The organism is Acinetobacter sp. 70_2 (assembly GCF_056736115.1).
This window is the reverse complement of the sequence record NZ_JBWZIP010000015.1, coordinates 1,497,798-1,613,140: the sequence shown is the minus strand read 5'-3', so window position 1 is coordinate 1,613,140 and position 115,343 is coordinate 1,497,798. Positions and strand designations below refer to the sequence as shown.

100 protein-coding genes (1 of these 100 only partly in view) are annotated in these 115,343 nt (G+C 39.2%); 54 read left to right on the top strand and 46 right to left on the bottom strand.

The genetic code is table 11. From position 1 onward, the window contains the following. The first annotated feature begins 86 nt into the window (after positions 1-86). A complete protein-coding gene (gene pobA, locus AC1PJ9_RS16660) occupies positions 87-1,301 on the top strand; it encodes a 4-hydroxybenzoate 3-monooxygenase (RefSeq protein ID WP_311087857.1) in 1,215 nt (404 codons plus the stop codon). 149 nt (positions 1,302-1,450) lie between these two features. Here the strand turns inward: pobA and alr are convergent, their stop codons facing one another. After that, entirely contained in the window at positions 1,451-2,743 is a 1,293-nt protein-coding gene (gene alr, locus AC1PJ9_RS16655) for an alanine racemase (protein WP_311087856.1), read from the bottom strand. 1,248 nt (positions 2,744-3,991) lie between these two features. Between alr and AC1PJ9_RS16650 the strand changes: the two genes are divergently transcribed. The 7 genes from AC1PJ9_RS16650 (at position 3,992) to phnX (ending at position 12,093) form a co-directional block, all read left to right on the top strand. Then, on the top strand, positions 3,992-4,714 hold the full coding sequence (locus AC1PJ9_RS16650; RefSeq protein WP_000434318.1) for a UTRA domain-containing protein: 723 nt from the start codon (positions 3,992-3,994) through the stop codon (positions 4,712-4,714). A 91-nt stretch (positions 4,715-4,805) separates the two neighbouring features. Then, positions 4,806-5,843 (top strand): putative 2-aminoethylphosphonate ABC transporter substrate-binding protein, encoded by a 1,038-nt coding sequence (locus AC1PJ9_RS16645; RefSeq protein ID WP_004709446.1) that lies wholly within the window; start codon positions 4,806-4,808, stop codon positions 5,841-5,843. A 22-nt stretch (positions 5,844-5,865) separates the two neighbouring features. Continuing rightward, the gene (locus AC1PJ9_RS16640) at positions 5,866-7,068 is read left to right on the top strand and encodes an ABC transporter ATP-binding protein (RefSeq protein WP_311087855.1); all 1,203 of its coding nucleotides are present in this window, start codon (positions 5,866-5,868) and stop codon (positions 7,066-7,068) included. After that, entirely contained in the window at positions 7,062-8,771 is a 1,710-nt protein-coding gene (locus tag AC1PJ9_RS16635) for a putative 2-aminoethylphosphonate ABC transporter permease subunit (RefSeq protein ID WP_311087854.1), read from the top strand. Before AC1PJ9_RS16640 ends, AC1PJ9_RS16635 begins: the two co-directional genes overlap by 7 nt. Positions 8,772-8,872: 101 nt before the next feature. Then, entirely contained in the window at positions 8,873-10,027 is a 1,155-nt protein-coding gene (locus AC1PJ9_RS16630) for a TIGR03364 family FAD-dependent oxidoreductase (RefSeq protein WP_263613448.1), read from the top strand. Between the two features lie 26 nt (positions 10,028-10,053). Continuing rightward, on the top strand, positions 10,054-11,241 hold the full coding sequence (gene phnW, locus AC1PJ9_RS16625; protein ID WP_263614960.1) for a 2-aminoethylphosphonate--pyruvate transaminase: 1,188 nt from the start codon (positions 10,054-10,056) through the stop codon (positions 11,239-11,241). A 36-nt stretch (positions 11,242-11,277) separates the two neighbouring features. Beyond that, a complete protein-coding gene (phnX, locus tag AC1PJ9_RS16620; protein ID WP_311087853.1) occupies positions 11,278-12,093 on the top strand; it encodes a phosphonoacetaldehyde hydrolase in 816 nt (271 codons plus the stop codon). Between the two features lie 214 nt (positions 12,094-12,307). On the opposite strand, the gene AC1PJ9_RS16615 is transcribed toward phnX, so the two are convergent. Both AC1PJ9_RS16615 and AC1PJ9_RS16610 read right to left on the bottom strand, forming a co-directional pair. Continuing rightward, entirely contained in the window at positions 12,308-13,558 is a 1,251-nt protein-coding gene (locus tag AC1PJ9_RS16615) for an MFS transporter (RefSeq protein ID WP_057077459.1), read from the bottom strand. A gap of 61 nt (positions 13,559-13,619) precedes the next feature. Beyond that, positions 13,620-14,771, bottom strand: a complete 1,152-nt coding sequence (locus AC1PJ9_RS16610; protein WP_311087852.1) for an acyl-CoA dehydrogenase family protein — start codon at positions 14,769-14,771, stop codon at positions 13,620-13,622. 331 nt (positions 14,772-15,102) lie between these two features. On the opposite strand from AC1PJ9_RS16610, the gene AC1PJ9_RS16605 reads away from it, so the two are divergent. Further along, on the top strand, positions 15,103-16,320 hold the full coding sequence (locus AC1PJ9_RS16605; RefSeq protein ID WP_311087851.1) for a CaiB/BaiF CoA transferase family protein: 1,218 nt from the start codon (positions 15,103-15,105) through the stop codon (positions 16,318-16,320). A 186-nt stretch (positions 16,321-16,506) separates the two neighbouring features. Further along, on the top strand, positions 16,507-17,352 hold the full coding sequence (locus AC1PJ9_RS16600; RefSeq protein ID WP_000996082.1) for an IclR family transcriptional regulator: 846 nt from the start codon (positions 16,507-16,509) through the stop codon (positions 17,350-17,352). 65 nt (positions 17,353-17,417) lie between these two features. Here the strand turns inward: AC1PJ9_RS16600 and AC1PJ9_RS16595 are convergent, their stop codons facing one another. Beyond that, positions 17,418-18,227 carry an enoyl-CoA hydratase gene (locus AC1PJ9_RS16595; protein WP_311087850.1) on the bottom strand — a complete coding sequence of 270 codons (810 nt, stop codon included), beginning with the start codon at positions 18,225-18,227 and terminating at the stop codon, positions 17,418-17,420. A gap of 227 nt (positions 18,228-18,454) precedes the next feature. On the opposite strand from AC1PJ9_RS16595, the gene AC1PJ9_RS16590 reads away from it, so the two are divergent. Then, positions 18,455-19,426: an NAD(P)H-dependent flavin oxidoreductase gene (locus AC1PJ9_RS16590; RefSeq protein ID WP_014206433.1), complete on the top strand. Its 972-nt coding sequence runs from the start codon at positions 18,455-18,457 to the stop codon at positions 19,424-19,426. A gap of 207 nt (positions 19,427-19,633) precedes the next feature. Here AC1PJ9_RS16590 and AC1PJ9_RS16585 read toward each other — a convergent pair whose 3' ends face one another. The 9 genes from AC1PJ9_RS16585 to AC1PJ9_RS16545 all read right to left on the bottom strand — a co-directional run bounded on the left by AC1PJ9_RS16585 (position 19,634) and on the right by AC1PJ9_RS16545 (position 31,393). Further along, on the bottom strand, positions 19,634-20,719 hold the full coding sequence (locus tag AC1PJ9_RS16585; RefSeq protein WP_001241325.1) for an SGNH/GDSL hydrolase family protein: 1,086 nt from the start codon (positions 20,717-20,719) through the stop codon (positions 19,634-19,636). Then, positions 20,706-22,538 carry a carbamoyltransferase family protein gene (locus AC1PJ9_RS16580; protein ID WP_000120407.1) on the bottom strand — a complete coding sequence of 611 codons (1,833 nt, stop codon included), beginning with the start codon at positions 22,536-22,538 and terminating at the stop codon, positions 20,706-20,708. Before AC1PJ9_RS16580 ends, AC1PJ9_RS16585 begins: the two co-directional genes overlap by 14 nt. Continuing rightward, positions 22,535-23,155 (bottom strand): LysE family translocator, encoded by a 621-nt coding sequence (locus AC1PJ9_RS16575; RefSeq protein ID WP_001108708.1) that lies wholly within the window; start codon positions 23,153-23,155, stop codon positions 22,535-22,537. Before AC1PJ9_RS16575 ends, AC1PJ9_RS16580 begins: the two co-directional genes overlap by 4 nt. Further along, positions 23,155-25,368, bottom strand: a complete 2,214-nt coding sequence (locus AC1PJ9_RS16570; protein WP_311087849.1) for an iron-containing redox enzyme family protein — start codon at positions 25,366-25,368, stop codon at positions 23,155-23,157. Before AC1PJ9_RS16570 ends, AC1PJ9_RS16575 begins: the two co-directional genes overlap by 1 nt. 688 nt (positions 25,369-26,056) lie before the next feature. Continuing rightward, on the bottom strand, positions 26,057-26,899 hold the full coding sequence (locus AC1PJ9_RS16565; protein WP_057074762.1) for an IclR family transcriptional regulator: 843 nt from the start codon (positions 26,897-26,899) through the stop codon (positions 26,057-26,059). Between the two features lie 109 nt (positions 26,900-27,008). Then, positions 27,009-28,214, bottom strand: coding sequence for a 3-oxoadipyl-CoA thiolase (locus AC1PJ9_RS16560; protein WP_311087848.1), 1,206 nt, complete (start codon positions 28,212-28,214; stop codon positions 27,009-27,011). 14 nt (positions 28,215-28,228) lie between these two features. Beyond that, positions 28,229-29,752 (bottom strand): 3-hydroxyacyl-CoA dehydrogenase, encoded by a 1,524-nt coding sequence (locus AC1PJ9_RS16555; protein ID WP_311087847.1) that lies wholly within the window; start codon positions 29,750-29,752, stop codon positions 28,229-28,231. Positions 29,753-29,813: 61 nt separating this feature from the next. Beyond that, positions 29,814-30,575 carry an SDR family oxidoreductase gene (locus AC1PJ9_RS16550; RefSeq protein WP_311087846.1) on the bottom strand — a complete coding sequence of 254 codons (762 nt, stop codon included), beginning with the start codon at positions 30,573-30,575 and terminating at the stop codon, positions 29,814-29,816. Between the two features lie 29 nt (positions 30,576-30,604). After that, positions 30,605-31,393, bottom strand: a complete 789-nt coding sequence (locus AC1PJ9_RS16545; protein ID WP_311087845.1) for an enoyl-CoA hydratase — start codon at positions 31,391-31,393, stop codon at positions 30,605-30,607. Between the two features lie 311 nt (positions 31,394-31,704). On the opposite strand from AC1PJ9_RS16545, the gene AC1PJ9_RS16540 reads away from it, so the two are divergent. The 6 genes from AC1PJ9_RS16540 to AC1PJ9_RS16515 are packed head-to-tail and all read left to right on the top strand — an operon-like array spanning position 31,705 to position 38,160. Then, on the top strand, positions 31,705-32,859 hold the full coding sequence (locus AC1PJ9_RS16540; protein ID WP_005304187.1) for an acyl-CoA dehydrogenase family protein: 1,155 nt from the start codon (positions 31,705-31,707) through the stop codon (positions 32,857-32,859). Positions 32,860-32,916: 57 nt separating this feature from the next. Continuing rightward, positions 32,917-34,200 carry an MFS transporter gene (locus AC1PJ9_RS16535; protein WP_238515792.1) on the top strand — a complete coding sequence of 428 codons (1,284 nt, stop codon included), beginning with the start codon at positions 32,917-32,919 and terminating at the stop codon, positions 34,198-34,200. Between the two features lie 47 nt (positions 34,201-34,247). Beyond that, the gene (locus AC1PJ9_RS16530; protein ID WP_000608703.1) at positions 34,248-34,916 is read left to right on the top strand and encodes a 3-oxoacid CoA-transferase subunit A; all 669 of its coding nucleotides are present in this window, start codon (positions 34,248-34,250) and stop codon (positions 34,914-34,916) included. Continuing rightward, the gene (locus AC1PJ9_RS16525) at positions 34,916-35,569 is read left to right on the top strand and encodes a 3-oxoacid CoA-transferase subunit B (RefSeq protein ID WP_311087844.1); all 654 of its coding nucleotides are present in this window, start codon (positions 34,916-34,918) and stop codon (positions 35,567-35,569) included. The genes AC1PJ9_RS16530 and AC1PJ9_RS16525 overlap by 1 nt, the downstream gene beginning before the upstream one ends. Positions 35,570-35,607: 38 nt before the next feature. Then, positions 35,608-36,924, top strand: a complete 1,317-nt coding sequence (dcaP, locus tag AC1PJ9_RS16520) for an outer membrane trimeric porin-like protein DcaP (RefSeq protein ID WP_311087843.1) — start codon at positions 35,608-35,610, stop codon at positions 36,922-36,924. Between the two features lie 18 nt (positions 36,925-36,942). After that, positions 36,943-38,160, top strand: coding sequence for an MFS transporter (locus AC1PJ9_RS16515; RefSeq protein WP_311087842.1), 1,218 nt, complete (start codon positions 36,943-36,945; stop codon positions 38,158-38,160). A 20-nt stretch (positions 38,161-38,180) separates the two neighbouring features. On the opposite strand, the gene AC1PJ9_RS16510 is transcribed toward AC1PJ9_RS16515, so the two are convergent. Further along, positions 38,181-38,630 carry a PaaI family thioesterase gene (locus AC1PJ9_RS16510; protein WP_311088072.1) on the bottom strand — a complete coding sequence of 150 codons (450 nt, stop codon included), beginning with the start codon at positions 38,628-38,630 and terminating at the stop codon, positions 38,181-38,183. Between the two features lie 305 nt (positions 38,631-38,935). Between AC1PJ9_RS16510 and AC1PJ9_RS16505 the strand changes: the two genes are divergently transcribed. Continuing rightward, positions 38,936-40,738 (top strand): acyl-CoA dehydrogenase C-terminal domain-containing protein, encoded by a 1,803-nt coding sequence (locus AC1PJ9_RS16505; RefSeq protein ID WP_311087841.1) that lies wholly within the window; start codon positions 38,936-38,938, stop codon positions 40,736-40,738. Between the two features lie 196 nt (positions 40,739-40,934). Continuing rightward, entirely contained in the window at positions 40,935-41,738 is an 804-nt protein-coding gene (locus tag AC1PJ9_RS16500; protein WP_311087840.1) for a thioesterase family protein, read from the top strand. 59 nt (positions 41,739-41,797) lie between these two features. Here AC1PJ9_RS16500 and AC1PJ9_RS16495 read toward each other — a convergent pair whose 3' ends face one another. Then, positions 41,798-45,280 (bottom strand): indolepyruvate ferredoxin oxidoreductase family protein, encoded by a 3,483-nt coding sequence (locus tag AC1PJ9_RS16495; protein ID WP_311087839.1) that lies wholly within the window; start codon positions 45,278-45,280, stop codon positions 41,798-41,800. Between the two features lie 204 nt (positions 45,281-45,484). Between AC1PJ9_RS16495 and AC1PJ9_RS16490 the strand changes: the two genes are divergently transcribed. After that, the gene (locus AC1PJ9_RS16490; protein ID WP_004793070.1) at positions 45,485-46,426 is read left to right on the top strand and encodes a LysR family transcriptional regulator; all 942 of its coding nucleotides are present in this window, start codon (positions 45,485-45,487) and stop codon (positions 46,424-46,426) included. Positions 46,427-46,678: 252 nt separating this feature from the next. Here AC1PJ9_RS16490 and AC1PJ9_RS16485 read toward each other — a convergent pair whose 3' ends face one another. From AC1PJ9_RS16485 to AC1PJ9_RS16465, 5 genes are read right to left on the bottom strand one after another with little or no spacing between them, the layout of a single operon-like run. After that, positions 46,679-47,581 (bottom strand): hydroxymethylglutaryl-CoA lyase, encoded by a 903-nt coding sequence (locus tag AC1PJ9_RS16485; protein WP_311087838.1) that lies wholly within the window; start codon positions 47,579-47,581, stop codon positions 46,679-46,681. Beyond that, positions 47,578-49,569 (bottom strand): acetyl/propionyl/methylcrotonyl-CoA carboxylase subunit alpha, encoded by a 1,992-nt coding sequence (locus AC1PJ9_RS16480; protein ID WP_311087837.1) that lies wholly within the window; start codon positions 49,567-49,569, stop codon positions 47,578-47,580. Before AC1PJ9_RS16480 ends, AC1PJ9_RS16485 begins: the two co-directional genes overlap by 4 nt. A gap of 11 nt (positions 49,570-49,580) precedes the next feature. Continuing rightward, entirely contained in the window at positions 49,581-50,384 is an 804-nt protein-coding gene (locus AC1PJ9_RS16475) for an enoyl-CoA hydratase/isomerase family protein (RefSeq protein WP_263613464.1), read from the bottom strand. A 9-nt stretch (positions 50,385-50,393) separates the two neighbouring features. Continuing rightward, the gene (locus tag AC1PJ9_RS16470; RefSeq protein WP_311087836.1) at positions 50,394-51,995 is read right to left on the bottom strand and encodes a carboxyl transferase domain-containing protein; all 1,602 of its coding nucleotides are present in this window, start codon (positions 51,993-51,995) and stop codon (positions 50,394-50,396) included. A gap of 24 nt (positions 51,996-52,019) precedes the next feature. Next, positions 52,020-53,192 carry an isovaleryl-CoA dehydrogenase gene (locus tag AC1PJ9_RS16465; RefSeq protein ID WP_311087835.1) on the bottom strand — a complete coding sequence of 391 codons (1,173 nt, stop codon included), beginning with the start codon at positions 53,190-53,192 and terminating at the stop codon, positions 52,020-52,022. 144 nt (positions 53,193-53,336) lie between these two features. On the opposite strand from AC1PJ9_RS16465, the gene AC1PJ9_RS16460 reads away from it, so the two are divergent. The 4 genes from AC1PJ9_RS16460 (at position 53,337) to AC1PJ9_RS16445 (ending at position 58,062) form a co-directional block, all read left to right on the top strand. Then, on the top strand, positions 53,337-53,954 hold the full coding sequence (locus AC1PJ9_RS16460; RefSeq protein WP_000120687.1) for a TetR/AcrR family transcriptional regulator: 618 nt from the start codon (positions 53,337-53,339) through the stop codon (positions 53,952-53,954). A 110-nt stretch (positions 53,955-54,064) separates the two neighbouring features. Beyond that, a complete protein-coding gene (locus tag AC1PJ9_RS16455) occupies positions 54,065-55,759 on the top strand; it encodes an AMP-binding protein (RefSeq protein WP_311087834.1) in 1,695 nt (564 codons plus the stop codon). A 71-nt stretch (positions 55,760-55,830) separates the two neighbouring features. After that, entirely contained in the window at positions 55,831-56,502 is a 672-nt protein-coding gene (locus tag AC1PJ9_RS16450; RefSeq protein ID WP_311087833.1) for a class I SAM-dependent methyltransferase, read from the top strand. 276 nt (positions 56,503-56,778) lie between these two features. Continuing rightward, complete coding sequence (locus tag AC1PJ9_RS16445) at positions 56,779-58,062, top strand: DcaP family trimeric outer membrane transporter (RefSeq protein WP_311088071.1); 1,284 nt, start codon at positions 56,779-56,781, stop codon at positions 58,060-58,062. 46 nt (positions 58,063-58,108) lie between these two features. Here the strand turns inward: AC1PJ9_RS16445 and AC1PJ9_RS16440 are convergent, their stop codons facing one another. Continuing rightward, positions 58,109-59,347 carry an SGNH/GDSL hydrolase family protein gene (locus AC1PJ9_RS16440; RefSeq protein ID WP_311087832.1) on the bottom strand — a complete coding sequence of 413 codons (1,239 nt, stop codon included), beginning with the start codon at positions 59,345-59,347 and terminating at the stop codon, positions 58,109-58,111. Positions 59,348-59,458: 111 nt separating this feature from the next. On the opposite strand from AC1PJ9_RS16440, the gene AC1PJ9_RS16435 reads away from it, so the two are divergent. Beyond that, positions 59,459-60,364 carry a LysR family transcriptional regulator gene (locus tag AC1PJ9_RS16435; protein ID WP_311087831.1) on the top strand — a complete coding sequence of 302 codons (906 nt, stop codon included), beginning with the start codon at positions 59,459-59,461 and terminating at the stop codon, positions 60,362-60,364. A gap of 4 nt (positions 60,365-60,368) precedes the next feature. Here AC1PJ9_RS16435 and AC1PJ9_RS16430 read toward each other — a convergent pair whose 3' ends face one another. Then, positions 60,369-60,656: a hypothetical protein gene (locus AC1PJ9_RS16430; protein ID WP_263613470.1), complete on the bottom strand. Its 288-nt coding sequence runs from the start codon at positions 60,654-60,656 to the stop codon at positions 60,369-60,371. Positions 60,657-61,626: 970 nt separating this feature from the next. Between AC1PJ9_RS16430 and AC1PJ9_RS16425 the strand changes: the two genes are divergently transcribed. After that, on the top strand, positions 61,627-61,773 hold the full coding sequence (locus tag AC1PJ9_RS16425; RefSeq protein WP_263613471.1) for a hypothetical protein: 147 nt from the start codon (positions 61,627-61,629) through the stop codon (positions 61,771-61,773). A gap of 242 nt (positions 61,774-62,015) precedes the next feature. Continuing rightward, positions 62,016-62,465, top strand: coding sequence for a hypothetical protein (locus AC1PJ9_RS16420; protein ID WP_263613472.1), 450 nt, complete (start codon positions 62,016-62,018; stop codon positions 62,463-62,465). 234 nt (positions 62,466-62,699) lie between these two features. On the opposite strand, the gene surA1 is transcribed toward AC1PJ9_RS16420, so the two are convergent. The 3 genes from surA1 to AC1PJ9_RS16405 all read right to left on the bottom strand — a co-directional run bounded on the left by surA1 (position 62,700) and on the right by AC1PJ9_RS16405 (position 64,093). Continuing rightward, the gene (gene surA1 / locus AC1PJ9_RS16415; protein WP_000132044.1) at positions 62,700-63,017 is read right to left on the bottom strand and encodes a surface antigen protein 1; all 318 of its coding nucleotides are present in this window, start codon (positions 63,015-63,017) and stop codon (positions 62,700-62,702) included. A gap of 104 nt (positions 63,018-63,121) precedes the next feature. Further along, positions 63,122-63,328, bottom strand: a complete 207-nt coding sequence (locus AC1PJ9_RS16410) for a hypothetical protein (protein ID WP_263613473.1) — start codon at positions 63,326-63,328, stop codon at positions 63,122-63,124. 285 nt (positions 63,329-63,613) lie between these two features. Next, complete coding sequence (locus AC1PJ9_RS16405; protein ID WP_263613474.1) at positions 63,614-64,093, bottom strand: CinA family protein; 480 nt, start codon at positions 64,091-64,093, stop codon at positions 63,614-63,616. Positions 64,094-64,408: 315 nt separating this feature from the next. Between AC1PJ9_RS16405 and AC1PJ9_RS16400 the strand changes: the two genes are divergently transcribed. Then, complete coding sequence (locus AC1PJ9_RS16400; protein ID WP_263613475.1) at positions 64,409-65,818, top strand: iron-containing redox enzyme family protein; 1,410 nt, start codon at positions 64,409-64,411, stop codon at positions 65,816-65,818. Between the two features lie 53 nt (positions 65,819-65,871). After that, on the top strand, positions 65,872-68,016 hold the full coding sequence (gene katE / locus AC1PJ9_RS16395; RefSeq protein ID WP_263613476.1) for a catalase HPII: 2,145 nt from the start codon (positions 65,872-65,874) through the stop codon (positions 68,014-68,016). Positions 68,017-68,071: 55 nt separating this feature from the next. Here the strand turns inward: katE and AC1PJ9_RS16390 are convergent, their stop codons facing one another. After that, a complete protein-coding gene (locus tag AC1PJ9_RS16390) occupies positions 68,072-68,950 on the bottom strand; it encodes an SDR family oxidoreductase (RefSeq protein ID WP_151819196.1) in 879 nt (292 codons plus the stop codon). Between the two features lie 140 nt (positions 68,951-69,090). Beyond that, the gene (locus AC1PJ9_RS16385; protein WP_263613477.1) at positions 69,091-69,501 is read right to left on the bottom strand and encodes a DUF6367 family protein; all 411 of its coding nucleotides are present in this window, start codon (positions 69,499-69,501) and stop codon (positions 69,091-69,093) included. A 486-nt stretch (positions 69,502-69,987) separates the two neighbouring features. Here AC1PJ9_RS16385 and AC1PJ9_RS16380 point away from each other — a divergent pair, with 486 nt between their 5' ends. Further along, on the top strand, positions 69,988-71,211 hold the full coding sequence (locus tag AC1PJ9_RS16380) for a KGG domain-containing protein (RefSeq protein WP_263613478.1): 1,224 nt from the start codon (positions 69,988-69,990) through the stop codon (positions 71,209-71,211). 63 nt (positions 71,212-71,274) lie between these two features. Here AC1PJ9_RS16380 and AC1PJ9_RS16375 read toward each other — a convergent pair whose 3' ends face one another. Next, on the bottom strand, positions 71,275-71,511 hold the full coding sequence (locus AC1PJ9_RS16375) for a hypothetical protein (RefSeq protein WP_191014963.1): 237 nt from the start codon (positions 71,509-71,511) through the stop codon (positions 71,275-71,277). Positions 71,512-71,794: 283 nt separating this feature from the next. Here AC1PJ9_RS16375 and AC1PJ9_RS16370 point away from each other — a divergent pair, with 283 nt between their 5' ends. Next, a complete protein-coding gene (locus tag AC1PJ9_RS16370; protein WP_263613479.1) occupies positions 71,795-72,406 on the top strand; it encodes a LexA family protein in 612 nt (203 codons plus the stop codon). Between the two features lie 70 nt (positions 72,407-72,476). Here AC1PJ9_RS16370 and AC1PJ9_RS16365 read toward each other — a convergent pair whose 3' ends face one another. Beyond that, positions 72,477-73,088: a LysE family translocator gene (locus tag AC1PJ9_RS16365; RefSeq protein ID WP_199999692.1), complete on the bottom strand. Its 612-nt coding sequence runs from the start codon at positions 73,086-73,088 to the stop codon at positions 72,477-72,479. Between the two features lie 156 nt (positions 73,089-73,244). Between AC1PJ9_RS16365 and AC1PJ9_RS16360 the strand changes: the two genes are divergently transcribed. Further along, entirely contained in the window at positions 73,245-73,700 is a 456-nt protein-coding gene (locus tag AC1PJ9_RS16360; protein ID WP_000376211.1) for an Lrp/AsnC family transcriptional regulator, read from the top strand. Between the two features lie 57 nt (positions 73,701-73,757). On the opposite strand, the gene AC1PJ9_RS16355 is transcribed toward AC1PJ9_RS16360, so the two are convergent. Further along, positions 73,758-75,374, bottom strand: coding sequence for a purine-cytosine permease family protein (locus AC1PJ9_RS16355; RefSeq protein WP_002114289.1), 1,617 nt, complete (start codon positions 75,372-75,374; stop codon positions 73,758-73,760). A 195-nt stretch (positions 75,375-75,569) separates the two neighbouring features. Between AC1PJ9_RS16355 and AC1PJ9_RS16350 the strand changes: the two genes are divergently transcribed. The 3 genes from AC1PJ9_RS16350 to AC1PJ9_RS16340 all read left to right on the top strand — a co-directional run bounded on the left by AC1PJ9_RS16350 (position 75,570) and on the right by AC1PJ9_RS16340 (position 80,417). After that, positions 75,570-79,034 carry a hybrid sensor histidine kinase/response regulator gene (locus AC1PJ9_RS16350; RefSeq protein ID WP_311087830.1) on the top strand — a complete coding sequence of 1,155 codons (3,465 nt, stop codon included), beginning with the start codon at positions 75,570-75,572 and terminating at the stop codon, positions 79,032-79,034. After that, entirely contained in the window at positions 79,031-79,990 is a 960-nt protein-coding gene (locus tag AC1PJ9_RS16345; RefSeq protein WP_311087829.1) for a response regulator, read from the top strand. The genes AC1PJ9_RS16350 and AC1PJ9_RS16345 overlap by 4 nt, the downstream gene beginning before the upstream one ends. Positions 79,991-80,132: 142 nt before the next feature. Beyond that, on the top strand, positions 80,133-80,417 hold the full coding sequence (locus AC1PJ9_RS16340; RefSeq protein ID WP_032052218.1) for a GNAT family N-acetyltransferase: 285 nt from the start codon (positions 80,133-80,135) through the stop codon (positions 80,415-80,417). A gap of 95 nt (positions 80,418-80,512) precedes the next feature. Here AC1PJ9_RS16340 and AC1PJ9_RS16335 read toward each other — a convergent pair whose 3' ends face one another. Continuing rightward, positions 80,513-80,626 carry a hypothetical protein gene (locus tag AC1PJ9_RS16335; RefSeq protein ID WP_206232905.1) on the bottom strand — a complete coding sequence of 38 codons (114 nt, stop codon included), beginning with the start codon at positions 80,624-80,626 and terminating at the stop codon, positions 80,513-80,515. A 64-nt stretch (positions 80,627-80,690) separates the two neighbouring features. Between AC1PJ9_RS16335 and AC1PJ9_RS16330 the strand changes: the two genes are divergently transcribed. From AC1PJ9_RS16330 to AC1PJ9_RS16310, 5 genes are all read left to right on the top strand, one after another. Further along, positions 80,691-81,350, top strand: a complete 660-nt coding sequence (locus tag AC1PJ9_RS16330) for an amino acid ABC transporter permease (RefSeq protein WP_001104464.1) — start codon at positions 80,691-80,693, stop codon at positions 81,348-81,350. Then, on the top strand, positions 81,340-82,005 hold the full coding sequence (locus tag AC1PJ9_RS16325; RefSeq protein WP_000418069.1) for an amino acid ABC transporter permease: 666 nt from the start codon (positions 81,340-81,342) through the stop codon (positions 82,003-82,005). Before AC1PJ9_RS16330 ends, AC1PJ9_RS16325 begins: the two co-directional genes overlap by 11 nt. Before the next feature lie 2 nt (positions 82,006-82,007). After that, on the top strand, positions 82,008-82,739 hold the full coding sequence (locus AC1PJ9_RS16320; RefSeq protein WP_001130361.1) for an amino acid ABC transporter ATP-binding protein: 732 nt from the start codon (positions 82,008-82,010) through the stop codon (positions 82,737-82,739). Positions 82,740-82,769: 30 nt separating this feature from the next. Beyond that, on the top strand, positions 82,770-83,630 hold the full coding sequence (locus AC1PJ9_RS16315) for a transporter substrate-binding domain-containing protein (RefSeq protein WP_005304306.1): 861 nt from the start codon (positions 82,770-82,772) through the stop codon (positions 83,628-83,630). An 82-nt stretch (positions 83,631-83,712) separates the two neighbouring features. Further along, positions 83,713-84,579, top strand: coding sequence for a cysteine ABC transporter substrate-binding protein (locus tag AC1PJ9_RS16310; protein WP_000209985.1), 867 nt, complete (start codon positions 83,713-83,715; stop codon positions 84,577-84,579). Positions 84,580-84,627: 48 nt separating this feature from the next. On the opposite strand, the gene AC1PJ9_RS16305 is transcribed toward AC1PJ9_RS16310, so the two are convergent. Continuing rightward, complete coding sequence (locus AC1PJ9_RS16305; RefSeq protein ID WP_032018083.1) at positions 84,628-85,557, bottom strand: LysR family transcriptional regulator; 930 nt, start codon at positions 85,555-85,557, stop codon at positions 84,628-84,630. Between the two features lie 91 nt (positions 85,558-85,648). On the opposite strand from AC1PJ9_RS16305, the gene AC1PJ9_RS16300 reads away from it, so the two are divergent. After that, the gene (locus AC1PJ9_RS16300; RefSeq protein WP_311087828.1) at positions 85,649-86,287 is read left to right on the top strand and encodes a LysE family translocator; all 639 of its coding nucleotides are present in this window, start codon (positions 85,649-85,651) and stop codon (positions 86,285-86,287) included. Positions 86,288-86,892: 605 nt separating this feature from the next. Here the strand turns inward: AC1PJ9_RS16300 and AC1PJ9_RS16295 are convergent. The 5 genes from AC1PJ9_RS16295 to AC1PJ9_RS16275 all read right to left on the bottom strand — a co-directional run bounded on the left by AC1PJ9_RS16295 (position 86,893) and on the right by AC1PJ9_RS16275 (position 92,446). Continuing rightward, complete coding sequence (locus AC1PJ9_RS16295) at positions 86,893-88,854, bottom strand: family 2A encapsulin nanocompartment cargo protein cysteine desulfurase (protein ID WP_311087827.1); 1,962 nt, start codon at positions 88,852-88,854, stop codon at positions 86,893-86,895. Continuing rightward, positions 88,829-89,761 (bottom strand): family 2A encapsulin nanocompartment shell protein, encoded by a 933-nt coding sequence (locus tag AC1PJ9_RS16290; protein WP_001107594.1) that lies wholly within the window; start codon positions 89,759-89,761, stop codon positions 88,829-88,831. The genes AC1PJ9_RS16295 and AC1PJ9_RS16290 overlap by 26 nt, the downstream gene beginning before the upstream one ends. Positions 89,762-90,001: 240 nt before the next feature. Beyond that, positions 90,002-90,943, bottom strand: coding sequence for a serine O-acetyltransferase EpsC (epsC, locus tag AC1PJ9_RS16285; protein ID WP_311087826.1), 942 nt, complete (start codon positions 90,941-90,943; stop codon positions 90,002-90,004). A gap of 18 nt (positions 90,944-90,961) precedes the next feature. Further along, the gene (locus AC1PJ9_RS16280; protein WP_057068064.1) at positions 90,962-91,471 is read right to left on the bottom strand and encodes a rhodanese-like domain-containing protein; all 510 of its coding nucleotides are present in this window, start codon (positions 91,469-91,471) and stop codon (positions 90,962-90,964) included. Positions 91,472-91,708: 237 nt separating this feature from the next. Further along, positions 91,709-92,446 carry an SDR family oxidoreductase gene (locus AC1PJ9_RS16275; RefSeq protein ID WP_057068065.1) on the bottom strand — a complete coding sequence of 246 codons (738 nt, stop codon included), beginning with the start codon at positions 92,444-92,446 and terminating at the stop codon, positions 91,709-91,711. A 125-nt stretch (positions 92,447-92,571) separates the two neighbouring features. Here AC1PJ9_RS16275 and AC1PJ9_RS16270 point away from each other — a divergent pair, with 125 nt between their 5' ends. After that, positions 92,572-93,492, top strand: a complete 921-nt coding sequence (locus AC1PJ9_RS16270) for a LysR family transcriptional regulator (protein ID WP_311087825.1) — start codon at positions 92,572-92,574, stop codon at positions 93,490-93,492. Positions 93,493-93,530: 38 nt separating this feature from the next. Here AC1PJ9_RS16270 and yghU read toward each other — a convergent pair whose 3' ends face one another. The 3 genes from yghU to AC1PJ9_RS16255 form a co-directional block, all read right to left on the bottom strand. Then, on the bottom strand, positions 93,531-94,391 hold the full coding sequence (gene yghU, locus AC1PJ9_RS16265) for a glutathione-dependent disulfide-bond oxidoreductase (protein WP_311087824.1): 861 nt from the start codon (positions 94,389-94,391) through the stop codon (positions 93,531-93,533). Positions 94,392-94,424: 33 nt separating this feature from the next. Further along, entirely contained in the window at positions 94,425-95,051 is a 627-nt protein-coding gene (gene yfcF, locus AC1PJ9_RS16260; RefSeq protein ID WP_206217635.1) for a glutathione transferase, read from the bottom strand. Positions 95,052-95,171: 120 nt separating this feature from the next. Further along, complete coding sequence (locus AC1PJ9_RS16255) at positions 95,172-96,077, bottom strand: LysR family transcriptional regulator (protein ID WP_311087823.1); 906 nt, start codon at positions 96,075-96,077, stop codon at positions 95,172-95,174. Between the two features lie 110 nt (positions 96,078-96,187). Here AC1PJ9_RS16255 and AC1PJ9_RS16250 point away from each other — a divergent pair, with 110 nt between their 5' ends. Both AC1PJ9_RS16250 and AC1PJ9_RS16245 read left to right on the top strand, forming a co-directional pair. After that, entirely contained in the window at positions 96,188-96,619 is a 432-nt protein-coding gene (locus AC1PJ9_RS16250; protein ID WP_005069824.1) for a CidA/LrgA family protein, read from the top strand. Positions 96,620-96,631: 12 nt separating this feature from the next. Next, the gene (locus AC1PJ9_RS16245) at positions 96,632-97,321 is read left to right on the top strand and encodes an LrgB family protein (protein WP_002157453.1); all 690 of its coding nucleotides are present in this window, start codon (positions 96,632-96,634) and stop codon (positions 97,319-97,321) included. 7 nt (positions 97,322-97,328) lie between these two features. Here the strand turns inward: AC1PJ9_RS16245 and pdxR are convergent, their stop codons facing one another. Further along, complete coding sequence (pdxR, locus tag AC1PJ9_RS16240; RefSeq protein ID WP_311087822.1) at positions 97,329-98,819, bottom strand: MocR-like pyridoxine biosynthesis transcription factor PdxR; 1,491 nt, start codon at positions 98,817-98,819, stop codon at positions 97,329-97,331. 115 nt (positions 98,820-98,934) lie between these two features. Between pdxR and AC1PJ9_RS16235 the strand changes: the two genes are divergently transcribed. Together AC1PJ9_RS16235 and AC1PJ9_RS16230 are read left to right on the top strand one after the other, a co-directional pair. Next, entirely contained in the window at positions 98,935-99,570 is a 636-nt protein-coding gene (locus AC1PJ9_RS16235; protein WP_311087821.1) for an FMN-binding negative transcriptional regulator, read from the top strand. A 42-nt stretch (positions 99,571-99,612) separates the two neighbouring features. Continuing rightward, positions 99,613-100,206: a GNAT family N-acetyltransferase gene (locus tag AC1PJ9_RS16230; protein WP_311087820.1), complete on the top strand. Its 594-nt coding sequence runs from the start codon at positions 99,613-99,615 to the stop codon at positions 100,204-100,206. Positions 100,207-100,249: 43 nt separating this feature from the next. Here AC1PJ9_RS16230 and AC1PJ9_RS16225 read toward each other — a convergent pair whose 3' ends face one another. The 4 genes from AC1PJ9_RS16225 to AC1PJ9_RS16210 form a co-directional block, all read right to left on the bottom strand. Continuing rightward, positions 100,250-101,668 (bottom strand): aminotransferase-like domain-containing protein, encoded by a 1,419-nt coding sequence (locus tag AC1PJ9_RS16225; RefSeq protein WP_311087819.1) that lies wholly within the window; start codon positions 101,666-101,668, stop codon positions 100,250-100,252. A gap of 93 nt (positions 101,669-101,761) precedes the next feature. Continuing rightward, positions 101,762-101,896 carry a hypothetical protein gene (locus tag AC1PJ9_RS16220; RefSeq protein WP_000749813.1) on the bottom strand — a complete coding sequence of 45 codons (135 nt, stop codon included), beginning with the start codon at positions 101,894-101,896 and terminating at the stop codon, positions 101,762-101,764. A 14-nt stretch (positions 101,897-101,910) separates the two neighbouring features. Then, positions 101,911-102,918 carry a cytochrome d ubiquinol oxidase subunit II gene (gene cydB, locus AC1PJ9_RS16215; RefSeq protein WP_019458891.1) on the bottom strand — a complete coding sequence of 336 codons (1,008 nt, stop codon included), beginning with the start codon at positions 102,916-102,918 and terminating at the stop codon, positions 101,911-101,913. Continuing rightward, positions 102,911-104,356: a cytochrome ubiquinol oxidase subunit I gene (locus tag AC1PJ9_RS16210; RefSeq protein WP_019458892.1), complete on the bottom strand. Its 1,446-nt coding sequence runs from the start codon at positions 104,354-104,356 to the stop codon at positions 102,911-102,913. Before AC1PJ9_RS16210 ends, cydB begins: the two co-directional genes overlap by 8 nt. A 643-nt stretch (positions 104,357-104,999) precedes the next feature. On the opposite strand from AC1PJ9_RS16210, the gene AC1PJ9_RS16205 reads away from it, so the two are divergent. The 4 genes from AC1PJ9_RS16205 to AC1PJ9_RS16190 all read left to right on the top strand — a co-directional run bounded on the left by AC1PJ9_RS16205 (position 105,000) and on the right by AC1PJ9_RS16190 (position 110,477). Further along, entirely contained in the window at positions 105,000-105,818 is an 819-nt protein-coding gene (locus AC1PJ9_RS16205; protein WP_311087818.1) for a hypothetical protein, read from the top strand. A gap of 134 nt (positions 105,819-105,952) precedes the next feature. Further along, positions 105,953-107,248: an acyl-CoA dehydrogenase family protein gene (locus tag AC1PJ9_RS16200; RefSeq protein ID WP_311087817.1), complete on the top strand. Its 1,296-nt coding sequence runs from the start codon at positions 105,953-105,955 to the stop codon at positions 107,246-107,248. 176 nt (positions 107,249-107,424) lie between these two features. Then, complete coding sequence (locus tag AC1PJ9_RS16195) at positions 107,425-108,816, top strand: LLM class flavin-dependent oxidoreductase (protein ID WP_311087816.1); 1,392 nt, start codon at positions 107,425-107,427, stop codon at positions 108,814-108,816. A 194-nt stretch (positions 108,817-109,010) separates the two neighbouring features. Beyond that, positions 109,011-110,477 carry an MFS transporter gene (locus tag AC1PJ9_RS16190; RefSeq protein ID WP_013198172.1) on the top strand — a complete coding sequence of 489 codons (1,467 nt, stop codon included), beginning with the start codon at positions 109,011-109,013 and terminating at the stop codon, positions 110,475-110,477. Between the two features lie 62 nt (positions 110,478-110,539). On the opposite strand, the gene AC1PJ9_RS16185 is transcribed toward AC1PJ9_RS16190, so the two are convergent. Continuing rightward, the gene (locus tag AC1PJ9_RS16185; protein WP_311087815.1) at positions 110,540-111,724 is read right to left on the bottom strand and encodes a hypothetical protein; all 1,185 of its coding nucleotides are present in this window, start codon (positions 111,722-111,724) and stop codon (positions 110,540-110,542) included. Positions 111,725-112,165: 441 nt separating this feature from the next. On the opposite strand from AC1PJ9_RS16185, the gene tauA reads away from it, so the two are divergent. The 4 genes in view from tauA to tauD are tightly spaced (at most 9 nt apart) and all read left to right on the top strand, a layout consistent with a single transcriptional unit that may run on beyond the window. After that, positions 112,166-113,206, top strand: a complete 1,041-nt coding sequence (tauA, locus tag AC1PJ9_RS16180; RefSeq protein WP_151822015.1) for a taurine ABC transporter substrate-binding protein — start codon at positions 112,166-112,168, stop codon at positions 113,204-113,206. 9 nt (positions 113,207-113,215) lie between these two features. Further along, positions 113,216-114,010: a taurine ABC transporter ATP-binding protein gene (locus tag AC1PJ9_RS16175; RefSeq protein WP_174765888.1), complete on the top strand. Its 795-nt coding sequence runs from the start codon at positions 113,216-113,218 to the stop codon at positions 114,008-114,010. After that, the gene (gene tauC, locus AC1PJ9_RS16170) at positions 114,007-114,876 is read left to right on the top strand and encodes a taurine ABC transporter permease TauC (RefSeq protein WP_311087814.1); all 870 of its coding nucleotides are present in this window, start codon (positions 114,007-114,009) and stop codon (positions 114,874-114,876) included. The genes AC1PJ9_RS16175 and tauC overlap by 4 nt, the downstream gene beginning before the upstream one ends. 8 nt (positions 114,877-114,884) lie before the next feature. Beyond that, positions 114,885-115,343: the 5' portion of a taurine dioxygenase gene (gene tauD, locus AC1PJ9_RS16165; protein WP_311087813.1), read on the top strand. 423 nt of this gene lie beyond the right edge of the window; the window shows 459 of its 882 coding nt (coding positions 1-459); the start codon lies at positions 114,885-114,887; its stop codon lies off the right edge, out of view.

Genomic DNA, 115,343 nt, shown 5'->3' with positions numbered 1-115,343 from the left:
ATAAACGGTTATTTTCGTCTTGGATACATAGTGAACAAAACTTAAAGCCAGTAATTTAAAAGTCAGGATGAAACAAGGATGAAGTTATGGATATTTTAAAGACACAGGTTGCAATTATTGGTTCTGGACCAGCAGGATTATTGCTTGGGCAGCTTCTATATAAAGCTGGTATCGATCATATTATTGTTGAGCAACGTAGTGCTGAATATGTGGCTTCACGGATTCGTGCAGGAATTTTAGAGCAAGTTTCGGTCGACTTACTGAAACAAGCAGGTGTTGACCAAAACTTAAAAGAAAAAGGATTACCGCATTCGGGCATTGAAATCTTAACCAACGGTGAGTTACACCGAGTTGATCTGGCTGCACTCACAGGTGGTAAACAAGTGACCGTATATGGTCAGACCGAAGTCACCAAAGATTTAATGACTGCGCGTGAAGCAGAGCAGCTCACTTCATTTTATGAAGCTCAAAATGTACAAGTGAAAGATTTCTATACTGCACCAAAAGTTGAGTTTGAGTACCAAGGTAAAGCCTTTCAAATTCAGTGTGACTTTATAGCAGGGTGTGATGGCTACCACGGTGTCTGCCGTGCCAGCGTGCCCGAAGACAAAATTAAAACCTTTGAAAAAGTTTATCCGTTTGGCTGGTTAGGGGTGTTGGCCGATGTTCCACCTGTAGCCGATGAACTCATTTATGTACAGTCTGAACGTGGATTTGCTTTATGCAGTATGCGTTCAGAGACACGTAGCCGTTATTATTTACAAGTCCCTTTAACAGATCACGTCGAAGACTGGTCAGATGAAAAGTTCTGGGATGAGTTAAAAAACCGCCTAGACCCTGAAAGCCGTGAAAAGTTAGTGACGGGACCTTCTATTGAAAAAAGTATCGCGCCGTTACGTAGCTTTGTGACTGAACCAATGCGTTTCGGAAAACTATTTTTAGCAGGTGATGCTGCGCATATTGTTCCACCAACAGGAGCAAAAGGTCTCAATCTCGCTGCGTCTGATATTGCTTATTTATCAAGTGCACTTATTGAATATTATGCCGAAGGTTCTGAACAAGGTATAAATGAATACTCTGAAAAATGCCTACAACGCGTATGGAAAGCAGAGCGTTTTTCTTGGTGGATGACTCATTTATTACATCGCTTTGAAACTGAAAGTGAGTTTGATCATAAGATTAAACAAGCAGAGCTAAGTTATGTACTTGGCTCAATTGCAGGTAAAACCACATTAGCCGAAAACTATGTTGGTTTGCCTTATGAGATCAAGCAAATTGATAGTTTTAAGCAAGCAAGCTAAAGGCTAAATAAAAAGTAAAAAGGGCATGAAAATGCTCTTTTTTTTATATAAAAATTAGATGGGAACAAATAGTTTAAGAAATGTCGTCATACAAAAAGTAGCCCTGATATTTTTTGAAATATAGGGCTACTTATCAATTAACTTAACGTTTACTCAGCGGTTGCGGTAACTTTACTATTGCTTAACATTGCTTGTTGCTGAGATTGAATAGGTTTAATCACTTGTGGGTTAGAGTTACTCCACGGGATGTAGGCCTCTGTCAAAATATGGCCTGTAAGACTTGTTAAATCACTAGATTGAACCTCAGCATTGCCTTGACGACCATATAATACAACTTCATCACCCGCTTTGGCTTCTGGAATATCTGTTACATCAACCATAACAGTATTCATTGATACTCGACCAACCACTGGCGCTTTTTGTCCATTGACTAAGACAAAAGCTTTATTACTAAAACTACGACGGTAGCCATCCGAATAACCTACAGGCAAGTTTGCAAGTTTGGAGTCACGTGTCAACGTATAAGTTTGGTCATAACCTACAGTTGAACCTTTAAGGTAATTATTAACTGCAGCAATTTGTGTTTTAAATGCCATCATGCGTTTAAATTCAGGGTGATTAGGAAAATCTCCATAAATAATTGCGCCTGCACGGACCATATCTAAATGTGATTCAGGAACATTTACGGTAGCAAATGAATTTGCCGTGTGTAATGTTAATTCTTTACGATTCAGTTTGGCTTTTTTAATCAACCATGCTGTTTGTTCATTAAATTGCGCTAGACGCTCACGAACATATTTTTCATCTTCTACAGCATAATGGGTCATAATGCCGTCAATTCTAAGATTTGGAAGCTTAGTGATTGCAACAGCTTGTTCTTTACCTTGAGCTGTAGACATTTCAAGACCATTACGATCCATACCACCCGAATTTAAAGCCAAGCTATAATGAACAGTTGTATTGTTCGCTTCTGCCCATTTAGAGATACGGGCAGCCTGATCATAATTACCCAAAAGCTCTTCAATATTTAACGCATGTGCATTGATAATTTCACTATCTGTGGCTGTACGTAAACGTGTAATTTTGCCTTTATAGCCATGCTTACGCACCATCGCCGCTTCTGCATTACTGGTGATGCCAATACACGATACGTTTAACTTCATAACACTCGGCATAAGTAGGTCAATACTATGCCCATATGCATTTGCTTTCATGACTACACAAAGCTGTGTTTTGCCATTAAGTAATTGATTTGTCTTTTTAATATTATCTTCAAAAGCTTGAGTGTCAACTTCAATCCATGCATTTGCTGTAGGTGCAGGGCTGACTTCATTTGTGATATGAGACGTGAGTAAAGGTGCAGCATGGGCAAATTGTATGGAACCGAATAATACCAATGCACAGCTATAAGCGAGATGCGAAAAATTTGTTTTAAGTTTCATGAGTTTTTTAATCTTTCCTGGCTGAATATGATTTAACGCTGGGTGGATTTTTATGGTTAAGTACAGAGATATAATTAATCTAAAATGTCACACGATTTGGTCGTAATAATACTTTCTCCTTGAAATATTATAGTCAGTGTTAAGTAAAATTTAATTTTGCTTAAACTATATTCATAAAATACAAATGTGATTTTAAATAATCTTAATTAAATCTAAATATACATTTGTGAAAAAACAAGAAGAAAAATCATTATATTTTTTTAAATGTTATTTTTTTAATCTAATTATTGGTGATATTTTTAATAACAATTTTTAAAATATAACATTTGGTAAATAATTAACTTTATTATTAAAAGAGGTTTTTTATTTTTATTATTTATTAATTGTGATTTTTTTATCATTCGGTAAAATATAAAAAATATATGGAGGTAAACATCCGAAACTTTGTTTTATGGCATATGAAATATTAAAATTATTATACTTATCATATGTTTATATTTTTTTATTAAAATTATTTAGAAATTTTTGGTTATACCGTGACAAATTTTTATGCATCAAATGTCATATTTAATAGTTTTTAATTAATTAATTTAAATTTTATAAATGAAATATTAATTAGATTGAATAAATAGTTGAGTATTATTTAACCTTGGAGGTGTAGTTATGGTTTTGTGTAATAAATCGACGAATTGGCCTTATCTTGTTTTTTTTAATTAAATTTGTTGTTTGAAATTTTGATTAAATTAAAATTTTATGTTTATTTTTAAATTAGCAAATTTCATTAATATTTTAGTTTTTATTAAATGGGTGATTTTATATTGAGAGTTTTTAAATATAAGATGGTGGGTTTATTTTTTAAATTACTCAAGAAGTTTTGGGGTTTTATAGACCATACTATTCTAATTCTACAAGGCAGTAATATAGGAGAGTGGATATTGAGTGTTAGGGCAAATCCTCAATTCCTGTGTAAGAGTCAGTACAAAATATGAATTTTTATCTTAAATAAGTGTCTCAATAAATATGATGTAATGATTAAGCTATGCCGTTTTCCTTGATAAACAGATGAGCTAAGGAAAGTTTTCCGAAGCCAGAGTATGCGTGCACACACGATTTTTTATGGAAAAGTTGAATTGAAAAAAGCGGGGAATAGGACGCGTTTTGCTTAAAAGATCAGCATTAATAAAAGCTTTTGTCACATTTTTTCAGTATATTGCTATTAATTTCTTTATTTATAAATTCTAAGTTTGTATGGAACAGGACCAAGCTCGCATACCTAAATATATTCCTATTCGCGATGCGATTGCCCATGATATTGAATCGGGTGTATTAGAAGCCCACGCAAAACTCCCATCAGAAAGAGTGCTGTCTGAACAGTTCCAAACCACTCGTGTGGCTGCACGTGAAGCTTTACTGGCTTTGGAAACTGATGGCTTGATTTATCGCTTAGACCGCCGTGGTTGGTATGTTCGTTCTCCTCGCATTATTTATCACCCGCAATCGACAAAAAACTTTAACCAGTTTGTGATTGAACAAGGCTATGAACCTTCTACAGAAGTAATTTCGAGTGAACTTACGCAAGCTACTTCTTGGGATGCCAAGCATTTAAAAGTTGAAAAAGGGCATCCGATTTATTCAGTTTGGCGACGTCGTTGTATTAATGGACGACCTGTTTTGGTTGAGCATTTACGGGTTAATGCCGAACTTTTCCCTGAGTTTTTAACTCATGATCTCAAGCAATCCATTACTTTACTGATGGCAAATCAATATAACTGCCATATCACCAGAGCTGACATTAACCTGTATCCAACCGCTTTATCGGAACAACAGGCTAAAGCACTGCATGTGAATGTTGGCGCACTGGGTTTATATATTTGCCGTAGCAACAGAAATGAAGAAGGCGTAATTACAGATGTTGACCAAGAATATTGGCTACATGATGTTTTAGATTTGCACTTCGAAGCGCGAGCATAAAAATGCAATCTGGTTTAAACCAGATTAATTAAACTGTCATATAAAGCTGTTGAAATACGATCATCAAATAATTGCATTCGATGGTTTGCAGATGAAACAGTACGTTCAACAGACAATTAAACTCGGTACTGCATCAGTTTTAGGTGTAGTGGTCGCTATTCAAATGGGATGTTCATCAGCAACATCAAAACAATCAGAAGAAATTACAGTCTATACGGCAGTGGAAGCCGACCAGCTTAAGCAATACCAAGAGGAATTACATAAAGCCTATCCTGAACTCAAAGTAAAATGGGTACGTGATTCAACAGGTGTAATCACCGCTAAACTTTTGGCAGAGCAGAAAAACCCACAAGCGGATGTGGTTTTTGGTGTGGCTTTAACCAGTTTGCTGGTCATGGAAAAGAAAGACATGCTTGAGCCTTTTAAACCAGAAGGTATCCAAAATTTAAAACCAGAATTTGTAAGCCAAAAACCTGTACCGACTTGGACGGGTATGGATGCATGGGAATCTGCAATTTGTGTCAATAAAGTCGAATTAGAAAAACGTAAGTTACCTATTCCAAAAACTTGGAAAGATTTAACCAACCCGATTTATAAAAACCTGATTGTAATGCCAAACCCAGCCTCAAGTGGAACAGGCTATTTGGATGTCACAGCTTGGATGCAAATTTGGGGTGAAAAGCAGGCATGGGACTATATGCAGGCTTTGGATAAAAACATTTCACAATATCCTCATTCGGGTTCAAAACCTTGCAAGATGGCAGCACAAGGTGAAATCCCAATAGGAGTTTCTTTCGGTTATCCAGCATTTAAATTAAAAGCAGAGGGTGCACCTTTAGAAGTGGTTTATCCAACAGAAGGTTTAGGCTGGGAAATGGAAGCCTCAGCAATTGTGAAAGGAACCAAGAAATTAAGTAGCGCACAAAAATTTATAAATTGGTCGGTAAGCAAAGCGGCAAACGAAGCTTATGCACATAACTTTTCAATGGTGGCTTATAAAGGCATTGAAAATACCACCATGGACTTCCCGAAAAATCTTCCTCAAATGCTCGTAAAAAATGATTTTTATTGGGCGGCCGAGCAGCGTGAACGTATTTTGGCTGAATGGTCAAAGCGTTTTGAAAAGTGATCTTTTGGATAAGGGCCTCATTATGCAAATACCTTCGTTATTGCAGTCATCGCTGCTAGGTCAAAACCAAAAGGGTGAGTTAGCAGGGCATTTACTGTCGTCATTAACGACCTATAAATATCCTGAACACGGCCCATCGGTTTTAGAAGTGGTGGATATACAAAAAAAGTTCCAACATTTTCACGCTCTAACACATATTAATTTAGACCTGAAAGCTGGCGAGTTCGTGAGCTTTTTGGGACCTTCTGGATGCGGTAAAACCACTTTGCTACGCATAATTGCGGGTCTAGAAAAACCTGATTATGGAAAAGTTATAAAAAAGGGCGCAGACATTACGTTGCTCAGTGCTGAAAAGCGTCACTGTGGTATTGTGTTTCAGAACTATGCGTTATTTCCAAACTTAAACGTCGAAGAAAATATTGCTTTCGGCTTAGACAAAAAAAAGTGGGATAAAGCACAGCGTAGTCAACGGGTTCAGCAGTTATTGGAACTGATTGAATTACCTGATATTGCAAAAAAGTATCCCAACCAATTATCAGGCGGGCAGCAGCAACGTGTTGCGCTTGCTCGGGCAATTGCACCGAAGCCTGATATTTTACTGTTAGATGAACCATTGTCCGCACTTGATGCTCAGGTACGTCTAAACCTAAGACAAAAGATCCGCTCAATTCAATCACAGCTTAATTTACCAACCATTATGGTCACACACGACCAAGAAGAAGCTTTAAGCATTTCTGACCGTGTGGTAGTGATGAATCATGGCGTTATTGAACAAATTGATACGCCGCACAATATTTATTACAAGCCGCAAACCCAATTCGTTGCAAAGTTTATTGGCACCATGAACTTTTTGGCAGCCACTTGTTCAGTAGTCAATCAACTCGAGGTTTTAGGTTTTATTCCTTTAAATTTGGAGCAGCAAAAACTTAAAGCAGGGCAAAGCTACAACATTGGTTTTAGACCGGAAGCTGTCGAATTGGTTGATAATTTCGGCAGTGATAAAGAGTCGTTGTATTTGCCAGTTAAAGTATTAAGCACAGAATTTTTAGGTGCCAAACGTCGTTTGTTTTGCACTATTCATATCGATGGAATTGAGCAAGCAAAACATCTTTTGCAAATTGAAATTGAAAATACCAAGTTCAAATCTTTGCAAGAACTCATGTTTATAAAAGTGCCTAATCAGCTCATTCATGTCTTTGACGAACAAGGGTACGCACTATGTTAAATGAAACTGCTTCAGCGGTTTTAAAAACACAGCCGCGTCGAAAAACTGAATATTCATTAAGATCAAATATTGCTTTAGCAAGCGTTGCAATTGCTTTGACTTTAGTGATTATTGCTCCATTAATCATGCTGTTTGAAACTGCATTTTTTGATGAAAATCAAAATTTTGTTGGTCTTGAAAATTTTTATCATTATTTTGGCAGTCCAGCTTTACTCAGCTCTGTATTTAACTCAGTGTGGGTTGCTTGTACTGCTACTGTCATTACAGTATTGCTTGCCAGTATTTATGCTTTTGCACTCACCAATGTGAATATAAAAGGCAAAGGCTTCTTTAAAGTGGTCGCTTTTTTACCCATTTTAGCGCCGTCACTTTTACCGTCTTTAGCATTGGTTTATTTGTTTGGTAAGCAAGGTGTGTTTAAACCTTTACTGAGCGATATACAAATTTATGGCCCAATCGGTATTGTAATCAGTTATTGCTTTTGGCTATTTCCTGCAATTTTAATGTTGATGATGGTGTCTTTTCGCAGTGTCGATCAGCGTTTAATTGAGGCATCTTTGTCGCTGGGTAAAAATATCTGGAAGACCCATTACCATGTCACGCTACCTGCAATCCGTTATGGACTCATCAGCGCAAGTTTAGTGGCTTTTATTTATGTACTGACCGATTTTGGGATTCCAAAAGTCATTGGCGGTTCATTTAACATGATGGCGCTTGATGTCTATAAACAGATTATTGGGCAGCAAAACATGAGCATGGGTGCGGTAATTTCCATCTTACTATTGCTACCAGCACTTTTTGTGTTCATTTTTGATCGAATACAAAGTAAGCGTCATGCACGTTTTCAAGCCTTTCAGGCTAAACCTTATGTCTCTGCACCGAATAAAAAACTTGAAGTCGTTCTGAGCTTATTTTGTGGCTTAGTTTCGGGCTCGATTTTACTGATTATTTTTACGGCTGTGTTGGCTTCATTTATCCAGTCTTGGCCTTATGATTTGTCTTTGACCTTAGCACATTACAGTTTTGAATATGTCGATGGCGGTGGTTGGGCTGCGTATTTCAATTCGATTCGTATGGCCCTTTTTAGTACGGTTGTGGGCACGGCACTTATTTTTATGGTGGCACTGTTAACCGAACGTTTTAAAGCACATCCTCTCATTAAAAATTATGTGCAAGCTTTGGTTTTATTACCTCTTGCAGTGCCAGGGCTGGTCTTGGGTATTGCTTATATTTTGTTTTTTAACCATCAAAGTAATCCGTTAAATGTGCTGTATGGAACCATGACCATTTTGGTGATTTCAACCATTATGCATTATTACACTGTGCCACATCTTACTTTAACCAATGCCATTAAACAGATTCCGTTACAGCTCGATCAGGCAGCCCAAACTCTAGGCACATCGAAGTGGAAAACTTTTTGGAAAGTATATTTGCCCATGTGTTTTCCAGCGCTGTGCGATGTATCGGTCTATATTTTTGTGAATGCCATGACCACTGTGTCGGCTGCGATTTTCCTCTATTCACCAGACACCAGTTTAGCGGCGGTGGCAGTTTTAAATATGGATGATGCAGGAGACACGGTTGCTGCTGTTGCCATGAGTATTTTGATTTTGACCACTTCATGTGTTGTAAAACTCATTCATTGGTTATTTACCCGAAAAATTATGGCAAGAAGTCAGCAATGGCGTGAAAGTTCTCATTAAGTTTTAGCTAAACACAATTTTTATTTAACCGACTGAAACGAAATGCTTTGTTCAACAAGGCAAGGGTTTGTTCATCCTAAATTTCGCAAATTGGAAGTCTTATGAATAACACACAGTTTGATTTAATTGTTGTCGGTGCCGGTATTTTAGGTTTGTCTGCTGCCATACAGGCACAAGAGCAAGGCTTAAAAGTCTGTATCTTCGAGAAAAATTCTAAGCCAGTGGGGGCGACTCGCCGTAATTTTGGCATGGTCGGGACATCGACATTAACCCATCCAGAGCAACAGTGGCGAAAGTACGCTCTTGAAACGCGTTCTTTTTATCAACGCATTCAAGCTGAAACTGATATTTCCTTTGCTCAACGCCAAGGTGTCTATCTGGCAAATACGGCACTTGAATGGCAGGTTTTAAATGAGTTTGCCGAGCGTGCAAATAACTACCAAATTCCAGTTCATTTACGAAGTCATGATGAGCTGGTCACCCAATTTTCCTATTTAAATCCTTCGCAGCAGTTTCAAGGCGGCTTGGTTTTTGAAGAAGATTATTCGGTAGAACCGCATGTGGTTGGGCCGCGACTGTTGGCATATGCCGAAAGTAAAGGTGTAGAAATTTATACCAATGCTTGTGTTGTTCAAACTCAATATCAGCGTGAAAGTTGTCGGGTTAGTTTGGCAAATGGAGTGACTTATCGGGCAAATAAAGTTTTGATCTGTCACGGTGAGGTGATTGATGTTTTATATCCAGATCTTTTACAAAGTTTGAACCTGAAACGTTGTGGCCTACAAATGGCTCTGACTCATCGGTTCCATCAAAACTTAAATGCGTCTATGTATTCAGGTTTATCCATTTCACGGTATCCAGCTTTTGAAATTTGCCCGAGTCATGCTGAGCTGACTAAAGCATCGCAACAGGGATTTATTAAAGAGTTCGGCATTCATATTCTGATTAAACAAAACGAATTTGGTGAACTCATCGTCGGTGATAGCCACGAATATCATTCGATTAATGAAGCGCCTCAGTTCGAGCAGCGTGAAGACATTAATGAGTTTATTCAAACTTATTGCCATGAAAAATTGGGTATGACTTTACCTCCAATTCAAAAACGTTGGAATGGTTATTACCTGACCCATGAACATGAGTTGGCCTGTATCACTGAAGCTGAAAAAAATATCTTTTTGGTGAGTGCGATTGCTGGCAAAGGCATGACCACAGGGGCTGGATTTATGAAAGAAATATTAGAACAAAATATTTACTAGTTTGTCATCTGGTTTAAACCAGATTGATGTATATTGAAATTAACGCGAACAAGATGAGCAACATTATGAACATGCAACCACAACTCGATATGGACTTAGAGAATAAATATTTGCTTCTAACGCCAGGTCCGTTATCAACTTCTGCGACAGTCCGCCGCGCCATGCAAAAAGACTGGTGTACTTGGGACCAAGAATATAATTCGCTTGTACAAGATATTCGTAATCGATTGGTCAACTTGGCAACCAGCCAACCTGAAAAATATACGGCTGTGCTAATGCAAGGCAGTGGTAGTTTTGCTGTGGAGTCTGTGCTTGGTTCAGCTATTCCGCGTGATGGCAAAATCTTGATTATTAATAATGGCGCATACGGTGCACGTATGGTGCAAATGGCACGCTGCCTAAATATTGAAGTTGTAGAGCTGAATTATTTAGAAACCCAGACACCAGATTTACAAGAGATTGAGCGTGTTTTACAAGATAAAACCATTAGTCACGTTGCCTGTGTGCACTGCGAAACCACCACAGGAATTTTAAACCCGATTCAAGACATTGGCCGTTTGGTGAAAGCAGCAGGAAAAATCTGGATTGTGGATGCCATGAGTTCATTTGGTGGAGTGCCAATGGATATGGCTGAGCTTGAAATTGATTTTCTAATTTCAAGTGCGAATAAATGTATTCAAGGTGTTCCGGGCTTTGGTTTCATTTTGGCGAAACGGGATTGCCTAGAAGCGTGTAAAGGTTTGGCACGTTCGGTTAGCCTCGATTTATATGACCAGTGGAACACAATGGAGCAGCATAACGGTAAATGGCGTTTTACCTCGCCAACCCATGTGGTACGTGCATTTTATCAAGCATTGCTTGAGCTTGAGACAGAGGGCGGAGTAGCTGCACGTTTTCAACGTTATTTACAAAACCAGCAAATCTTATCGCAAGGTATGCAACAACTGGGCTTTGAATTGGTACTCGATGAAGAGTGCCCACAATCACCCTTCATTACCACTTTTCTTTACCCAACAGCCAAGTCATTTAGCTTCCAGTCATTTTATGAAACCCTGAAAAAATCAGGCTATGTGATCTATCCGGGCAAAGTCACCGATCTCAACTGCTTCCGTATTGGCAATATTGGCGAAGTTTATATTCAAGACATTGAAGGGCTTCTTGCTGCGATTGCCAGCTACTGCGAAAGCCATCTCAATCAAGCTGTAACAGCATAACTTTTATTAAAACATTTGAATTAAAGGGAATACACCATGACGACCAACAATACACAAATTCAGGCTGTGGTTTTTGACTGGGCTGGCACAACTGTAGATTTTGGTTCACGCGCACCGATTTTGGCTTTTATGGCTTTATTTAAAGACAATAAAATTGAAATTACGGTTGAAGAAGCTCGAGCGCCAATGGGTTTAGAAAAACGTGACCATATTGCAGCAGTTTTAAAAATGCCGCGTGTAGCGACTGCATGGCAGGAAGTATATGGTCAGGCGGCAACTGAAGCAGATATTGATCGTTTATATAAAGATTTTATTCCTTATCAATTAAAATCGATTCCAACATGTTCTGCTTTAATTCCGGGAGCATTAGAAACGTTTGAAAATATTAAAAAGCGTGGTGCAAAAATTGGCAGTAACACGGGTTATGCATCCATGATGATTGGTCGTTTGGTTAAAGATGCTGCCGATCAGGGCTACTGTCCAGACTGTATCGTCACTGCCAGTGATGTGAAATTTGGCCGGCCATATCCTGAAATGTTATGGAAGAACTTAATTCAACTCGATGTTTCTGATATCAAAACTGTTGTAAAAGTAGATGATACCGTGGTGGGGATTGACGAAGGTTTAAATGCAGGGTGCTGGACAGTAGGACTTGCGATTAGTGGTAATGAAGTCGGTTTAAGCTATGAAGAGTGGAGTGCATTATCGGCTGATGAACAGATTGTTCTAAAAGATAAGGCATACCAAAAAATGAATGCGTCGGGTGCTCACTATGTGATTGATAGTGTCGCTGACTTACCAAACGTACTAGATGATATTGAACGCCGTTTGGAGCAGGGTGAACGACCTTAAACAGAGTTTAGGTCTATATATTTTTAAGCTTAGCTCCCTTGGGAGCTAAGCTTACCTAAAAAATTAAAATGAAGAGTAATAAACTCTACATATATGAAAATAAGGATTAACTTTGAAACGTCAATTCCTTATTTTTGGCTAACGATTTAAAACACATGTTTCGATCGTTAGCACCATCAACCAGATAGGCATATGACCTATCTGATAGATCTTTTTATGACTTTTGAGGGTCATATAATTTTTCTTTAATGAATAGGGCCGGTATCACACCACAAATCAGATAAGCTGCACCCATGACGACAAAACCTAAACCAATTGAGCCGCCAGAGGCTAAGAAACCAATCGTTGCAGGGGCTAAAGCAGCACCTAAACGTCCGACATTATAAGCACCGCCAATGGCTGTACCGCGAATAGCAGTCGCAAAGCTTTCGGTCATGTAGGTTGCATTTACGCCATACGGGATGCCGTAGAGGAAACCAAAGGTCACCAGTAAATATAGAATGTTGCTTGGCGAGTTATAAAAAACGATGAGCGGTAGGAAAATAGCAGTGCCGATTGCACCAAAGGCATAGGTAAAACGACGTCCTAATTTATCGGCCATCATGCCCGCAAGAACTTTACCCAAAATCATCGCGGTATATGTACCTACCATATAAGCGGTCATTTCCTTAAATTTCATACCCAGTTCACTTTCAAGGTATGACGGCATCCAGTTATTTACACCATAGTAGCCAAACTGTAAAAAGCCTGCCGTTAACGCCCATAGGATAAACATATTACGGTTTCGTTTATCTTGGAAAATAAGCTTAAATGCCGAAGTTTTTTGAGCATTCTGAGTCACAACTGGTTGTTGTAGTCGAGACTTTTGCCATGCTTCAGGTTCTGGTACCAGAATATGCATGAGAACAGCAATAATGACAGGAATAATCGCAACATAAAACAACATGCGCCAGCCATGATCAGGAATAATCCAGCCTGCAAGTAAGGTCGCAACAATATAGCCAACCGTCCAGCCAGCTTGTAGGGTACCCAGTACTGTGGTGCGGTAACGGGTTGGGACATATTCGGCCATGAGGGTATTACAGGCGATATAAAGTGAACCTAAACCCAGTGATGCAAAAAATCTTAAAATACCAAACTGAAGAAAGCTTTGAGTAAAACCTAAGCCACAGGTGAGGAGCGAGAAAGTTAAAATAGAAATAACCACAATGCGCACACGACCAAATTTATCGCACGCCCATCCCCCAAAAATTCCACCAACAGCCATGCCTGCCAATGTAAAACTGCCAAGCATACCTGCTTGTACTGAACTTAATCCAAAATCTGCCTTAATACTATTTAAGCTATAAGACAGTAGCATCAAATCTGCACCATCTACCAACAGTGCTAGAAAAGCAAAAATAAAAGCTATTTTCCACGTATGAGGCTGTATACGAGAAAGACCTTCTTTGTAATTTGTAGCCATAATCCATTACCTACATTTGATAAAAAGCACTTCAAGTCGTTTTAAAGCGCTTAAAATTTGATTAAGACGCAGCGCGAATCATGTTTCGGGCAATAATCATTTGTTGAATTTGAGTCGTGCCTTCATAGAGGCGGAACAAACGAACATCTCGATAAAAACGTTCAATGGCATATTCACTGATATAACCCGCACCGCCGTGAATTTGTACGCAGCGATCAGCAACGTGGCCACACATTTCGGTTGCAAACATTTTTGCGCATGAGGCTTCAGTACTAACGTTTTGTCCTGCATCGCGTAGACGTGCAGCGTCTAAGACCATACATTTAGCTGCATAAATTTCAGCTTTTGAGTCAGCAAGCATGGCTTGAATGAGTTGGAATTCGGCAATCGGTTGTCCAAATTGCTTGCGTTCGATGGCGTAATTTAAAGAATCATCTAGCATTCGGGTTGCTGCTCCAACGCTTAAAGCCGCAATATGCAAACGGCCTTTATCCAGCACTTTCATCGCAGTTTTAAAACCAACACCTTCTACACCACCAATGAGTGCCGAAGCAGGAATACGACAATTTTCAAAAATCACATCACAGGTATGGGCACCTTTTTGTCCCATTTTTTTATCGCGTTTGCCAAGAAAAATGCCCGGAGTTTGGCTATCGATAATAAAAGCAGAAATGCCACCAGCGCCTTTAATATCAGGGTTTGTACGTGCCATGACTGTAAATACACCAGCGTGAGGAGCATTGGTAATAAAGCGTTTAGTACCATTTAAAATGTAAAAGTCACCGTCTTTTACAGCGCTGGTTTTTAAAGAGGCAGCATCAGAACCTGCATCCGGTTCGGTTAAGCAAAAAGAACTGATCACTTCACCACGTGCTAAACGTGGCAAGAAAAATGATTTTTGTACTTCGGTCCCATCAATAATCAGGCCACTTGAGCCAATGCCATTATTGGTTCCAATGAGAGAGCGAAAAGCAGGAGAGGTACGGCCTAATTCAAAAGCCACATAGACTTCTTCTTCCATCGTCAGGCCAAGACCTTCGTACTCTTCTGGAATGGTTAAACCAAATAAGCCCAGCGCTTTCATTTGCTCAACGATATCTTGAGGAATTTCATCCGTTTCAGCGACTTCATTCTCATGAGGAATTAATACACCTTCAACAAATTGTCGAATCATATCAACAAGTTGATTTAAGGTTTCCTGATCTCGAATCATAGTCTCGTCCTTTTACTACATGCAGAAAACATCAATGTGATGTTCGTAAAATCACCAATATTTGAAGCGATAGTAATCAAAGGATGAACGCAAAACAATATATTTTGAAAATTAATTTCGCAATGCGATACTTTGTTGTTGATTTATGTTTGGCTAATTTATTGATTTATTTAAGCTATATTTTCTTATAAAAAATCATTATTTTTAGTGGAAAATTAAAGTTTGATTTTTCAAAAGAGCTGTGTATATTAAAAATATATATCGCTATGCGAAATTTTAAATGGATAAGTTTTCCTATAGGAAATGAGTCACAAAATATAGTGGGATGAAGATGGGTGCTTTAAATGGAATTCGGGTACTTGACTTAAGTCGAGTATTGGCTGGACCTTGGTGTGGACAGATTCTTGCAGATTTAGGTGCAGAACTAATCAAGATTGAACGACCAAAAGTCGGTGACGATACCCGTTCTTGGGGGCCGCCTTGGATGAAAGATGACTTAGGCCAAGACACTCAAGAAGCTGCATATTATCAGTCTACCAACCGCAATAAACTATCTGTTGCTATCGACATTGCGAGTGCTGATGGCCAAGAATTGATTAAAGCCCTTATTCAAGACACCGATGTCGTGATCGAAAACTACAAAGCGGGTTCTTTGAAAAAGTACGGTTTGGACTATGAGTCTTTATCTGCCATTAACCCTAAACTGGTGTATTGCTCAATTACAGGTTTTGGTCAAAATGGTCCAAGAGCAGAAGAGCCGGGTTATGACTTTATTATTCAGGGCATGGGCGGGCTTATGTCAGTCACGGGTGAGCGTGATGATTTGCCGGGTGGTGGTCCACAAAAAGTAGGCGTCGCATTTTCTGATTTAGCTACGGGACTTTATTCTACGATTGCCATACAGGCTGCTTTACTCAACCGTCATGTGACGGGTTTAGGCCAATACATTGATATGGCTTTGCTTGATGTTCAAATTGCCACAATGGCAAATCAGGGAATGAACTATCTTTCATCGGGTAATATCCCTAAACGTTATGGCAATGCACACGCCAATATTGTGCCTTATCAAGTATTCAAAGCTTCTGACCGTGATTTCATTATTGCATGCGGAAATGACACTCAGTTTATTCAACTCTGTCGTAGTATTGGTTTACCCGATTTACCAAATGATCCGCGTTTTGCCCGAAATGCAGATCGAATCAAGCATCGTGATGAAATTATCGGGATTTTACAAACACACTTTTTAACAAAAACAGCAGATGAATGGGTAGATGCAATTTATGCCGCTAAAGTTCCTGTCGGTGTGATTAATAACTTGGAACAAGCTTTTCAAGAGCCGCAAGTCATTGCCCGAGAAATGTTAGTCGAGATGAATCATCCTCAGCGTGAGAAATTGAAAGTAATTGGCTCGCCAATCAAACTTTCTAGAACGCCTGTTGAATACAAAACAGCTCCTCCATTGTTGGGTGAACATACGCAGGCCGTTTTGGGGCGAATAGTTTCTCCTGAAAAACTAGCTGAGCTCAAAGAAAAGGGCGTAATTGGGTAGGTGGTTTAAAAGCGGAAGGTTAAAATTATATTTAAAATCAGAAAATAAAATATTTAATCTTTCGCTTTAATGAGTTAAATGAAGTTATCTTTTAGATGCAGACTCGGATGTTTGCTCTTTTGCTATTTATAGAAAAAATAGATTATAATTTTCGCAGTGCGAAACAAAATATGGATTGGTATGACAATGAACGATGCAGTTGATGCAGAACAGACGGAAAAATTATTAGCGCCTTTAAGGCATGAATTATTACATCCGATTGAAGATATGCAAGATGAAAATGATCGCCAATTTATTACTGCATTAGCACGTGGTTTAGAGCTATTACGTTGTTTTACACCGAAGCATCAGCATTTGGGTAACCAAGAGCTTGCTCAAATGACAGGTTTGCCAAAACCAACCATTACTCGCCTTACACATACCTTGTCGCGTTTGGGTTATATCAAACAAGTGCCTAACTCAAGCAAATTCCAGCTTTCAGTAGGGGTTCTTGCATTTGGTTATTCGATGCTGTCTAACGTATCGATTCGTTCTATTGCTCATCCATATATGAAAAATTTGGCAGACTATGCTGGCGCTGCTGTTGCCATGGCAACACGCGATCGATTGAACATGATTTACCTTGATGTGGTGCAAGGCAAAGGCAATATGACCATGCGCCGTCAAGTTGGAACCTATTTACCGATTCATTTAAGTTCTATGGGGCGTGCATGTTTAGCTGCAATGCCTGAAGACGAAAGAGAATTTTTACTTGATGCCATCCGTAGCAAACACAAAGAAGACTGGATCAAAATTAACCGTGATCTAGACAAAGCTTTTAAAGACTACCAAGATTTTGGATACTGTTTTTCAATCGGCGAATGGCATAAAGATGTAAATTCGGTTGCAGTCCCACTGATTCATGAACAACATGGTTTGCTGGTGTTCAATTGTGGTGGCCCAAGCTTCATTATGAACCGTGAAAAACTCGAAGAAGATATTGCACCGCGTCTTTTACACATGGTGAATAATATTCGTACCGAGATTAGCTAAACCTATTTGATTTATTTATAAAAGCCAGCTTTGATCTTCAATGCTGGCTTTTTAATGGGTGAGCTTTAGGATGTTTGGTTGTGAAAGTTCGGTTTTCTTTTTTCTTTGAAAGCACTTAATGCTTCTTTAAACTCGGAACCCTGTAAACAACGCGAGAAAATAGTCGACTCATGATCAATACGATTAAGTAGATCATCGATTGGCATATCTCTTAGTAACTTTTTACTCAGTTGTAAGGCTTGGCTTGGTTTGTGAGCAAGTTTAATAGCCACATCTTCAACCGCTTGATCCAGTTCAGTTGCCTCAAATATTTCATTTACCAGACCATAATTTTTTGCTTGGTCTGCCGAAAACTTTTCACCCAATAAAATAATTTCAGAAGCGCGAGCAAAGCCCAATAGTCTTGGCAGGATGTAACTTGAACCCGCTTCAGGTACAAGTCCCAAATTCACAAAGGGAAATTGGAAAATAGAGTTTTGGCTTGCATATACAAGGTCACAATGTAGAAGCATAGTACTGCCAATACCAATTGCCACACCATTTACTTTAGCGATAATCGGTTTTGGAAACGTTGCTAAGCTTTTTAAGAAAACAATCGAAGCGGGTGGTTCTGAACTTGATGCGTCGCGTTTTTCAAATGCATTGACATCATTACCACTCGTAAATGCGGAGTCTTCACCAGTCAGCACAACGACATGAATGTCTTGATTAGTTGCAGCCTCATCTAATGCCTGACTTAGGGCCGCATACATTTCGTAATTAATTGCATTCTTTTTAGTGGGATTACTCATGGTGAGCGTTAGTATATTTCTATCAAAAGATTCATGAATTGTGCCTGTTTTAAGCTCGCTTTGAGTTTTATTGTCCTGTTGCATTATTCATTCCTTTAATAACTTTCTGTCTAAAAATTAAACTCATTAAATAATGCTATCGAAAAATAATTCCGTTATCAATTATTTTGTTTTATATTGTGGTATAAAATTTTGTATTGTGAAATTTTAACTTAATTTGCTTTAAATGTAGACAGGATTTATGAGTAAATAAGCATCTAGCTCTGCTATGGAAATGAGAAGCTAGTTATAGAACAGTGAGTGGAAATAATATGAAGACCAAAATTACAGAACTATTTGAAATCGAGCATCCAATTATTCAAGGTGGTATGCATTATGTTGGTTTTGCAGAGCTGGCTGCTGCGGTTTCTAACGCGGGTGGGTTAGGCATTATTACTGGCTTAACTCAGCGTACACCTGAAAATCTGGCAAAAGAAATTGCACGTTGCCGAGAAATGACCGATAAGCCTTTTGGGGTAAATTTAACCTTTTTGCCTACGGTGAATACTCCTGATTATCCGGGTTTCGTAGAGGCAATCATTAAAGGTGGCGTAAAGGTTGTAGAAACAGCGGGGCGTAATCCTGAACAAGTCATGCCGTATTTAAAGGCTGCTGGTATTAAAGTAATTCACAAATGTACTTCGGTTCGACATAGCTTAAAAGCTCAGCAAATTGGGTGCGATGCGGTTTCTGTAGATGGTTTCGAGTGCGGTGGGCATCCTGGTGAGGATGACGTGCCCAATATGATTTTATTGCCTTTAGCTGCTGATGCATTAGAAATTCCGTTTGTTGCCTCAGGTGGAATGGCAGATGGACGCTCACTCGCTGCTGCTTTAGCGATGGGAGCAGATGGAATTAATATGGGAACCCGTTTTATTGCGACTCAGGAAGCACCCGTACATGCAAATGTGAAACAGGCGATTTTGAATGCAACCGAAAGAGATACGCGTTTAATTATGCGTGCTTTGCGTAATACAGAACGTGTCATGAATAATGCGGCCGTAGAAAAAATCGTGGCAAAAGAAAAAGCACTCGGCGATAACATTAAATTTGAAGATATTATTGAAGAAGTTGCTGGGGTTTATCCAAAAGTCATGATTGATGGTGATGTCAATGCAGGTGCATGGTCATGTGGTTTAGTCGCAAGTTTGATTCATGATATTCCGACATGCGATGAACTGGTTAACAGAATTGTCAAAGAAGCAGAAGATATTATTCGTGGACGCTTATTAGGGCTTTTATAGGATTTTTATTTATTTTACATATGATTGTTAAAATGCCCATCTTATAAATTAAATGGGCATTATTTTACGAATTCTATTAAAGAATTTTTTCATTTTATAGAATTTATTTTAACGTAATGGATAGATAGAACCTCCTTTTTTCTTTTTCTTGCGTTTAAATAGACTCAAAATATTTTTGATGATTCTCATCTTTAACTCCTTTGTAAGTCATTTATATATTTTTGTTGAAATAATTTGTGCTAATTGGTCATTACCGAGGTCATTAAAATGTACTCGGTCAACAAAAATTGTGTCTTTAAATGCTGGAGAATCTTTTAAAAGTTCATTCATGTCAAAACAAGGGATGCCATTAGCTCTATTTTGGATATGATTAAAGAATGGGATATGAACTTCTTTCCCTAATACTCCACTGAATAATCGATAGAAATTATTTGGACAACTTTCTATAGCATGGAATACAGCATCTTCTTCTTGGGTAAGAAACTCTCTACACCAATGTGATAAGGGCTGGAGAATAAATGTTAGAGATGCTCCATGAGCAGCTAATAATAGTTTCCATTGTTGTAGGGCAACTGTTATTGCATCTGCCGCGCGGATTAATCTTTCATCTAATGAAATGCCTGCGTCTGTGATAATCTCATCCGCTGGATTATTTCTTGAAAATACTTTTTTGAAACGTTGAAAAAATGAATCTCTATTTGCTGTATCAAAAGAATCTTTTTTACGTTTCATATCCTCATTAAATTTGTTCATATAATGTTGGAATTCAAAAGAATAATAATAACGTCCGTATTCACTTGCAAATTCATCTGGGATACCTTCTAGAGCTAGTGTATTCATACCACTGAAGACTACGACATGACCAATCTCTCCAACTCGCTCTTGATTCATTAAGTATAAGAGTAGTTCTTGGGTTGCATTGTAGCCGCGTCCTGCAAAAGTTAACCATCGTTCGCCAGTAATTTCACTTAAACGTGAGGCAACGGTATTTTCATCACAAGTAGCGCCAACTCCTAAAGCGGTAGACCCACCGACTAATAAATTTACTCGGCCATTTGAGGGACGCTCACCAACAGAAAAACGCTTTCCATTTAGAAGGCTATAGCGAAATCCTAATGAATCAGTATTAACTGTCTCAGAACGAAAATTTTTTTCATGGAAATACATTGTATAAGGTACCCATCTGGCTCCTACGTGCATAAAATTATCATAATCACGAATTTGTGGAGTCCAACGATAGACTTCTTGAATGGCTTGCTTGTGGTCAAGTATAGGTTTATTAGTCAAGCGCATATTCTTTTCTCCAATCGGTTTTTTCTTGCCATTCAGGTTGTTCAGATTTTATTAAAAGAAAGTCGCCAATAACCAAGCCATCCATTTCTGTTCTCATAAAGCAACGATATGCATCCGTTGGGCTTTCGACAATAGGCTCCCCGCGGACATTAAAAGAAGTATTGATTAATATTGGGCAACCTGTAATCGTAGAAAACTTACTTATCAATTTTTTAAAGCGCATATTATGTTTTCCATCTACTGTTTGAATTCTTGCTGAAAAATCAACATGAGTTACAGCAGGGATCTCAGAACGGGTGAGTTTTAATTTTTCTATACCTGAGTAATTATGTTCATTGTTAACTGTCTTACGCCTATTAGCATGTATTGGAGCAACTATTAACATATAAGGTGAAGAACTATTGAGATCAAACCATTGGGCTGCATCCTCTGCTAGTACAGCAGGAGCAAATGGACGGAATGATTCACGATTCTTAATTTTTAAGTTCATAACACTTTGCATTGTTTCAGATTGAGGATTTCCTAATATTGAACGTCCTCCTAATGCACGAGGACCAAACTCCATTCTCCCTTGAAACCAACCAATTACTTTATTATTTGCCAATAGTTCTGCCGTTTTTTGTAGTAATGTATTCTCTTCAAAATATTGATAGTTGGCGCCCCATTGATTTAGGGCTTCTTGAATCTCAGAATTTTTATATGCATTACCAAGATAGGCGCCCTGCATTTGGTCACTGAACTCATCAACTTTCCTAGTTCCTTGCATTTGCTTGTAGTAGCATAGATATGCTGCTCCAAGTGATCCACCCGAGTCTCCAGATGCAGGTTGAACAAAAATATTCTTAAATAAACCAGAACGTAGCAACTTGCCATTCGCTACACAGTTAAGCGCAACACCGCCAGCCAGACAAAGATTTTCAGCTTGAGTAAGAGACTTAATTTTCTTTGCCAGCATCAACATAATTTCTTCAGTAACAACTTGTATTGACGCAGCGAGATCCATCTCCTTATTTGTAATAATACTTTCAGGCTCTCGGGCAGCTCCTCCAAACAATACTTCGAATTTATCGGTGATCATCCGATTCCCGACTTCATAGTCAAAATACTCACGATTTAGGTAAAAACTGCCATCCTGATTGATTGTTATTAGATTTTTTAAAATAATATCGACATAGCGTGGGGTGCCATAAGGGGCGAGTCCCATCAATTTATATTCACCTGAATCTACTTTGAAACCGCAGTAATAGGTAAACGCAGAATATAGTAGTCCTAAAGAATGTGGGAAACGAATATCAAATAAAGAGCGTAACTCTGTACCACAACCATGCCAAGCTGTAGTTGTTGACCATTCTCCAACCCCATCGACACACAGCACAGCAGCATTAGTATAAGGGGAGGGATAAAATGCCGATGCAGCATGACTCTGATGGTGTTGACATATATAGAACGGAGGTAAAACTTGTTCTTGAAAAATGTCTGTAAGTTCTTTTTTTATAAGAGAAATAATATTTTTTCTAGCAACAAAACGCTTATATTGTTTTGCAAAATTTAATGCACCTTTTGGAAAGTTCTTTTTATAAGTCGTGTATATACGTTCAAATTTAATTTCTGGATCTTCATAATAGGCAATATAAGAAATATCTTTAAGAGTAATTCCAGCTTGCTTAAAACAAGCAAGTAATGCTTGACGGGGAAAGCGATTGTCTTGCTTAATGCGAGAAAAACGTTCTTCTTGTAATGCACATATAATCTCGCCATTTTTAAGTAAGGTAATAGCGCTATCATGATAAAAAGCGGAAATGCCTAGAATGTAACTCATAATCCTTCCCGTGTGATAGTTAAAATGCCAATAGATAAGAATAGAAGGGGCGGAATATAATCAAACCAAGATGCTCTTTGTATAATCGATTTTAATTTGCGAGCCATCACACCAACGGTCATATTTACACAGATACCTCCGAAGTTGAAAATTAGTCCATATAAGAGAAAATATAGCCAAGCAGGTTGAGAACTTGCAGGTATAAATTGTGGTAATAAGCTCACAAAGAATAGACCAATCTTAGGATTAGATAGATTAATCAACATTCCTTTGCTAAATGAATAACGGTCTGCTTCCGTAGAGTTCTGTGAAAGAACATTGGAGCTTTCTACTGATTTACGTTTGGGCCAAGATATATAAGCTAAGTACAGTAGATATAAAGCGCCAATGAATTGAATAATTTTGTATAGCAACGGAATTTGTTGAAAGATAAACATTAATCCAAATGCTGATAACAAAACATAGAAGAATACGCCAAATTCAACTCCTGCCGCTGCTTTTAACCCAGCTTTTACTCCATATTTTAATGATTGATTCATTACATAAAACATAGCAGGGCCGGGCGCTAAATTAATTACTAATGCTGTGAGAACAAAAGATAAAAAATTATAATTCATTACTTAACCTTTTCATTAAGTGCTTTTCCATTAAATGCTTTTTTGAAAGTACGATGTAGAAGATGGTTCATACCGCTTCGGAACCAATTTTCTTTCGGTGGATGATTAAGCGAACGATAACCTGTCCATATACGTTCCCAGTGTTGTTCTCTCGCTTGTTCACCACCTTGTTGAAAAATATTGTCGAGGTGATGCTTAATAGCATCTATAGCCCAAGCTGAATGTCCTGTGGCTACATTATCGATAGTATTGTGAAGACTGGTGAAAAGTGAGCTAAAACCGTAATAACTTAAAATGTCTCCAGATCGACGATATTCTCCACCTACACCAGAAAGCTCCATTGCCAGATTCAATCCAAGAGTCTCAGGTAAAAAGGAATGTGGAAATAAAGATATGGCTAGCCAGAAAGTTGGAACTTTGAAATCGTCTTCATCAAATAAGATAGAAGTGGCAAATTTTTTATCAGTAAATTTCCCAATATCTATTCCCATACTTTCTAATAGTTGTTTATAGATATTTCCATGGTGGAGATTTATATCTCCACCTCCGAGTTCATCAAGAAGTGTCCGATATTGTAATCCTCCAATATATGTACTGACCCTTGCAGGAGTTGAGGCATTACGCAGCCATGCCCCATCAATTAGGGTTAATGGTGCTAAGGCTATAGCATCATTAATAATATCCTCTCGGCTTTCTTTTGGTATTCCTTCTAAGGGAATATAACTATTCACTTGATGTAGATGTTGAACATCTAGCCATTTATCTAGTCGTTCATGACTATATGGATAAAATGGTAGTCCTTCTTGTTTTAAAGCTTGTTTATGTGCTGCAAGCCAATTTTGAGCAAAATTTTTTGCTGTAGGTAATATATCGGGATAACATCCAGCATGTAAAAATAGTGGATACAATTCTTGGAGAGTAAAATTACTGTATTTATCTAAAGCTTTAAGATTAGCTTGAGCTATTATTTTTTCATCCAAATCTTTAATAGGTACTGAATTAATCTTTTTATTACTATTACTAACAAGAAAATTAGTTTGTGTAATATCTTGACTAGCTAAATCTTTAATCCATGTTTCTACTATCTCAATATCTTGTTCTGAAAATACACCAAACATTGCACCTTTAGGATTTTTGATAAGTTTTATAAAAGTACTTTTATCAGGTTGTCCAGGTGATATATATCTGGAAGAAGCTAAAGCATTAAGAAGATGGTTTGGAGAAAAATTATCTGAAATAAGCCAATCGTCAATTGGTTTATCAGATATCTTGCCACGCTTATGGTATCCATGACCATATTTTCCTAGCTTCTGTATTAAAGATAACATAGCTGTATTATTGCTAAATTTTTTAGAATCTACTAAATCTGAAAATAGAGAATCTTCAAATTTTCTAATAATATTAATGGTTGTATTGTATCCATTATTAATCTTATCTAATGTGTTATTATATTTAATATATTGATTAATTGCTAAAATGGAAATTTTAGTAAAATTTCTATGTTTTAAATTGCTAAAAATACTTTTTTCATATTGGTTAATTAAGCTTAATTTATCTAAATATTGGGCCATTGCTAAATTAACGCCTAAAGACTCTGGATATAATTTTTCAGGAAATTGAGCAATACTGAGTAGGAATACTGGTAGATTAAATGCATACTCCTGAATGTTAAGATTTTGTGTAAAAGTATTATTAAATACATCAGGGAAAATTAAGTCTACCGTACTGGCATCTAACTCAAATTGATGAGACAAACTATGAGAAATATTTCCACTCCCAACCATATCTGCATGAATTTTAAGCAATACACCACCTTCTTCTTTCCATGCATAATTGATGGAGGAGATACCTGTAAGCCAACTACCAATTGTCTTAAATAAAGGGCTAAATTGAGTATAAAAAAATTGATAATAAGCTTTATTTTTTAATAAATTTATATATTCACTTGGTTTTCTTAGTAAATCTTTATTATTAGTAAACTGATTTTCAGAAATAGCACATAATAGATTGTTATGCGTAGTTCTAATCTCTTTTGAAAATAAAAAATCTAGATTTTTCCAAATAATTTCTAGATATGGATAAACTTCCTCAAGATGAACTAACTTAGTGAACCATTGACGATCCTTAAGATGTATATCTTTTAATATAGTATTCGGAATAGGAAGAAATGTAGGTTCTGTATTATTAATTTTTTCCTGATAAAGTTTAACCATTATAGATACTCAATGTAGTAGCTTTATTTGTTAAGAATCCCCATGTTTTAAACCAATACATGAAGAAATGATTATTAAAAGTTTCGCTTTGTAATGTAAAAGGATTTATTCTGCCTCCTTAGGGAATGAATTTTTTAGTAATGATATAGGTTAATTTTTGATTACTGAAAATACTGTGTTTTTTTTAATTTTTCAAGTTTTTTATATAAAATATTTATATTTTATATAAAATTAAAATATTGAAATTAATTTTTAATTTATATTAAATATTAAGTTGAATTTAAATATATTTTTCATTGTGTGATTTTTTTAAATTTTATTAATTATACCTTGTGGGTAGATTGTTTTTAATAATAAAAGCTCTAATATATTAATTTTCTTTATAGGGGTTATTAATAAAATTAAACAATTAAGTAGTATTTTGTGCTGTTGTATTTTTGAAAAAACTTAAAAAATTTTTCTATAGGGGGTAAATTGTTTAAATAAGATTTTATTAATTCTTATAATTACTCAATCTGCTTTACTTTTGGAAAGAGCGTAGTTTTATTTGGTTTTATAAAAAACCCAACTAAAATTAATAAATTGAGTTGGGTTATGCTTCATCATATAACTATAACTTTAGATAGCTAATAGAAAGTAAACTATAGAAGTTTATACAATAAAGACGATAAAATAAATTTATACATCATTAATGTGTTTCATTCAAAGCATCTTGAATATTGTGCACCATGTGGATTAAACGTGGTCCAATTTCACTTTCAAGTTTTTCCGGATTTAAATGAAAACTTGGCGCACCACAGTTAAAAACATAAAGACCGTGTTTAGAACTAACCAAAGGTACAGCCACCGAGTTCACTTCTTTATGCCACTCACCTAACGACAAACAATATCCATAATCTTGATAATCACGGAAAGCTCGTTCTAAAGAGCGTTTTATGGCTGGCCAGTTTTCGGGGTTCTTTTGTTTTAGTGCATCAAGTAGAAAGTTGCGTTCACGTTCAGGGGTCGCAGCTAAGCATGCTCGGCCCATTGAACTGCTATGCAGTGGTAAAGTTGAACCAATTGGACGGCGCATGTTTAATGCAGTTTCAATTTGCACAACATCGATATACACCATATTTAAGCGATCACGCGTTGCCATCGCTACAGGCGCTTGAACATACTGGCTCATCTCTTCCATATATTGATGAGCAATATTACGAATCGAGATGTTAGATAATGCTGCATATCCTAAAGATAAAACGCCAATATCTAATGTATATTTGGTCGAGTTAGGTAATTGTTTTAAATAACCTAATGACACAAGGGTATTGGTAATACGTGCAATGGTCGGTTTAGGTAAACCTGTCATTTTTGCTAATTCTTGGTTACCAAGTACCTGATTATTTGCAGAAAAGCATCTTAAAAGTTCTAAACCGCGTGCTAAAGAAGCAATAAATTGCGGGTTGTTTTCCCGATGTATATGCGAAATAGGATCTAAACGTATCTCATCAAAATTTATTGGTTTTTCAGTTTCCGTGTTTTGAGACATTCGATCCTCAAATATAATTAAAGCAATAGTTTTGCCATTATATTTCGCTCTGCAAAATAAATCCATTCATCACTGCGCTGTTGTGATGAATGGATATCTGGTTCAATGCTTATGAAACGTTTTCAATCACCATTGCAAGACCTTGACCTACACCAATACATAGGCTCACCACGGCATATTTCTTCTTACGGCGAATTAACTCGCGCGCTACTGTTAACGCAAGACGGGCGCCAGAGGCACCAAGTGGATGACCAACTGCAATTGCGCCACCGTTCGGGTTCACACGTGGATCATTAAAATCAACATTTAAGCCTTTTAAACAAGATAAAACCTGTGAAGCAAAGGCTTCATTAATTTCAATAATATCCATATCATCTAAAGTAAGGCCAGCACGTGCAACCGCTTTTTTAATGGCTTCGATCGGACCTGCACCCATAATGCGTGGCTCGATACCAGCTGCTGCAGCGGATAAGATTTTTGCCATTGGTTTTAAGCCATATTTTTGACCTGCTGCTTCTGAACCAATCAAAAGTGCTGCTGCACCATCATTAATACCTGAGGCATTACCAGCTGTAACCACGCCGCCTTCAAATAGAGGTTTTAACTTTGTGAGTGCTTCAACAGTTGAGCTTGGGCGAGGGTGTTCATCTTCTGAAACGAGTTTAGGCGGTAATTTTTTGCCTTGGAAAACCTCAATTGGTGTAATTTCATCGGCAAAGAAACCTTCTTCTTTAGCTTTTTGATATTTGGCTTGTGATTGGGCTGCAAATAAGTCTGCTTGTTCACGGCTAATCCCAAACTCGACTGCAACGTTATCGCCTGTTTCAGGCATTGAATGTCCGCCGTACTGAGCAATAATTTTTTTATTTGGAAAACGAGAGCCAATTGTGGTGTCATAAATTTTTGCATCACGGCTATAAGCACTTTCTGCTTTACCCATCACAAAGGGTGCGCGTGACATACTTTCTACACCTCCTGCAATATACAGTTCGCCTTCACCACAAGTAATAGCACGTGCTGAGTCAATGACAGCACCTAGACCACTAGCACATAGGCGGTTTACTGTTTGGCCCGGTACAGTGACTGGTAAACCCGCAAGTAATAGTGCATTACGTGCCACATTACGGCTATCTTCACCCGCTTGGTTGGTGTCGCCTAAAATCACATCTTCAATATCAGCACCCGGAACACCAGTTTTTTCTAATAGTTTTTGAATGACAGTTGCGGCTAAATCATCAGGGCGAATTGAGGCAAGTTCACCTGCATGGCGGCCAAATGGGCTACGCAAACCATCATAGATATATGCATTTAACATTGAGAAATTCCTTTTCAAGACTCGTGAGTAAAAGTAAGAGGTAAATGAAGTGCGACACGACGCTGTAACCACGGGCTAGGGCGGTAACGTGGGTCATGCGTAAGTGCTGTTATACGGTTCAGAATGAGTAAGATTTTTTGGCTGCCGACTTGATCACCCCATTCAATTGGGCCAAATGGATAGCCTAAGCCAAGACGTACCGCCGCATTAATATCATCTACCGTGGCAACATTTTGCTGGGCAATATCACAGCCTAAATTAATGACCATTGCTAAAACGCGCTGCGCAACAAAGCCAATACTTTCAGCAATCATGCTGACCACATTTCCATCTAGATTGAAAATAGAGTGAGCGGCTTGTCGGTATTCAGATTTAGTAATGAGTGATGGCATTAAGGTTCGATGCTTTGCAATACCATAAAGCATGTCTATCGCAACAGCTTGTTCTGGATTAACCCCAAGGCGAGTAGCCGCTTGAGTTGTATCTTCACCATAACAAGCGAGTAAACATAAGCTATCTGTTTGTGGTTCCGGATTGGTGTCTAAAGCAATATTTTGCTGAGTTAAATAATCTTCAAGCAGTTTTTTATCATCTAAGAAATCTGCCGCAATCCAAACTTTTGGATATTGTGCTAAACGCTCTACAAACTGAGCAGGTTGTTCACCTGTTTTTGAACCAGTTTCATAGTTATAAAAACCTTGATTAACCTTACGTCCAAGTTGCTTGGCATCTAGCATTTGCTTGGTCAGCGGGTTCGGTTTGTAGCGAGCTTCTTCATAGTACTGGTGATAAATCGACTCCATCACTGGATGAGAAACATCAAGACCAGTTAAATCGAGTAATTCAAAAGGACCCATTCTAAAACCAACGCCGTCACGTAAAATTCGATCAATTTCACTAATGTCACAAACGTTTTCATTTAAAATTTTGAGTGCTTCAGTGCCATAAGCCCGACCCGCGTGATTAATAATAAATCCAGGGGTGTCCTTCGCTACAACAGGGCGATGACCAAATGCGCTAGACAGATCATTTAAGGCATCAATAATAAGTGGGTCAGTTTTTAAACCACGAATGACTTCGACTACTTTCATGAGTGGAACTGGGTTAAAAAAGTGATAACCCACAACACGCTCAGGCTTTTTGCAATTTGCCGCAATGGCTGTAATAGAAAGAGAAGAGGTGTTCGAGGCTAAAATGGCATTTTCTGAAACGACGTCTTCAAGCTGCTGCATCAAGCTTTGTTTGATATCGAGACGTTCAACAATTGCTTCTACAATGAGATCACAATTTTTTAAATCTTCAATTTGATGAGCAACAATTAAATGGCTATTTGCCAGAGCTGCTTGCTCCGACGTAATCTTATTTTTGTCGACTAACTTTTGAAATGTGGCAGCTAGTTTTTCTTTGGCCTGTTCTGCTGCACCCGCTTTGGCATCATATAAATAAGTGGTATGACCTGACTGCGCAGCAATTTGAGCAATACCGCTGCCCATAATACCGACACCAATCACAGCCATGCTTTTAATATCATAAGTCATGTCGATCATCCTGATGATTAATCTATATTTGAAATTAAACGGAAAAATAGGGTTTGGTGATTTAGCTTAAGCATTGTTTATCACCATCAATCGGTAAGATTTGACCTGAAATTGAGCGACCACTGTCTGATGCTAAAAACAGGCATAAATCTGCAATATGCTTTGGATTGACAAAATATTTGAGCGACTGATTTTTCAGTGCATTTTGAGTCACTTCTTCAAGTGAGGTATGCGCTACATCGGCACGGGCCTGTAATACGCGTTGAACCCGATCACCATCGACTGCACCAGGAAGAATAGCGTTAACTCGAATATTGTCTGCACCAAGTTCCATAGAAAGCGTTTTGGTAAAACCGATCAGTCCCCATTTTGAGGTGGAATAGGCCAATCGATATGGATAGCCTAAGCGTCCGGCAATAGACGACATATTAATGATTACGCCTGACTGTGCTTGCTTTAAATAGGGAATGGCTAACTGGGTAATTAAAAAAGTGCTATTCAGGTTTAAATTAATCACCGTGTTCCAATCTTCAAAACTTAACTCATCTGCGGCAACGGTCGGACCTGAAATGCCTGTGTTATTGACTAAAATATCAATACTGCCAAGTTTCTGAACTGCATGACTAAACATGAGTTTAATTTGCTCATGATCAGCCAAATCACAGGTATATATATGTAGCTTTGGATAATCTTGTTGAAATTGTTCTAGGCTTTTAGCATTAATATCGCAAACAAAAACTTCATCCTGATTGTTTAAAAATACCTCGGCAATGCATCGTCCAATTCCTGAACCACCTGCACTAATTAATACTTTTCTGGCCATTTTCATTCCTTTGTTATTATCTTTTTAAATTATTTACCTTGATAAGATGGTTTACGTTTTTCGATAAAAGCTTGAACGCCTTCATTTTTATCTTCGGTCGAAAACAGTAACTGGAATGCTTTTCGTTCTAGGGTTAAGCCTGCAGTTAATGGAACATCTTCGCTCATTAGGGCAACTTCTTTAATTTGTTGCAGGGCAATAGGTGGCATTTTTGCTAGACTTTGCGCCATTTGAATCGCAGTTGGAATCGTCTGGTCGTCTTCTGTGACTTGTGAAACAAGACCAATGATATAAGCTTCTTCGGCTTTCACCATGGCACCCGTCATAATCATGCGCATGGCATGAAATTTACCAACCGCACGGAATAAACGTTGTGTACCGCCAGCACCCGGCATTAAACCAACTTTAATTTCCGGCTGGCCAAAGGTTGCGCCTTTACCTGCAATAATAATGTCAGCGTGCATTGCAAGTTCACAGCCACCACCTAATGCATAACCATTTACAGCAGCAATCACAGGTTTAGGGCACTGAGCAATCGCATTCCAATAACGTTCGGTATGACGCAATAGCATATCTGTTGAAGTTGCGGTTGCCATTTCTTTTAGATCTGCACCTGCGGCAAAGACTTCTTCACCGCCTGTGAGCACAACTGCATTGATCTCATCGTTAAAACTTAACTCGGTAAAAGCTTGTGCTAGTTGTTTGCGAACTTCACCGTTTAAAGCATTTTTTGCTTCTGAGCGGTTAATTTTAACAACCGCTATTTTTTGAATAGAAAAGTCGACTTCTACGAAATTATTCCCTGTTGACGCACTCATTTTTGAATTCCTTGTTTCGCATATCAAAACTATATTCCTTTTATGATGCTTATTTTGGAATTTATTTCAAGTCTTATTTCTTTTAAGAGCGTTGTTGTTATCTTTTAAAATAGATAAGTTATTGATATTACGTATTGGTCTAATTTTAAATTTCGTTTAACGAAATTAATTTTCAAAAAAGCTTGAAATTTGTATTTTTGTTCTCGTACTATGAAACACATCCGCAGTAAACAAGATTTAAAACATGGTATCCAGATTAGCTGGAGATGGCTGGTGGGTACGATGGAAATACATAAAAAGGGAGATCACAGATGATCCGTGATGAAGGGATGTTGGAGCAGTTACTTTCAACAATTCGAGATTTTGTAAAAAATGAATTGATCCCTCGTGAAAACGAAGTGGTAGAGAAAGACAAAATTCCGGATGACATTGTGCAGCAAATGCGTGAGCTTGGTTTGTTCGGTCTTACAATTCCCGAAGAATATGGTGGCTTAGGCATCACTATGGAAGAGGAAGTCAGAGTTGCATTTGAACTTGGACAAACTTCACCGGCTTTTCGTTCTTTAATTGGCACCAATAACGGGATTGGCTCAAGTGCAATTTTGATTGATGGTACAGAAGAGCAAAAGCAGAAATATTTACCACGTTACGCAAGTGGCGAAATTATTGGTTCATTTTGTTTAACCGAGCCTGAATCTGGTTCTGATGCTGCCTCTTTAAAAACCAGTGCAGTAAAAGATGGTGACTTTTATGTGTTAAACGGCACCAAACGTTTTATTACCAATGCACCCCATGCGGCAACTTTTACCGTAATGGCTCGAACGAATCCTGAAATTAAAGGGTCGGGTGGCATTTCAGCTTTTTTAGTCGAAGCGAATACACCTGGCATTACGTTGGGCAAAATTGACCAAAAAATGGGGCAAAAAGGCTCGCACACTTGTGATGTGATTTTTGAAAATTGCCGTGTGCCTGCTTCTGCATTGATTGGTGGCGTAGAAGGTGTTGGTTTTAAAACGGCCATGAAAGTGCTGGATAAAGGGCGTTTGCACATTGGTGCCTATAGCGTGGGTGTTGCCGAACGTATGTTAAACGACGCATTGCACTATGCGATTGAGCGTAAGCAGTTTGGTCAACCTATTGCAAACTTCCAGCTTATTCAAGCCATGCTTGCCGACTCAAAAGCCGAGATTTATGCCGCTAAATGTATGGTGCTAGATGCAGCTCGCCGCCGTGACAATGGCGAAAACATTAGCACAGAAGCATCATGCGCAAAAATGTTTGCAACCGAAATGTGCGGACGCGTTGCTGACCGCTGTGTACAGATTCATGGTGGTGCAGGCTATATCAGTGAATATGCCATTGAGCGTTTTTATCGTGATGTGCGTTTGTTCCGTTTATATGAAGGAACCACGCAAGTTCAACAAATTATTATTGCCAAAAACATGATTAGGGAAGCTACTACCTAATAAAAAACAAATGCCATGAGGCATTGGATGCCTCATGTTCCTTCTGAGGATATGGACATGACAACAGAAACAGTTGCACAAAATACGGCTAGCAGTGAAGCTATCCAGACACCAAAAAAGATTTGGATTACCGCATTTATATTCGCTTTTTTAACATTGTTGTGTGATGGGGCAGACTTGGGTTTTTTGGCATTGAGCCTAACCAGTCTTAAAACAGAATTTCATTTAACGGGTGTACAAGCTGGAACGCTAGGCAGTTTGACACTTTTTGGTTCCGCTGTGGGTGGTTTGATTGGTGGCTGGGCATGTGACCGTTTTGGGCGGGTTCGCATTATTGTGTTCTTTATTGCTTATTCTTCAGTTTTAACCAGTGCGCTGGGTTTTACTGATTCTTATATGCAATTTGCAGTTTTAAGAACATTTGGAGCGATGGGCTTAGGCGCACTTTATATTGCTTGTAATATCTTAATGTCTGAGATGGTGCCAACCAAACATCGCTCGACTGTTTTAGCTACTCTCATGACGGGGTACACCTTAGGTTCTTTACTCGCGACTTTATTAGCTGGACATATTATTCCTGAACATGGCTGGCGTTTCCTTTACTGGATTGCAATTGCGCCTGTGGTGTTGTCAGTTTTGATGCACTTTTGCGTACCTGAACCTGAGTCTTGGAAAAAAGCGCGTCAATTAAAAGCGCTAGAAGTCGCTCAAAGCAACCAACCTAAAAAACGCCAAAATCCATATCTTGAGATTTTAAGAGATAAAAAACATGGCACCATGTTTGTGCTTTGGATTATTAGTACGGGTGCATTGCAGTTTGGTTATTACGGCGTAAGTAACTGGTTACCGGCTTATTTAGAGTCTGATCTAGGCATCAAGTTTAAAGAAATGGCCATGTATATGGTCGGTACTTTCCTGATTATGATGTTTGCCAAAGTGATTGCAGGGATCGTTGCCGACAAATTAGGGCGCCGCGCTGTATTCGCTTTCGGAACCATTGGCACAGCCTTATTTATTCCGGTCATTGTTTATTTAAATACACCAACCAACATTTTATGGATGATGCTGTTCTTCGGTTTCCTTTACGGTATTCCATACGCAATTAATGCCACCTATATGACAGAAAGTTTCCCGACTTCTATTCGAGGCTCGGCAGTGGGTGGTGCTTATAATATTGGCAAAGTACTTTCTATTTTCTCTCCATTAACAATTGGTTTTCTATCGCAAAACGGTTCTATTGGCTTAGGGCTCTTGGTGATGGCTGCGGCTTATTTTATCTGCGGTGTAATCCCATTGTTATTTATTAAAGACCGACTATTTAACCCGCAAAAGGCAGAGTGACAGATCAATCTGTCACCTTAAATTAAGGATGAAAAGGGACAAGTGAGATGATAAATAAAATCACCAGTGACATTGAACCGATTTTAAAAGCTATTCCTGATGGTGCAACCATCATGACAGGCGGGTTCGGTGTGACAGGGCAACCTGCTGAATTAATTGAAGCCTTAATCGATTTAGGGAAAAAAGAACTGACGATTGTAAATAACAATGCGGCTTCGGGTGATCGTGGTTTAACAAATCTGATTATTGCCGGTTGCGTTAAAAAAATGATTTGTTCATTTCCAAAATCTGCGGGATCAACCGTTTTTCAAGACTTATATAGAGCAGGAAAAATTGAGTTGGAACTGGTTCCGCAAGGTAATTTGGCATGTCGTATTCAGGCAGCTGGCGCAGGCTTAGGCGCTATTTTTACGCCGACTGGTTATGGCACCAAAGTTGCCGAGGGTAAAGAGACCCGAACCATCAACGGTAAGAACTATGTGCTTGAATATCCACTTGAAGCTGACTTTGCACTGATTTATGCCGATAAAGCTGATCGCTGGGGCAATTTAACTTACCGCAAAGCGGCCCGCAATTTCGGCCCAATTATGGCAAAAGCCGCCAAGACCACGATTGTTCAAGTGAATGATACCGTAGAGCTAGGAACGCTTGACCCAGAGTGCATTATTACACCGGGAATTTTTGTTCAGCACGTTGTAAAAGTAGGAGATATCTAATGTCAGTTCAAAAGCGTTCTCGTGAAGATATTGCCAAACTCATTGCCAATGATATTCCTGAAGGTTCTTATGTCAATTTAGGTATTGGCTTACCGACCAACGTTGCTAAATTTTTGCCAAAAGACAAAGAAATCTTTTTACATTCGGAAAATGGGGTTTTGGCTTTTGGGCCGCCGCCACAACCGGGTGAAGAAGATCAAGATTTGGTTAATGCTGGAAAAGAACTTGTCACTTTATTAGATGGTGGTTGTTTTATGCATCATGGTGACTCGTTTGACATTATGCGTGGCGGTCATCTGGACATTTGTGTAATTGGCGCATTCCAAGTTGCGGTAAATGGGGACTTGGCAAATTGGCATACAGGTAAAGCAGATGATGTACCCGCGGTCGGCGGTGCTATGGATTTGGCAGTCGGCGCGAAAACGATTTATGTCTATATGGAACATGTCACTAAAAAAGGTGAGTCCAAAATTGTAGAAGAACTGAGCTATCCAATGACGGGTGAGCAGTGTGTTAATCGTATTTATACCGATTTATGCATTATTGAACTCAAAGACCAAAAAGCTTATGTCACGGAAATAGTCGAAGGCTTAAGTTTCGAAGAATTACAGGCAGTCACAGACTGTGAACTAATCGATGCACGTGTAGCCTAAATTACACACGGAAAAAATGCTTCTTTAAGGATTAAAAGATGAAAAAATTAATTTTAGCTGCAGCTTGCGCTGCGGCTTCAGGGACTATTTTTGCAAATTCTTCAGATACGACAGAACAAAGAATTAATTTGCTAGAAACCGAGCTGCAAAAATTAAAAGCAGAACTTGCTGCTCAGAAACAAACTCAAAATAATTTACAGGTCAAACAGGTAAAAATTGAAGAGAACATTGAAAAAACTAAAGCAACGGTAACAGAAAAGCCTGTTGCTCCTTCATGGGTCACTTGGACAGATAATGTGAAGGTTTACGGTATTGCCCGTGTTGATGCAGCGGTTGATTTTAAATCATCACCTGACTCGGGCGGTAGAACAACCAGCAGTCTGTACCGAACACCTTTTGAAAGTGAAAAGCGTTCAAATCATGCGCGCTCTGATGCCATGATTAATGCCAGTCGACTCGGTGTTTATTTTAATAGCCCAAATAAAGCTTTGACGGGAAATATTGAAGCCGATTTCTTTGATAGCTCTAACATGGGAACGGGAGATGGTAAATTCCGTATCCGTCATGCATTTTTTACCTATAAAGATTGGACCTTTGGTCAAACATGGTCACTCATGTCTAACATGGAAACTCGTACAGAAGCTGTCGATTACACGCAATTTGTGGGAACCTCTTATACGCGTACTCCTCAAATTCGCTATGACTGGAAAATTGATGCCAATAATGATTTAAAAGTAGCCTTGGAATATACAGGTTCGAGAGTCTCGGCATTTCCAACTTTAACGGGGCGCTATAGCTTTAAACAAGGCCCTTTAACGGCACTTGTTCAAGGCTTTATTAATGAAAAGTCTACAGATGTCGCAACTGCCACGGTGAAGAAAGTAAGCTGGGGCGCTGGAGGCGGCTTAAAATATCAACTCACACCACAACAATCGGTACAAGCAAATTATCAATATATTGTTGGTGATCAAAAATTTATGCCGTACACCACCCAAAGTGGTTTGGCAAATTCAACAAATTTAAATGCCGCGGGTGATTTCTCTTTAAACGAAGAAAAAACAGATTTGGTTATGAATAAGTTGAATAGCATCAATATTGGTTATTCATATAAATTCAATGAGCAATGGCGTGCAAACTTATCGGCTTCAATGTTTGATTATGATGACGACACTGCTTATGCCAAACTCAACCCAGATGCCAACAAACGCTTAACGGACTACGCAGCTAACGTCTTTTATTCACCGATTGAGCAAATGGATATTGGGATGGAATATCACCAAGGCAAACGAGAAGTGTTTGACGGCAGAACCGCTGATGTATCACGTGTAAATTTTGTATCGATGTATAAATTTTAAAATAGGGCGTAATTAAAAATGGAAAAAATAGTTGAGCCCAATGCAGAAAATATACTGTCAAAAAGCTTTATTTTTATCATGGCAATGACATGTGGAATTTGTGCGGGTTCAAACTATTATAACCAGCCCTTAATCTATTCGATTGCTGAAGCATTAAAAGTTAATGCTGATCAAGTTGCTTTAACTATTGTGATTAGCCAACTGTCATATGCAGTTGGCCTTTTTATATTAGTTCCTTTAGGCGACTTCTTTGAAAAACGTAGTTATATTTGCTTGCTCATGTGTTGTACCGGCCTTGCTCAAGTAGGATTATCCTTAAGTCAAACCTTGCCAGCTTTATATGGCTTTACCTTTTTAGCCACATTCTTTTCGATTGCAACTCAAGTTTTAGTTCCTTTCGCCGCAGGTCTAGCTAGCCCGAAAAAAAGCCCTCAAGTTGTAGGCACTCTCATGAGTGGTTTGTTTTTGGGAATATTATTGGCGCGTTCTATTGCAGGATTACTTTCTACAGTTTGGTCTTGGCATGCGGTTTATTTAATTAGTGGAATTGTCATTTTGGTGTTTGCTTGGCTAATGTGGGTGAAGTTGCCAGTTGCGCGTAAGTCTCACCAACTCAATATTCTACAGATTTATGGTTCATTATTTTCATTAGCTGTTCACCAGCCGCATTTATTACGACGTGGTTTGGCAGGGGGAATTGGCTTTGGAATTTTGGCTCTTATTTTTACCACCATGACTTTTATTTTGGCGAATGAGCCTTATCACTTTAACGATTTCCAGATTGGTTTATTTGGGATTGTTGGACTGGCAGGTGTGTTTGCGACCCCTTGGGCAGGTAAGAAAATTGCGGCAGGGCTTGAGAATGAAATTGCAGTGATTTGCATGGGCCTATTAATAAGTGCATGGATACCGCTATTTTTTGCGCAGCAGTCTCTGGTTGCCTACGCTGTAGGGGTTGTTATGGCGTATTTTGGTTTATCGGCATTTCATGTACTCAACCAAAATCTGGTCTACCGAATTTCGGCCGAGGCTCGTTCTCGTATTAATTCAATTTATATGACCTTATATTTTGGAGGAGCCGCCTTGGGTTCTTTTATTGCGGTGTATGCATGGAAACACTGGGGATGGGAAGCATGTGCTGCTTTAGGTTTAGCGATGGCAATATTAAGTTTTATGATTGATCGCTTAGATTTTTATGAAATGGGCAAGATTGCAAAACAAGAAAAAGCTCCCTAAACAGGAGCTTCAATATTTTATTATTTGCGAATAATCATTAAGGTTGCCGAGGCAAAGGCATATATTTTGCCGTCCTCATCTACGATTTTTCCTTCGGTACTAATAATATTACGGCCCGCATTAATCAACTCGGCTGTCGCATAGTAAGACGTATCAACCTGCATAGGGCGGATCATTTTTACATTTAAATCAATGGTTCCATAGCCAACGCCATGTTCAAGTAACGTGTGGGCGGCACTGCCTGTTGCTGTATCTAAAGCTGTGGCGCAAAAGCCGCCGTGTACACCGCCTTGTATATTTCTATGTTCTTTGCGAGGGGTAACTTTATAAGTTGCTTTACCTTCGGATACTTCAATAAGTTCCATTGGTATGGTGTGAGCCATAGGTGATGGAGAAACTTCACCATTTTTTAAAGCGGTTAAAAACTCAAGACCTGTGTATTTCGGGCTTTCCATGAATCGTCCTTGGATAATTAAGCAATCTAATCACAATACTATAAATTGAATTTTTACGGAATAAAATTTTGCAATACAAAATTTAAAATTATTCTGATTAAGCAATGTTAATTGCTTTTAATACTATATTTTTATTTTAAAACATGAATTTATGTCTTATCTCGATTTGTGAGTTACGATAATTTTATTAAATTAGTGAAAATATATTTTGCTATAAGAAATTTTTTGATATTTTGGTGAGATTGAAACAATAAAAGTCTATTTTAAGGAAAAACGATATCTGCCCATGACACAGGCAGAGAGGTGAAAGGAAAAAAACTATGCCTTTATACAAAGCTCCATTACGCGATATGCAATTTGTGCTGCATGAAATGCTTCAAACAGAACAGAACTATCAAGGTTTAAGCAAATATCAGGAAAGCGTAAATCGAGAATTAATTGATCAATACTTAGAGGCGGCCGCAAGTTTTTGTGAAAATGAGTTGGCGCCCATAAATCAAAATGGCGATCAGGAAGGCTGTCATTTAAATCAAGGTGTAGTCACAACGCCGAAAGGTTTTAAAGAAGCCTACCAAAAATATGCTGAGCTTGGGTTTACCTCTTTAACTGCTGACCCAGAATATGGTGGGCAAGGCTTGCCGACCTTATTACGGATTGCCATTTCTGAAATGTTATGTGGTTCTAATTGGGCTTGGGCGATGTATCCAGGCTTGTCTCATGGGGCAATGAGAACCATTGAGCATCATGGGACCGAGCACCAAAAACAAAAGTTTTTGACTAAACTTATTAGTGGCGTCTGGACCGGAACGATGTGTTTAACCGAATCACATGCGGGCTCGGACCTTGGATTAATTAGAACGAAAGCGGAACCTAATCCGGACGGTAGTTACTCAATTACGGGTGAAAAGATTTTTATCTCGGCAGGTGAGCATGATCTTTCTGAAAATATTGTTCACATTGTTTTAGCCCGTTTGCCTCAGGCACCAGCAGGGACCAAAGGTATTTCTTTATTTATTGTGCCTAAATTTAATGTGAGTGACGACGGTCAGGTGCTGGACCGTAATAAAATCGTTTGTAGCGCGATTGAACATAAAATGGGGATTCATGGCAATGCCACGTGTGTACTGAATTTTGATGGCGCTCAAGGTTACCTGATTGGACCTGAAAATCGCGGGCTCAATTGTATGTTTACCTTTATGAATACTGCACGTATTGGAACCGCGGTACAAGGACTCGCTGCTTCTGAAATTTCATTTCAAGGCGCATTAAGTTATGCCAAAGAGCGTCTTGCTATGCGATCGTTATCAGGTCCTCAATATCCTGAGAAAAATGCCGACCCAATTATTGTGCATCCCGCTGTACGCTCGATGTTAATGACACAAAAAGCTTTTTCTGAAGGTGGTCGTGCATTGGCTTACTTTTTAGCTCAGCATGTCGATATTGTTGAAAGTTCAAACGATCAGGAACAGCAAAAACACTCTGATGAATTACTGGCTTTTTTAACGCCAATTGCCAAAGCTTTTTTAACAGAATCAGGCAATGAATCTGCAAAGCATGGTGTTCAAGTATTTGGCGGGCATGGCTTCATTGTTGAGCATGGTATGGAGCAAATTGTACGTGATGCGCGTATCTCAACATTGTATGAGGGAACAACTGAAATCCAGTCTTTAGATCTACTTGCACGTAAAGTCCTTAAGTCAGAAGGCAAACTTCTAAAAAATATGACGGACTTAATTGATCAATTTATTGGTCAACAGCAATCCAATGAAGTCTTGAAACCTTATTTACAAAAATTAGCTGAGCTTAAGCAACAATGGTTGTCACTGACCAAAACTATTGCAGAGAAAGCGAAGCACAACCGAGAAGAAATAGGGGCAGCTTCGGTGGATTATCTTTATTTTTCCAGTTACGTCGTGTTCGCTTATTTGTGGGCTCGAATGGCACAAGTTGCCCATGAAAAATTAGAGGCAGGTACACAAGAGGAAGCTTTTTATAAAGCAAAGTTAACAACAGCTAAGTTTTTCTACCAAAAACTTTTACATCGTACACAGAGCCATGCTGCTTCAATTGAGTCTGGCGCTGAATCGATCATGGAACTTGATCAAGATGCTTTTGCATTTTAATGAATCGTAATATCTAGAATCACTGGGTGAAATTGACATGCGAAATTTTACCTAGTGATTAAATTTGTAATTTTAGACTCATCAGTTTTTGGTAGGAAAAACCAGTTGAGCCAAAGAAATAGAGGGTTAACATAAGCATTAAAATGTGAATTTTCATCAAATATTGATGTTGGATAAGGACTACGGAAAGAAAATCATGAATGCTTATTATCAATTACTGAATAGAACAATTGGTCCTCAAGGTGAAGTTATTGCTCATTATTGCTCAACTGTCCATGCACAAGGGGCTTGGAACCCTCATGAACAGCACATGGCACCTGCAAGTGGCGTAATCGCAGCAGAGTTAGAGCAATTTTCACCACGACAAGATATGCGAATTGGTCGAATTAGTTTTGATATTTTTGGATTGATTGCATTTGGTGAATTTACGATTAAGACACATGTGATTCGTGCCGGTAAAACCATTGAATTGATTGAAGCTGAAATGCAAGCACAAGGTAAAACCTGCATTGTGGCTAGAGCGTGGCGAATGTGCACTCAAGACAGTTCCGATATTGCTGGACTTGAAGATCAACCAGTTCATCATCCAGATACCTTTACAGAATGGACAGGTATGAAAAGATGGCCGGGTGGTTTTATCCAGACACTCGTCACTAAAACTGATGATCAGCATCGCGCAGGTAAAGGTATTGTTTGGCTCAATAATGATAAAGAAATGGTTGAAGGGCAGCCGACCACAGATTTTGCCCATTTGATTGGCATGATAGATACAGCAAACGGGATTGTGCCTAGACAAGAAGGCGAATTTACTTGGGGCTTCCCAAATCTTGATTTACAGATTCACATGCACCGTTATCCGAAAGGTAAATGGTTAGGTCTGGAAACCGTTCAGCAATATGGCTCAGATGGTATTGGTTTAACCAGTGCGGTTTTACATGACGTGTATGGTCCATTTGGACGAAGCGAGCAGATTTTGACGTTACGTAAAATGGCTAAATAAATATTTGAGCCAATAAAAAAGTCATCCCTAAGGACGACTTTTTTATTGAGATTTAATTATTAGTTACGGACTTTTAGCAGTGTTGGGGTAAGTTCATCCCAACGTTGTTTTGCAGCGTCCATTGCTTTCATTTTGATATGACCATAACCGCGGACTTCTGCCGGTAATTTTGCAATTTGTTCAGCAACTGCCAAGTTATGATTGTCTGGTGCCTCAACAAGTGCTTCAACAAAGGCGATGTAACGGTCACGCCATGCTTGTTCGTGTTGACGTTCTTCTTGACGTGCAAATGGGTCAAGGAAAGTTTCACGAAGCCATTGTAAGCGAGCGAGCATCATCATTGGGAAACGCATCCAGTAACCAAACGCACGTTTACGGACATTTTTCAGACCACCAAGTAACGCTGGTGGAGCAAGATGATAGGTTAAACGTAAGCCTTTACCGAATTGGGTTTCAATTGATTCTTTGAAGCTTTTACCTGTTAGTAGACGTGCAACTTCATATTCATCTTTATAAGCCATAACTCTGTATAGCTGAGTTGCAATCGTACCTGTTAATTCTTCAGGTAACTTTTTAGCTGCTAGTTCGACAAGTGTGCGGTATTTAGCTGCATAAGCTTCATTCCAATAGTCTGTTAGACGAGCAGAACGGTCTTCAACAAGTTCAGCTAAAGTTTGCGGAGTTTTGGTTTTTGGCATTGCCGCAACTAAGCGTGCAGCTAAAGTTGGGTCACTTGCAAGATGACAACCCACGCGGAAAGCTTCGATGTTCTTTTCAACAGCAGTACCATTTAAGCGAATTGCTTTTTCAATGCTTTCACGTAATAACGGAATACGACCAGATTGCCATGCCATACCGAGTAATAACTGGTTGGTATAAATTGAATCACCTAGCAGTTGCGTTGCAATGCGAGCTGCTGGCAAAGAAACCAGTTGACCTTGACGAACACGACCACGGAGGCGATCAATTAAATCGCTAATAGGTGCATACCAGTCACGAGATTTAATAAACTCAGAAGTAGGCGTACTGTCTTCATTCACAATAACCAAAGCATCATCTTTTAAGCGAGATAGAGCAGCACTACCACCAGCAACTACCGCATCGGCACCAATCAGTAATTCACATTGGCCCGCTGGAATTTTGGTAGAAGAAATTTGTTCATCAGTTGCTGCAAGTTGAACGTATGAATAAACCGTACCACCTTTTTGCGCAAGTCCAGCCATGTCCATAACACGTGTTGCTTTACCTTCGAGATGAGCGGCCATACCAAGCAATGCACCAATAGTCACAACACCTGTACCACCAATACCACCGACCATAATACGACTTGGAACATCGTATAGCTGAGGAATAACTGGTGATGTCGGCCAGCCTGCACCAATACCTTCAAATTTAGCTGGACGTTTCATATCACGTGTGTGAACAGTCACAAAACTTGGGCAGAAACCTTCAGCACAAGTGAAGTCTTTGTTACAGCTACTTTGGTTAATTTGACGTTTAGTCCCTAAAGCAGTCTCTACTGGCTCAATAGATAAGCAGTTTGATTTTTTCGAACAGTCGCCACAGCCTTCGCAAATATCACTATTAATGTATAAACGCTCAGCCGGGTCAGGGTAGGCATCACGTTTACGGCGACGGCGTTTTTCACTGGCACAGGTTTGTACATAAATTAAAGCGGTTACACCTGTAACTTCACGAAGCTCACGTTGAACTGCGTCGAGCTCATTACGGTGGCGAATTTCGACACCCGGTGCAATACCGTCTTCTTCGTTTAATAGTTTAACTTCATCCGTCACAATAACTTGTTTTTTAATACCTTCAGCAGCAAGTTGACGAGTTAATTGTGCAACGCTCAAATGCCCATCTACATGCTGACCACCTGTCATAGCGACTGCATCGTTGTAGAGGATTTTATAGGTAATATTAGTTTTTGCAGCAATAGACTGACGGATTGCTAAGTAACCTGAGTGGAAATAGGTTCCATCACCAAGGTTAGCAAAAATGTGTTTTTCATTGGTAAATGGTGATGCACCTACCCAACTTACACCTTCACCGCCCATTTGAGAGAATGTTTCGGTACCACGGTCAAGTGAAACGGCAATATAGTGACAACCAATACCACCAAGTGCACGGCTACCTTCAGGGACGACTGTTGAAGAGTTATGTGGGCAACCACTACAGAAATACGGTTTACGTTCAGCAAGATCAATAACACGTTTTGATTCTTGCTCTGCTTTTAGTAGTAAGTCGATTCTGTTTTGGATTTGTGTTTTTAAGCTTTCTGGAATATCGAGTTTTAAGAAGCGAGCAGCCAGCATTTTTGCAATAGGTTCAGGCTGGTACTCATAGTGACCAATGAGCGGCGCTTCTTCAATAGAAGTACTCCATTCGCCTTTGCCGTCAGTTGCTTTACCAATCACATGTGGGCGTTTGCCATCAGGCAGTGAGTACAGCTCATCCTTAATTTGTGTTTCAATAATTGGACGTTTTTCTTCAATAACGATCAGTTCTTGTAAACCTTCGGCAAAGTCACGAACACCTTGAGGTTCTAAAGGCCAAATCAGACCAACTTGATAAACACGTAGCCCAAGCTGCTGAGCAGTTTCATCTTCAATACCTAAAATACGTAAAGCTTCAATCGTATCTAAATAACCTTTACCACTTGCGGCAATACCAATACGGGCATTTTCACAAGGCCATGTAACAGTATTGATTTTGTTCGCGCGGGCATAGGCCAAAACCGCAGGTAAGCGATATTTATAAAGACGTTCTTCTTGCTGAATGCCGTGATCTGGCCAACGAATATTGACGCCGCCCTCTGGGAAATTCACATTTTCCGGTATAACTGGAGTGACACGGTCTAAGTCGACATGAACAGAAGCAGAAGTTTCTACAATTTCACTCACCAGCTTCATTGAAGACCACAGGCCAGAAAAACGTGAAACAGCAATCGCGTGAACACCAAAGTCTAAAATTTGTTGAACGGATGTTGGGTAGAAAATTGGAATACCGCAACCAATCATGACATGTTCAGATTGGTGAGGGATTGTAGAAGATTTACATGAGTGGTCATCACCAAATAAAGCAACGACACCACCACGTTCAGAGGTACCAGCTAAATTCGCATGGCGGAGTACGTCGCCTGAACGGTCAACACCCGGGCCTTTACCATACCACCATGAAGACACTCCATCATATTTGCCTTGGCCTGAAAGATTAACTTGTTGAGTACCCCAAATTGCGGTAGCAGCTAAGTCTTCGTTTACACCAGGTTGAAATACAACATTATGGGATTTAAGTAATCCTTGAACTTGCCAAAGGAAACTATCATAGTTACCAACAGGAGAACCGCGATAACCAGAAATAAAACCAGCAGTATGATAACCATTCATCGCGTCACGTCGAGTTTGGGCAAGAGGCAACCGAACAAGTGCCTGAATGCCGGTCATATATGCTGTACCGTTATCACTTACATATTTATCTTCAAGTGACACATCCTTTGTTGCAATAATATTTGGAGTGACTTTTGTAGCTATATTCATTTATATCTCCTTAGAATTTTTAGTAGCTCGGACTACTTTCTTTTTTCAACATCCAGTTGAATATTTGGAGCAAGTGACATACGAAATAAAAAAAGATCGGTTCCTCTTCTTAAAAAGAATTAGTGCCAATGTATGTACATTTAGTCATTGTGGTTGAACTAAACTGGTGCAACAATCCGTAATTTAGGAAAACATATTTACGTTATGCGCAAAAATCTCGATGGTGGACTATTGCATGCAATGCATGCATTCCTGAAAGTGATTGATAGCGGGAGTTTCACAGCAGCAGCTGAGCAGATGGATCTGACCACAGCACAGGTTTCACGTCTTATCAGCGAGCTAGAAACACGCTTAGGTACAAAATTAATACAACGCTCAACCCGCCAGCAGGCACTGACCGATATTGGTGCGACTTATGCAGAGCGCTGTCGCCAAGTCATTTCAATGGTGGATGAAGCGGAGTCGGAAGTAACAGGAACGGCATCTAAACCCAAAGGCCGTTTACGTGTGTTAAGCATGGGAAGCTTTGGGCATCATTATGTTTTTCCAGTGATGGCCGAGTTTTGTAAGCATTATCCCGAATTAACTGTGGAATATACGACCTCACAATATGTTCCAGACTTGTTGGCAAAAGGGGTCGATGTCAGTCTTTATCTGACTGAATCATTAACAGACTCTCGTTTTGTTGCGCGCAGAATTGGCACTATTTTTTCTGTTTTATGTGCTTCACCTGCTTACCTCGAAAAACATGGTGTGCCTGAGTCCCCAGAAGACTTAAAAAATCATGCCTGTTTACGCTTAGTAAACCCGTCTATTACACCAGATTGGCACTTATTAAATGCAAAGGGTGAGTCTTACCAAATTGATACTGGCGGGCAACTCATTGCAGATAACCCTGAATTATTGTTAGATGTGGTGCAACAAGATATGGGCGTGGCGTTATTGCCGATGTTTTCGGCTTTAGATGCGGTTCAAAATGGAAGATTATGTCATATCTTGCCAGAGTGGCGTTCACCCGACATCGGAGTTTATACCTTATTGCCTTCACGCCATTTTATTGATGCCAAAACGCGTGCATGGTTAGATTGGGTGGAAGAATATATTTCGCCAAGAATTGAAATGGATGCTTCTTATTTTTATAAATAATCAGATAAATTTTTTAAGGACAATAATTGAAAAAGGATAAAGAATAATACGGATTTAGAATAAAAATAGGGTAGAAAATGCTTCTGTTGAGAGAGGCATTTAATACACAGATAAATGATAAATTTTAAAAAAATTGCATGAGGGATTTAGTCCCAATTCCTAAACGAAATGAGATAAAGATGAGATAGGATGATCTGGTACTTCGCCTAATATTAAGCTTTATACCAGATGCTAAGTTATTTTAATTTATGACTATGCACATTTGGTTTGCCAATACGCATTTGCATAATTCGACAAGCTTTTTCGGTTTAATACATTGCTAATATTTTGGCTGGCTTGCATCAGTTTTTCTAAGTCAATGCCAGTTTCAAAGCCCATGTGTGACAGCAAATAAAACAGATCTTCGGTCGATACATTTCCAGAAGCACCTTTGGCATAAGGGCAACCGCCAAGTCCTGCAAGAGACGAATCAAAAACACGAATGCCTTGTTGTAAAGACTGATAAATATTGGCAATCGCCATGCCATAGGTATTGTGGAAATGTCCAGCCAAAACCTTGCTGTCGAGTTCAGCGAGGCATGCTTGCCAAACCTTTTGAACGCGATCTGGTGTAGCCGTACCAATGGTTTCACCTAAAGATACTTCATAGCAGCCCATGTCATAGAGTCGTTTAACAACTTTTATCACTTGCTCAGGGGCAATTGCACCTTCATATGGACAATCGACTATACAAGAGACATAACCACGCACACGGATGTTATGGGCTTTTGCCGCAGCCATGACATCGCTAAATTTTTCAAAGCTCTCATCGATTGAGCAGTTAATGTTTTTACGGGTAAAGCTTTCAGAAGCTGCGGTAAACACCGCAACCTCTTTGCATCCTACTGCTTGAGCAGTTTCAAAACCTTTGATATTGGGGGTGAGCAGGCTAAATTGCACATCGGTTGTTTGGGGGAGTTGCTTAAATAGCTCATCACTTTGAGCCATTTGAGGTACCCATTTTGCCGAAACGCATGAACCGACTTCAATCGATTTCAGACCTGCATTAATCAGGTCATTAATAAAGTTTAAACGCTGTTCAACGGTTAAAGCCTGTTTTTCGTTTTGGAGGCCATCTCTGGGACCGACCTCCACGATTTTGACAAACTCACTCATGCAACTTCCTCCTGAGCAGGCTGAAATTCCACAAGCTCGTCGCCAGCTTTGACCTGATCGCCGACTTGGAAATAGGAGTCTACAATTAAGCCGTCTTTAGGGGCACGAATGGTATATTCCATTTTCATCGCTTCAAGCGTCATTAAAATATCGTCTTTCTTCACGCTATGATTTGCACTTACTAGCACTTGTGTGACCACACCTGGCATTGGTGCTTTTAGGTGGCCTTCATCGGCTTGGCTATCTGCTTGATTAAAGTCTTGGCGAATATAAGCAAACTTATAGCTTTGTCCATTTTGGAACAAGGTAATACCTTGCTGACTTTGATTAAAAGACAGCTTTTGCTTAGTCCCAGCAATTTGAACAGAGGCCGTATGCGCATCAATAAATTGTCCAGAAATTGGGTAGCTTTGACCGTTATATTCTGCGGTGAAGCCATCTTCATTTGAGGCGAATTTGATTTGGATATTTTGGTTTAAATAGTTCAGTTTAATACTGTGCTGATAAGCAATATTTAAACGCCAAAGTGGTTGAGCCTGCCAAAGCTGTTTTTGGCTTGAACTGTTGTTATTAAGTTTACTTAGGAACTCAATAAATGCCGCTGCTACCACAAGTTCTGGTTTGATTTCTTCAGGGCTAAACAAGAAGTTTTGTTCACGCTGAATCAAATTGGTATCAAGCTTAGCTTGTTTAAAAGACTCACTGCGTACAATTTTTTCAAGAAAAGCAATGTTGTTGCCTAAGCCATCGACATGGAATTGACTTAAAGCGTGTTGCATTTGAATGAGTGCAGCTTCACGGTTTTTACCCCATACGATGAGTTTGGCAATCATTGGGTCGTAATAGGTCGTGATTTCATCGCCTTCAACAATACCGCTGTCTACACGCACATATTGGTTTTGAGTTGGGTAGTGTAGATAGTCAATTTTACCAATGGCAGGTAAAAAGCCTTTTTCTGGTTCTTCGGCGTAAATACGTGCTTCGAGCGCATGTCCGTGAATTTTTAATTCGTTTTGTAGTTTAGGTAAAGGTTCTCCATAAGCCACACGAAGTTGCCATTCAACCAAGTCTTCCCCTGTAATCATTTCAGTGACAGGGTGTTCGACTTGTAAGCGAGTATTCATTTCCATGAAATACGCCGTACCGTCTTGTTCGACAATAAACTCAACCGTACCGGCACCGACATAATTTACGGCACGTGCAGCATCAATTGCAGCTTGGCGCATTGCATCGAGCTTTTCGCTTGGCATTTGTGGAGCAGGGGCTTCTTCTAGCACTTTTTGGTGACGGCGTTGTACAGAACAGTCGCGTTCAAACAAATGCACATAGTTGCCATGTGTATCACCAAATACTTGAACTTCAATATGGCGAGGTTGAATTACATAACGCTCAATCAAGACATCATCATTACCAAAGCTCGATTTAGCTTCACGTTTACACGAAGCTAAGGCATGCAAAAAGTCTTCACTGCGTTCCACCAGACTCATGCCTTTACCACCGCCGCCCGCACTGGCTTTAATTAAAACAGGATAGCCAATTCGGTCTGCCTGTTGTTTTAAAAAGTCGGCATCTTGGTTGGTTCCGTGATAGCCCGGTGTTAAAGGAACGCCTGCTTTTTCCATTAAAGCTTTCGAGGTTGCTTTTAAGCCCATCGCTAAAATGGCATCCACTGGTGGGCCAATAAAGCAAATGTTGTGTTGTTGGCAAGCGAGTGCAAACTGGTCATTTTCAGAAAGGAAGCCGTAGCCCGGATGAACTGCTTGACTGCCTGTGTCAATCGCCGCTTGTATAATACGGTCAACTTGTAAATAACTTTGTGTTGCAGGGGAATGACCAATATAAACCGCTTCATCTGCAAGTTTGACGTGTTGTGCATTTGCGTCTGCATCTGAGTAAACGGCAACGGTTGCAATCCCTAATTTTTTAGCTGTACGAATTACGCGGCAGGCAATTTCGCCACGGTTCGCAATTAAAATCTTTTCAAACATGATGATCGTCCTTAATTGTTGTTATTCGAATTAGAAACCCAAGCAGGCTGTTGCTTATTTAAAAAGGCACTCAGACCTTCTTTTGCCTCACTGCCTTGACGAACTTGAGCAATATGATGTGCTGTCTGTTGCAGTAAATCATTGCTCATGGTCTGGTTGCTCACCATTTGAATGAGTTGTTTTGATGCCGCTTGAGCATGCGGGCCACCGAGTAAGAGCGCATCAATAATGTCTTGAACTTTTTTATCTAAATCTTCTGCATCTGCCACTTCGTGTGCCAAACCAATTTGCTTGGCTTCACGTGCTGAAATTCGCTCGGCAGTTAAGAAGTAACGAGAGGCTTGTCTTGCGCCAATTGCACGAATTACATAGGGACTAATGGTAGATGGCGCAAGGCCTAAGCGCACCTCAGATGTTGCAAACTTGGCATCCGTGCTGGCAATGCAAATATCACATGCCGATGCCAAACCCATGCCGCCACCAAAGGCAATGCCATGCACACGGGCAATAGTCGGTTGTTTAAGCGTTGCAAGTGCATCTAACATTTGCGCAAGTTTTAATGCATCTGCTTCATTTTCTGCTGAAGATGCCTGACCTGCCTGTTTCATCCAATTGAGGTCGGCACCTGCCGAAAAGCTTTTACCGCGACCAGCTAAAACCACAACACGAATGTCATCACGTGTATTAATTTGCTTAAAGCAAGCATGTAGTTCTTCAATGACTGTCGTATTAAAAGCATTGTGCAATTCAGGGCGGTTCAGCCAAACATAGGCAACCTGACCTTGTTGTTCGAGTTGTAAAAATTGATAGCTCATATACACCTCTTACATGCGGAACACGCCAAATTTGGTTGGCTGGATTGGAGCGTTCATGGCCGCAGCAAGGCTTAAACCAAGTACCTGACGAGTTTGCGCTGGGTCAATGACACCGTCGTCCCAAAGGCGGGCAGAAGCATAGTATGGATGGCCTTGGCGCTCGTATTGTTCACGAATTGGTTGTTTAAATTCGTCTTCTTCTTGCGCTGACCACTCGGCACCTTTTTGCTCAATTTGATCTCGTTTTAAAGTCGAAAGTACGCTCGCTGCTTGTTCGCCGCCCATCACTGAAATACGAGAGTTTGGCCATGTCCATAAAAAGCGTGGTGAATAAGCGCGGCCACACATACCGTAGTTACCCGCACCAAACGAACCACCAATAATCAGGGTGAGTTTTGGTACATTTGCGGTGGCAACTGCCATAACCAATTTGGCGCCGTTTTTAGCAATTCCTTCATTTTCATACTGGCGGCCAACCATAAAGCCCGTAATGTTTTGTAGGAATAACAATGGAATATTGCGCTGAGTACATAGCTCAATAAAATGCGCACCTTTTTGTGCAGACTCAGAGAATAAAATCCCGTTATTGGCAATAATGCCGACTGGCATACCATAGAGTGAAGCAAAACCAGTAATGAGTGTTGAACCAAAACGTGCTTTAAACTCATCAAAACGAGAGCCGTCTACAATACGGGCAATCACTTCACGTACATCGAAAGGTTTACGCGCATCACTTGGAACCACACCATAGAGTTCCGATGCATCAAACAATGGTTCATCAACTTGTTTATTTAAGTCGTTTGGCTTTTTATTTAAGTTAGCAACAATGTTTCGTGCAATCGCAATTGCATGTTCATCATTTTCGGCTAAATGGTCAGCCACACCCGAAAGACGTGTGTGGACATCACCACCGCCTAAGTCTTCACTGCTCACCACTTCGCCTGTCGCAGCTTTTACCAGAGGAGGGCCGCCTAAGAAAATCGTACCTTGATTACGTACAATAATGGTTTCATCGGACATGGCTGGTACATAAGCACCACCTGCAGTACAACTACCCATCACCACAGCAATTTGGGCAATCCCTAGGCTCGACATACGTGCCTGATTATAGAAAATACGTCCGAAGTGATCGCGGTCTGGGAAAACCTCATCTTGCATTGGTAAATAGGCACCGCCTGAGTCCACCAAATAAATACAAGGCAAATGATTTTGTTCGGCAATTTCTTGGGCACGTAAATGCTTTTTAACCGTTAGGGGATAATACGTTCCGCCTTTAACCGTTGCATCGTTGGCAACGATCATGCAAGTGATGCCGTTGACCTGACCAATACCCACAATCACACCCGCAGCAGGAACATCATCTTCATAAACGTTGTACGCTGCCAACTGACCAATTTCTAAAAATGCCGTGCCGACATCAATCAGTTGATCAATACGTTCACGAGGTAAAAGTTTGCCTCGAGCCAAATGTTTTTGACGGGCATTTTCACCGCCGCCTAACGCAATACGCTGGGCAACTTGTTTTAGATCTGTGACCAATGTTTGCATGGCTTGCTGGTTTGTTTTGAAGTCTTCGCTTCGAACATTAATCTTGCTTTGTAATTGGTTCATAAGATGCATCCTTATTTATAATTATTATTTGGTTTCATTGAAGAGTTCGCGGCCAATCAGCATGCGGCGAATTTCAGAAGTTCCGGCACCAATTTCATAAAGTTTTGCATCGCGCCATAAACGACCAGCAGGGAATTCATTGATATAACCGTTGCCGCCTAAAGTCTGGATTGCTTCACCCGCCATCCATGTTGCTTTTTCAGCAGCATATAAAATGGCACTTGCAGCATCTTTACGTAGGCTGCGGTCATGGTCAGCTTTGTCACAGGCAGCACCAACAGCATAAACGAGAGCTTTACATGCCAACCAAGTTGAATACATATCGGCAAGCTTGCCTTGCATGAGCTGGAATTCACCTAAAGCCTGACCAAACTGTTCACGTTGATGTAAATAGGGAATCACCACATCTAAACAGGCATCCATAATGCCTAAAGGTCCAGCACTTAAAACTGCTCGTTCATAGTCTAGACCGCTCATGAGTACTTTTGTGCCGTTACCAACACCGCCGAGTACGTTTTCAGCAGGTACTTCTACATTGTCAAAGAACAGTGGGTAAGTGTTAGAGCCACGCATACCGAGTTTGTCTAAATGGTTACCGTGACTAAAGCCTTTCATGCCTTTTTCAATTAAGAAAGCGGTCATGCCTTTCGCACCAGCTTGCGGATCAGTTTTAGCGTAAACCACAAGTACATCTGCATCACCACCGTTGGTGATCCACATTTTTGAACCGTTTAAAACGTAGTGATCACTTTTTTGCTCAGCACGTAATTTCATGCTGACGACATCAGAACCCGCATTCGGTTCAGACATCGCAAGGGCACCCACATATTCACCGGAAATTAATTTTGGTAAATACTTTTGTTTTTGCTGCTCGTTACCGTTACGGTTAATTTGGTTTACGCATAAATTAGAATGAGCACCATAAGAAAGACCAATGGCTGCCGAAGCACGAGAAATTTCTTGCATGGCAATAATATGAGCTAAATAACCCATATTGGCACCGCCATATTCTTCAGAAACCGTCATGCCTAAAAGGCCCATATCTCCGAATTTTTTCCAGAGATGTGCAGGGAATTTGTTGTCTTGATCAACTTGTTGGGCAATTGGTGCAATTTCCTTTGCACAAAAAGCGGCTACCGAATCTTGAAGCGCAATTAAAGTTTCATCTAGACCGAAATTCAAGCTGCGTAGGTTCATGATATTTTCATCCTATTGGTTATATTTGTTGTCCATAAAATATTTTGTGGGTATTTGATAAGTAACATACAATGATTTTTTGAAAAAGTGAATACAGATTCATAAAATGATTTACAATTCATTTTATTTATTAGAGAATAAATTATGAGCTATAAACGATCATCTTTAATGCAAGAGCGGATGGAGCAAAATCGTAAATCGATTTTGAATTCAGCCAGAAAAATAATTTCAGAGGGAGGATTTAAAGACGCGCAAATACAAACAATTGCAGAGCAAGCGGGTGTATCTAGTGGACTGGTTTATCGCTACTTTGATAATAAAAGCCAAGTGCTAATTGAAGTTTTGTCTGATGCCATTAATACAGAGCTATTGGTGATTGATTCGATTACCGAAAGTGATTTATCGGCAAAGCAGAAATTACACAAGGCGGTGGCAACCTTTGTAAAACGGGCACTCAATAGTCCTCAGCTTGCATATTCACTCATGTTTGAACCCGTCGATTCAACGGTTGAACATGAGCGTTTTCGTGTGAAGCAATTGATTAAACAAAGTATTAAAAAAATACTTGCGGATGGAAATGCAAGTGGTGAGTTTGTCTTGGATGATTTAAACACAGCAGCACTTTGTGTAGTCGGTGCTATGACCTATGTGGTGGTTGAACCCCTAGACCCAGCTCAAAATACAAAGTTTGATCATGCGCATAAAGACTATTTTTCAAAACAGATTGCTGACTTTTGTGTAGACGCTGTGCAGAAGAAATAGGGCATATAAAGGTTAAAACAACACAAAATAAGTAGTTTGGAAAAGTAGTTGCAGTAACAACAATTAGATCAGGTAAGAAGAGAATTAAAAGAATCAAGGAGAATGATTCAATGCAACAAGAACGGTTAAGCTACGCCTCGGGACCAAGCACACAGCCCTTATTGGGTATGACCATTGGTGAACAATTCGATCAAGCATGTCGGCAATATGCTGAAAAGGAAGCAATCGTCAGTTTCCACCAAAACAGACGATTAACTTATAAAGCTTTGCAGGATGAAGTAAACGCTTTTGCGTGTAGCCTTTTAAAATTGGGATTAAAAAAAGGAGATCGATTAGCGATCTGGTCACCTAACTGTGTGGAATGGACGGTAACCCAATTTGCAGCTTTTAAAGCAGGGATTATCTTAGTTAACCTGAATACAGCTTATAAAAGCCATGAACTTGAATATGTGTTGAATAAAGTCTCATGCAAAGGATTGATTATTGCTTCTCAATTTAAAACGACGGATTACCAAGAATTACTCACAAAAATTGCCCCTGAGTTAACCAACAGTTCAGATAAAGTGCTCAATTCAGAGCGCCTGCCACATTTAAAATTTGTCATTAAAATTGATGACCAACAGCATACGGGTATTTATCGTTTTAGTGATTTACTAACTACACCAACTTCTGAACAGCTGGAACAATTAAAACAATTAGCCAGGCAGCTCCAGTTTGATGAAACCATTAATATCCAATTTACCTCAGGTACAACAGGTAACCCTAAAGGGACCATGTTGACCCACCACAATATTTTAAATAATGGCTATTTTGTGGGTGAAGGCATTCGCCTAACACCTCAAGATAAAGTCTGTATTTCTGTGCCGTTGTTTCATTGTTTCGGTATGGTTATGGGGAATTTAGCGTGTGTGACGCATGGTTCAACCATGGTCTATCCATCGGCGGTATTTAATCCTTTAGAGACTTTAAAAGCGATTCATCAAGAACGTTGTACGGCAGCTTATGGTGTACCAACCATGTTTATTGCTACCTTAGAGCATGAACAGTTTAATGAGTTTGATCTGTCGAGTTTAAGAACGGGCATTATGGCAGGTAGTCCTTGTCCACGTGAAATTATGCAGCGTGTCATAGACCGGATGCATATGTCTGAAATCACCATTTGTTATGGGATGACTGAAACCTCGCCAGTAAGTGTACAAAGTTCGGTAAATGATTCAATTGATAAACGAGTAAGCACAGTTGGGCATGTTCATCCGCATGTTGAAATTAAAATTGTCGATTTAGAAGGGCAGATTGTTCCGCAAGGGACTTTGGGTGAGCTATGCGTCCGAGGTTATTCCGTGATGGCTGGTTATTGGGGTGAAGAAGAAAAGACCAAAGAGGTCATTGATTCAGCTGGCTGGATGCATACGGGTGATATTGCCGAAATGGACCAAGACGGTTTTATTAAAATCAAAGGCCGTATTAAAGATGTCGTGATTCGTGGTGGGGAAAATCTCTTTCCAAAAGAAATTGAAGACTTTTTATATACCCATCCAGATGTAAGCGATGTTCAAGTCATTGGCTTGCCAGATGCGAGATATGGTGAAGAACTCTGTGCTTGTATTATTTTGCATGAGCATCATCAAATTGATGAAGACAGCATTCGCCAATTCTGCAAAGAGCATATTTCTCATAATAAAGTGCCGCGCTATGTCCGATTCTTTAATGAGTTTCCAATGACAGCTTCAGGCAAAGCGCAGAAGTTTAAATTGCAGGAAATTATGCGAGCTGAACTTAACTTAACTGGAAATGTCTTTGACTAAAGAGGTTAAAAGTTTGGTCAAAGTGCAGCAAACTATAAGTTGAAAGGCAGCTTAAATAGAGGATAAGCAAAATGGCAAAAGACTTTAATAGCCCAAAGGTAGTCGAAGGATATGACAAACATATTCGTAAATTAATTCCGGGTTATGAAGTGATCCATCAACAGGTGGATGCCATTTTGCAATCAGTGTTGCCACCAAATGCTCATATCTTAATTGTGGGTTGTGGCACGGGGTATGAACTCGAATATTTACTTAAACGTCATCCAAACTGGAAATTTACAGCAGTTGATCCATCTTTGACTATGCTGCAAAAAGCTCAGGAACAGATTGAACTTTTAGATAAATCTTCTCAAGTCACCTTTGTTCACGGTGAAACGTCAGTTTTACCTCTTAAGAATTGCTTTGATGCTGCACTTTCTATTCTTGTGGCGCATTTCGTTGCTGATGATGTCAAGCCGACATTCTTTAAAGATATTTATGATCGCTTAAAAGAAAAGGCCGTTTTGCTTACCTACGATTTAATGACGTGTGTAAATCCACAGCATCTTCACGCTTTACGTTATTTATGTTTGGCACAAGGCTTAACAGAAGAACAATGTCAAAAAATGTTAGAGCGGATGGCGCAAGACTTTTTTAGCCTAACCACTGAAGGATATATAAAACTTTTAGAAAAAACTGGTTTTGAAAGTGTGCAGTCTTATACGCAAATTTTGACGTATCAGGGGTTTATTGCGAAAAAATAATAGATTTGGGAAAGCGTTAATACGGATATAAAACCTGCATATTCTCAATGAGGAAGAGAATATAAAAACTGAAAAAAATTAGAAGATTTAGCTTTACTTAAAACAAATTAAAAGTGGTTTTCAGGCCGCTTTAGGGAGGTTTTGTCTAAAAAATATGATTGAAAGTCTTTCTTGTGAAAGAAAGGCAAATTTTAAGCGCCTATTTTAGATAGGTACATAACAAAAAGGATGTCGAGATCTTTAAGTCTATTTAAAGATCAAAAGGAAAATTTCATGATGAAAGTTTTAAATACAACGGTTCAAAAAAGCCTGTTGGCTGTTTCTGTGACCCTGTTTATGTCTTCCGCTTTGGCAGGTCAAACAGATCCTGAAATAGCACAACTTCGCCAAGAAGTGAAAGAACTTCGGGCTATGTTACAAGCCAATATGCAGGCGCAAAAATCTTTATCGCAACAAAGAGTGGAACTAGCAAATTCAGCGACTCCTCAAGCCGTATCACCAATACAGCAAGGTTTAACCAAGTCTGGTGCAGAATTTAACTTATATGGTTATATACGGGCAGATGCTTCTTATCAAATGAAGGGCGCATCTACCATGTATAACAATATTAGCGGTGTTCCACTTGAAAACACGCTGGAAGAATCTGCACAAAAAGACCAGTTGCACAGTACGGTTAATGTGACACGTTTCGGGTTGAATTTTAAAACCCCGACTGCTGTGGGTGATGTAGGCGGGAAATTGGAAATGGACTTCTTTGGAGCTGCAACTCGTGATCAGTTTCGGATACGCCATGCTTATTTAACGTTTGATAAATGGCTCATCGGTCAAACGTGGTCAACATTTATCGCACCTGAATATTATCCAGAAACGATTGATGCGGGCACATTTGTAGGCAGCGCATTATTAAGATCACCACTTGTACGCTATAGCGATAACTTAACGGCAAATACAAGTTTTGCAGTATCAGTTGAAGACCCGAAATATACAGCGGCAACAGACCCAGATAACAAAATGCGTTTACCTGCTTTAGTGGGGCGCTTAAATCATAAATTTGCCAATGGTTCGATGCTTTCAGGCCGTAGTTTTGTTGCAGAAAAAAGAACTAATAATGATAGTGAGTGGGCTTGGGGCGTAGGTTTCGGTGGTAAATACCAAATGACACCAGATACTTTACTTAAAGCCGATTATTACCATGTCAAAGGCGATGGGCGTTTCTTATTGTGGAGCAATAGTGGTTATGCAATAGATGATCAAAACAACATGCATAGCAATGAATTTGATACGGTGTCTTTGGGCGTAACTCATCAATTTACGCCAAAAATTCGCTCGACTTTAGCTTATGGCTATATGAAGGCCAAAGATGATAACCGTTTTGCCGAATTACAGCATAATAGTACGACTCAAAACAAAGAGCTTTGGCAAGGCTGGGTAAATACGATGTATAACCCATACAAACCAATTACCTTAGGTGTTGAGTATGTATATGGCGAACGAGAAACATTCGATGGTCGTAACGGGATTGATAACCGCTTTAACATGATAGCGAGTTACGATTTCTAAATAGTTATTCCCATCAGGTGAATAGGTTCACCTGATGGAGCAATTATTAATTTTTAATAATCTGGTCTAACTGTACCAATTCAGCCATATGCTGATTGCCGCGATCATTAGGATGTAAATGATCTCCTGAATCATAAATTGGATTTAACCGGTTGGGATGTATTGGATCTTTTAAACCTTCATCAAGATCAAGTACATCATCAAATGTTTTACTGGTTCTCATCCAGTGGTTAATGCGCTGACGTAATTCATCTTTATTAGGTTGGTAATAATTATCTAAAGGTGTATTGGGTAAAGCGCCTGCAAAGGGAAGTAACGTCGCCCCAATCACTTGAATGCCTTGCTCATGAGCTTCCTTTACAACACGTTTATAACCCTCGGTTAATGCTTCAAAAGACGGTATTTGTTGTTTAGGTGCAAAAGCTGTACCGGGCCATGAAATATCATTAATACCAACTAAAACAATTAAAGTTTTAACGCCTGAATATTGAAATATCTCACTGTTTAAACGTTTTAAAACGCTATCACCCATACCATCGGTAAGTAATCGATTTCCTGAAATACCATTATTAACTACGGCCACACGATGTACAGATAAACGTTTCGCTAAAAAATCGGTCCATCTCGTATTTGCATCTAAGGTTGCAGTCGCCCCATCGGTAATTGAGTCTCCAATAACAGCAACCACCTGAGCTTTCTCTTTGGGTTTTACCTCTATTGCAGACAGTAATAACCGTGCCGTCGTTGTTTTGGCATCGGTTGGCGTAGTTAAATTTGTTGTCTGATTTCCAGCAATGATCCAACTGGTTTGTTTCGCATCCCAATGGAAAGTTTTAAACGTTGTTGGTTTTTGAATAAAGCTATTTACCACCAATTGAGCATGATCGGGTACAGGCACCTGAATTGGATCACTTATGAGTTGTTTGCCGGGTAAAATTCTTGCTTTAAGTTGACCAGAAAAATAAACGGGATAGGTGCTCTTAGATTTTAGAGTTGCTGCGTTCGCTAAACCAATCGTTGTTTGATCAATATAAAGTGGCTGTTTACCATATTGATTGGTAAAAACGAGCCGAACAGCCTCACCGCCCAAACTAATTTTGCTCATTTGTCTAATAGTCTGATTAGATACTTGCTCTGGAATGAGTGTTGGAAAAACGAAGTCTTTATTCCAGACTTTTTGAGGACTCGCAGACCAAGTGGTAATCCACTGGTGCTTTGGTACTTCAGCTTGTGTAACGCTTGTAAATAAAGCCAAAGAAAATAGGGTGGCTTGATAAAGTTTCATCTCGTGAACTCTTTAAAATAAATTAAAGATATCTTGAAATAAATGGATGCCTTGTTATAGCGGGCTAAGCGGAATAAGATTTGTGAATACAATTCATAAATAGATTTTGTTATGGCTTATTTTGATATAAATCGATCTGGCGAGTTGGCAATTTTTATACGTGTGGTCGAGCTTGGAAGTTTTTCAGCCGTAGCAAGGGCATGTGATATGACGCCGTCTGCGGTAAGTAAGTTAATTTCTCGTTTAGAAAAAAGACTTGGTGTCAGGTTATTGAACCGTTCAACACGTCAGTTCCAGCTTACGAGTGAAGGATGCCAGTTTTATGAGCAAGGTCTTCAAATACTCAATAATTTAGATGAACTTGAACAATCCGTTACCGCAAATCATATACCGCAAGGGCGAATTAGAATCCATACCAGTCTTTCATATTGGACTCACTTTTTATTACCGTGTATTTCTTTATTTAATCAACGCTACCCACAAATTGAGTTAGAGGCTCATTTGAGTGACGAAGTCATTAATTTGGTTGAGCAAAGAATTGATGTTGCAATTCGGACAGGACCATTAAAAAGTTCCAATTTGGTGGCTCGCTCACTCGGTAGTACGAATAAAGTTTATGTATGTTCACCCGCATACATTGAACAGCATGGTTGCCCCGAACATCCAGATGAACTGCATGAACATCAGCTTTTAGATGTAAGTTATCAGCGCCAGAACAAAACTTGGCTATATAAAAAAGCAGATCAGGAAATTAACCTAACACCCTCTAGAGTTTTAAAAGTAAACCACGGTGAAGCAATTTTACAGTTGGCACTGGCCGGTGTTGGTATTGCTCAACTTAATGAATTTCAAGTTCAAAATGCATTACAGCAGAAACAACTCGTTAAAATTCTTGAAGACTGGAATACTCATGCTTCTGAAGAGTTTCATGCTGTTTGGATTGGTCATGATAAATATGTCCCTAATCGTGTACGTGTATTTTTAGATTTTTTGGTAGAACATGCTCCTATACGTTAGTTCACTATTTTCTTGCGCTAAATTGGCACTGTTGCATTGTTTTATTCATGGTTTCTACAAAATTCATTTTGGTATCAATATTCTGTAAACTCACTTTAGGTAAGCTTTCTACAAACTGCGGTGAATAGTGCTGCTCTAACGAGTTATAAATACAATTGCACTGTGAAAGGTCATGTCCCGCCCACACACAACGCGTATTAAATTCATTTTTACTCATCGGTCTACAGCCCATTAGATTTAAAACACTGATTGTAAGAAGGCTCACCAAAACAAAACGATAGAGAAAAAACATTATTGTTACTCTGCATAGGTTGTTGTTATCGTTAAGTGATGTTGATAGAAGTTCTAATCTTTATGATGTGGTATTTTGAATACATAAAACTTTTGATCCCAACTTATATAGATGGGTAGGCAAAAGTATTAAGTAAACAACTTTTGAACTCTATATAAGGTTTTTTATTTTAGAGGGGTGAGTAGAGTGATCTCTAAAAAATGCCTGAATAAATAAAAGACGTCGAATATAAGTAAGATCAATAAGAGAATGTAAAAAATATAGAAAAATAGTCATGAGTGACTCCTTGATTAAAAGAAGTTACGCCCACTCATTGCTAATCATTATGGTGGTGAAACGAAAGGGGGTTAGCAGACTGATACCTAAGAAACCAGCACACCCGAAGGTGTCCCACTCTCGTTCCTCCATCAAAGGCACGAGGGGCTTCACACCAAAAAACATGTTTTTAGTGCACTTAGGTAGACGGTCTGCTAAAACCGACTGACAAAATTTGTCAGCGCGAGCATCATAAGCTGAGCATTAGAGTGGGTCAATTGCAAAAATAAAAGATTGATTTATATAACTTGATATAAATATTTACCTGTTTTTATTTAGAAAATAGAAAAATTAAAAAATATTATATGACTATAACTAATTTTTATTTTACTGGTGGTGTCGTTTTTTAATCATATATATCAAATATTTATTAATTGTTTATTTATATAGTATATCAATGCCGTTAATTAGATGTGTTGTTTGGCTAAACTATTTAATAATTCGATTTTTATAATTTGGGCTATGGAGTATATCCACCGCGTGCCAAAAAATAACCAAAATTTCAATTGCAAGAAATATAATTTTATTAATCATATTTTAGGGTTTTTACATAAGCTTGCATAATCTACAAAAGTTAAGAGAACCACTGCGGTAGGCCAACATAAGATAATGTTATTCATAAACCTACATTTTAATATTTATAAAGGTGATCTAAATGGTAAGAATCTTTTGTGCAGTGAGTATGGTGCTTGCAATTGCTATGGGTATGAGTGCTTGCCAAGACCGCAATTCAAGAAATGATGGAATGCATGAAGCAAGTGATCCGGCAGCACCTCATGATATGAATAGAAACTCACAATAATTAGTTTTTCTTAAAAAGCCCACTTGTTAAGTGGGCTTTTTCTATAGGTATTTTATCTAGGAAAGAAAGCATATTAAAAATCAAATACATGAAAATATAATATTAATCAATTAATTATATTAAATTTGTGGTCTGGGGTGCTAGTGTTTCTGAATTGTTGTAAACTAAATGTATCTTTTCAAAAAGTTAATAAAAAAACACAATAGTTTACTTATATTCATCCAAAATTCATTTTAGTAATAATGAACTATAAAGGTAAGGATACGCCCCAATATTTAAAAATAGCTGAGAAAATATATCAAAATGTTAAAGAAAAAAAAGGGTTTACGGATGAACCGATGGAAGATCTTAACAATTTGATGATTGAGCTCAGACATGAAATTAAGGGGACACAGCTTAAGCTTTTATATAATTATATTGATTTCGCTGAGCTGTTAATTAAACCTTTACAAGAGTCAAAAATTAAATTGGATTTAAGTCTTATTCCTAAAAGTAAGAATACACAGGAGTTTGTACTTTGGCTTGCTGGTTTTATTGAGCGGATTACAACGGGTGGGCAAGAGAAATTACCTCCAATTCAGGCCAAAATTACTTTACCAGCATATGCTTATGAGGAAACTTATCCTTTACAGAAAAAGCCGGTAAATAATGGCGAAGAAATAATTGAATATTTTAAGAAAAATCAAAATTGATTTTAACGAAAACCTGACTTGATGATTTAAGTCAGGTTTTTATTTTGATAAGCCAGTAATTATGGATATTCAAGGAGACATGTATGTTTGTGTGTTTTACAGATGGTACTTACATTAACGATTCTGAGATTTATAGCGTAAAAGCAAAACGCGAGCAAAACAAAAACAATAAAAAAAGCCTATTTCCCAGGGCCAATAGGAAATAAGCTTATAGCTTTGGACCGTTTGAGGACGTTAAATATCATCCCATGCATCTTTAATGGCTTGTTTCGCGTGTTCCCATTTTAAGCGAGACTCAGCTTTGAGTTCTTCCCATTTTTGCTGCAAACTACCTTCCATGTCTTCAAACTGAGTTCCTTCCTTAGATTCAGAACGAGCCCGATGACCAAGTTCATAAGCAGCAGAAAAATCACGATCATAATCTAAATCTGGTGTTGTTAATTGTGCTTCTTGGTAATAAGGACGGGTAAGATAGCTTTCACGCCAGCGAGAGTCAGAATAGTTATGATCGCCAGCTACTAATTGAGCATGATCTGTATTTTGATCTGTCATCAGAATTCCCTCATATTTTATTGAATTTTATGCTTATATTAGATTTAGGAAGGTGAATTCACCTTCCTAAATGATCGACCGCATCAAAGAACAACTACAAACAATTAACGTTGTTGGTTGTTATTTGAATTTTGTTGGCCAGAATCTTTTTGGTTAGATCCTTGTTGTTGGCCGCGGTTATCATTTTGCTGTTGCTGCTGATTATTGCGTTGTTGATTGTCTTGTTGCTGTTGGTTGTTACGAGAGTCATTTTGCTGTTGTTGCTGTTGCTGATTATTGCGTTGATTTGCTTGATTATTAGTAGTGCTCATTTTTAATTACCTCATATCAATTATGACGATGTGTTTTATCTGATAGCTTCAGATAGGGTTATTAAAACATGTAGCTTTTAAATGTGTAGGGTAGGGGTGTTACCCTATATTTAAATGTAAATTTAAAAACTATTAATTTTAAATAACTTGCTGATTTTTAGTGAATGTGATTTTTAGTCATAAACATTATTAATATGAATGTTTAAAAAATTACATTTCAGAACATAATATTTAAGAAAGATAATAAATATTTCCAAATGTATATTTGTTAACTTTTTATATAATTTAAGAGGCTTTTTCATCTAGTATAATAAGTTTTATATCTTGAGTAATATAGTACGTCAACTTTCTAAGTTTTAAAAAGGCTGGTCCTTTTAAAACACGTCTAAAATTATAAAAATTGTTTTTATAATATATTGAATAAAAGAACGTTCCTACAGGTTTTTCCTCTGTTTCAGATCCTCCTTTTTTTAAGAGACCTGTGCAGGCAACATACAGATCAGCATGCAAAAGTTCTTTTCCTTTATTAATCATTTCAACAGTCACTTGCATCGATTCAGCTGTATATTTTTCAATAAGTTGCTCTGAAATGTGTAGGGTGTTTTCCTTTACACGAAGGTCATAACTTACCAGACTACCTATAAGAATATCTCCGGAATAAGGACTCAAAGAGAAACGATAAGCAAGATAGCCAGCAGAAGCGCTTTCAAAAAAAGCAATTTTAATTTTTTCATCTGCTAATAATTTGCAACATGAATTAAACATTTTAATTCTCCATTTAATTGTTTTTAAAATGTTATAAAACTATTTAACTGTTTGCTTTGTTATTTTTTTAATGTTTATAATTTTGATGGTGAAATTAATGTAAATTTAGATTAAGTTTTGCAAATTTTATATAAAAACAGCAGCTTAAATAATTCTAAAAGTTTAAATGTAATTTTGCGTTAATTTGTATATCTTTGAATTTTTTTGATTTATGTGGTTTGTCTTAATTTTTAATAACGCAAAATAACAAACTTAAAACTTGATTATAGTTCGGGTGACGTATGGTAATTGATATCTCACAAACGGAGAATGAAAATGCCTGTTGTAGTGAAAAAAAGATTATTAGACTTATTACAAGATAATCAACATAATTATTATGAATTATTCGTTTTTTTCCTTGATCCTGATGTTTCGAGTTTTGAGAAAGAGAAAAAGGCAAGAGATTTTCTGATTAAAGAGATTGAAAAATTAGAGATGAAGGAAATAGATTTTCCTTCAGATATCAATTCGATTAAAACATGGTGTGAGAACGATAATAAAAAAAATTGTCAGGAATTTCAGGCATATTTAAACCGTAGGCAAGCTGGTCAAGATAGAGAGTATTTTCAGAATGTTGCTCAGGCGTTTGAATTTCTCATAAAAGTATCGCCGACTAAAAAGGTCGATGGTGCATGGTTATATAGCTCAGTGCATTATTGGAATGATCCAGTCTTTCATGAGCTCATTATTACTTATTTGGAAGAACTTGGTTTAGGTGAACCGAAAGCGAACCATGTCTGTATTTATGATGATCTTTTACGTAGTCTTGGACTCGACAGTTTCGATTTGCTTTTAGAAGACGAATACTATCATCAAGCAGTCGTTCAGCTAGCACTAGGGTATGCACCACCTGAGTTTATTCCTGAGATGGTTGGTTTTAATTTAGGATATGAACAGCTTCCACTGCATCTTTTAATTTCAAATTATGAGCTTGCCGAATTAGGCATTGATTCTAAATATTTTAATCTACATATCACCATTGATAACATTGACAATGGCCATGCCCATAAAGCCATTAAAGTTATTGAAGATATTTACAACAAATACAGAGATAAAGAGCTTTTCTTTACCAAGTTAAAACAGGGTTTTGCCTTGAATAGCCGTGGTGAATCTTCCTCAAATATTATCAAGAATTTAAGTCTTGAAGACTTTGTTCATAAAATTTTGAAAAGAAAAGCACTTGTTGGGCAGTTAATTCATAACGAAACCAGACAGTTTGGCTGCAAAACCATTAATCAGTGGCTATCAAACCCTGATGATATTGCAGGTTTGATCACTCATTTAACTGAACAGAAATGGATTAAGTTTAATACCGACCCTGAACAGAGCGTGTTCTGGCGGATGATTAATGAAGAAAATGGAAAAATGTTTGGGGTGTTTAACCCTGTAGAGCGCCAAATTATTCATGACTGGATTGCTAGTAGTGATCATTCTTCTAACTTCTTGGCATACAGCAGAGAACTAAAAAATAGCCAGCGTATTCAGGACTATTTATTTAGCTATATCTCTGATGGCGAGCTTGATGCACTGCAAGAGCGCGTGCTGCAATCAAGCGATCTTGCAATAAAAATATGCAAACTTACCCCATTTCTAGCCCCCGATTCTCATCATAAAAGTATTGGTCTTTGGAGTACTCGTAAATACGTAGAACTTCTTTTTCCTTATTTAGGTACGTTTAAAAACTAGTTTGATAAACGTTTTCAACTTCAACCCCAAGTTTAACTTTCAAAACATAGGTAATGGACATGAACGACAAAACTAAATTAACTAATAAAACAAGTGAAATGGCTGGCGCCGATGCAGCAAATAAAGCCAATACTACCCAGAAAACTGAACAGTTAGACACCGTAAGAGATGATGCAACCAATGAGGCATTAACCACCAATCAGGGAGTTAAAATAGCGGATAACCAAAATAGCTTAAGAGCGGGTATTCGTGGCTCAACTTTATTGGAAGATTTCATTTTAAGAGAAAAAATCACCCACTTTGACCATGAGCGTATACCTGAGCGTATTGTGCATGCACGTGGTGTAGGGGCACATGGTTATTTTCAGGCATATGAAGGAAATGAACGTTTAACCAAAGCTGGTTTTTTAACAGACCCAACTATTCAGACGCCTATTTTTGTACGTTTTTCAACAGTGCAAGGACCACGTGGTTCAGCCGACACTGTCCGTGATATTCGTGGTTTTGCAATTAAGTTTTATACCCAAGAAGGTAACTTTGACTTAGTGGGAAATAACGCACCTGTCTTTTTTGTGCAAGACGGGATTAAGTTTCCGGACTTTGTGCATGCAGTAAAACCTGAACCCGATACAGAAATCCCGACGGGTGCAACTGCGCATGACACTTTCTGGGATTTTGTGTCTTTAGTTCCTGAGTCTGCACATGCAGTAATTTGGGCAATGTCAGATCGTGCGATTCCACGTAACTTACGTTCAATCCAAGGGTTTGGTGTGCATACGTTCCGTTTAATTAATGCTGACGGTAAATCACATTTTGTGAAATTTCACTGGACACCAAAACAAGGTTTGAGTGCGCTGGTATGGGATGAAGCTCAAAAACTTGCAGGTAAAGACCCTGATTTCCACCGTCGTGATCTTTATGAAGCAATTGAGCAAGGTTTTTATCCAGAATGGGAACTCGGCGTGCAGATTGTTGAAGAAGAAGATGAAATGAACTTTGACTTCGATTTATTGGACCCAACCAAAATTATTCCTGAAGAATTAGTTCCTGTTACGCCAATTGGCCGATTTGTTTTAAATAGAAATGTCGATAACTTCTTTGCTGAAACAGAGCAGGTGGCTTTCTGTCCAGGTCATGTAGTACCTGGTATCGATTTTACAGATGACCCACTTTTACAAGCCCGTCTATTTTCATACACAGATACCCAATTAAGCCGTTTAGGTGGACCAAACTTCCACCAAATTCCGATTAACAAACCAGTGTGTCCATTCCATAACAATCAACGTGATGGCATTCATCAACATACTATTCATAAAGGCCAAGCCTCATATCAACCAAACTCAATTGATGGAAATTGGCCAGTCGAAACTCCACCAGCGGCTTCAAATGGTGGTTTTGAAAGTTATCCTGAAAAAATCAGCGGACATAAACTCCGTCAAAGAAGTGAGACATTCTCTGACTATTTTTCACAGCCTCGACTTTATTACAAAAGCCTTGCACCGCATGAGCAAAAGCACGTGGTCGATGCCTATACTTTTGAGTTAAGTAAAGTTCAAAGAAAACATATTCGTGAACGCCAAGTTCAACAAATTTTGGCAAATATTGACCTTGATTTGGCACGTCAAGTCGGTGCGAACCTAGGTATTGAAGTGCCTGACTTAACCCTAAACTATAAGAAAACAGCAGTTGAAAAATCTGCCAAGTTATCTCTTTTAGCTTTCCCACCTGATGATATTCAAGGTAGAAAAGTTGCTGTACTTATTCATAATCTTGTGAAGTCAGATACACTTGAAGCTATTAAAAATTGGGCGATTAAAGAAGGTGTGGTTGTTCATTTACTAGCGCCGAGCTTGGCTCCAGTAAAAGACCATAAAGACAACATTATTGTAGCTGATGGTATGCAAATGGCTGAACCTTCAATTGCTTATGATGCTGTAATTGTTCCAGATGGCGATAATTTAAATGCAGTAATGCAAGATGGGGTAGCACGCCATTATGTACTCGAAGCTTATAAGCATTTAAAACCCATTGCATTTTTAGGTAATAAATCTGATTTGCTTGAGCCACTTGGTTTGGTTGCCGATGAAGGAACTTTAATAGAAGATGAGTTCCAGCATATTGCGGAAAAATTTAAAAATCTGATAAAAGCTCATCGTGTTTGGTCACGAGAACAAATAGCCGCACACGTACCGGCTTAAATAAAAAAGCCCTGAAAGCTTCAACTTTCAGGGCTTTTTCAAATCATGTTAGTGCTTAGCCATTAACGATTTGTCCACCGTTTACATGAATAACCTGACCTGTAATATAACTTGCATCGTCTGAGGCAAGGAAAAGGTAAGCAGGGGCGACTTCACTTGGCTGACCCATTCGACCCATTGGGGTATCTTTACCAAATTTTTCGACGGTTTCCGCATCGAAACTACTTGGAATGAGAGGAGTCCAAATTGGCCCTGGCGCAACCCCATTTACACGAATCCCTTTTTTCTGTTTCATTAAATTGTTCGATAAGCTACGAGTAAAAGAGGTGATCGCACCTTTAGTACTTGCATAATCAATGAGCTCATCATGACCTTGATAGCTGGTAATACTGGTGGTGTTAATAATAGTATCGCCTTCTTCCATATAAGGAATCGCTTCTTTGGTTAAATAAAACATGGCAAAAATATTTGTTTTAAATGTCTTTTCTAATTGCTCATTACTAATACTTTCAATTTCTTTTTGCTGATATTGAACACCAGCATTATTTACTAAGATATTAATTTTACCGAAGTGCTGTAAAACTTTATCAATATTCTGTTTGGCAAGGTCTGCATCGGAAATATCACCTTTTAATAAAAGACAATGTTGTCCTTCCTTTTCAACGAGCTGTTTGGTGATTTCGGCATCTTGATCTTCTTCGAGATACAGTACAGCAACATCGGCACCTTCGCGAGCAAACAACACGGCAACGGAACGGCCTATACCACTATCACCACCACTAATCACAGCAACTTTACCTTTTAGTTTCTCACTACCTTTATGCGATGCTTTAATAATTTCTGGTTCAGGATGCATCTTCTCCTGATCACCTGGTTGATGAGGTTGAACTTGTGCAGGAACTGCAGATGGATACTCATTTGTTGTATTTTCCATGTCTAGACTACCTCTATTTAAATTTTAGTCCCTCTATAGTGATTAATTTGCACGTGAATATGAGTAAATAGTCTTTTTTAAAAAGTTGACTTTGTTATTTTATATATAAGGATGTAAAAAAATATAACATTGAGAGTTTATTAAGTAATATCTAATAATTTAACCTTATTTTTATCAATCATACTTTCAATAATAGATCGGTTGCCTGTGTCATTTAACCAATTCTCTATAGGTATATAATTAGATAAATCTAAAATTTCTTTTATTAAAGTTTCTGCTTCTACTATTTTTTTTAAGTTGTATTTATTTTTATTGTTTTTGGAAGCTACTTTATCTACTAGCTCTTTTATATCCTCTTTTTCAATATCTTTTGATTTAATAATATATAAGTCTCTTTGGAAAGGGTGACTTGCATGAGGCGGGTCTAATCTGTAGCTCCATTCTTGGTTATAATTCTGCCAAGAGTTTTTAATCCGTATATTACCAAGTAAAATTTCAGGTACAGAAATATGAATATATTGTAGCGTTGGCTGTGTTTGAGTTAATTGCATGATTCATTTCTCATAAATATTATATGTTAATTTTAAATCTTGATTTTGTTCGCTCAAGTGAATTGTTTTTAGAAAAGTAATCATTTATGTTATTGTTTTTAAATAATTTTAATTGTATTTTTGATTTGTTTCTTCAAGATAGAAGATGTTTTTGTTTTTTATTGATTTGTACATTCTGAAAGTTTATGTTATTTAAAATGGATTTTTAAATGTATTTGTAAAAATATATTGTTATGTAGGTTTGAGTAATAATAAGTATGATGAGTATTTAAAAGGTAAAAGTGCATAATAATTTATAAATATTTTAATTGATAAAATCTTTATTTAAATAATCATCTTAGTGTATTTATCTCTATTTTAATTTATATACATTTAAAAAGATTGAAACATAGCATCGGTATAAAAATATTCTAAATCTCTTATCTTAAATTTATCCGTTAAGTAAAAGCGGTAGCGACTATAATTTTAATATAGGAAGATATAACTATGGCTAATACTAGATATGAAGATCAAGATAACAATAGTTCAGGTACTTCAAATCGTGGATTTGCAAGTATGGATCCTGAAAGAGTCAGAGAAATAGCCAGTAAAGGTGGGCGTGCTGCGCATGCAAGTGGCAATGCACATGAATTTACTTCAGAAGAAGCTCGTGAAGCTGGACGAGCTGCACATGCCAGTGGTAACGCACATGAATTTACCTCAGAAGAGGCTCGTGAAGCTGGTGCTTTAAGTCATAAGAATGATGATCGTAATGGTCGTGGTCGCAGCCGTTATGACGACGACGAAGATGATGACCGCGGTCGTTCAGGTGGTCGAGGCCGCAGCCGCAGCCGTTATGATGACGACGAAGATGATGATCGTGGCGGCCGTTCAAGTGGCCGAGGACGTGGTCGCAGCCGCGATGATGACGATGAAGATGATGATCGCGGTCGTTCAGGTGGTCGAGGCCGTGGCCGTAGCCGTTATGATGACGATGAAGATGATGATCGTGGCGGCCGTTCAAGTGGCCGAGGACGTGGTCGCAGCCGTTATGACGACGATGAAGATGATGATCGCGGCGGCCGTTCAGGTGGTCGAGGCCGTGGCCGTAGCCGTTATGATGACGACGAAGATGATGATCGTGGCCGTTCAGGTGGCCGAGGTCGTGGTCGCAGCCGCGATGACGACGATGAAGATGATGATCGCGGCCGTTCAGGTGGTCGAGGCCGTGGCCGTAACCGTTATGATGACGACGAAGATGATGATCGTGGCCGTTCAAGTGGCCGAGGTCGTGGTCGCAGTCGTGATGACGACGATGAAGATGATGATCGTGGCCGTTCAAGTAGCCGAGGTCGTGGCCGTAGCCGTTATGACGACGACGAAGACGAAGATGATGATCGTGGTCGTTCTGGTGGCCGAGGTCGTGGCCGCAGCCGTCGTGATGACGACGATGAGGATGATGATCGCGGTCGTTCAAGTGGCCGAGGCCGTGGCCGTAGCCGTTATGACGATGACGAAGATGATGATCGTGGCCGTTCAAGTGGCCGAGGCCGTGGTCGCAGCCGTGATGACGACGATGAAGATGATGATCGTGGCCGTTCAAGTAGCCGAGGTCGTGGTCGTAGCCGTTATGATGACGATGACGACGATGATCGCCGTGGCCGTTCAGATGGTCGTGGACAAAACTCTCGTAATCAAAAACGCGATGCGTATGGACGCTTTACGTCTTAAGCAGACAGTTTTTGAGAATAAAGGAGGCATTATGCCTCCTTTATTTTTATAATTTTTATAAACTTACGAATGAGTAAGAGGCTGTAAACCTTTTACAATATCTGTAAATTCTGAGCCATTTATCCAAAAAGATTTCTTTAAAAATAGTGTCGTCATAATACTTTCGGCTGCTTCACTTTCCGGATTTTCACAGAAAATTCCATAGCTTTCGCCTAATACCGCATCATTTTCAATAAGACGGATAAAGTAAGCATGTTGTTCATTTGCATAACCTAAAACTGCATCACGTTGATTTTTCATTTCGCATGTCTCCATACCAAAAAACTGAATCTAACTCATATTTAAGTGTTCAGAGTTTCATTTGATAAAAATCAAAACAGTCAGTAATAAGGACTATTTCACAATAGGTTTTGATTCTCTTCAAATTGCCATTTCGTTTTAGCATCCCTGTTAAAAGCAAAATGGATTAAAATCTGATCATGAAATTTATTGTTATGCAAAAAAAATATTTCGTCAACTTGAAAATGTAACTTTTTCAAGTTACATTGTTTGTGTAGGATTTGAACGGTGAGATGGAGGCGGTATGCCAAAGAAAAAAGAATTCGAGCATGGCGGTGCACGGGAAAATGCCGGCCGTAAAGCACAGTTCAATGAACCTACCAAAGTGATTCGTGTTCCCGAGTCTCAAGTTAACTTTATCAAAAATTGGTTACTGAATAATGTCAAAACCAATAATTTAACCGACTTTAACTCAAAACTTAATGTTCAACAGGTTCACCCGAATAACGATAAAATTTACCACATTCCTTTAGCAACAGAACGTGTTGCGGCAGGTTTTCCTTCGCCTGCACAAGATGATATTGAGCAAGCACTCGATTTAAATGAATATTTAATTAGAAATGAAAATGCCACGTTTATTGTCAAAGCCAATTCATTGTCCATGCTAGACGCTGGAATTGATATTAATGATCCGCTTATTGTGGACCGTAGTATTCCCGCTAAATCGGGTGATATTGTAATTGCACTCATCGATAATGATTTCACTGTTAAGCGCTTAATGATTGATAGTCAATTTAAGCCGCCTAAAGTTTGGCTAAAAGCGGAAAATCCTGATTATCAAAATATTTATATTGAAGAGGGGCAAGAACTGGTGATTTGGGGAGTGGTGACTTATAACCTCAAACGAATGAGATAAATTTTTCTTATATTTTACTATTTAAGTTACTGACCTGAAATGGAGGCCAGTAACTTTTGTTGAATGACTTTTAAATTTGCCCAATCAATAAACATGTTGCGATAACAACCATCAAGCCACCCGAAAAACGGCCAACTAATTGAGCTGCTTGAGGTCTGGTTTTCAAAATAGCTTCTGAACCATAACCCACCATTAGGTAAATAATTGCGCAGCTAATCATGTGAACAATACCAAAGGCAAGAATTTGTGTTGTCACTGACCATGAAGCAGTAGTGTCAATAAATTGAGGAAGCAACGCTAAAAAGAGTAAGAAAACCTTCGGGTTTAATCCACTTACATAAACGCCTTTAGTTGCCCAGCTTAACCATGACTGAGCTTTTTCAGAACCAGACTCGTTCGGAGTTGGAGGGACAAGTAATAAGTTTATTCCCATCCATAGCAAATAAGCAGAACCTGCAATTGTTAGGATCATGAGTGCAGTTGGATTATTTGCTACAAGCAGCCCAACACCAGCCGCTACCAATAAAATCGTAATAAAGTGCCCAAATAGCATACCTGCAACAGCTGGTACAACGACTTTGCCTTTAATGCCTGCCGAAATGGCATAGGCCCAGTCTGCCCCTGGCGTAATAATAAAAAGAATGGAGACACTCCAAAATGCAATAAAAATGTTAAAAGCCATATGCTTATCTCGGCAAACTATTTTCCAAAGGTTTCGCTCGTGGTTTAGAAAAAATCCCTATTTATTCGAGCTTGTTGAAAATAATATGCTCATATATTTAGAATGTGCTTTTAAATGTTTGCTCATATCACACTCATTTGGGGTAAATTTTTCTAAATGGATCGCACAGATAAAAAGATTCTTGCTGAATTGCAATTAAATGGCCGATTATCTATCACTGAATTGGCAGAAAAAGTCGGTTTGAGCATTTCACCTTGTCACAGACGAGTGAAGGCTTTAGAAGAGTCGGGAGCTATCAAAGGCTATCGGGCAGAACTTGATCCGAATTTAGTCGGTTTTGAATTTTCAGCGATTGTTTTTATTACGCTTAAAGAAGGTGATAAACAGGCCGTCGAGAAGTTTGAAAATGCAGTGATAGACATCCCGCAAATTATTCAGGCTCAGCGTTTGTTTGGTGAGCCAGATTACTTGTTGCATGTGGTGGCTAAAGATTTACCGGCTTTTCAGCGTTTGTACGATGAAAAATTATCAGCTATTCCAAGTGTGCAACGACTCATCTCAACCATTGTGATGAAAGATGTAGTGCCTGAACGTTTATTTCCGATTGGCTAAGAATCATCAGATATAAAAAAAGAAGCTTTAAAGCTTCTTTTTTAGTTTCGAGAGTATTTAAGCGTCGAGTGTTTTACATAAAGAACAGATCGTGCCGTTATGTTTGTGAGAGAACATAATATCTGGACGCTCGTAGCCTTGCTCACATACGCGGCAGTGGTAAACAGTTGCTACAGGAGTACCTTCAGCATCGTAACGTGGTTCTTTAATGCCGTCATCGTGTGACTTGATGTAGTATTTTCCTTTGGTTAATAAGCCCATGATTGGTGTTAATACAAAGGCAAGTACAAGTGCGATAAGCGGTGAGTAAGGCGCCAAGAAACTACCAAGTAAGCCGAAGAATGCTGCAATTGATAGGCCTGCTGATACAAGGAACGCAACCATACCGACAGGGTTTACGTTGTAGAGCATGTCACGGCGATATTCTGGTTCTTTCGGTGAAAGTTTTAAAACATATTTGTTAATTGAAATATCTGTTGCAACAACTACAACCCAAGCAATCGCAAAGTTTGAATAGAACCCTAAGATTTTACCCAATACCGCAAACATGTTGCCTTCCATTAAAGCAAGCGCAATTGCCAAGTTCACCATCACAAAGACAATACGACCCGGATAATGTTTGCTAATACGAGTGTAGGCACTTGTCCATGCAAGGGAACCAGAGTACGCATTGGTCACATTAATTTTAATTTGAGAAATAACCACCAAAATCACTGCAAGTGTTAAAGCAGCCCAGCCCGGAAGCATGTCATGAAACGCTGCATTAAACTGTTGAACAGGTTCAGTGCTGTTTACGCCCGGTATTTTAGTAAGTAAATAGAACCCTAAAAATGCCCCAATAATTTGTTTAATTGCGCCTAAAATCACCCAGCCCGGACCTGCTGAAATAACCGCTGCCCACCATGCTTTGCTATTTTCTTTTGTTTTAGCAGGCATGAAGCGTAAATAGTCAATTTGCTCACCAATTTGCATGATGAGCGATAAACATATACCAGCCCCCAGCATGATTGCTGCCATGTCTACGGTTGCAAAACCTTCGTTACCTGTGAAAGTTGCAAACTGGCTGACTAAGGTAGGTTCTTGATAAATCAGATAGGCCACAGGACCAATCATCAGAACGAGCCAAAGCGGGGTAGTCCAGACTTGTAATTTACTTAAGGCTTTCATGCCGTAAATCACCAGCGGAATGACCATAACGGTTGAGATGAGGTAACCAGCCCAAAGCGGAATGCCTAAACCGAGTAATAAGCCTTGCGCCATGATTGAACCTTCAAGGGCAAAGAAAATAAATGTGAAACTGGCGAAAATGATACTGGTCAGGACCGAACCGATATAACCAAAACCTGCACCGCGGGTAATCAAGTCAAGATCGATGTTATAGCGCGCTGCGTAGTAGGCTAAAGGAATGCCGGTTAAGAAGATAATAATCGCTGCAAATAGAATGGAGAAAACAGCATTGGTTGTTCCGTAAGACATACCAATACTGGCACCAATAGAAAAGTCAGCAAGATAGGCAATACCACCAAGAGCAGTAATAGCGACAACTTTGGGACTCCAGCGCCGAAAGCTGTGTGGAGCATAACGTAAAGTATAATCTTCCAAGGTTTCATTCACTGCTTTTTGTGAATCTGTACCTTGCACAGTGTCCAGATTTGGATGTTCAGATACACTCATAACATCAATCTCCCAATCATTTTCGGTCAATCAACACAAATATTGATCATTGTTTTTTGATGTTTTTGAGTGTGTGATTTTTGGGAAAAATTGAAAATACGTTATTTTGCGTATATATGCGTATTTGAGAAAATCGCCATGATAAATGACTTTTGGCATAAGGATTGCTGGGTTTAATGCAGCCACATCCGAAACATGAGTGTTATGCCAGATTCTTCACGCCCCCAACAAGCGCCACAACGTGTGATCAAAACACGCCGTGAATATAATATTTGGGTGGCAGATGAAAGTATCGAAGATTATGCGCTCCGCTATGCACCTACCTCAGTAAGAAAATGGTCACCTTGGACTGTTACCAATACCGCAATTTCAACAGTCAGCTTTTTGGCGATGGAAGCCATTGGGGCGACCATGCTTTGGCAGTATGGCTTTAGCAATGCAGTCTGGGCAGCAATTGTCGTATGTACCATTATATTTTTAACCAGTTGGCCGATTAGTTACTACGCCGCAAAATATAATGTAGATGTTGATCTGCTTACTCGTGGTGCAGGTTTTGGCTACATTGGCTCGACCATTACATCTCTAATTTATGCCAGCTTTACCTTTATTCTGCTTGCCTTTGAAGCTGCAATTATGGCGATGGCACTTGAGCTTGCATTAGGCATTCCGCAAGTTATTGGTTACTTAATTTCTGCCTTAGTGATTTTGCCTTTAGTGGTCAAAGGCATTGGTTTTATTAATAAAGTTCAGGCAATCACTCAGCCAATCTGGCTTTTACTGCTGTTATTACCGTGGTTTTTTGTACTTTGGAAACAACCACAAATTTTAAGTAGTAGCTTGCATTTTGTTGGGGCGGTTTCAAACTCAACCGATTTTAATCTGTATTACTTTGGTGCGGCGTGCACTCTTATTTTTTCATTTGTGATCCAAATTGGTGAGCAAGCCGACTATTTACGTTTCTTACCGCAAAAAGAAAAGAATAGAACTGCATGGTGTTTTGCCGTTTTTCTAGGTGGGCCATCTTGGATTATTTTCGGATTTCTAAAAGTTTTGATGGGCATGCTGCTGATGGTGTTGGCTTTTCAGTTGTTTATTCCTGTCTCTGAACTAGATAATCCGACTTATTTATATTGGGTTGCCTATCAACAATTTATTCCAAACCCTCAGCTAGCGTTAATATTGACTTTAGCACTGGTTTGCTTGGCGCAAATTAAAATTAATATGACCAATGCTTACGCTGGCTCATTGGCATGGTCAAACTTTTTTGCCCGTTTAACTCACAGTCATCCGGGGCGAATTGTCTGGCTTCTTTTTAACGTTTTTATTGCCATTGTTTTGATGGAAATGGGCATTAGCCATGCGGTTGAACGCATTTTGGGACTATATAGCAATATCGCTTTGGCATGGATTGGCGCCGTTGTTGCCGATTTAATTATCTGTAAGCCTTTAGGTCTAAGCCCGAAAGGAATTGAATTTCGCCGTGCTTATTTATATGACATTAACCCCGTAGGTGTGGGTGCCTTACTGATTGCTTCAGTGTTATCGATGCTTAGTTATTTGGGCTTTTTTGGACTCATGGCAAAAGGTTTGGCGAGTTTTATTGCTCTGGGGAGTGCTGTGTTATGCGTTCCTGTTATTGCTTACCTAACCAAAGGCAAATATTACATTGCACGTCAGCCTGAAAAAATTCAGGCGACTTCGGTTGCTACCTGTGTGGTATGTGAAAGGGACTATGAAATCGCTGATATGGCGGGTTGCCCAGCCTATAACGGTACGATTTGCTCTCTATGCTGTTCACTTGAAGCACGCTGCCACGATTTATGTAAACCCGATGCACGTTGGTCAGTACAACTTAAAAAAGCTATTTGGCACTATTTACCAGAACGTTGGGCGAGCCGTTTAAATAGCAGGGTCAGTTTATATTTATTACTGACTTTAGGGCTGTCGATCGTTTTGGCAGTGAGTTTAAGTCTGGTTTATATCCAAGAAAAAACCTATTTAGAAACAATCAATGCGGCAGCCGTTCCACAGCTCTTTACACTGTTTGTGAAAATTTACACCATTTTATTTTTATTGATGAGTGTTGCTGCATGGTGGTTAGTGTTAAACGATGAAAGCCGACGTAATGCCGAAATCGAAACACATCAGCAAACAGCATTATTGATTGATGAAATTGCTGCCCATGAAGTCACTTCAAAAGACTTACAAGATGCCAGAATTTCAGCAGAACGGGCAAATGATGCAAAAAGCCGTTATGTCATTGGCATTAGTCACGAACTAAGAACGCCTCTAAATAGTATTTTAGGCTATAGCCAATTACTTCAAAAACAAGAGCAGCTTTCAGAACAAGGCAAAATGGCGCTCGGGGTGATTAGCCGTAGTGGGCAGCATTTGACTTCACTCATTGACGGATTACTAGATTTAGCACGAATTGAAACAGGTAAAATTTCTTTAAATGTAGTGGACGTTCATTTCCCAAATTTCATTGAACAGATTATTCAAATGTTCCAGCCGCAGTTTGAACAGAAGAATTTACAGTTTGTTTATGAAATTGGAGATAACCTGCCGCACTATGTCCGTACCGACAAAAAACGCTTAGAGCAAGTGCTCATCAATTTGCTGGGTAATGCTTTAAAATTTACGACGAGTGGCACAATTACTTTGAAAGTCGAGTACCGATTTCAAACAGCATATTTTGAAATTAGAGATACGGGCTGTGGTATTGCCGAGGCCGATTTAGAGCGTATCTTTAACCCGTTTGAACGGGGCAGCAATGTAGTGCAAGGTGGATTTACCGGAACAGGGCTAGGCCTACCCATTGTAAAATTGTTGGTCGATTTACTCGGTGGACAGCTATCTGTGACTAGTCAGCTCAATCAGGGTTCACAATTTAAGATTAAGTTTTACTTACCTTCAAAAGAAGTAGTTCATCCAATTTCTAATGTCTACTCCAACCAAATTACGGGTTATCAAGGCGAGCGTAAACGAATTTTGGTTGTCGATAATGAAGCTGTGGACCGAGGTTTAGTTGCTAATTTTCTCAAACCTATAGGATTTATGATTGAAGAAGCCGAGTCGGGTATTGATTGTCTAAGACGTGTACCTATTTTTCAGCCTAATCTGATTTTGATGGATTTAAATATGCCTTTGATGGGCGGGTGGGAAACAGCTCGGTTATTACGTCAAAATAATATTACCAATGTGCCGATCTTAATTATTTCGGCCAATGCAGGAGAGCGCGAAGTCAATCCACAAGATGCCGTCTTAAGTGAGGACTTTATATTAAAACCAATCGACCTCAATTTGTTGCTGAGTAAAATTGGAGATAAGTTGGGCTTGGTGTGGATTGATTTTAAATTGGAAGCACACCTTGAAAATAATGAAGTTCAAGCATTGGATATAAACATGTTTAAGCAAGAGCAAGCTACTGTTCATACACCAATCCAACAACCGGAAAATAATGAGCTGCTCGATTTGCCGCAAAGCTTACAACAGTTAAATGACTTGATTGGACAGGGGTACATTCGTGGAATTCAACAGACTTTAACGCAATGTCGTCAAAATTTTCCAACGCATAACGAGTTATGGGAACAGCTTGAACAGGCGATTCAAAAATTTGATTTAAAACACGCCCAACGATTAATTCAGGATAAGCAATGAGTACGCAACATGTTTCTTTTCAGCAAGCTTCGCCAAACGAGCAGGCTGTTATTCTGATTGTGGATGATGTGCCGGAAAATTTAGGTTTGCTACATGAAAGTCTGGATCAGGCCGGTTATCGCGTGCTTGTCACAACCGATGGATTGAGTGCAATTGAAATTGCACACCGATGCTTACCGGATATGATTTTGCTTGATGGCAATATGCCGCATATGGACGGTTTTGAAAGTTGCATACAGCTTAAAGCGAGTCCAATTACGCAGTTTATTCCCGTCATTTTTATGACAGGTTTGTCTGAGACAGAACATATTGTGCGTGGTTTTCAGGTCGGCGGGGTGGACTATGTAACCAAGCCTTTGAATATTGAAGAAGTATTAGCAAGGGTAAAAACACATTTGGCACATGCCAAACTATTGCAACAACAGAAACAGGTAATTGATGCAACGGAAACAGCCATTCTTGCGCTAGATGTTCACGGTAAAATTGTTTGGAAAACCCAAAAAGCCAGTGATTTACTGAATCAATATTTACCTGAATTAGAGGGCTTTGAAGCAGGCTTAAAAGCTTGGTTTTCAGACTTAGAAAATGAAAAAGACCCTAAAAAATTAACCAGCTGTTCTTATTCAACGCCATCCCAGCAATTACAGCTTTTATTGCTTACGCCGTGGCAAACTGAACCAAGTGTGGCAAAAAATTATCTGATACAGATTAAGACTTCTACGCCGGCTTTGGAAATGGCTGATATTTTGAAATATTGCCCACAGTTGACTCAACGTGAGGCAGAAGTCATGCACTGGTTATTGTTAGGGAAAACCAATAAAGATATTGCAGAAATATTGGAGCTTAGCCCACGGACCGTGAACAAGCATTTAGAACATGTTTTTGAAAAACTTTGCGTTGAAAATCGAACTGCTGCCGTGGCGCACATTAATAGTTTGGTGCAAGAGTTTCACTAATTTAATTGACGATTGTATTTAAAAAGCATACAGACTCACTGCTAAAAATAGTCTATTTTTTTACACTTAAATTTGTTCTTATAGATAAAGATATATAAAGTCATTTTTAAATAAATACGATTTGTAATATGAGGAATTCATTGTGAATATTCAACAAAAAGATGATGCAAAACACGGCAGCTTTAGCTTACTTGATGATGAAACTGTTGCAGGCGAAATGACTTATACATGGGCAGGCGAAGGCATGCTGATTATTGATGCTACAGATGTAAATGAAAGTTATCGGGGACAAGGCGTAGGTCGCCAATTACTTGATGCTTTGGTGGCTTTTGTTCGTGAAAAAGACGTAAAAGTAATTCCGCTTTGCCCATATGCTAAATCGGTTTTTGATAAAGACCCAAGCATTGGTGATGTACTTAGAAAGTAAGCAATAGATTAAAAATCATTTAATAGGAATCGGGCGTTAGTGTCCGATTTTTTTATTCATCTTTGTTTTAGTGAATATGTTTTAAGCGGTTGTCTTCAACTGATTTTAAGGTTTTCGATTGGCAGATCGAATTTATCAAACTTATAGAAAAGCTTATCTAATAAAAATAGTTTTAGACCAATTGGGAAAAAAATAAACTCGTTACACAAATATTTAATGGCTGATGAAAGCTAAATATTTATAACGTTTTAATATTATTTTTTGGAATTTTCCTTGAACTGGCAGTATATCCATAGTGTGTTGCCGCAATTTTTCTCTGCAACTTTGACCACGCTGAAAATTTCAATTATCAGCATTATTTTGGCAATTATTGTAGGGCTGATTTGCAGCATTTTAATCACATATCGCGTGCGGGTGCTAAATAGAATTGCCCAGTTCTATATTGAGTTATCTCGAAATACCCCTTTATTAATTCAACTGTTCTTTTTGTATTACGGTTTGCCAAAACTCGGTATCAAAATTGATGGTTTTGCTTGTGGTGTGATCGGACTGACCTTCTTAGGTGGAAGCTATATGGCCGAAGCTTTCCGAGCAGGTTTGCAGTCGGTGGCCAAAGGGCAGATTGACTCAGCAAAAAGTATTGGTCTAAAACCGACTCAAATTTTTAGATATGTCATTTTCCCTCAAGCGCTTGCCATTTCAATTCCGGCAATAGGGGCAAATTGCCTATTTCTAATTAAAGAAAGTTCTGTGGTTAGTGCCATTGCTGTTGTTGAGCTGCTTTTTGTCACCAAAGACTTAATTGGTATGGACTATAAAACTACCGAAGCTTTGTTTTTACTCATCATGGCTTATCTGATTATTTTATTGCCTGTGTCTATTTTAACCAGTTATCTGGAGCACAGAAGTCGGAAGGTGAGCCATGGAACTTGATTATCTATTTCAAGCGAGTCATCTCGAACGTTTAATGTGGGGACTTTGGGCGACTGCAAAAATCGCTTTTATTTCAGTGTTTTTTTCTGCAATTTTCGGCACAGTTTTCGGTGTCATTATGACTTCTAAAAATATAGTCGTTAAATCGCTGTGCCGTCTGTATTTAGAAGCCATCCGAATCATTCCAATTTTAGTTTTGCTGTTTGTGTTTTATTTCGGCTTTGCGACATGGTTTAACTGGCAGTTTTCTGCAATGTGGGTGTGTATTGTTGTGTTTGTTTTATGGGGTACGGCAGAAATGGGCGATTTGGTTCGTGCTGCCATTACTTCAATTGATCAACATCAACGTGATTCGGCCTATGCGCTTGGACTAACTCATGTTCAAGCTTTGGTGTATGTCATTTTTCCGCAAAGTCTAAAACGAGTAACACCAGGCGCGATTAATTTATTTACCCGAATGGTGAAAACCAGCTCTTTGGCAGTCCTGATTGGTGTGGTTGAAGTCATTAAAGTTGGCCAGCAAATTATTGAAAATTCGCTGTTGACCGTGCCGAGCGCTTCTCTTTGGATTTATGGCTTTATTTTTATTTTGTATTTTCTGATTTGCTATCCCTTATCTCGTTTGGCGGCACATTTAGAAAAGGTCTGGGAGTAATTATGCCTTTGTTATCGATACAACAATTACAGAAATCATTTGCACAAAGTCATATTTTACAGGGCATTGATCTGGATGTAGAACAAGGAGAGGTGGTTGTTATTTTAGGTCCATCGGGCTGCGGTAAAAGTACCTTATTGCGCTGTATTAACGGCTTAGAACCGATTCAGGGTGGCGAAATTCGTTTAACCGGTTCAGGTGTACTCGGTAAAGATGTGGACTGGACTAATGCTCGTCAAAAAATTGGCATGGTTTTTCAGAACTACGAGCTGTTTGGGCATATGAACGTCATTGACAACATTTTGCTTGGGCCACTTAAAGTACAAAAACGTCACCGTGATGAAGCTGAACAAGTAGCAGATGAGTTGTTAAAGCGAGTGGGGCTATATGAGCGAAAACTTGATTATCCACGACAACTTTCTGGTGGACAAAAACAGCGTATCGCTATTGTGCGTTCACTGGTCATGCAACCTAAAGTCATTTTGCTTGATGAAATTACTGCTGCGCTTGATCCGGAAATGGTTAGGGAAGTACTCGATGTCGTACTCAAATTAGCGAATGAAGGAATGACCATGTTGATTGTGACACATGAGATGTCCTTTGCACGCAAGGTTGCTGATCGCATTATTTTTATGGATAAGGGCAAAATTATTGAACAGGCTTCACCAGAAGAATTTTTTGAACAGCCAAAAACAGAACGAGCGAAAGCCTTCTTAAATATTTTGTCGTACTAAATTTTTATTATTTGAATCATGAGGAAGTGAATGTTTAAACGTAATTCAATAAAAATATTAAGCAGTCTTGCTGTTGCTGGGGTTTTATTAACTGCATGTAGTAAAACGCCATCAACTGAACAGGCAAGTAATGCTCAAGAAGACCATTCTTTAGAACAAGTCAAAAAAAATGGGGTTCTACGCGTTGCCGTTTTTGCCGATGACCCGCCGTTTGGTTATGTAGACAGTGCGGGGAATAATCAGGGCTTTGATGTGGCTTTAGCAAAACGGGTAACTAAAGATTTGCTTGGTGATGAAAAGAAAGTTGAGTTTATTGTGACTGAAGCTTCAAATCGGGTGGAGTTTTTAAAATCAAATCGTGCCGATGTGGTGTTCGCGACGTTTACAGTAACGCCTGAACGCAAGGAAGTTGTCGATTTTGCCGAGCCTTATTTAAAAGGTGCTTTTGGTATAGTCTCACCTAAAGCCAAACCGATTACAGATATTGCCCAATTAGAAGGTAAGACATTAATCGTAAATAAAGGCACAAGTTCAGATACCTACTTTACCAAGCATTATCCAAAAGTGAATTTACTGAAGTTTGAAAGAAATTCGGATGCCTTTAAAGCCTTAACCGATGGTCGTGGTGACGCAATTTCACAAGATAGTACTTATGCATTAGCGTGGGCCGCGAAGAACCCAAGTTATGTAGCAGGTATTCAGTCTATTGGTGATCAAGAGTTTATTGCACCAGCAGTTAAAAAGGGCAATACCCAATTATTGAATTGGCTTAATACTGAAATTAAGCAGCTCAGAACAAGTGGTGAAATTAATAAAATTTATGATGAAACCTTGAAACCAATTTACGGTGACTCGGTCAATCCGAATGTGTTTTTAGATGTAGGCCAATAATTTTCGATATCGCTAGAGCAGTGTCTGAAAGTAGGCGCTGCGATTTTAAATAAGACTTTTACAAGAACGATAGGGTGAAATAATGACAACATTAACATTTCAAAACGTGAAGCATATTTTAGCTGCGTCTTTACTGAGTTTGGGTTTAGTTGCATGTGACAAAGGAACTCAGTCTACTGAAAAAACGGCCGATACCACACAAACTGTGTCGAGTATTGAACAGATCAAAAAGAATGGCGTGGTAAGAATTGGCGTATTTAGTGATAAACCGCCGTTTGGATATTTAGATGCTCAAGGTAAAAATCAAGGTTTTGATGTAGAAATTGCTAAGCATGTTGCGAAAGATCTGCTGGGTGATGAAAACAAAGTTGAGTTTGTTTTAACTGAAGCGGCTAACCGTGTCGAATACTTAAAAGCCAATAAAGTGGATATTATTTTTGCCAACTTTACCGTTACACCAGAACGCAAAGAAGTGGTCGATTTTGCTAAGCCTTACCTAAAAGTGGCGCTAGGCGTGGTTTCTCCTAAAAGTCATCCGATTACCGATGTGGCTCAACTTAAAGATAAAACTTTATTGGTAAACAAAGGGACGACGGCTGATTCATTCTTCACCAAGACTCATCCTGAAATTAAACTACAAAAGTATGAGCAAAACACTGAAACTTTTGATGCTTTAAAAGATGGTCGTGGTGCTGCGCTTGCACATGATAACTTGCTGGTTTTAGCTTGGGCTAAAGAAAATCCAAATTACACCGTTGGCATTACCAATTTAGGTGAGCAGGACTTAATTGCACCAGCAGTGAAAAAAGGCGATAAAGAGTTATTGGATTGGTTGAACCAAGATTTAGAGAAACTGGCTAAAGAAGGTGTGATTCATCAGGCTTATGAAAAAACGTTAAAACCAGTTTATGGCGATACGATTAATCCAAAAGATCTATTGGTTGAGTAATTCTAATAAAGAGGACTCTAGATAGGATTTTCTCGAGTTAGGAGCCGTCTAAATTTTTAAAGTCGGCTCTGCTGCTAATTTATCTGCCAAATATTGAATCAATACACTTAATTTAGGCGGGACATGCCGTGTCGGTGGGTAAAGTAACCACAGCCCACCACTGTAATAGGTTTTAAAATACCAGTCGGGTAAAACCTGAACTAAGGTACCTTGTTGTAGAGCATGGCGTGCAACGAAGTAAGGTAAGCTCGCAATACCTAAATGCTGTAATGCCGCACTCAAACGCACACCTGTATGGTTTGCTGCATAACGCCCACGCACAGCCACACTGATCGATTTGTTTCCTTGCTGAAATTTCCATTTTGAGTCACTGGCTTGTTCGCCCAAGTAAATACATTCATGCTGCTTTAAATCATGAGGGTGGTTCGGTGTACCGTGCTTGGACAAATATTCAGGTGTAGCACAAACCAAGTGATCAATATCAATCAGCTTTCGACCCATAAGGCCACCCGGTGGTTGCTCTGTAATTCGAAGTGCTAAATCTACTCCATCATCAATCAGGTCTACATAGCGATCTTCTAAAAGCATTTGTATATCAATTTTCGGGTAGCGTTCTAAAAATTCGGGCAAATGTGGGTGAATCATAAAATGTCCCACAGCTTTCGGAACACTCATGCGAATAATACCTTCTGGCTCGACATGAAATTGACCTGAACTTTCCATGACTGCTTGTGCCGCATTTACCATATCTAAACAACGTTGATAAACCTGTTGTCCGCTTTCACTTAAACGAAGTTTCCGTGTGGTCCGATAGAGTAAGCGGGTGCCTAAAGCACGTTCTAAACGAGCAATCGCACGACTAACAGCAGAAGGTGTTGTACCAAGCTGGCGGGCAGTTTCAGAAAAGCTTTCCGACTCGACCACCTTAACGAAAGTCGCCATTTCATTTAACAGAACCAGACTTTGATTTGTGCTCATGGGGCAAAAGTTATTTGGATTTTAATTGGATTATCGCGTCTAAAAAATCGCAATACAATCTTTTAGGTGATTTTCAGGAAACTAAATTGTTATGTGGCAGTTGTATGGACATGAGTTTTTAACGCTAGCTCTTATTCACTTTATGGCGGTGATTTTACCGGGACCAGATTTTGTAGTTACGGTAAGACAAAGTGTACGTTATGGCTACTTAATTGGATGTTTGACCGCAATTGGTATTGGTGTCGGAATTTCAGTCCATGTGTTTTATACACTTGTTGGTATTGGCTTTTTGATTCAGCAAAGCGAATGGCTCATGTCACTGATCAGAACAGCAGGGGCAGCTTACTTAGTGTATTTGGGATGGCAGTGTTTACGTAGCCAGCCGAATACCAATATTGAAATTAATGGCCAAGCAGGCAGTGATACGCCGAGTTTATTTAAAGCTTTTACTATGGGTTTTCTTACCAATGCGTTAAACCCAAAAGCCACTATCTTTTTTCTAGCAATGTTTACGACAATTGTAAGTACGACCACACCGATGAAAGTTCAGGTTTTTTATGGTGTGTGGATGTGTATGGTCAATGCCATTTGGTTTATGGTGGTGAGTGTACTGTTTGCACAGCCTATCGTACGTAAAAGATTTTTGGAGTTTGGGGTTTATTTTGAGAGGATGATGGGATTGTTGTTGATTGGGATTGCGTTGAGATTGATTTGGAGTTTGTTTGTTTAAGTTGGTTGTATTTATAAGTGGATGGGGTAGCACGACGGAGTCTTACCGTTTATACATCAGAAGAACGTAGCTAATTCTGTTACTTTTTTTGGAAAAAGTAACCAAAAAACTTTGTCATCTACAGAACCTGTTAACTGTTTCCATCTATCAGGAAATGTTGCAAAAACATTATTTTTATAAATTATGGGCAGGCTGTAGATGACTCTTGGCTCGAGCCGAAGGCTAACTTAGAAATCGAATTTAAAATAATAAGATTCCGCCGTGATAACTACTTTGAGTTGTCCGAACTATTGATGACTCTTAATTCGAGCTAAAATCATCTGCAACCTGCGTGGTATTAAATAGTTTATGTTTCTGCGATATATCGATTAGATATAAGAAGAGGACAGGTTTTGCAGATGAAAATGCTTTTGCTTACTTTGGGCGAAACCAAAGTAAGTCTAGCCGAAGGCTAATTCAGAAATCGAATTTAAAATAATAAGACTCCACTGTAATAGCTACTTTGACTTGTTACTTCATATATAACTTTTGAGCTCAAGTAGTTTTAATAAATAATCCATAAAAAAGACCGCTCAAAAGCAGTCTTTTCTAGTCTAAAAATAGATTTAGTTGCTACGCCTATTACGTGTCAGTTGATGTAACACCGAAACCAATAAATCAATTTCTTCAGTCGTGTTATAAAAAGCCAAAGACGGACGCACGGTCTGTTCGACGCCAAAGCGACGTAAAATCGGCTGAGCACAGTGATGACCTGAACGTACGGCAATACCATGTTGATTTAAAGCTTTGCCCACTTGTTCAGTTGAATAGCCTTGTAAGGTAAAGGACATCACACTGGCTTTGTGATGTGCCGTTCCGATCAGACGTAAACCAGACACACTGCTCAGCGCATTTTGACCATATTCGAGTAGATCATGTTCATAGCGAGCAATGTTATGAATACCTAGACTTTCAACATATTCAAGTGCAGCACCTAAGCCGACAGCATCGGCAATGTTCCCAGTTCCAGCTTCAAACTTGTTTGGTGCAGGTTGGTAAACTACTTGTTCGAAGGTCACATCCTGAATCATGTTACCGCCACCTTCCCAAACAGGCATGCTTTCTAGCAACTCGGGTTTTGCATAGACCGCGCCAATGCCTGTCGGCCCAAACACTTTATGTCCAGAAAACACAAAAAAGTCTGCATCAAGAGCTTGTACATCGGTAGGGATGTGCGAAACAGATTGAGCACCGTCAACTAAAACGCGAACACCTTTGGCATGGGCAATTTTAATGACTTCAGCAACAGGTGTGACTGTGCCTAAAGCATTCGAAACTTGAGTAATCGACAGCAGTTTAGTACGTTCATTAATCAGTTTTGGTAACTCTTCTAAAATAATCTGGCCCGTGTCATCAACAGGAATGACTCGTAATTTTGCTCCAGTTTTTTTACTGAGTTGATACCAAGGCACAATATTGGCATGGTGTTCTAAGTGAGAAACGATAATTTCATCACCTTCACCAATATTTTGCTCGCCCCATGTTTTTGCAATCAGGTTAATCCCTTCGGTTGTTCCTCGAACAAAGATAATTTCTTTAGAAGAGGGTGCACCAATAAATCGGGCAACTACATTTCTTGCATGCTCATAGGCATCAGTTGCACGAGCCGCTAACTCATGTGCAGCACGGTGAATATTTGAGTTTTCATGCTGATAAAAATAAGCAATCCGGTCAATCACACGCTGCGGTTTTTGTGTGGTCGCAGCATTATCCAACCAGACTAGAGGTCGACCATTGACGCGTTCCTGTAAAATTGGGAAATCACGACGTATGGCATGCACATCGAGTGGTTGAGCACCGCTTGCTACAAAAGTGGGTTGTGATGGTTGATAGTGACTATAACTTTGTCCAGTTTGAGGCAAGTCTAAAAAATAAAATGCAGAGCTTGCCGAACTTTGAGGAGGCTTGTTCGTTGCAAAACGATCTTCCGTCAGCAATGATTTCAGCTGATCACCATGTGGTAACTGAAAAGACTGCGCAATCGAATAATTATCTTCAACACCTTTAACAGATGGTTCTACTGCATTTGGAGCAGAAAAATCATTTAAAAAATAATAAGGTGATTCACCTGCACCCGTTGGTAAGCTTGGTTCAATGCGTGGCACGTTGGGTTCACTATGAGCAGCTTGTGGCAAATGTGGTTCAAATGGTGGCCGTGGCAAATTAGCTCCACCAACCACAGGCGCAGACGCTACAATTCGGCGTTCAGGGTAGTCTGGCAAATTTGGAATATGCTCAGGATATTCCGGATTGAGACTTTTCTGAAAGGCGATATTGGGCGCACGACCACTGAGTGCAGAAAATGGTTCACCCGGTTGTGGTGGGTGCGGTGGCGCTCCGACAGGTAAATCCAAGTTAAGGCCCGATGGAGAAGCTGAACTGCTTGAGCTTGGTAATGCTGAAAAAAACTCATTAGCAAGTCGAGCAATGGTGGACTCATCAGGGAAGTTGGCTGGTGGGTTAACACCAGTCACTTCAGGCCCCGTTGGACTACCTTGCAGATTACTTGTAGTTAACTGGGTAGTCATGATATTTGTCCACCTCCACATCATCTAATACTGCCAACGCATCATCAGTGAGTACTGCAAGTGAGCAATATAACGAGATTAGATACGACGCAATCGCGTTACGGTTGATTCCCATAAAGCGTACTGAAAGCCCTGGTGACTGTTCACCAGCAAGACCTGGTTGGAACAAACCAACAATCCCTTGACGCTTTTCACCTACACGAAGCAGCAAGATTTTAGTTTTGCCATCTTCTACAGGAATTTTATTTGATGGAATGAGTGGAATACCGCGCCATGTAATGAATTGCGAACCAAATAAGCTAACCGTTGGAGGTGGCACACCACGGCGTGTACATTCACGTCCAAATGCTGCAATCGCATCAGGGTGTGCTAGGAAAAATCCTGGTTCTTTCCAAACTTTACGCAGCAAATCATCAAGATCATCTGGAGTAGGTGGGCCATTTAAGGTCGAAATACGTTGATCATCTGTCACACTTGCCAGTAAACCGTATTCAGGGTTATTGATAAGCTCGCTTTCTTGACGTTCTTTAATGGTTTCAATGGTTAAACGAAGCTGTTCTTTAATTTGGTCGTGTGGGCTGCTGTAAAGGTCAGCAACACGTGTATGTACATCTAAAACAGTAGATACACCATTTAAAAAGTATTCACGTGGTTCTGGATCATAATCGACGAAAGTTTGAGGTAAAGTTGCTTCATCACGTTGTGTGCAAGCTACTTGAATATCATCGGTATTATTGACACGGTTTAGGCGATAAATACCTGCTTCAACAGGAATCCACTGAAGTAAGTGAGTCAGCCAGCGGGGAGTAATTGTAGAAAGTTGGGGAGCTGTCTTGGTTGCATTAGCCAGTTGACGGGCCGCATGGTCCCCAAGTGCAAGTTGGGCTTTGTCTGTATTTTTCGCCATGAATCATTTTTCCTTATTACATTGGCTTTTTGAAAATAAAAATTCTAGGATGCATATAAACTAGAATTAGTTCTGGTTTTAAAATTAAAATCGCGTTATAAATTTTTTAAATACTGAGCTTATTAATGAGTTATCTATTTTCTAAATAAAAATATATTTAAACTAGAAATAAGCATTTTATTAATCTGCACGTTCTTTGTTTATTTATCTCCTTATCTATTTATTTCACATCTATAGTTTTTAACCGGCTATATGATTTTTTTGATAAGACTCATTCGGTGACTGTAAAATCTGACTACCTGCAGCAACACTATGCGTAAGCCAAACATTTCCCCCAATAATTGACCCTCGGCCAATTGTAATACGGCCTAAAATAGTGGCGCCTGCATAAATCACGACATCATCTTCAACAATCGGATGGCGTATATAGTCTTTTTTCAAAGCACCATCATCATTGGTTTCAAAGCGTTTTGCTCCAAGGGTCACTGCCTGATAAATACGAACGCGTTCCCCAATAACGCTAGTTTCACCAATCACCACACCCGTACCATGATCGATGAAGAATCCTTTACCGATTTTTGCACCTGGATGAATATCAATACCAGTTGCAGAATGCGCCAACTCGGAAATAATGCGAGACAATAAAGGCACTTGGACATAGAGTTGATGCGCTATTCGATGATGAATAATCGCAAATATGCCCGGATAGCAAAGTAATACCTCATCCACACTGTGCGCCGCCGGATCGCCTTCATAAGCAGCACGCACATCGCCGTCTAAAAGACGTCGTATAGAGGGCAAGGTGTTGGCAAAATCCTGCACAATATTTTGAGCAAGTTCGTCTGGCTGTTGGACTGTGTTCGAATGACTCAAATGACGTTTTGCTTCATAATTTAAAGCCAGTTGTACTTGAGCATGTAACGCTGTGAGTACCCGATTCAAAGTATAGGCGATATAAGAATCTTCAGTTTCTTGACGTAAGTCGGCAGGGCCTAAACGCATTGGAAATAAAATTCCGCACAGGTCATCTAAAATAGCTTTTAAAGCTTCTTTAGATGGAAGTTCACGGCCCCCAAATTCTTTGGTCCTGTGTTGCTGCTGACGCCAGTCATGCCTTGCTTGTTGTAAACCTTGTACAACAGCATTAATGTTCCATTGAGTCACAAGCTTTCCTTGATTCACTGAAAATTGATTGAAGTATTAGTCTTGTTGCCAAGGAAGTTGATGGATGCGCCAGCCATTTTTTTGGTTACGCTGTTGCTGATCATTTAGATCGCCTTCGAAGCCTTCAAGAACGTTATAAATATGCTCAAAACCAGCATTAAATGCGGCCTCGGCAGCTTGTGCTGAACGGTTGCCACTACGGCATAACAAAAGAATAGTTTTGTCTTTGCCAACTTTTGATTCGAGTTCTTTTAAAAAGCGTGGATTACGGTTAAACGATGTGCCTGTTGCCCAAGCGACATGAACACTTTCAGGGACATAACCTACAAATTTACGTTCTTCATTAGTACGTACATCAACTAAAACGGCTTCTCCTTGTTGTACGAGTTGCCATGCATCAACAGGTGATAAACTGCCACTAAAATTTAGTTCGTGTTCTTGTGCATATTGCTGTGCTTTATAAAGAATTTCTTCGGCTGAAAAGGATGTATTTGAACCATTTGAGATAAAACTTTGCGGAGTTTCAGTATTTAATTTAGCGTTCATTGAATATATCCTTATCTTTGATTTAGATTGTTAAGGTTCAATTTACGCGATTTTAAATATAAGCAAAAATAAGGAATAGCTATTTATATATATTATTTTGATAAATAAGAGCGGTGAATATTTTATATAAAATAGTATTAGTTAATCTTATAAAGTTATTAAAATAAAATAGATTTAAGAAATTTTATTATTTAGTAAAAACCGTTTGAATTAAAATAATCCACACGGTTTTAAAAATTAAGCAAATCCACCATTTACTCGAATGACTTGAGAATTTACCCAACGTCCATCTGGACCAGCCAGCATGGCAACTACGCCAGCAATTTCGTCAGGTGTCCCGATTCGTTCCAATGGAGCAAGTTTTGCAATAGCCGCTACTTGCTCTTCAGTTTTTCCATTGTAAAAAAGGTCAGTGCCTGTCGGGCCGGGTGCAACGGCGTTTACGGTAATATTGCGCCCACGTAACTCATTTGCTAACACATGTACCAAACCTTCGACACCTGCTTTTGAAGCAATATAGGGACCATATGCCGGAAAAGATTTGGCAATTACACTGGTTGAAAGCGCAATAATCCGACCACCATCTGGCACTGTTTCGGCCGCATGCGCCAATATTAAAAACGCGCCACGTAAATTGGTATGAATTACTTTATCGAAATCTGGCAGGCTTTCAGGTGTAATTTTTGCCATAGGCATAATACCGGCACTATGAACTACCACATCTAACTGACCGTTAATGGCCTTTGCTTCTTGAAACAAACGACTCACCTCATGTTCATTTGCGACGTCCGCTTGAATAGCTGAGGCTTGACCACCTCGCTCAATAATATGTTCTACAGTGGCTTGGGCATGCATTTTATTGCCAGCATAGTTAACAATCACATAAAAACCATCTTGAGCTAAACGTTCTGCAATAGCACGGCCAATACCACGTGATGCGCCAGTAACCAGAGCTGTTTTTCTTGAAATATTCATTTTTAGATTGCCTGTTTGAGTAGGTATGGCTTATTTTAATAATATAGAAATATGGGATAAATCATTAGAATTGGATAAGATAATTCCATATTTATTAATAATAGATAGGGTTAAAAGCGCGCACCATGGACAAATTTGATACCTTGCAACTTTTTACCCGCATCGTAGAGCTGGGTAGTTTTAGTCAGGCAGCCGATCAGCTGAATATCCCACGCGCTACAGCAAGTAATGCCATTAAAGAGTTAGAGAATAATTTGCAGTGTCGTTTGCTAGAGCGGACGACTCGGCATGTAAGACCATCACTAGATGGACAAGCATTTTATGAGCGTTGTACACAAATATTATCGGAACTTGATGATGCAGAATCGTCTTTACGTAATGTAATTGCTCAGCCCCGTGGTTTATTACGAGTCGATTTATCAGGCGCACATGCAACTAAAATTGTTTTACCCAATATCGACCAATTTCACGAGTTGTACCCCGACATTGAACTCGTAATTAGTACGGGGGATCGCTTGGTTGATCTGATTAGGGAAGGGATAGACTGTGTGGTGAGAGCGGGGCGTTTGGATGATTCCACTTTAATTGCTAGACATTTGGTGGATATGCCACAAGTGATTTGTGCAAGTCCTGACTATCTAAATAAACATGGAGCGCCAAAGCAACCAGAAGATTTGTTAGTACATTATTGTGTTAATTTCTTTTCGACATCAGGCGGGCGAAATTATCCATTTGAATTGATGGTGAATGGCAAAAAACAAGATTATTTTTTAAAAAGCTGGATAGCGGTAAATGACGCTGAAAACTATGTATTATCTGCTTTACGTGGGGCAGGTTTAATTCAGGTCCCGCGCTACCATGTGGCAAATGAGTTAAAAGACGGGCGACTGGTTGACGTTTTATCTGAGTGGGAAATCCCGAAGATGTCAGTTTCTGCTTTATATCCGCAGCATCGGCAGCTCTCGCCACGCGTACGAGTTTTTGTTGCTTGGCTGAGTGAGTTATACACGGGCTATTTTGCCAACTTTGAATACCCGCAAAAATGAAATATCTTGCGGGTAAGTCAAAAAACTGAATGATATTTTTAAGATTGATTCTGCAATTTATCTTGAGTCTTGGTCTCAAAATCGCTGGCATCATGGCGTTCATGCAACTGGGTTGCTAAATCACCAAAAGTACGATTGACCATACGACCGCGTTGAACCGCAGGGCGCGCTAAAATCGCATCTGCCCAACGTTGAACATTTTTATATTGGTCAGCCCCTAAAAACTCCGCGCCGTTATACACCCAGTTTTTAACAAGACCGCCATACCAAGGGAATGCCGCAATATCAGCGATGCTATATTCAGAACCAGCCAAATATTCATGCTTTGCTAGATGCTGATCTAATACATCAAGTAAGCGTTTTGTTTCCAAGGCAAAGCGGTTAATTGCATATTCAATTTTGACAGGGGCGTAGGCATAAAAATGCCCAAAACCACCACCTAGGTAAGGCGCGCTGCCCATTTGCCAGAATAACCAATTGAGGCATTCAGTACGTGCAGCAATATCAGTTGGAATGAAAGCCTTAAATTTTTCAGCTAAATAAAGCAAAATTGAGCCAGACTCAAATACTCTTAATGGCGGGTTTTGGCTATGGTCAACCAATGCTGGAATTTTAGAGTTTGGATTAATTTCTACAAAGCCACTACCAAATTGCTGTCCTTCACCGATTTTAATCAGCCATGCATCATATTCAGCATCTTGGTGTCCTAGAGCTAAAAGCTCTTCTAATAAAATAGTGACTTTTTGACCATTAGGCGTTGCTAAAGAATAGAGCTGGAGCGGATGTTTCCCTACTGGAAGTGTATGCTCGTAACGTGCACCTGAGGTAGGTTGGTTTAAATCGGTTTTTTCTCCAGTCCATTGCCAAACTTGTGGAGGAATATAGCTTGAATCACTCATTTTTTATCTCATGTTTGGTGTAAATATAAGGATTTATTTATGTCGCAAGGCAAGCCATTTTTGTACGGTCGGTCTTTGCCATTGCTGTAATGCATAGTTTTTTAAACGTTCTGGTACAGCATCACCATTTTGAATAAGGCGTTGCAACATTAATGCAAGTTCAGCATCCACAATGCTCCATGAACCAAAAAGAAATTCGGCATCAGACGCAAGAAGTTTTTCAGCCACAAAGAAAAGTTTCTCGGCTGCTTTTTTGCCTTCTTCTGAAAGTGGAGTGGAGGTGGGCTGAATAAAAATAACATCGGTTGGACGCTCAGTTCTTAGCGCAACTAAGTCCGATCGGAGCCATGCCTGAATTTGTCTTGCTCTTGCGCGTGCTTGAATATCTTTTGGATAAATAGATGTGTTTGGATAAAGTTCTTCAAGATATTCCAAAATGGCAGAAGATTCTGATAAGGCAAAATCATTATGCTCGAGTACAGGCACTTTGGCAGTTAATGACTTTGCTACATAAGATTTTTCAAACTGGCCTTGTTGGCCTAAGTTGATGGTCGCAATTTCAAATGGAATTTGTTTTTCATGTAGCCCTACAAAAACTGTAAACGCATAGGGGCTTAGAAATTGTGAATCTGTGTACAGCTTAAAATGTTCATTATTCATTGTTATTGTCCATGTCATAAAACAATCGAATCTAGTCTAAGTGAGCTGATCCAAGATTGGGTAGCTTTTTTGTGGAAAAGCTTTATCGGTTTTTGAATTAAGCCATTTCAGTGTTCAACGTTAGGGCTTAATGTGCTGAAAATGCTGACGAACAATACTAAGCCACGCCTGTACAGCTGGTGAGACAGGAAGATTCTTTTTCCAAGCCATCACTAAGTGCCACTGAATATTTGGTTTTTCGAGTGGTACTGCTGCAAATAAATTAGGGTCAAGCATGTCGGTATAATATTGCGGGAGAAGCGCAATCCCCATACGTTGTAGCACCATGTCTGCCAACAGGTGCCATTGGCTGGTCCGGCAAGCAATAGTTGGGTAAAAACCATGCTGCTTACAGGCATCGAGAATAATACTGTTTAAAGAGAAATTTTCAGGAAACATTAAAAATGATTGGTGTTGTAGCTCTTCTAGATTTATTTTTTTACGGGTTGCCCAAGTCGCATCACGACGTAAAAGTACCATTAAAGGGTAGTTACATAACTCGATGCTATTAAAGATTTGCTCATCAAAGGGCTGCAATAAAACGCCAACGTCCAACTCATTGTTAAGCAAAGCTTGCTCAATACCGCGTGAACCAACCTCCATAAAAGCCAATTCAATATCTGGCAATTGCTGATGATAATCAAATAGGGCTGTGGTTAGGAGCTGCGAACCTAAAGGCGGAACGCCGAGTTTTAAAGTTCCTGTTTTTAATTGTTGATAGTTTTCAATTTCAAGAAAAATGTTCTGTTCTGCCTGAAGAAGCTCAATCGCATGTTGATAAATGCGCTCTCCAATTTCAGTTAATTCAATTTGTCTTTTACGGCCATGATCAGGTTTAACCAAAAGCTGTACCTGAAGTTGCTCTTCAAGCTGCTGTAATATTTTACTAATAGTGGGTTGAGTCAGATACAACTCTTCAGCAGTACGGGTAAAACTTTTAGTTTTTACCAATGTAACGAAGCATTGTAATGATTTTAGAGAAAGCATAATAGAGAATAGATTATTCCATTTTAGAATAATATTAACATGAATAATTCATATTTAGCAGATTTAACCAAGCTAGCATAATAGTGTAGTTAACCATTTAATTTCGCAAAATGAGTACTGAATCTGCTTCTGGCACACCCACACAACCTTCACTTTTAGTTTTAGTTAAACAAATTTTGATTTTGGCTGGATTTTGGTGGGTTGGATATCTCTTACATCAAAAACTTGGCGTACCTGTCTCGGCAGGCATTTTAGGTATGTTTTTATTGCTTTTATGCCTGTTCTTTAAAATTATCAAAATGGATCAGGTGGCAATGGGAGCAACCGTTGTTTTAGGTGAACTGTTGCTGTTTTTCGTGCCCGTTGTGGTCGCTGTAGTGCAGTATAAAACCTTGTTTATGACCGAAGGATGGCAAATTGTCTTGAGTATTGCAGTTGGGACCATTTCGGTCATGCTCAGTACCTGCTTGACGATTCACTATTACAATCGTTTGAAAGCTTATTTACAGGCTCGAAAACGTCTTCAACATAAGCATATCTAAAGAGCAAACGACATGAATATCTGGTCAATTCTTTGTCTGATCTGGACTTTGGCAGCCTATGTTGTGGCAAAGCGAATCTATCAGAAAAATCCGAAACTTTGGTTGTCGCCTGCGATTAGCGTGCCTGTACTCACCATCATTTTGATGACGATTTTTGGAATTTCATATCAAACTTACGCAGAAGATACGCAGTGGATTGTTAATTTATTAGGACCTGCAACGGTTGCGTTTGCTGTACCGATTTATCGTTATCGGGAAACGATTCGTAAAAACCTTGGGGTCCTTTCAATTGCGATTATTGTGGGGATGAGTGTAGGTGTGATGTCTGCCTATGAAATGGCACAGTGGTTCCACTTTAGCCCTGAAGTCACCAATAGTTTGATGGCACGTTCTATTTCCACACCATTTGCCATGATTTTAGCGGAAGATATTCACGGTTCGGCAGCATTGGTTTCACTATTTACGGTCATTACTGGTTTGGTCGGTATGATTTGCGGCGATGCAATTTTAGCGATTACTAAAATCCGTTCTAACGTGGCAAATGGTGCAGCTTTCGGCAATGCAGCGCATGGTTTTGGTACAGTCAGAGCACAGCAGCGCAATAGTGAAGAAGGTGTAATTGCCAGTTTGACCATGGTCATTGCAGGTATTTTAATGGTGCTGATTGGGCCATTTGCCATTCATCTATGGTTGCTGTTGTAGGTCTTATCTAAAAAGGCCTGTCATATTGTTGAATAATTCTTGATAGTTTTTTGATAGCTTGTTGCATCAGTTCGGGTTCAAAATCACCTAAGCCAACAATTAACCCCGGACGTTGTTGCTCTTTTGAAAATGTGGGTGAAATTGCTTTAATGGCAATGCCTGCATCGACTGCCGAGCTTGCAACTTCAATGTCATTAATATGTTGAGCAAGCCATAACACCATATGCATGCCTTGATCGCCTGGCTGTAACCAAGCCAGTTCTTGAGGTATGTATTTGTCAATCAAACCAATAATGTATTCTCGAACTTCTGCATAGACATTCCGAGTCCGTCGAATATGCCGCTCTAAATAGCCCTCTTGAATAAAAGCAGCCAAAACGTGCTGGTCGGCAGCAGGTGGGTGTCGATCAATTAATACTCTTAGCCCACAAAAAGGTGCCACCAATTCTTTAGGCAATACTGCATAGCCAAGTCTAAGTGATGGAAATAGGACTTTACTGAAAGTCCCAAGATAAATCACTTGGTCGGGCGCCATACCTTGTAACGATGGGAAGGGTTGACCGTTATAACGGAGTTCACTGTCATAGTCATCTTCAATGATCCATGCATTTTGCTGTTTTGCCCAAGCCAATAAAGCCGTACGTCTTGCTAGACTCATCGGCATGCCAAGCGGATATTGGTGAGATGGGGTTACAAACGCAGCACGCGCTTGTTTAGAAAGCTTAATTCCGGTTTCAACCTGAATACCTTCTTCATCAACAGGAACACGTACCATACGAATGTTTTGTACAGCATGTTCAAAAATGGCTGTTGTACCGCGATAAGCTGGATCTTCAATCCAAACTTCATCTTTTGCTTCAAATAAAATCTGGCTACAAATATAAAGTGATTGCTGAATACCGGGAGTAATCACAATTTGTTCAGGTTCGCAGTGGACAGAACGTGACCGGCGTACATAGTCTGCTATAGCAATTCTTAGTGATAGCACGCCTTGAGGCTCGCCATAACCCGAAGGAGCACCAGCACCTCGAGATCTAAATTTATTACCAAACTTACGCCAAATATCACTCGGTTGGGTACGGGCAATCGGGACAGACACTGCAAAAGGGGCATGAGGAAGTGGTTTAAACTCTTTAAGCACTTGGGCATAAGAACGTGCCGATTTCGTCAAAGGGATTGAGTTAGGTGTGGTCTCTTTTTGAGAATGTTGCGGCGTAGTTTTTTTAGTTAAAGCATGAGACACATAGGTGCCCGTTCGTGCTTGAGAGTCAAAAACACCTTCAGCTAAAAGCTGATCATAAGCTTCAATAATCGTTCCGCGAGCGACCCCAAGTGTTAGAGCCAATTCACGTGAAGAAGGCAACGGATCGCCGGGCTGTAAATCACCACTTTGTACAGCTTCACGCAAAGCTTGGGTCAGTTGAGCACTTATCTTTCCTTGGCTTTTATTAATCTTTGCAATCGACGGAAGTTCAACAACTTTTGCCATTCTTGCCATAATTCTGGTCTACTTAAAAAAATACAAAGTGGTTCTTTTTAATAAACCACATAAACCAGAAAATTTACAACACAAAATATAAATAACCCTGATATTTACAGCGAGGTTTTGAGCCATGTATATCCCCGATGATTATGCAGAAAACCGTTTGGATGTATTGCATTCTCTTATTACCGAATATCCGTTTGGTGTGCTTTTTACGCATGGAAGTAATGGCTTAGATGCAAACCATCTTCCATTCGAATTACAGGCAAATGAAGGGGAATTGGGTGTACTACGTGCGCATGTGTCTAGAGTTAATCCTGTCTGGCAGGACATTAAAAGTGGAGATGAGGTGTTGGTCGTGTTTCAAGCGAGTGATGCTTATATTTCACCAAACTGGTACCCATCCAAACATGAACAGCACAGACAAGTACCTACATGGAACTATAGGGTTGTGCATGCTTATGGCAAAGTAACCATTCGAGATGATGAACGTTACGTCCGTGGTGTTGTGGCTCGTTTAACCCGTACCCACGAAGCATCTCAACCTGAACCATGGAAAATGTCCGATGCACCAAAGGACTATCTTGAACCGATGTTAAAAGCCATTGTAGGTATTGAGATTGAAATTACCAAGCTGCGAGGCAAATCAAAACTTGGGCAAAACAAAGAACGTCGAGACATTTTGGGCGCGGCAGATGGCCTATCGAAATCTGGTCATCAAACCATAGCAGACGCTATGTATAGTGTGGCTGAGTTAAATAAATAATTTTGAAAATATAAAACTTTAATATCAATTGAGGAGACAAAGATGTCTTTTATTACACCTGTTGAGTTGGTAGGTGAGCACGTTATTTTAAAGCCCTTAGACTTAACTCAAGCTGAATCACTGGCGGAGGCTGTTTGCGATGGGGAACTCTATAATCTTTGGTATACCCGTGTGTCAAGACCTGAACAAATGGCTGCTGAAATTGAAAGACGTCTCGGTTTACAAAGTTCTGGTTCTATGTTGCCATTTTATATTGAAGATCGAAAAACAGGTCGGGCGTTGGGTATGACAACTTTAATGCATATTGAAGAAGCACATCGCCGTGTAGAAATTGGTTCGACGTGGTACAGAAAATCTGCACAGCGTTCACCTGTAAATACTGAATGTAAAAAGCTATTGCTGGCCCACGCATTTGAGACTTTAAACTGCATTGCGGTTGAGTTAAGGACATCTTCTTTAAATGTTCAAAGCCAAGCCGCGATTGTACGCTTGGGTGCAAAGCTTGATGGTGTGCTGAGGAGCCATCAAATTGTGAAAGGTGATATTTTGCGGGATACTCATGTTTACAGCATTTTAAAACATGAATGGCCAGCGGTTCACCAAAATCTGGAATGGATGTTGAATAAACCGCGATAGAAAAGATATGGCTTGGGCCTTGATTTTAAGAGGCCATACCTTCTTATGAATTGTTCTCAACTCTTTGTTGAATGGTTTTAATCACTTGATCTAATGCGCTTTGAATTTTAGTGTTCCATTCAAACGAACAGTTGATTCGCAAATAATGCTGCTGTGCGGGTAAAACACTAAACAAAGGGCTTGGCGCAACGCCAATGTCTTGCTGAATCAACTCTTCATAAACTTGCATACTGTCTAGTGTGCTGGGAAGTTTGACCCATAGAAAATAGCCACTTGGGTAGTAATACACTTCGCAAGAGCTCGGTAAATCCTGCTTTAAATAGTGATAAAACTGCTTTTTATAACGCTCAAGTGAAAGTCTAAGTGTACGCAAGTGCTTTTCATAATGATGATGTGACAAAAACTCGACTAATGCATTTTGAATAAGTGCATTTACTGAAATGGTACTCATAAGCTGCAAGTGTTGAATATGGTCTGAAAATTTACCTGCATAGACCCAACCAACCCGAAAACCTGCACCTAATGTTTTAGAAAAAGAAGAGCAGTGAAGCACCAGATTTTGTTGGTCAAAATACTTCATTGAAAGTGGTTTTTGACCGCCATAAAAAAGCTCTTCATAGACATCATCTTCAATTAAATAAATTTGATACTCATGAAGTAATTTGGCAATTTTATATTTAATTTCATCGCTGACGGTAAAACCAATCGGGTTATGGGCATTAAGCATGAGCCAACACACTTTGATAGGATAGGTTTGAATAACCTGTTCAAAAGCTTCTAGGTCAAAACCATATTGAGGATGTTCAGGAATGGTAATGACTTTAAGCCCTAAACGCTCGGCAGCTTGCCAAGCGCCGTAAAACACGGTTTGTTGCAATAGAATATAGTCACCCGGTTTAGCGACTGCTTGTAGGGAAAGGTTCAGTGCATCTAAACCTCCCGATGTAATGACAATGTTATCTGGGTCAGTCTGTATGCCTTGCATACAGTAGCGCTGAGCAATCAGTTTCCTTAAAGCTAAATTACCGGGAGGTAGACTTGCTGTTTGGTCATAGCTTTGTCTTTGACGCGCAAGTTGCCCCATAATTTGAATGAGTTTGGGGGCAGCTAAAAGCTGACTATCTGGAAAAGCTGAACCAAAAGGTACAACAGATTCATGTTGAATCGATTTAAGATATTTAAAAACTAATGAGTTAATTTCGATTTTAGAATTTAATGAAACAACAGAATATTGCTCGAGTGGCTTAAGTGCAATTTGCTCGGCAACGAAGTATCCCGATTTTTCTTTTGAATAAATCAAACCTTGTGATTCAAGCTCCTGATAAGCATTCATTACGGTCATTAAACTAAAACCAGAGCGTTGTACCTGATCTCTTAACGAAGGTAATTTTTCATGTGCATTTAAAGTGCCGCTCCCAATGAGCTGGCGAATGCTATGGGCGAGTTGTTCTGATTTATACATGTATGAGCTGCACGAAATAAAAAAAGATGCACTGAATCAATAATAAATACCGTTTGCAGAATCTACAAACGGCATTTGTCTATAAGGATGGAATTACTTTAAGTAAGGGGCTGCATAAATCAAGATAACTTTAAACAATCCCGCAATCACAGCTAAGGCTAAAAAACCACCAAGCCATAGCAGAATAAACCATTGGGTTTGATTGAGTTTAACGGATGACTTTTTCATAAAACCCTCCATACTTAATGATAGCCTTCATCACCTACACGGACTTTGTCTCTAAATACCCAGTAAGACACAATGGTGTAAGCAATAATGATTGGAATCAAAATAAGTGCACCGACCAAAGCAAACATTTGGCTTGAATGTGGTGCTGCGGCCTGCCAGATGGTGACTGATGGTGGAATAATATAAGGCCATAAACTAATCACAAAACCAGTAAATGCAAGGAAAACGAGAGCCAATGTATATGCAAATGGTTTGAGGTCGTGATTCTGCTTTTTACATGCCGATAAAATTAGGCCAACAAACAATAAGACCAAAATAGGTACAGGGCTAAAATAGAACAGATTTGGTAAAGAGAACCATCGATCTGCAATTTCAGGATGAGTCAAAGGCGTATATAAACTTACAGCGCCAAAAATAATGAGTAGTGCAATAATTAGCTTAGGCATAAGCTCATACATACGTTGTTGTAAGCCTTTTTCGGTTTTTAAGATCAGCCAGCCACAACCCAAAGTGGCATACATGGCAACTACGCCAATACCTGTAAAGATCGTAAATGGAGATAACCAATCAAGAGACCCACCAGCATAAATACCATTTTCGGTTTTGATCCCTTGAATATAAGCACCCAGAATAATTCCTTGGAGGAAGCTGGTTAACACTGAACCCCAAATAAAAGCCAAGTCCCAAAGGTGTTTGGTGCGATGAGCTTTAAAACGGAATTCAAAAGCAACGCCACGGAAAATAAGGGCAATCACCATGAAAATAATAGGTAGATAGAGTGCTGATAAAACTGTTGAATAAACCAGTGGAAATGCTGCATATAGACCAGCACCTCCAAGGACCATCCACGTTTCGTTACCATCCCAGACAGGGGCGACGGTATTCATCATCACATCACGTTCTTGGCTGTTCTTAATGAAGGGGAACATGATCCCGATTCCTAAGTCAAAGCCATCCATGACCACATAAATCATGACACCTAAACCGATAATACCGACCCATATTAAAGAAAGATCAATCATGACGGTTCTCCCCAGATTTTTGGTTGCTGTCAATATTTTCATCAACTGCACTGAGTGGGCGCATTGGTGTTTTAAAGTGTCCAACTCCACCAGACTCGATATTTGGTGTATCGATAAATGATGGGCCTTTATTAATGAGTTTTAAGGTGTAGTAAATACCGCTACCAAAAACGATGGTATACACCACTACAAAAATAAAGAGACTGAGGCCGACTTGATCTGCCGACACCGTATGAGATAAGCCATCTTTGGTTCGCATAATGCCGTACACTACCCAAGGTTGACGGCCTACTTCAGTGGTGACCCAGCCTGCAAGTAATGCAACATAACCTGCTGGGCCCATTAGTAAAGCAAATTTGTGGAACCATGATGTTTCATAAAGTTTTCCGCTTTTACGCAGCCAAAGGGCAATCAGTGATAAGGTAACCATAAGGACACCAAGGCCAACCATCACACGGAAGCTCCAGAAAATAATGGTTGAGTTTGGACGATCTTCAGGTGCGAAATCTTTTAAACCAGTGACTTGACCATCTAAACTGTGAGTCAAAATTAAGCTACCCAAATATGGAACCCCCACTTCAAAGTGGTTACGTTCTTCTTTCATATCTGGAATAGCAAATAACAGTAATGGCATTGGTTCGTTATGATTGGTTTCCCAGTGACCTTCCATTGCGGCAAGTTTGGCAGGTTGATGTTCACGAGTGTTTAAACCATGGTTATCACCAATCACCACTTGTAAACATGAAGTCACAAGTACCATCCAAAGACCCATCGAGAATGATTTTTTTACCAGTTCATCACGACGGCCTTTTACTAAATGCCATGCAGATGTTCCTACGACCAATAAAGATGAAACCAAGAAGGCAGCAGCACCCATATGGGCAAAGCGGTAAGGGAACGATGGGTTAAAGACAATAGCTAACCAGTCTTTAGGCACAATAATGCCATTTTCGATGGCAAAACCTTGCGGGGTTTGCATCCAGCTATTGGAAGATAAAATCCAGAACATGGAAATACATGTTCCGATAGCAACCATAAGCGTCGCAAAGAAATGGGCTCGAGGGCCAACACGTCCCCAGCCAAACAACATAATGCCTAAGAAACCTGCTTCTAAGAAGAAGGCACTTAACACTTCATAGGTAAGTAAAGGACCAGTAATACTTCCGGCGACGCGTGAAAATTCACTCCAGTTAGTACCGAACTGGTAACTCATGACCACGCCCGAGACCACACCCATACCAAATGCAACGGCAAAGATCTTAATCCAGTACTTAAATAGATCTTTATAAATCGGGTTTTGGGTTCTTAACCACTTCCACTCTAGCACTGCTAAAAAGCAGGCAAGACCGATGGAAGTGGCCGGAAAAATAATATGAAAGGATACTGTAAAAGCAAATTGTATTCGCGCTAATTCTAGAGCGGTTAGACCGAGGCTCATAAACTTTCCCCCTGTGAACTAGCTGATGATGGTTAAATGAGTTAAATACTTATTTTCAGGCAACAAAGTATTCTGACGATTAAACTTGCTTCTGTGATAAATGTTCTTAGCAAGTAAAATGCCAACAGGGTTAAGCAATATAATTGCTTGATATTTCAAGAGAATAGACTGATTGATTGTTCTCAGTCTGTTAACAAAGTTTATGCTTGATGTTGCATTTGTAAAAATGCATGTTGCATTGAAACATTGATGAAATATCTGGCGATATGCAATAGATCGTCTCATGAAAACTACCTACCTTAAGAAGTTTCCTTAATCATGCACTTACTATTTTTGTATATGTAGATACAGAAATTTTTTATAAAACTATAACAGTCTGAAGCATTCATGAGGTGTGCTATAGTTTTTTTTCAAATATCTGTAGCTATGTATCCATTCTTCAAAAGTCCAAAATAAATGAACAAGATTTACGAATGGCCAAAATCACTTTCCAAAACAGAGTAAATGTGACTTTGGGTAATAAGCGCAGAATAGTTTCTTCTCTTTTATTCCTTTGTTGTTTTGCGTGAGGTCTGGTTGTTACGTAGGTTATTAAAGACCTGATTTAAGTGTAGCTCTTCTAAAATAGCTTGGATGTTAAAAAATGTTTATTACTTCTCAACTCAATGTCCTGCATAAAATTATTAAAAATCAGCCTATTCCTGTATCTATATTGGCTCAATTAGAGCAAACCTACGTTAATTTTGAAGCTACTTTATTAAGAGCGAAAGTACTCAGAGACTTTTCTAAATCTGAAACAGTATATTTAATTCAATCTCATATTGAGGCACATCAAAGTAGTGTGGCTTATCTATTTTCACCATTTATTTTTGCTAACTTAAACAAGGCTGCTATTTATACAACGCCTGCAACTGCGCCTGTGCTTTCTATTCTTAATAAATATTACCAAGCTGAAAAGAAAGTACTCTTTAAAGTAGATGACGTTTTAGAAAGTCTAAAAATTTATATAGATTTGGAATTTGCAGAGTTGAGTGAAGTTGAGTTTATTTATCTAAGCTTAATCAAGGCACTGTGCCGAAGTGATCTCTCTACCGTTTTTTTAATTACGAGTTTAGACGTAGATGTCGAGCATTTAAAAGCACTCGAGCAATTTTTAAGGATCAAAATTTATTGGATTAAAACCACAAAAGATGATGACTTAAAAAACCTAAATGGCTTAGAAATGCGGAAATTATTATTCAAAAATAAAGATGAAACTTATGTAAAATTATGCGCAAAATTCGCTCAAATGAACGCAGCGCTGGTTGGTTTATGCGACACCTTTACTGCTGGTCAAATGACACATTTAATTGATGATATGTTTTATTCAGAGCATATTTTCGAAAAATTATCTGTCTATTCAGAATATATACAAACACTTCTACAAAGCCAGCAGAGCATTAGACAAAAAGAACTATCTTAGGGCTTGGTAGATGAGCTTTTTATGTTTGTGCTTGGGTTCTTATATAAAGAATGAATACAGTTATAAAAAAATAATCGTTTTCATGTGAAATAAATATTTTATGGTAAAAGCAAAGCAATATTGGTTTTACTTACATGACAAATTTAAATTTTGAGCATCATCTCGGTTCATTAACACATGCTGCACTTAGTCAGGCCTCAATTATTTCTCGCGTGTGGGGTGAAGGGCCTTCAGAACGTTATGATGAATTGGCAAAAAATTTTAGACCGACTTTTGCCCGTATTAAAGAAGGGGCTTTAATCCGTGAGCAGCAGCATATTTTGCCCTATGAACAACTCCAGTGGCTTAAAGATATTGGTTTTACGCGCTTAAGACTTCCCAAAGCTCATGGTGGCTTTGATGCAACTATTCCTGAATTATTTGCATTGCTCATTGAACTTGCAGAAGCCGACTCAAACTTACCGCAAGCTTTGCGTGTGCATTTTGGTTTCACTGAAGATGTCTTGGTAAGTAAAGACAAAGCGTTTCAACAGCGTTGGCTGAGCCGAATTGCAAATGGGGAAACAGTCGGTAGTGCATGGTCTGAAGGCGGGAAAGAGTCAATTGATCAGTTTGAAACACATTTGTATCGAGATATTGACGGTAAAATTCGCGTTAAGGGTAAAAAATATTACACCACAGGGAGTCTATATGCAGACTGGGTTGACGTTGGTGTAACAGATTTAAAGGGTGAGTCTGGCTCGGTCGTTGTTCGCCGTGAAGATGAAGGTGTCGAAATTGTTGATGACTGGAATGGCTTTGGACAGCAACTCACTGCAAGTGGTACAGCATATTTCCATGATGTATTGGTCGATGAAACTGAAATTTTACCTGATGATGATCGTTTTAAATATTCAGCGGCTTACTATCAACTGGTCCAGCTGGCAATCATTACAGGTCTAGGGCGTGCTGCAACCTATGATGTTTCTCAAGCTGTGGCGAAACGTACCCGAAACTATACGCATGCAAATGCCCAATTTGTAAAACAGGATCCACAAATTTTACAAGTCGTAGGACAAATTCGTGGTGCGGCTTACAGTGCAGGGGCGATTGTTGAAAAAGTCGCGCAAAGCTTACAGCGTGCTTACTTGGCTGCATTTCAAAACAATGAGCAGCTCGAAGAAGAGCAAAATGCACTTGCTGAGCTTGAAAGTGCACAATCTCAAACGGTTATTACCGATTTGATTTTAAATGCTTCTACGATTTTATTTGACGCTTTAGGTGCTTCCGCAACAGACAAAGATTTAGGCCTAGATCGATACTGGCGTAATGTACGAACTTTATCTTCACATAACCCGAGAGTATTTAAAAATCGTATTATCGGTGATTTTAGTGTAAACGGCACATTACCACCGTATCAATGGCGAATTGGGAATGTTGCTAAACAATAAATTATAGTTTTAGATATTAAGCTGCTATTTTTAGTGGCTTAATGTTATTTATATTTTTTAAAATAAATTATAAAAAACTATTAGAATAAAATCATATTTTGTTTGGGGTATATATTATAAAGAAAACATAAAAATTGCTTTAGTATAAAAATAAATAAAATGCTGGCTGATATTTTATGACTAAGAAAATTAGTTTTAATGCTTTTGAAATGAATTGTATTGCCCACCAATCTCCTGGATTATGGCGACATCCTCAAGATCGATCTGTTGAATATAAAGATTTAGAATATTGGACAGATTTAGCACAAATTCTTGAGCGTGGTTTTTTTGACGGTATTTTTATTGCAGATGTGCTTGGTATTTATGACGTTTATCATCAAAGTGCTGAACATGCCTTAACAGGTGCAGTACAAGTTCCAGTCAATGATCCGCTACAGATCGTGCCTGCGATGGCAGCAGTCACAAAGCACTTGGGTTTTGGTGTCACGACCTCTATTTCTTTTGAACATCCTTATCCTTTTGCTAGGCGTATTAGCACGCTAGACCATTTAACCAAAGGGCGAGTTGGTTGGAATATCGTGACGTCTTATTTAGAAAGTGGTTCGAAAAACTTGGGCCTAAAAACTCAGGTTAATCATGACAATCGTTATGATATTGCTGATGAATACTTAGAAGTCCTTTACAAACTTTGGGAAGGGTCTTGGGAAGAAGGTTCGGTACTTCGTGACCGTGAAAGCGGTATCTTTGCTGACCATAAAAAAGTGCATCCAATTCAGCACGAAGGTAAATACTTTACTGTACCGGGCATCCATATTTGTGAACCATCACCACAGCGGACGCCTGTACTTTACCAAGCAGGTGCGTCATCACGCGGGCAGAAGTTTGCTAGTCAAAATGCCGAGTGTGTATTCATAGCAGCGCCGTCTAAAATTGCCACTAAAAAAGTGGTACAAGGCATTCGCCAGAAATTGGCTCAGGAAGGCCGCGACCCGTACTCAGTTAAAATTTATGCACTCTTTTCGATAGTCACTGATGAAACTGATGCAAAAGCACAGGCTAAGTTTAAAGAATATCAAAGCTATGGAAGCTACGATGGCGCTTTAACATTGCTGTCTGGCTGGTCTGGTGTCGATTTTTCACAATATCAACCGACCGATAAAGTTGAATATATTCAAACCAACGCGATTCAATCTTTATTAGATTCTTATGTAAATGCAGATCCAGAACGTGTTTGGACCATTGAGGAAATTGCAAACTGGAACAGCTTAGGTGGTAATGGGCCTGTGTTAGTGGGTTCGGCAGAAACAGTTTCAGATGCTCTACAGCAATGGGTTGAAGATACCGATATTGATGGCTTTAACCTTGCCTATATTTTGGCACATCAAACCTTTGCCGATGTGGTCGAATTTATTGTTCCAGAGTTGCAAAAACGAGGTGTATATCAAACCTCATATGCACAAGGAACATTAAGAGAAAAATTATTTGGTGCTGGGCCATATTTGCCTGAAAATCACCGCGGTGCAAAATATCGTAATCTAAAGGAATTAAAACTTGCTGAGGCGAGTTAGTATTTTGGAAAACCTTTAAATAAATAGCTGGTTAAATACCAGCTTTTATTTTGTATTTTTATATCGGTTTTATTGCTGAGTTAATAATGAAAAGATAATTCTATAATTTAGATTAAAACATCAGATTAATTTGTTTTTGTATTATGTGAATAATCATTATTTTGTTTCTGTTATTAAAATTCAGGAATTATTAAGTGAGCACACAAGAACTCGATCATAACCATCGTTATGAAATTAAATCTCCCGATGATGTTTCACAATTAATTTCCAAGTTTGCAGGGAAGGGTAAGTCTAATAAAGTTATTTGGTTGGCACTAATTGGGGTGTTTATTGATGCCTATGATTTAACAACGCTGTCCTTTGGTATTGAGCAAGTCATCTCAGAGTTTTCTTTAAGCCCTGTGATGACTGGTGTGGTGGCTTCAGCAATTGTCTGCGGAACCATTGTGGGTAACCTGATTGGGGGTTGGCTGACAGATAAAATCGGCCGTTATCGAGTATTTATGGCGGACATGGTGCTGTTTGTCATTGCGGCAATTGTCGCAGGCTTTGCACCGAATGTCTGGGTTTTGATTTTAGCCCGATTTATTATGGGAATTAGTGTTGGTATTGATTTGCCTGTGGCAATGTCATACTTATCTGAGTTTTCTAAATTTAACGGGAGTAGCAACAAAGCAGCGCGGTTAGCCGCATGGTGCCCAATGTGGTATGCCGCTTCTTCGGTCTGTTTTGGTCTGGTTTTAGCCCTTTACTTTCTTTTACCTCCTGAGCATAGCAACTGGTTATGGCGAGCATCTTTAATTTTTGGAGCAGTGCCAGCGTTACTCATTATTTTTATTCGCGGTAAATATTTAACTGAATCACCAATCTGGCTTGCCAACCAAGGTGATTTAAAAGGGGCAGCTAAAGTTCTACAAGAGTCCTATGCAATTAATGCAGTCGCTACAGTTGAAAAAGTAGAAAGAACTGCTGAAAAGAAAAAGCGCGAGGGGTTTGCAGTTTTATTTAATAAAACCTATTTGCCAAGAACGATTGTGGCAATTGTGATTCACATTTCGGTGGCATTTCAGTACACGACCATTGCCTTCTTTTTACCTTCTATTTTAACGCGTTTCTTCCATACAGATGTCTTGACGACCATTACCACCACACTTGGACTTAATTTATTATTTGCATTTACGGGCGGGCTGTTAGGCGTATTTGTTGCTAGCAGATTTAAATCTCGTCATGTGTTGCTTACAGGCTTTTTACTCCAGTTTATAGCCCTCATTGCCTTAGCATTAATTGGTGAACCCGGTAATAGTTTTTTACTCTACACCGCAATTGGCATGCTAGGTTTATGGCTTTTTGCTGAAGGTTTTGGGCCAGGTGCACAAATGATGGTGTATCCAACTATGGCTTATCCAGCTTCGATTCGTGGCGTTGGGGTCGGCTTTAACCGTGCAGTAACGGGTGTTGCTCAAGCAATTGCTTTGTTTGTTTTACCGATCTGGATGGCGGGATATAAAACCGATGTTTACCTGATTATTTCTATCTTTGCATTTATTCCTTTAATTGTGATTGGGCTACTGATTAAGTTTGAGCCTACTGCTCAAGATGTCGATGTGATTGATGAAGATAAAGCAGAACTTCCTCTCAATAATTCACCAGTAATCGACTAGAGTAAAAATAGATATCTAAATGAAAACAAAGGCCAACATCTGTTGGCCTTTGTTTTTTTGAGTTAGAAGTAATAAGCAAAAATCACAAATGCTTTTTTGTTCCATTTATCATTGCTTCCGCCAGCCGCAAGACCTTCACTCTCTCCTAGATATGGATCGTGTTTACCCACCAGCAACTCGGCTTGTACTGTCAATTTTTGATAGTTAAAGGCAATGCCGGGAATAAAACGGGTGGAGTCTTTAAAGCCATCTTGCTCTTTTCGATAAGAACTATAGTTTAAGTACGGGCGAATAGAGGTAATTGGGCCAAACTGCTGAGGAAATAAATAGCTGAGTTCGGCTGAGTAAATCTGACCTTTGGTTGCAGAGTTGAATGAATAATCGAAACCGCCCAAAGTTAGGTGGTCTTTATATTGAGCGTCGGCATTATCAATGTCTTGATAACCAGCTAAAAGCTGTAAATTCCATTGATTGTAATTGGTATTGCTAAAAACTGAATAGACTTGGCGATCGCCATCTTGCCCTGAACGTTTATTTTCAATGGTGGAATACCATGCAGAGGCGCCCAGTTGGGTAGAGAAATTTTCTTGGCCTAATACGTTCTTAAAGGTATGAGCACCGCGAACAACAATGGAGTTCTTTTCTTGAGTGTTGGTGCCTTGTGGTACAGAGTCATCCGCATTGACAGGGTTGATACTAAATCGACTCGAGTCTTTGCTTTTACCTCTATAGGTGCCACCATCGGTAGGATAAAAGGCGAGTTGTGCTTCATTGATGCCATCATTGAAATCATATTTCACCCCAAGGTTATGTACATCTTCCCAACCTGCACTATTGGCAATGCCTAAATAATAAGTATTTCCCCAAAAGCGACCCAAGCCAAAAGGAACTGGGTTTAAGCCAGCAATAATTTTACTGTTGTCATTAATTTTATAACCCAACCACGCATCGGTAAGCCAATTGGCATCGCCTAAACGCCCGTAATATTCATAAACCCGATAATCTAGGTGGCCAATCCATTTCGGGGAGTTGTAATCTAGCCATAATACCGCGTCATTAAAAGAAAATTTACTGGTAGTGGGGTCAGAGTCAAAATCATAAACATATTTAGCTCGAACAGTACCACTCACTTTAAGTTGACCTTCTTCAGCATTACCAAAGGTAAGAGCCGCATGACTTGAAAGGCTGAATGTAATCAAAGACGTTGTAATTAATGTTTTTTTCAAAAATTGAGAATGTTTAAACAAAAGAATTTTTCTCCTCTTAAAAATAAAAATTAAATTTGCGTCATGTATAAACCAGAAAAAGATTTGTTCAAATCTTAATATTTGCAGAAGTTTTAAGATAAAAAGATAATAAAATCTGAACTTTATATAAAAGAATGAAAATTAATTAGATGCAAAACTCTGGATGCAATAAGCAAAAAATAAAAATGACGAAATGAGTAGGATAAAATAATTAGAGTAGGTATGTCAGGTTTTTCTCATCATGTGTTTTTTGAATATCCTTTTTAATTATTGATATATAAGTATTTTAATTTTATGGCTAATCTGTAAGTTTGGTTGATATTTGCTTTTTACCAAAAGATAAAAACTTATATGAAAAAGTTATTTATCAAAAATAGATAAGCAACTCATATTTTTTTATTTTTCATTATAAAGCCAGCTGCATACCATGAGCTTATATTATTGAAAGATCATGAAATTATGAGCACAAAGACCAAACCGTTGATTATCACGGCAATTGTGGTTGTAGCAATTGTTGCATTTATCGTATGGCAAAATAAGAAAGACAATAATACAAGTGCTTCAGTTAGCGACAGTAAACCTGTCGTAATTGCCTACCAAACAGGGGTGGACCCAAGCAAAGTTGCCCAGGCCAATGGGGAATATGAAAAACATAGCCAACGTAATATTCAATGGAAAAAATTTGATGCGGGTTCAGATGTTGTAAACGCACTTGCTTCAGGTGATGTCGTACTTGGCAATATTGGCTCAAGTCCACTTGCTGCTGCGGCAAGCCGTGATTTACCGATTGAAGTATTCTTAATTACATCAAAACTTGGTGGGTCTGAAGCATTAGTAGTAAGTAATAAATCAGGCATTAAAACTCCTCAAGATTTAATTGGCAAAACCATTGCTGTACCGTTTGTTTCAACTACGCATTACAGCCTTTTGTCTGCACTTAAACATTGGAACATTCCAGAAGATAAAGTAAAAATTATTAACTTGCGTCCACCTGAAATTTCAGCTGCTTGGGAACGTGGTGATATTGATGCAGCATATGTATGGGAACCTGCTTTAAGTAAAGCCAAAGCATCTGGTACGGTTTTAACCGACTCAAAACAAGTGGGTGAGTGGGGTGCTCCAACTTATGACTTATGGGTTGTACGTAAAGATTTTGCAGAGAAAAATCCTGATTTCTTAAAAGCTTTTGTTAAAACTACGCTTGAGCAGCTTGAAAAATATAATCAAGATCCAGCCGCTTACGTTAAAGATGCCGATAACGTGCAAAAAATTGCGCAGCTTACTGGTTCTGATCCAAAAGATATCCCGCTTTTATTAAGTGGAAATATTTACCTTGACCACGCTCAGCAAAAACAAACGTTAGATGGTGAATTCGCGCAAAATATTTTTGATACAGCGAAGTTCTTAAAAGGTCAGGGCAAGGTCGATCAACTTAAAGCCGATTATAAAGGCAACGTGAATTCTTCATTTTTGCAGCCTTAAGGAGTTGTCATGAGTGTACTAGAAGCCAAACATATTCATCTGACTTTTCCTAAACAGCAAAAGCCAGTTTTACAAGACATTAACCTAACCATTGAAGAAGGTTCTTTAACCGTGATTTTGGGCGAGTCAGGTTGTGGCAAAACAACTTTGCTTAATATCTTGGCAGGGTTTCAAAAGCCGAGTTCAGGTGATGTGCTTGTAAATCATGAAGTGGTAAATGGACCAGATGTAACCCGCGCTGTCGTGTTTCAGGATCATGCACTCCTTCCTTGGTTGAATGTTGCAGATAATGTTGGCTTCGCTTTGCAGTTAAAAGGTTTAAAGCGCGCAGATATCGAAGCACAAGTGAACGCAATTTTAAAAATTGTAGGTTTAAGTCACGTTGAAAAAGCCAATATTTGGGAACTTTCCGGTGGTATGAAACAACGTGTTGGTATTGCCAGAGCTTTGATCAGCCACGCGCCGTTTATTTTATTAGATGAACCTTTTGCGGCATTAGATGCTTTTACGCGTGAAAACATGCAGCAGTTAGTGCTCGATTTATGGATTCAACAAAATAAAAGCTTCTTTTTAATTACTCATGACATTGAAGAAGCATTATTGCTCAGCAATCAGTTAGTTTTGATGACAGCGCATCCAGGCAAAATTGTAGAAACTCTACATCTCGATTTTGCTAATCGATATCGTCAGGGCGAGTCTATTCGCTCAATTAAATCGGACCCACAATTTATTCAGCTCAGAGAGCAGCTGTTTGAAAGTTTAAGAGCACAAAAACAAAGCAGTAAGGAGGCGTTAACCACATGAGTACTAAAGATAACGTCTATGAATATGACAAAGCAGGGCTAAAACTTAAGCCAGATGTGCAAACAGAAAATGCTTCATTTCTATCGTCATTTTTTGAGAAGCATCGCACTTTGGCAGTCAGCATAATTAGTGTAGGAAGTGTGGTTGCACTCTGGTTCCTCATTACTGCTTTGCATGTCGTACCTGAACTGTTTTTACCGAGTCCACAGGCAGTCTGGCAAAAGTTTATATCTGTCAGCCAAGAAGGCTTTATGAAGGCTACTTTGTGGCAACACTTGGCAGCCAGTATCTCTCGTGTGTTTTTAGCTTTGATTGCTGCCGTGGTGATTGGTGTACCACTGGGTTTATGGATGGGCCTGAACAAATGGGTTCGCGCAGTTCTAGATCCTTTGGTTGAATTATTACGTCCAATTCCGCCGTTAGCTTATTTACCCTTACTCGTAATTTGGTTCGGTATTGGCGAAACCACAAAAGTACTTTTGATTTTCTTCTCGATTTTGGCGCCTGTCATTATTAGTAGTGCGCATGGTGTGTTAAGCCATCAGCTTAATCGTGAACGTGCGGCATTGTCGTTAGGGGCAAGTCAGTCACAAGTCTTTTGGCATGTCATTTTACCAACGGCTTTGCCTCAAATTATTACCGGTATTCGTATTGGTCTTGGGGTGGGTTGGTCAACATTAGTTGCAGCAGAGTTGGTTGCAGCTGACCGCGGTATTGGTTTTATGGTGCAATCGGCAGCGCAGTTCTTAATTACCGATACGGTGATTCTGGGCATTATTGTGATTGCGATTGTCGCAGTTAGTTTTGAGCTGTTTTTACGTTGGTTACAAAAACAGTTTTCTCCTTGGTATGGTCAGCAGTTGTAGTAAAGAAGATGAATACAGAATTAGCAAACTTAAATATTGAAGTGATCAAGCCTACCATTGGCGCAATTATTCACGATATCGATTTGAATGCGTTAAATGAACTGACAACGCAACAAATCCAGCAGGCTTTGCTTGATCATCAGGTCATTTTTTTTCGAAAGCAACAATTAGCACCACAAGCACAAGCAGACTTGGCACGTAGTTTTGGCACCTTACACGTGCACCCGATTTATCCTTCAATTGAAGATGTACCTGAAGTGATGGTGCTCGATAGCTGGAAACAAGATTTGCGTGACAATGAACTTTGGCACACAGATGTGACTTTTAGTAAAACTCCACCTTTAGGTTGTGTGTTGCAAGCCATTAAAATTCCACCTGTAGGTGGTGATACGTTGTGGTCGAGCAACACAGCAGCTTTTAAAGGACTCCCGCTTGAGTTACAGCAAAAATTGCGTGGCTTAACTGCA

Excerpts from the sequence above, each read along its gene's own strand:
- AC1PJ9_RS16315 (WP_005304306.1), top strand. The coding sequence starts at position 82,770 with ATGTTTAAACGTAATTCAATAAAAATATTAAGCAGTCTTGCTGTTGCT.
- AC1PJ9_RS16385 (WP_263613477.1), bottom strand. The coding sequence starts at position 69,501 with ATGCAATTAACTCAAACACAGCCAACGCTACAATATATTCATATTTCT.
- AC1PJ9_RS16400 (WP_263613475.1), top strand. The coding sequence starts at position 64,409 with ATGCCTGTTGTAGTGAAAAAAAGATTATTAGACTTATTACAAGATAAT.
- AC1PJ9_RS16300 (WP_311087828.1), top strand. The coding sequence starts at position 85,649 with ATGTGGCAGTTGTATGGACATGAGTTTTTAACGCTAGCTCTTATTCAC.
- AC1PJ9_RS16525 (WP_311087844.1), top strand. The coding sequence starts at position 34,916 with ATGTCAGTTCAAAAGCGTTCTCGTGAAGATATTGCCAAACTCATTGCC.
- AC1PJ9_RS16410 (WP_263613473.1), bottom strand. The coding sequence starts at position 63,328 with ATGAGCACTACTAATAATCAAGCAAATCAACGCAATAATCAGCAACAG.
- AC1PJ9_RS16250 (WP_005069824.1), top strand. The coding sequence starts at position 96,188 with ATGAGTACTGAATCTGCTTCTGGCACACCCACACAACCTTCACTTTTA.
- AC1PJ9_RS16530 (WP_000608703.1), top strand. The coding sequence starts at position 34,248 with ATGATAAATAAAATCACCAGTGACATTGAACCGATTTTAAAAGCTATT.
- tauC (WP_311087814.1), top strand. The coding sequence starts at position 114,007 with ATGAGTACTAAAGATAACGTCTATGAATATGACAAAGCAGGGCTAAAA.
- AC1PJ9_RS16450 (WP_311087833.1), top strand. The coding sequence starts at position 55,831 with ATGGCAAAAGACTTTAATAGCCCAAAGGTAGTCGAAGGATATGACAAA.
- AC1PJ9_RS16470 (WP_311087836.1), bottom strand. The coding sequence starts at position 51,995 with ATGAACCAATTACAAAGCAAGATTAATGTTCGAAGCGAAGACTTCAAA.
- cydB (WP_019458891.1), bottom strand. The coding sequence starts at position 102,918 with ATGATTGATCTTTCTTTAATATGGGTCGGTATTATCGGTTTAGGTGTC.
- AC1PJ9_RS16630 (WP_263613448.1), top strand. The coding sequence starts at position 8,873 with ATGAATAACACACAGTTTGATTTAATTGTTGTCGGTGCCGGTATTTTA.
- AC1PJ9_RS16560 (WP_311087848.1), bottom strand. The coding sequence starts at position 28,214 with ATGTTAAATGCATATATCTATGATGGTTTGCGTAGCCCATTTGGCCGC.
- AC1PJ9_RS16590 (WP_014206433.1), top strand. The coding sequence starts at position 18,455 with ATGAAGACCAAAATTACAGAACTATTTGAAATCGAGCATCCAATTATT.
- dcaP (WP_311087843.1), top strand. The coding sequence starts at position 35,608 with ATGAAAAAATTAATTTTAGCTGCAGCTTGCGCTGCGGCTTCAGGGACT.
- AC1PJ9_RS16465 (WP_311087835.1), bottom strand. The coding sequence starts at position 53,192 with ATGAACCTACGCAGCTTGAATTTCGGTCTAGATGAAACTTTAATTGCG.
- yghU (WP_311087824.1), bottom strand. The coding sequence starts at position 94,391 with ATGAGTGATTCAAGCTATATTCCTCCACAAGTTTGGCAATGGACTGGA.
- AC1PJ9_RS16505 (WP_311087841.1), top strand. The coding sequence starts at position 38,936 with ATGCCTTTATACAAAGCTCCATTACGCGATATGCAATTTGTGCTGCAT.
- AC1PJ9_RS16365 (WP_199999692.1), bottom strand. The coding sequence starts at position 73,088 with ATGGCTTTTAACATTTTTATTGCATTTTGGAGTGTCTCCATTCTTTTT.
- AC1PJ9_RS16355 (WP_002114289.1), bottom strand. The coding sequence starts at position 75,374 with ATGAGTGTATCTGAACATCCAAATCTGGACACTGTGCAAGGTACAGAT.
- AC1PJ9_RS16495 (WP_311087839.1), bottom strand. The coding sequence starts at position 45,280 with ATGAATATAGCTACAAAAGTCACTCCAAATATTATTGCAACAAAGGAT.
- AC1PJ9_RS16255 (WP_311087823.1), bottom strand. The coding sequence starts at position 96,077 with ATGCTTTCTCTAAAATCATTACAATGCTTCGTTACATTGGTAAAAACT.
- AC1PJ9_RS16640 (WP_311087855.1), top strand. The coding sequence starts at position 5,866 with ATGCAAATACCTTCGTTATTGCAGTCATCGCTGCTAGGTCAAAACCAA.
- AC1PJ9_RS16210 (WP_019458892.1), bottom strand. The coding sequence starts at position 104,356 with ATGAGCCTCGGTCTAACCGCTCTAGAATTAGCGCGAATACAATTTGCT.
- AC1PJ9_RS16370 (WP_263613479.1), top strand. The coding sequence starts at position 71,795 with ATGCCAAAGAAAAAAGAATTCGAGCATGGCGGTGCACGGGAAAATGCC.
- AC1PJ9_RS16570 (WP_311087849.1), bottom strand. The coding sequence starts at position 25,368 with ATGGTTAAACTTTATCAGGAAAAAATTAATAATACAGAACCTACATTT.
- AC1PJ9_RS16360 (WP_000376211.1), top strand. The coding sequence starts at position 73,245 with ATGGATCGCACAGATAAAAAGATTCTTGCTGAATTGCAATTAAATGGC.
- AC1PJ9_RS16425 (WP_263613471.1), top strand. The coding sequence starts at position 61,627 with ATGGTAAGAATCTTTTGTGCAGTGAGTATGGTGCTTGCAATTGCTATG.
- phnX (WP_311087853.1), top strand. The coding sequence starts at position 11,278 with ATGACGACCAACAATACACAAATTCAGGCTGTGGTTTTTGACTGGGCT.
- AC1PJ9_RS16350 (WP_311087830.1), top strand. The coding sequence starts at position 75,570 with ATGAGTGTTATGCCAGATTCTTCACGCCCCCAACAAGCGCCACAACGT.
- AC1PJ9_RS16535 (WP_238515792.1), top strand. The coding sequence starts at position 32,917 with ATGACAACAGAAACAGTTGCACAAAATACGGCTAGCAGTGAAGCTATC.
- AC1PJ9_RS16245 (WP_002157453.1), top strand. The coding sequence starts at position 96,632 with ATGAATATCTGGTCAATTCTTTGTCTGATCTGGACTTTGGCAGCCTAT.
- phnW (WP_263614960.1), top strand. The coding sequence starts at position 10,054 with ATGTATATTGAAATTAACGCGAACAAGATGAGCAACATTATGAACATG.
- AC1PJ9_RS16375 (WP_191014963.1), bottom strand. The coding sequence starts at position 71,511 with ATGAAAAATCAACGTGATGCAGTTTTAGGTTATGCAAATGAACAACAT.
- AC1PJ9_RS16650 (WP_000434318.1), top strand. The coding sequence starts at position 3,992 with ATGGAACAGGACCAAGCTCGCATACCTAAATATATTCCTATTCGCGAT.
- AC1PJ9_RS16445 (WP_311088071.1), top strand. The coding sequence starts at position 56,779 with ATGAAAGTTTTAAATACAACGGTTCAAAAAAGCCTGTTGGCTGTTTCT.
- AC1PJ9_RS16320 (WP_001130361.1), top strand. The coding sequence starts at position 82,008 with ATGCCTTTGTTATCGATACAACAATTACAGAAATCATTTGCACAAAGT.
- AC1PJ9_RS16205 (WP_311087818.1), top strand. The coding sequence starts at position 105,000 with ATGTTTATTACTTCTCAACTCAATGTCCTGCATAAAATTATTAAAAAT.
- AC1PJ9_RS16295 (WP_311087827.1), bottom strand. The coding sequence starts at position 88,854 with ATGACTACCCAGTTAACTACAAGTAATCTGCAAGGTAGTCCAACGGGG.
- AC1PJ9_RS16585 (WP_001241325.1), bottom strand. The coding sequence starts at position 20,719 with ATGCGCTTGACTAATAAACCTATACTTGACCACAAGCAAGCCATTCAA.
- AC1PJ9_RS16545 (WP_311087845.1), bottom strand. The coding sequence starts at position 31,393 with ATGAGTGCGTCAACAGGGAATAATTTCGTAGAAGTCGACTTTTCTATT.
- AC1PJ9_RS16390 (WP_151819196.1), bottom strand. The coding sequence starts at position 68,950 with ATGGAAAATACAACAAATGAGTATCCATCTGCAGTTCCTGCACAAGTT.
- alr (WP_311087856.1), bottom strand. The coding sequence starts at position 2,743 with ATGAAACTTAAAACAAATTTTTCGCATCTCGCTTATAGCTGTGCATTG.
- AC1PJ9_RS16615 (WP_057077459.1), bottom strand. The coding sequence starts at position 13,558 with ATGGCTACAAATTACAAAGAAGGTCTTTCTCGTATACAGCCTCATACG.
- AC1PJ9_RS16345 (WP_311087829.1), top strand. The coding sequence starts at position 79,031 with ATGAGTACGCAACATGTTTCTTTTCAGCAAGCTTCGCCAAACGAGCAG.
- AC1PJ9_RS16220 (WP_000749813.1), bottom strand. The coding sequence starts at position 101,896 with ATGAAAAAGTCATCCGTTAAACTCAATCAAACCCAATGGTTTATTCTG.
- AC1PJ9_RS16405 (WP_263613474.1), bottom strand. The coding sequence starts at position 64,093 with ATGTTTAATTCATGTTGCAAATTATTAGCAGATGAAAAAATTAAAATT.
- AC1PJ9_RS16610 (WP_311087852.1), bottom strand. The coding sequence starts at position 14,771 with ATGATTCGAGATCAGGAAACCTTAAATCAACTTGTTGATATGATTCGA.
- AC1PJ9_RS16565 (WP_057074762.1), bottom strand. The coding sequence starts at position 26,899 with ATGTCTCAAAACACGGAAACTGAAAAACCAATAAATTTTGATGAGATA.
- AC1PJ9_RS16305 (WP_032018083.1), bottom strand. The coding sequence starts at position 85,557 with ATGAGCACAAATCAAAGTCTGGTTCTGTTAAATGAAATGGCGACTTTC.
- AC1PJ9_RS16230 (WP_311087820.1), top strand. The coding sequence starts at position 99,613 with ATGTCTTTTATTACACCTGTTGAGTTGGTAGGTGAGCACGTTATTTTA.
- AC1PJ9_RS16235 (WP_311087821.1), top strand. The coding sequence starts at position 98,935 with ATGTATATCCCCGATGATTATGCAGAAAACCGTTTGGATGTATTGCAT.
- AC1PJ9_RS16420 (WP_263613472.1), top strand. The coding sequence starts at position 62,016 with ATGAACTATAAAGGTAAGGATACGCCCCAATATTTAAAAATAGCTGAG.
- AC1PJ9_RS16455 (WP_311087834.1), top strand. The coding sequence starts at position 54,065 with ATGCAACAAGAACGGTTAAGCTACGCCTCGGGACCAAGCACACAGCCC.
- AC1PJ9_RS16605 (WP_311087851.1), top strand. The coding sequence starts at position 15,103 with ATGGGTGCTTTAAATGGAATTCGGGTACTTGACTTAAGTCGAGTATTG.
- AC1PJ9_RS16270 (WP_311087825.1), top strand. The coding sequence starts at position 92,572 with ATGGACAAATTTGATACCTTGCAACTTTTTACCCGCATCGTAGAGCTG.
- AC1PJ9_RS16635 (WP_311087854.1), top strand. The coding sequence starts at position 7,062 with ATGTTAAATGAAACTGCTTCAGCGGTTTTAAAAACACAGCCGCGTCGA.
- AC1PJ9_RS16600 (WP_000996082.1), top strand. The coding sequence starts at position 16,507 with ATGAACGATGCAGTTGATGCAGAACAGACGGAAAAATTATTAGCGCCT.
- AC1PJ9_RS16645 (WP_004709446.1), top strand. The coding sequence starts at position 4,806 with ATGAAACAGTACGTTCAACAGACAATTAAACTCGGTACTGCATCAGTT.
- AC1PJ9_RS16435 (WP_311087831.1), top strand. The coding sequence starts at position 59,459 with ATGGCTTATTTTGATATAAATCGATCTGGCGAGTTGGCAATTTTTATA.
- AC1PJ9_RS16490 (WP_004793070.1), top strand. The coding sequence starts at position 45,485 with ATGCGCAAAAATCTCGATGGTGGACTATTGCATGCAATGCATGCATTC.
- AC1PJ9_RS16515 (WP_311087842.1), top strand. The coding sequence starts at position 36,943 with ATGGAAAAAATAGTTGAGCCCAATGCAGAAAATATACTGTCAAAAAGC.
- AC1PJ9_RS16575 (WP_001108708.1), bottom strand. The coding sequence starts at position 23,155 with ATGAATTATAATTTTTTATCTTTTGTTCTCACAGCATTAGTAATTAAT.
- AC1PJ9_RS16555 (WP_311087847.1), bottom strand. The coding sequence starts at position 29,752 with ATGACTTATGATATTAAAAGCATGGCTGTGATTGGTGTCGGTATTATG.
- AC1PJ9_RS16325 (WP_000418069.1), top strand. The coding sequence starts at position 81,340 with ATGGAACTTGATTATCTATTTCAAGCGAGTCATCTCGAACGTTTAATG.
- AC1PJ9_RS16460 (WP_000120687.1), top strand. The coding sequence starts at position 53,337 with ATGAGCTATAAACGATCATCTTTAATGCAAGAGCGGATGGAGCAAAAT.
- yfcF (WP_206217635.1), bottom strand. The coding sequence starts at position 95,051 with ATGAATAATGAACATTTTAAGCTGTACACAGATTCACAATTTCTAAGC.
- AC1PJ9_RS16485 (WP_311087838.1), bottom strand. The coding sequence starts at position 47,581 with ATGAGTGAGTTTGTCAAAATCGTGGAGGTCGGTCCCAGAGATGGCCTC.
- AC1PJ9_RS16175 (WP_174765888.1), top strand. The coding sequence starts at position 113,216 with ATGAGTGTACTAGAAGCCAAACATATTCATCTGACTTTTCCTAAACAG.
- surA1 (WP_000132044.1), bottom strand. The coding sequence starts at position 63,017 with ATGACAGATCAAAATACAGATCATGCTCAATTAGTAGCTGGCGATCAT.
- AC1PJ9_RS16225 (WP_311087819.1), bottom strand. The coding sequence starts at position 101,668 with ATGTATAAATCAGAACAACTCGCCCATAGCATTCGCCAGCTCATTGGG.
- AC1PJ9_RS16290 (WP_001107594.1), bottom strand. The coding sequence starts at position 89,761 with ATGGCGAAAAATACAGACAAAGCCCAACTTGCACTTGGGGACCATGCG.
- AC1PJ9_RS16430 (WP_263613470.1), bottom strand. The coding sequence starts at position 60,656 with ATGTTTTTTCTCTATCGTTTTGTTTTGGTGAGCCTTCTTACAATCAGT.
- AC1PJ9_RS16475 (WP_263613464.1), bottom strand. The coding sequence starts at position 50,384 with ATGAGCTATCAATTTTTACAACTCGAACAACAAGGTCAGGTTGCCTAT.
- AC1PJ9_RS16440 (WP_311087832.1), bottom strand. The coding sequence starts at position 59,347 with ATGAAACTTTATCAAGCCACCCTATTTTCTTTGGCTTTATTTACAAGC.
- katE (WP_263613476.1), top strand. The coding sequence starts at position 65,872 with ATGGACATGAACGACAAAACTAAATTAACTAATAAAACAAGTGAAATG.
- AC1PJ9_RS16480 (WP_311087837.1), bottom strand. The coding sequence starts at position 49,569 with ATGTTTGAAAAGATTTTAATTGCGAACCGTGGCGAAATTGCCTGCCGC.
- AC1PJ9_RS16195 (WP_311087816.1), top strand. The coding sequence starts at position 107,425 with ATGACTAAGAAAATTAGTTTTAATGCTTTTGAAATGAATTGTATTGCC.
- AC1PJ9_RS16200 (WP_311087817.1), top strand. The coding sequence starts at position 105,953 with ATGACAAATTTAAATTTTGAGCATCATCTCGGTTCATTAACACATGCT.
- AC1PJ9_RS16580 (WP_000120407.1), bottom strand. The coding sequence starts at position 22,538 with ATGAGTTACATTCTAGGCATTTCCGCTTTTTATCATGATAGCGCTATT.
- AC1PJ9_RS16275 (WP_057068065.1), bottom strand. The coding sequence starts at position 92,446 with ATGAATATTTCAAGAAAAACAGCTCTGGTTACTGGCGCATCACGTGGT.
- AC1PJ9_RS16380 (WP_263613478.1), top strand. The coding sequence starts at position 69,988 with ATGGCTAATACTAGATATGAAGATCAAGATAACAATAGTTCAGGTACT.
- AC1PJ9_RS16280 (WP_057068064.1), bottom strand. The coding sequence starts at position 91,471 with ATGAACGCTAAATTAAATACTGAAACTCCGCAAAGTTTTATCTCAAAT.
- AC1PJ9_RS16310 (WP_000209985.1), top strand. The coding sequence starts at position 83,713 with ATGACAACATTAACATTTCAAAACGTGAAGCATATTTTAGCTGCGTCT.
- pobA (WP_311087857.1), top strand. The coding sequence starts at position 87 with ATGGATATTTTAAAGACACAGGTTGCAATTATTGGTTCTGGACCAGCA.
- AC1PJ9_RS16500 (WP_311087840.1), top strand. The coding sequence starts at position 40,935 with ATGAATGCTTATTATCAATTACTGAATAGAACAATTGGTCCTCAAGGT.
- pdxR (WP_311087822.1), bottom strand. The coding sequence starts at position 98,819 with ATGGCAAGAATGGCAAAAGTTGTTGAACTTCCGTCGATTGCAAAGATT.
- AC1PJ9_RS16550 (WP_311087846.1), bottom strand. The coding sequence starts at position 30,575 with ATGGCCAGAAAAGTATTAATTAGTGCAGGTGGTTCAGGAATTGGACGA.
- AC1PJ9_RS16540 (WP_005304187.1), top strand. The coding sequence starts at position 31,705 with ATGATCCGTGATGAAGGGATGTTGGAGCAGTTACTTTCAACAATTCGA.
- AC1PJ9_RS16595 (WP_311087850.1), bottom strand. The coding sequence starts at position 18,227 with ATGCAACAGGACAATAAAACTCAAAGCGAGCTTAAAACAGGCACAATT.